This window comes from Streptomyces humidus (assembly GCF_014649655.1).
Taxonomy (GTDB): domain Bacteria; phylum Actinomycetota; class Actinomycetes; order Streptomycetales; family Streptomycetaceae; genus Streptomyces; species Streptomyces humidus.
Genome location: NZ_BMTL01000020.1, coordinates 56150 through 170179, shown reverse-complemented (window position 1 = coordinate 170179; position 114030 = coordinate 56150). Strand labels below are relative to the sequence as shown.

The following is a 114030-nucleotide window of genomic DNA, read 5'->3' as shown; positions in this document are numbered from 1 at the left end:
GTCCGGGAACGCGGCGAACAACGATCCCATGTTCCGCGGCGACTTCAAGGGCCTGGTCGAACGGCTCGACTACATCAAGGCCCTCGGCTTCTCGGCGGTCTGGATCACCCCGGTGGTCCTGAACCGCTCGGACTACGACTACCACGGCTATCACGGCTACGACTTCTACAAGGTCGACCCGCGCCTGGAGTCGGCCGGCGCGTCCTACCAGGATCTGATCAACGCCGCCCACGCCAAGGGCATGAAGATCTACCAGGACGTCGTGTACAACCACAGCTCACGCTGGGGCGCCAAGGGCCTGTTCACCCCGACCGTGTACGGCGTGCGAGACTCGCAGTGGAGCTGGTACTACGACGAGAAGGCCGAGGGCTTCGAGTACGACGGCCTGACCGTGGAGCCGAAGTCCGGGAAGTCGTACTACAACGGTGACCTGTGGTCGACCGCCGAGCCGACCGGCAACACCTGCCTGAACTGGGGCAAGCCCACCGGGGGCAAGAGCGCGGAGGGCTACACGGTCTACAACTGCCAGTGGCCGAGCCCCACTTCGGGCATGTTCCCGAAGGCCTACTACCACCAGTGCTGGATCGGCAACTGGGAGGGTGAGGACTCCCGTTCCTGCTGGCTGCACGAGGACCTCGCCGACTTCAACACCGAGTCGACGCCCGTGCAGAACTACCTCATCGGCGCGTACGACAAGTACATCGACATGGGCATCGACGGCTTCCGGATCGACACGGCCGTCCACATCCCGCGCGTCACCTGGAACCGCCGCTTCCTGCCCGCCGTCTACGACCGGGTCACCCAGACGTTCGGGGCCGCGACGGCGAGCAACTTCTTCGTCTTCGCCGAGGTCGCGGCCTTCGTCAACGACAAGTGGAACCGCGGGTCCGTCAACCACTCGGCGCAGTTCTACACCTGGAAGGAGCGCAAGGAGTACAGCGCCGACGACACCGCGGCGGCCCTCGAGCAGTTCACCTACGAGAACAACCTCGGCACCGGCAACCAGCCGACGTCCACCAACGCCTTCCTGAACGGCAACACCTACCACGCGCCCGACCACAGCAAGTTCTCCGGCATGAACATCATCGACATGCGCATGCACATGAACTTCGGCGACGCGCACAACGCCTACAGCAACGGCAAGGACTCCGACGACAGCACCAACGACGCCACCTACAACGTCGTCTACGTCGACAGCCACGACTACGGCCCCAACAAGTCGAGCACCCGCTACAGCGGCGGCACCGACGCCTGGGCCGAGAACATGTCGCTGATGTGGACCTTCCGCGGCATCCCGACCCTCCTCTACGGGTCGGAGACCGAGTTCCAGAAGGGCAAGCAGATCGACTGCGGTCCCTCCTGCCCCCTCGCCAACACGGGCCGCGCCTACTACGGCGACCAACTGGCCGGTTCCGTCACGGCGTCCGGCTTCGGCACGGTCGCGTCCGCGAGCGGTCAGGTCGCCGCCACACTGGCCCAGCCGCTGGTGAAGCACCTGCAACGGCTCAACCAGATCCGCCGGGCGATCCCCGCTCTCCAGATGGGCCAGTACTCCACGGAGGGCATCTCCGGCGGCATGGCCTACAAGCGCCGCTACACCAGCGGTGGCACGGACAGCTTCGCGCTCGTCACCGTGACCGACGGGGCGACGTACACGGGAATCCCGAACGGCACGTACACGGACGCCGTCACGGGCACCTCCAGGACGGTCACCGACGGAACGCTGTCCGTCGGCGCCCCCGGCAAGGGAAACCTCCGGGTCTTCGTGCTCAACGGCCCCGGGAAGATCGGCACGGACGGCCCCTACCTGAAGTAGCGGACGGTCTCGGCCGAAGCACCCGGGCCCTGCCCGAGGCAGAGGAGACGAGGCGCCCATCGCATCCCGGCGGTGGGCGCCTCACCGCTCCACGGGCCCCCTCGCGCGCGGGCCGGTCCGGCATACGCTGGGGCGACGGCGAACGCTGAGGCGACGACGACGGCGACGGCGACGACGGACGGGGCCTCCCGCGCGCCCACCTCAGGACTCGACAGTCCGGGAACCGGCTCATGCGGCGTCCTTGAACTGGGCGCGCAGGTAGGCGTCGAAGGCACGGGCGCCGAGCAGGCGGCGGGCGTGGATCAAGGTCTTCGCGGCGGGGGTGACCACGTAGCGGGTGCGCGGCTCGGCGGCGGTGGCCGCGTGGTCGATGAACTTCGCGACGGTCTCGGGCGGAGCCGAGAGGCGGGTGGACCGGTAGGAGGCGGCCATCTGCTGGTCGGTGGCAGCGTTGAGGGCGGCGTAGGGGCCGGAGGGGGCGGCGGAGCCGGACAGGGTCCGGGCGGCGGTGTCGCCGAAGCCGGTGCGGCTGGATCACGGTCACGGACCACGGCTCGGTGATCATCCACGGCCGCTGCGACAGCGCGCTGAACCGCAACGGCGTCCGGGTGGGCAGCGCCGCACGCGCGCCAGGACTCCTCGGGAGAGGGCGAAGGGTGCGCCGTGTCCGGAGGGGCGCAGGGATCCGTCCGCACACGGTGATCCCCCTGCCCCCGGCGCACCCCGACCCCGACGCACCCCGACGCACCCCGACGCGGCCGGGATTCAGGCGGCGTGCTCCTCCGGCGCCGGCTCCAGCGGCACCTCGGGTCCGTTGGACTCGCGCAGCCAGCGCCGCAGCACACGGTGGACGTGCTCCGCCCCGACCGGCTCCGCGCCGTCCGCGTCCGGTGGGGACAGGGCGAGCGGGGAGAGCAGGAACGGCCTGGCCTGGGCGCCGCCGAGGCCGCCGTGGGAGCCGATCTGCTCCTCGAACGCGAGGACCTCGCCGTCGGCCGGGTCGTGGAAGGAGTTGACCATCACGTCGGCGGCGAGCGGGAAGGAGTGGGTGCGGCGCACGGCGTCGGCCGCTCCCGGCCCGAACACCGCCAGCGGGCCCGGGTCGTCGTCGAGCCGGTCCAGGGGGATCTCCGCGCCGTACGCGCCGAGGACGACCCCGCCGTGCCGCTCGCTGCGCACCAGGAGGAATCCGATGCCGGGGTGGTCGGCGAGCATGGAGAGCAACGCGGGGTGACGGGCGTCGATCTCCTCCTTGCTCATCCGGTGCGGCACGTCCGGGAACGAGATGAGGCCGAGGTTGCCGGAGGCGAGCACGATCGGTTCCGAGCCGCGGCCGGCCGGGCGGTGGCGTGCGCCGCCCTCCTCCACGGGCCGGCGCAGCGCCGCGCGGACGGCCGCCCGGGCCTCCGCACCGCTGTGGGTGCGCTCGGCCCTGCGCGGCACGGGCAGCCCGCAGCCGGCCCGGACCAGGTCGCCGAGGGTGAGCCCGTAGCGGGCGCGGAACGTTTCGCCCGGGCTCTGGCCGTGGTCGGACAGCACGACGATCCGGTAGGGGCGGGGGGCGTGTCCGGCGACGCTCTCGATCAGTGCGAGCGCCCGGTCGAGCCGCCCGAGCACCTGCTCGGTGTCCCGGCCGAGCGGCCCGGAGTGGTGCGCGACCTCGTCGTAGGCCACCAGGTCGGCGTAGACGGCGGTGCGTCCCGCGAGCATGTCACCCGTGACGGCCGCCACCACCACGTCCCGTTCGACGACGGTCGCGAAGGCGCGGACGAACGGGTAGAGGCCGCCGCGTCCCACGCGCGGGCGCTCCTTGCGCAGGCGGGCGCGGGTGGACTGGGCGATCTCGCGGACCACCTCGGCGACGAAGGAGAGCGCCGTGCGCACCGCGTTGGCGGGGTCGGAGAAGTACGCGAAGTAGCCGGCCCGTGAGCGGGTCTCCCGGCTGCGCCGGCGCGCGGCTATGGACAGCACGAGCGCCTGTTCGTCGGCGCCGCCGCTGAAGAGGTTGCCGCGGCTCGCGCCGTCGGCGGACAGCAGTCCGCCGTCGCCGGTGCGTGCGACCGCCCGGCGCTGGAGTTCGGCGGCGCTGGTGGGGCGGTTGCAGACCATCACCTCCCCGCTGTCCTTCTCGTACCAGCGGAAGGCGGGCACGTCGTGGTTGCTGCCGTGCAGGATGCCCAGTTGGCTCGCGCCGGTCTGGCTGGACCAGTCGGTCCGCCAGGGGGTGAGGCGGTGCGTGGCGCCGCCGTCGGCGGCGGGGGCGCCGCCGCCCTGGCCGGGCCCGCCGCCCAGCCACCTGGCGACGGTCGGCATCAGCCCCTTGCGCACGGCCGCCTCCAGCACGTCGTGACCGACGCCGTCGAACTGGAGGAAGACGGTGCCGGGCGTGACCGGACACGCGGGGCCGCCTCTTCGGCGGCGGTCGGCGAGCCGGTACAGCCGGCGGCGGTAGGCGTCGTCGTCGCGGACGGCCAGCGCGCCGCCGGTCGCGGAGGCCACGGCGGACATCACGGCGGCGACGATGACGGCGGTCTCGGGCGCCGCCTCGCTCTGCCCGGAGGGGTTCAACCGCAGGGCGAGCAGCAGCAGCGATCCGTTGAGGAAGAACACCAGCGTCCCCAGCACCAGCGCCGGCACCAGGAGCAGCAGACGCACGAGCAGCGGCCAGACCAGGGCCGACAGCACACCGAACACCCCGGCGCCGACGGCCGCGGTCACGGCGATCGTGGTGGCGCTGTCGCCGTCGGGCGACTGCAGCCGGAAGTCCGGCAGTATCCCGGCCAGCACCAGCATCGTCAGCGTGGACACACCCCACACCGCGATGCTGCGCCCGGCCTGACTGACGGCCCGCCGCCACCGCACCCCACGCACGCCCCGTCCACCTCGCGTTCCGGCCCCGACGCCCGCGGAGGCCGTCTTCCACCCTGTCACATCACGGTTCCAGGCACTCCCCGGCCGCCCTAGCCACCCCGGCCACCCCGGCTACCGTCCGTCGTAGCCGGCCGTCGGCATGGACAGCCTGCGGTGCACCCTGGCCTTCATCTGGGCGTCGTAGGCGGGCTCGGCGCTGCCGACCGTCTCCACCCGCACCCCGCGCCGCGCGCACTCCGCGGAGAACTCCTCGACGGACGACAGCGCGCTCTCCAGCACCCGGCGGCTCGGCGCGACGAACAGGTCGGCCCCGGGCCGGACGCCGTCCCACAGCACACAGTGGTCGGCGCGCACTCCGCGCACCAGCAGCTCCCGGCCCACGACGTATCCGCGCTCCGCCGCCCATCGCGCGCACATCGCGTGCTGACTGCGGGAGTCCACCAGGAAGGGATCCTCGTCCAGTTCCTCGAGCGGCGTCAGACTCGCGATCGCCGTGACCCGCATGACCCGCAACGGTCCCATGGCGTCCCCCTCACCTCCGGGTTTCGCCGCCGACCCTACTCCTGCCCGTAGGCTTCGGGGGAGTCGCGCGAAGGAGGCAAAGGGGTGCCGGTGGAGATCACGTGGTGGGGTCACGCCACCTGCACGGTCGAGGATTCGGACGTGCGTGTGCTCACCGACCCCCTGTTCGCCCGCCGGCTCGCGCATCTGCGCCGCCGACGGGGCGCCGCTCCCCCGCCCGAGGCCTGGCAGGCGGACGTGGCGCTCGTCTCCCACCTGCACGCCGACCATCTGCACGTGCCGTCCCTGGCGCGCCTTGCGCCGGGCACGCGCCTGCTGGTGCCTCAGGGCGCTCCGCGCGCCGTGCCGGGGCTGCGCCGGCTGCGCCATCTGCGGCTGAGCGAAATGGCGCCGGGCGACGAGACGACCGTCGGCGACCTGCTGCTACGGGCCGTGCCCGCGCGGCACGACGGGCGACGGCTGCCGGTCGGCCGGCACCGCGCCCCCGCCCTCGGTTATGTGATCGAGGGCCTGGCCCGCACGTATTTCGCCGGGGACACCGGCCTGTTCGACTCGATGGCCGAGGAAGTCGGTCCGGTCGACGCGGCGTTGTTGCCGGTGGGCGGCTGGGGTCCGTATCTCGGCGAGGGGCACCTGGACGCGGGGCGCGCGGCCGAGGCTCTGCGCCGGCTGGCGCCGGGCAGCGCCGTGCCCGTGCACTACGGGACGTACTGGCCGATCGGCATGGACGCCGTGCGCCCCCATGAATTCCATGCTCCCGGCGAGGAGTTCGTGCGCCTTGCGGCGGAGCGTGCGCCGGGGGTGGCGGTGCACCGGCTCGGGCACGGCGAGAGCGTGCGTCTGAAGGCCGACCGGTGACCGTGCCGGCCGCCGCGGTCATGACCGTCATACCGACGCCTGCCACGCAGCAGGCGCTCGGAATTCCGTCCCTGTTCCTGCTGGTGCTCATCGGGGCGCTGGTGCCGGTGGTGCCGACGGGGGCCCTGGTGAGCACGGCGGCCGTGGTCGCCTTCCACCAGGAGGAGCCGTTCTCCCTGGCGCTGGTGTTCGTGACGGCGTCGCTGGCGGCGTTCTGCGGGGACGCGACGCTGTACTGGCTGGGGCGGCGCGGGATGCGGTCGAAGAACGGCTCGCGCTGGCTGGAGGCGATCCGCGCGCGTGCGCCCGAGGAGCGGCTTGCGCAGGCCCAGGAGAAGCTCGCCGACCACGACGTGGCCGTCCTGGTGCTGTCCCGCCTGGTGCCGGCGGGCCGGATACCGGTGATGCTGGCCTGTCTGATGGCGAAGTGGCCGCTGCGCCGCTTCGTGCGGGGCAACCTGCCCGCGTGTCTGGCGTGGGCGGTCACCTACCAGCTGATCGGCATCCTGGGCGGCTCGCTGTTCCCCGAGCCCTGGGAGGGCGTGGTCGCCGCGGTCGCGCTGACCGTGGCGGTCAGCGCCGCCCCGAGCCTGTGGCGTCGGTTCCGACGCAGCCGGACCGTCTGAGGTCGCGCCGGGCGGCATGACGTCGCGCCGGGCCGGTGCGGCGTTCCGGGGCCCATCACTTCGCGTCGGCGACACGAGATCGCGCGGCGGTGCGGACGTCGTGTCCGGCGCGGCCGGCGGGCAGGCGCGGCCGGCAGACGGGCGGGCAGGCACCGAGTCGGGTCATTCCAGGACCCGTGAGCCGCCGACCGGCAGATCCCACAGGTCGTCGCGTTCCAGCCCCGCTTTCTCCCACGCCGCACGCACGCGTGTGAGGGGTTCGAGGACCGGCTCCGCGGACAGCACGAACGTGCCCCAGTGCATCGGGGCCATACGCCGGGCGCCGAGGTCGAGGGCGGCGCGGACCGCTTCCTCCGGGTCGCAGTGGACGTCGCTGAGCCACCAGCGCGGGTCGTAGGCGCCGATCGGCAGCAGCGCCAGGTCGATGTCCGGATAGCGCCGCCCGATGCGCGAGAACCAGTGCCCGTAACCGGTGTCACCGGCGAAGTAGACGCGCTGTCCGTCGGGGGCGGTGAGCATCCAGCCGCCCCACAGGGTGCGACAGGTGTCGACGAGGGTCCGCTTGGACCAGTGGTGCGCGGGCACGAAGTCGAAGCGCACGCCGGACAGTTCGGCGGCCTCCCACCAGTCCAGCTCGGTGACGCGCGTGAACCGGCGCCGCAGGAACCAGCGGCCGAGACCGCCCGGCACGAACACCGGTGTGTCGCGCGGGAGTCGGCGCAGCGTGGGGGCGTCCAGGTGGTCGTAGTGGTTGTGGCTGATGACGACGGCGTCGATCCGCGGCAGCTCCTCCCAGGGGACGCCGACCGGAGTGATGCGGGCCGGGGTGCCGAGGATGCGGCGGGACCAGACCGGGTCGGTCAGGACGGTGAGGCCGCCGATGCCCACCACCCAGCTGGCGTGTCCCGCCCAGGTGACGGCGATCGTGCGGGCGTCCACGCGGGGCGCCGACGCGGGTGCGACGGGCAGCCGGGGGATGTCGGCGAGTCCTTCCTTGCCGGGCCGCACCGCGCCCTCGCGGGCGAACCGGGCGAGGGCCCTGAGGCCGGGCAGCGGTGACGTCAGCCGGTCGTGGAAGCTGCGCGGCCACACCCGCCGCTCCCCCAGCGGGCGGGGCCCGGCGGGCGGCGCGAGCGGGGACGGCGAGGACGGGGACGGGGACGACGGGGAGAACGGAGAGGAGGGGGGCGGAGAGGAGGGCGACAGCGGGGGCAGGGCTGCCGGGGCGTCCTCCTCCGGGGCGGCGACCGTGTGGGCGGGGGTCTCGGACTGCTGCGTCATCGAGGAGGCTCCCATCGCTGAGCGTCGTCGCGGAGATCGTCGAAGACGGACCTCAAGAGCATCAACGCGCTTTGCACGTGCGGCAGTTCCAACGGTGTGGGTGAAGTGAGACATTCCGTGCGCTGCTCGTCCGTCCCGTCCAGGAGCATCCCGGTGGACAGCCGGACCCGCAGTGCCCCGAGGTCGTCCCCGAAGCGGTGACCGCCGGGCGCGGGCATGCCGAGCCGGGCGGAGAGGAAGTCCTCCAGTTCCTGGGCGTCGCCGACCCCGTGCGCGGACAGCGCCTCGCGCAGCGGTCCCAGGTCGGCGTACAGGTGACGGCCGGCCCTGGGCGGCCGGGCCAGGCCGCCCGCGGCGACCACGGCGGCGTGCAGCGCGTCCGCCACGCGCGCGTGCAGCCGTACTGCGGCGGCCACGCGCGCGGTGACGGGTTCCGGCTCGCCCAGGGCGTAGGCGGCTGCGGCCGCCACGGGGGCGGCCACGCGCGCGTCGAGGGCGGTGAGCACGTCGAGCACGCGCGCGTGCAGGCCATCGCCGTCCGCGGACCCGGGGAACCGGGCGATCGCAGCCGGCCAGCCCGCCGGCAGCAGCGAACCGGCGAGGTCGCTGACGACGGTGACCCGTTCGGGCAGCATCTCGGCCGGGCTGACGAGGACGGTCTCCTGCGGGGCGTGCAGCGTGTCGCGCCAGGTCTCGTCACTGACCAGGTGCAGACCCTCGCCCGCGGCGGCCTCCACGGCTTCGTGCAGCACCTCGGGCGGCGCGACGGTGGCGGTGGGGTCGTCGGCCACGGACAGCACCAGCAGTCGCGGGTCGCCGCCCTCGGCGCGCACCCGCCGCACGGTCTCCAGCAGGGTGTAGGGATCCGGGACGCCGCCGCACTCCGCGGGCGTGGCCACATGGAACACGGGCCGTCCCAGCAGACGTGCGTAGGGCGCCCACCAGGCCGCACAGGGCCGGGGCACCAGGACGTCGCCGCCGAGGGCGGCGGTCAGCGCGAGCAACAGAGCGGGTCCGCCGGGGCCGGCCACGGTCCGGCCCGGCTCGGCGGGGGCGCCTCGCCGGGACCAGTAGCCGCGCGCGGCGTCGAGCAGGGCGGGGCCGCCGCCGACCGGCTCGCCCTCGGCGCGGCCGGCCGCCCGGGCCAGCACCGAGACCAGTTCGGGCAGCACCGGCAGTCCGTCCGTGGGAGGCGGCGGGCCGTAGCGGACGGGGCCGTGGTCCTGGACGGGGCCGTGGTCCTCCGGTTCCGTCCGTCGCATCGCGTCCTCCGCGCAGTCCGTCCGTGGTGCCGTCCTCGACGCCCTGTGCCGTCCCGGCCGCGGGACGGCACGCGGGTCGCGTGGTGCGTGGTGCGTGACGTCCCGTACGGGACTCGGCGTTCGCAGGGGGCCGGATCCTCGTACGAGGCGGATCGTGCCCCTGGGGGCTGAGTACCCCGTGGGGCCGGGCCCCATCACCGCCCGCCGGCGTTGCCCCGGTCACATCGCGGGCCGGGAAACCCGTCCGCCGCGGTCAGGCGTCGCCCGCGGGAGCCCGGCGGCGAAGTCGGTGCACGGCGGCGCCGAGCGCTCCGGCGATCAGCAGTCCGCCCGCGACCAGCGCGGGCACGGAGTCGGTGAAGGCGCCGCCTTCGCCGGCCCGTACGCCGTGGTCGACGGTCGCCGGGGCGCAGGAGGCCTCCTCGGACGCGGTGCCGTGCTGCTGCGGCTCGGGCCGGGCGCACGGCCGGGTGGTGGGGCAGGCGTCGGAGTGCGGCTGGGAGGCGCCCGGGGCCTGCGGGCACGGCCGGCCGGTGCCGCAGGACGCGTCGGCGGTCGGCGTCACGCAGGGCTGCGTCCGGTCGTGTGCGACCTTCAGGGCCGCGCTCCAGGGCTTGCCCTGGGCGCCGGGCTCGGCCGGGCAGGTGCCGTCGACGGTCCACGCGGCGTCCGCCCCCACCGTGTCCACCCCGGCCGCGTCCGCCCCGGCCGCATCAGTTCCCGCCGCGTCCGCTCCCGCCGCGCCGGGCTCCGCCTCCAGGTCGGCGGCGGGCGCGATCCGGGCGGTGCCGCGGTAGGCGGTCCCGTCCTGCGCTTCGTCGCCGGGGACCTTGCTCAGCTTGACCGTGCCCTCGGCGAAGGCCGGCGAGGTGGCTTCGAGACTCTCGGGAGCGGGGGCGGCGAGAGGACCGCAGGAGACGGACACGCTGACGCTGCCGCCGGGGGCGACGCTGCCCGGGCTGACCTGCGCCGCCGGGTCCGCGGAGGCGGCCGGACCGACGGCGACCAGGACGGCGCCGGCCACGGCCAGGGCGGAGAGGAAGTGGGCGGTGCGACCCATGGGGCGGCTCCTTCGGCCGGTGGCTGCGGGGTGGGGCGTCGCCGCCCCACAGCCATCACAGCCCGAGGGTGCCCGGACCGCGCGCGGCCGACCGCCATTGGCGCGACAGGCACCCCCATGCGGGTGACACAAGCCGTTGTCGCCGTCGGGCGTCCACCGTCTGACCTCCCCGTCTGACGTCCCCCGTCTGACGTCCGCCGCCGGGCTGGGCGCCGGGTGTCCGACCTGCAGTCCCGCGAGGCGTCCTGCTACACCGCGTCGTTCAGGATCTGTTTCCGCAACCGGTTGCAGCACCGGTTGATCAGCCGGGACACATGCATCTGCGAGATGCCCAGCTGCTCGGCGATCCGGCACTGCGTCATGTCCCCGAAGCACCTCATGTACAAGATCGTCCGCTCTCGCTCGGGCAGCGCGGCGAGCCGGGGCCGGACGGCCTCCCGGTCGCCCCCGAACACCGCCCAGGTTTCCGGACGGCCCGCGGGGTCACCCGTGCCGTGCACCGCCGGCTCCCGCGCTTCCGCTCTTCCCCCTGTCAGGGAGGTCCCGTTCATGACCGCCACGGTCTGCGAACACATTCTGAGACGTCTGCACGCCTGGGGTGTGGATCACGTCTTCGGCTGCCCCGGCGACGGCGTCGACGCACTGCTGACCGCCTGCGGGGACAGCGAGGAGGCGCCGCGTCTCGTGCGGTCTCCGCACGCCCGGACGTCCGCGTTCCAGGCGGTGGGCCACGCCAGGGTCGGCGGACGCCCGGGGGTGTGCGCGGCGGCGGCGGGACCGGACGCGATCCATCTCCTCGGCGGCCTGTACGACGCGAAACTGGACCGCGTCCCGGTTCTGGCGATCGTCGGTCTGCGACGGACGGGAAGGGACGGCCCGCGGCGGCCGGAGACGGACCCGTATGCGCTGTTCCGGGACGTCGCCTCGGAGTTCCTCGAGACAGTGACGTCTCCTCAGGAACTGCCGGACGTCCTGGACCGGGCGCTGCGCACCGCGTACGCCCGCCGCTGCCCGGTCGTGCTCGTCGTCCCCGAGGACGTCCAGGAACTCCACTGCCCGGAGGCCCCGGAGCGGCCGGAGTGGCCGCAGTACCCGGCCGGCTTCGGAGCGGTGCCGGCCGGTCCCGGCCGGGGCATGGGACCGGCGGCCCCGTCCGGGGAGTCGCTGGAGCGGGCCGCGGAGATCCTCAACTCCGGTGACAAGGTGGCGATCCTCGTCGGTCGAGGTGCTGCCGGCGCGAGCGCCGAGGTACGGCGGATCGCCGAGCTGCTCGGCGCGGGTGTGGCCGAGGAGCTGCTCGGCAAGGACGTCGTCGGCGACCAACTCCCGTACGTCACCGGCACGGTCGGCCCGCTGGGCACCCGCCCGTCGTACGAGCTGATGCGCGACTGCGACACCCTGTTGGCGATCGGATCCTCGTTCTCGGACCCGGGGTTCCTGCCGGAGCCGGGCCGTGCGCGGAGTGTCCGGATCGGCGTCGAACCGGACCTGACCGCGACGGGCCGTCCGTACGAGGTGGAGCTCGTCGCGGACGTGCGGGCGACGCTGGATCGGCTGATCCCGTTGACAAGGGGTGAGGAACGCGGCCGCGAGTGGTTCGAAACCGTTTGCGCCAACGTACGGCGCTGGGACGAGGTGCTGGACCGCCGGTCGCGGCTGTCGGCCGACCCGGTCAACCCGGAGCTGGTGGCCCACGTGCTGGATGCGTTGCTGCCGCCGGACTCGATCGTCACCTGCGACTCCGGCTCCGTGACTGCCTGGTACGCCCGCCATCTGACGATGCGGCCCGGCATGCGCGGAGTCCTCTCCGGCGGCCTGGCGGCGACGGGCTGCGCCGTGCCGTATGCGATCGGCGCGAAGTTCGCCCACCCGGACCGGCCGGTGATCGCGCTGGCGGGCGACGGGGCGATGCGGCTGGACGGACTCACGGAGCTGATCACCGCGGCGAGCTACAAGGACCTGTGGCAGGACCCGCGACTGGTCGTCGCGGTGTGGAACGACCGCGGCGCCGACCAGGGCGGCGGGCGCCCGCGGGCCGCGGAGGACGGCCCGTCCCTCGCCCCGTCGCGGCGGTCGCCGGACGTGCCGGACGTGCCGTACGCGGCGTTCGCCCGCTCCCTGGGGCTGACCGGGGTGCGGGTGGAGACGCCCGAGGAGGTGGAGTCGGGCTGGCGCACCGCCCTGGCGGCGGACGGCCCGGCGGTCGTGGAGTTCCTCACCGACCCGTCCGTGCCGCCGGTCCCCGCGCACGCCACCTGGGAGCAGCTGGGGGCCGCGGCCGCGGCCGTCCTGAAGGGCGGGCCCGACGCGGGCGCCGTGGTCCGGCACGCCTTCAAGGCGAAGTTGCAGGAGTTCCTGCCGGGCCCGGAGACCGGATAGGCCCACCGGCTCGGCCGGCTCGCTCCGCAGGGTCGTCATTGCAGGTCAAGGTGTTTTTCGAAGAGCCCGGCGTCGAATCCGTGTCGGCCTGTCCTCCTCGGGTACGCGGTGGCCACCCGAAGATCTGGAGGGCGAGACATGCAGCGAGGCAGTGACCGGCTGAGCGTGCACCGGGACGACGAGATGAAGCACGAACTGCAGGGCCTGCTGAGGTCCGGACACCCCACCCGCACCGAGGAGTGGCACGACCCGGAGCCCTCCGCCGAGGACGACCCCCAGGTATGGGGCGGCCCGGTGGTGCCGGGTACCCCCCGGGCGTCGCTGGAGGCGGTTCGGCTGGAACTCGCCCGGATCCTGGGACGGAGCCCGTTCCCCGCCGGACCGGGCGCGCTGGCCGTGGGCCTGCGCCGCGAGAACGCGCCGGACGCGCTCGTGGAGGCGGTACAGGAACTGCCGCACAAGGACCGCTACGCCAATGTGCAGCAACTGGCCGAGGCGCTGGTCGGCACCGGCTGACCGGGGGGCACGACGGCCGACGGGCACAGCGGCCGACCGGCACGGGAGCCGACCGGCACGGCGGGCCGGGCCTCCCTGGTCGCCGCCGTGGCCGGTAAGGGCCTGTCGCGGCCATCCCTGATGACACGGAAAGGACATCGAACCCTCATGCGCATCGCGTTTCTGACGGCACCGGAAGGCGTCGAGCAGGTCGAGCTCACCGAGCCCTGGCAGGCCGCCGTGGACGCGGGTCACGAACCCGTACTGGTGTCGACCGGCCCGGGCAAGGTCCAGGCCTTCGACCACCTCGACAAGGCCGACACGTTCATGGTGGACGAGGTGGTGGGCGAGGTCTCCGCCGACTCCTTCGGCGGGCTGGTCCTGCCGGGCGGAGTCGCCAACCCCGACTTCCTGCGCACCGACGACAAGGCGGTCGCGTTCGTCAGGGCGTTCTTCGAGCAGGGCCGCCCGGTCGCCGCGATCTGCCACGCCCCGTGGATCCTGATCGAGGCCGACGTCGTCCGGGGCCGGGTGCTGACCTCGTGGCCGAGCCTGCGGACGGACGTCCGCAACGCGGGCGGCGACTGGGTCGACGAGCAGGTGCAGATCTGCGACCACGGTCCCGCCAAGCTCGTCACCAGCCGCAAGCCGGACGACCTGGCGGCGTTCTGCGAGGCGTACCTGCGCGTGTTCGCCGCGGAAGGCGACTGACGGGCGACCGGACCGGCCGGGCTGACGGACCGGCGGCGTCCGGAGCGCCCGCGCGTCCCGGACCAGGTGAGCCCGTCAGGCTCCGCCGGGGCCGGCCGTCGTCCCCGGTCCCCACTTGCCGACCGGAGCGTCGGCCGGGCCGCGCCCGGCCGCACCGGCGGTGCGCTCCCGGGCCCCTTCGCGGGTGCGGCCCGGAGAGACGAAGCGGCTCGGGTTGCGGCGCAGATACTCGCCCTCCAGCCGGGCCATGCGGTCGTTGTGGGCGCGCAACGCGTCGTTCGAGCCGTACAGCAGAGTGTCGTGGCGCGTACGGTGGATCGTCTCGAGCTCTCGCATCAGCTGCTGGTCGTCCAGCCGGTCCGGGTCGACTCCGGTCATGGTGGTGCCCCGCTCGTCGTGGTCGTCCCTACGGTTCCTACGGTTCGGGTGGCCGCCGCGCCCGGGAATCACTGCCGGCACTGCCCCCGGGCAGGCTCGGGGAGGGAGCCATCCGTCTCGCTCTTCTGCATCCGTTCCTGCATCCACTGTACGAACATTCCGGCCCCCGGGCCTCCGTGTGCCGGGAGGAACCGGCGGACGGCTCCGGGCGCGCCGCCGCGTCGGCGGGGCGCCGGGCCCGTCACCTGGCGCGCTCCACACGCCGCTCGTCCCAGACCGGCTCCGAGGTCTCGCGGACCCGGCCGTCACTGCCGAAGACCAGGTAGCGGTCGAAGGAGCGGGCGAACCAGCGGTCATGGGTGACGGCCAGGACCGTCCCGTCGAAGGCCTCCAGGCCCTCCTGCAGCGCTTCGGCCGACTCCAGGTCGAGGTTGTCGGTGGGCTCGTCGAGGAGCAGCGCCGTGACGCCCTGGAGTTCGAGCAGCAGGATCTGGAAACGGGCCTGCTGGCCGCCGGAGAGCCGGTCGAAGGTCTGTTCCGCCTGCTGGGTCAGCTCGTAGCGGCGCAGCCGGGACATGGCCGCGCCCCGGTCCTGGGAGTGTTCGCTCCACAGGATGTCCAGCAGGGTGCGGCCCAGCAGCTCGGGGTGGGCGTGGGTCTGGGCGAAGTGGCCGGGGACCACGCGCGCGCCGAGCTTCCACTCCCCGGTGTGCTCCACGGGCTCGCCTGCCAGCAGACGCAGGAAGTGGGACTTGCCGGAGCCGTTGGAGCCCAGGACGGCGACGCGCTCGCCGTAGAAGACCTCCAGGTCGAACGGCTTCATCAGGCCGGTGAGTTCGAGTCCCTTGCAGGTGACGGCCCGTACGCCGGTGCGGCCGCCCTTGAGACGCATCGTGATGTCCTGCTCGCGGGGCGGCTCGGGCGGCGGTCCGACCTCCTCGAACTTGCGCAGCCTGGTCTGGGCGGCCTGGTAACGAGAGGCCAACTCGTGGCTGATGGAGGCCGCCTGACGCAGGCTCAGGACGAGCTTCTTCAGCTGGGCGTGCTTCTCGTCCCAGCGGCGGCGCAACTCCTCGAAGCGGGCGAAGCGTTCGCGCCGTGCCTCGTGGTAGGTGGCGAAGCCTCCACCGTGCACCCAGGCGTCGGCGCCGGCCGGGCCGGGCTCGACGGAGACGATCTTCTCGGCGGCGCGGGAGAGGAGTTCACGGTCGTGGGAGACGAACAGGACCGTCTTGCGGGTCTCCTTCAGCCGTTCCTCCAGCCAGCGCTTGCCGGGCACGTCCAGGTAGTTGTCGGGCTCGTCGAGGAGGAGCACCTCGTCGTGGCCGCGCAGCAGCGCCTCCAGCACGAGGCGCTTCTGCTCACCGCCGGACAGGGTGCGCACGAGGCGGAACTGGGCCTTGTCGTAGGGGACGCCCAGGGCGGCCGTGGTGCACATGTCCCACAGCGTCTCGGCCTCGTAGCCGCGTACCTCCGCCCAGTCGGAGAGGGCCTGCGCGTAGCCCAGCTGGGCGGCCTCGTCGTCGACGGTCATGATCGCGTGCTCGGCCTTGTCGACGGCCTGCGCGACCTCGCGGATGCGGGGCGACGCGACGGACACCAGCAGGTCGCGGACGGTCGTCTCGTCCCGTACCGAGCCGACGAACTGGCGCATCACGCCCAGGCCGCCGCTCACCGTGACGGTCCCGCCGTGCGGTTTCAGCTCGCTGGAGATCAGCCGCAGCAAAGTGGTCTTGCCGGCGCCGTTCGGGCCGACCAGGGCCACGACGGCCCCCTCGCCCACCCGGAAGGAGACGTCGCCCAGCAGCGCCCTCCCGTCGGGGAGGTAGTACTCGAGGTGCGCGGCTTCCAGATGTCCCATGAGGACGCATTGTGCGGGCCGCCCACCGCCCGCGGCAAACCGTTATCGGCGCAGGCCGGGAAGGGCGCGGCCCCGCCGGTCAGCCGCGAACGCCCTCCACGGGCCGCCCGGCCGGTCCGCCCTCCCCGGCGGGCCCGACCGCGGCCCCGGCCCAGGACAGGGCCTTCCAGCCGTCCGTGGGCGAGCCCTCCAGGACGACGACGCCGGTGTTGGCGAGGCGGTGCTCCGCGGCGAAGGAGACGTCGACGTTGTGCGCACGGGCCGCCGCCCAGGTGCGGATCGCGGCGCCGTGGCTGACCAGGACGACGGTCCCCGCACCGCTCGCGGCGACCTCGGCGACCACGGCGTCGTAGCGCGCGAGGAACTCGGCTCCGCTCTCCCCGCCCGGCATGCGCAGATCCGCCTCGCCCGCCGCCCAGGCGAACGCCGTGCGCAGGTACAGCTCGCCGTGCTCCGCGTCGCCGCGCAGCGCCTCCAGGTCACCGGCGGAGATCTCCCGGAGTCCGTCGCGGACGACGACGTCGAGGCCGCGGGCGGCGGCCAGCGGGGCGGCCGTGTACTGGGTGCGCACGAGGGTGGAGGCGTAGAGGGCCTCGACGTCCTCGTCGGCCAGGGCCTCGGGCAGGGCGGCGGCCTGTCGTGCGCCGAGTTCGGTGAGGCCCGGGCCGGGGACGGCGGTGTCGAGCAGGTACTCCACGTTGGCGGGGGTCTGGCCGTGACGGACGAGCAGCAGTCGCATGCGGGGACCCTCCGGTGTCGAGACCGTCTCCGCGCCGGAAACGGCCCCTGCAGCGTACCCGCGGCTCCGAGCGCGGATGCCGGCCCCGGCGTCGCGCGGCCGGATCGCACCGCCCGCGCGGAAGCGCGGAAGACCCCGACCGGCACGAGAGACCAGTACTGACGGTCCATCAGTCCATATTCCAGAACGATCTGTCTCATCATGCGATCCTCGGCGTAGCGTGGCGTCAGCGGGGGCCGGGCCGGACCCGGCCCGTCGAGAAGGGGAGCAGCCATGCCGAAAGCCCGGGAGACCGCCGTCTACACGCACGGACACCACGAGTCCGTGCTGCGTTCGCACACCTGGCGGACCGCCGCCAACTCCGCGGCCTATCTGCTCGGCTCGCTGAAGCCCCACATGAAGATCCTGGACATCGGCTGCGGCCCCGGCACCATCACCGCCGACCTGGCCGCCCTGGTGCCCGACGGGCATGTCACCGGCGTCGACCACGCGCCCGGCATCCTGGAGCAGGCCCGCGCCACGGCCCACGGGCGGGGGCTGACCAACGTCGACTTCGCGGTCGCGGACGTGCACGCCCTGGACCACCCCGACGACACGTTCTGCGTCGTCCACGCCCATCAGGTCCTGCAGCACGTGGGAGATCCCGTACAGGCGCTGCGGGAGATGCTGCGGGTGACCAGGCCCGGCGGGTACGTCGCGGTCCGCGACTCGGACTACGCGGCCATGACCTGGCACCCCGCCGCCGCCGGCATGGACGACTGGCTGGACCTGTACCGGCGGGTCGCCCGCGCGGGCGGCGGCGAGCCGGACGCCGGGCGGCGGCTGAAGTCGTGGGCGCTGGCGGCCGGGCTCACCGACATCACGGCCACGTCATCGACCTGGACCTTCAGCACGCCCGAGGAGCGGGCCTGGTGGAGCGGCCTGTGGGCGGACCGCACCCTGGCGTCGGCGTCCGCGCGGCTCGCCACCGACGGCGGACACGCCACGGCGGAGCAGCTGCGCGCGGTGTCGGCCGCCTGGCGGGAGTGGGGGCGGCAGGAGGACGGCTGGTTCGCCGTCCTGCACGGAGAGATCCTGTGCCGGAAGGCCGCCTGACCCTCGCCGTCCCCGCCCCCTGAACGGGAGCGGGAGCGGTGTCGGCGTCGGCGTCGGCGTCGGCCGGACGGGCTCACTCCCGGGGAAGCAGCGGCCCGAGCGGCCCGAGGTCCAGATTGAGGTCCTCCGGCCGCAGGCCGTACCGCTCGCGCAGCTCGGTCATGCGGTCGTCCAGCAGCATCAGGGTGAGCCCGATGCGCTCCTCCTGCTCCTCGCTCAGATCGCCCTGGTCGAAGCGGCGCAGCGCCTGCCGTTCCATCAGCTGGCGCAGCAGCTCCACGACCGTAAGGACGAGTTTGACCAGGTCGCGCTCGACGGTGTCGGGCTCCAGGTCGATGTGGTTGCGCCGGTCCGTCACGGTGACTCCCCCCAGGGCGACGGCACCTGCTCGTTCACCGAGCTGATCAGGGCGTTCAGGTCGATGCGGACGAGGTCGACGTCCGCGATGCGCAGCGTGATGTCGCCCGTGATGACCACTCCCCCGGCGAGCAGCCGGTCGAGCAGGTCCACGAGGGCGACCTCCCGGCGCTCCACGACGGTCATGAGGCCCCCTCACCGACGTCGGCGCCCGCCGACGGCGCCGACGGCGAGGAGTCCCCGGCCGACGAGGGATCCGCGGCCTCCTCCACGAAGGAATAGGCGGCCCAGGGACCGGTGAGTTCGATGCGCATCCCGGGCTCCTCGCCCTTCGTGCGGTCCACGAGTTCCACGAATTCCTCGGATTGCGTGCGCGGCACCAGATAGGCGGCGTTCAGCACGTTCTGTCCGGGCGCCTTGGACAGAGCGGAGTTCTGCGGCGCGTGCAGCCGGGCGCCGTCGGCGTGCGCGGAGAGTGTGGCGTGCAGCCGAGCGGCGAACCGCTCCGCCCGCTGCCGGCTGTCCTCGCGCGCGCTGCTCTGCATACGCCGCTGACGCAGGTAGTCCCGGCCCGAGGCCGGCTTCGCCGTTTCGGCAGGGGCGGCGGGCTCGCGCTCGAGATAGACCTTCACGCCCCACTCGACCCGGCCCTCCAGCCGGTCCAGCGTGCGCAGGAAGTCCGCCTCGCGCTCCTCCATCATCACGCGGACGCCGCTGTCGTCACGGAACACCGTGGCGAGGCGCAGCGGCAGCGGGGTGGTGACGGCCGTCAGCGCGTCGATCACCTGCTGGTGGGCCCGGGCGGTCTCGGTCAGCCAGTCGAGGTCCTCCAGATGCCGGCGCAGGGGCGCTTCGGCGAAGTCCCCCTCCGGGACGTGGCTGACGACCGCGATCAGTCCGTGATGGCTGAGCAGCCGGGGCGGATCGCCCGCCACGCCCTTCAGGGCCGTCTGCAGAGGCGCGCCGAAGGGCCGGCATACGGCGTAGACGTACCGCAGTCCCGTCACGGCGACTCCTTCCTGACGTCACGAGAGCGCTCCTCCCGGACGTCCTCCGGGGCGCGGCCCAGCTCCAGTTCCTCCAGCCGTGCCAGCCGTTCGCGCAACTCGGCGTTCTCACGCGCGAGTTCGTCGCGACGGGCGCCTGAGGACAGCGCCGGGTCGGTCTCCCACCAGTCGATGCCCATCTCCTTCGCCTTGTCGACGGAGGCGACGATGAGGCGGAGCTTGATGGTGAGCAGTTCGATGTCGAGCAGGTTGATCCGGATGTCGCCCGCGATCACGATGCCCTTGTCGAGAACGCGTTCCAGGATGTCGGCGAGGTTGGCGCCGCCGCCCTGGCCGTACGGCTCCGGCATCCTGCTCGACATGCTCATCGGCGACTCCTGCCCTTCGCGGGCTCGGGCTCGTCCTCGGGCTCCTCCTCGTACTCGTCTTCGGTCTCCTCGTACTCGTCCTCGGCGTCCTGCGGCTCACCCTCCTCTTCTTCCTCCTCGTACTCGCCCTCGGGCTCCTCTTCCTCCGTGTCCTCGGCGTCCGGGCCCTCGTCCTCGGCCTCGTACTCCTCATCGTCCCCCGGGCCGCCGTCCGCGGCATCCCGCGCCTCGCCGTCCTCCTCGGGCTCGCCGTTCTCCTCGGTCTCCTCGGACTCCTGGTTCTCCTCCTCCTCGGCGACCGCGTCGTCGTGGGAGCGGACGACCTCGCCGTCGCGGATCTCACCGCGCCAGCTGTCCTGCGCCTCACCCTTGATGGTGATGAAGCGGGCGAAGTTCTTCAGGTCGAGGCGGACACGGCGGCCCTGGGCGCGCCAGATGTTGCCGGTCTTCTCGAACAGGCCCGAGGGGTAGTACTCGATGACCAGCACGACACGGGTGAGGTTCTCGGCCAGCTCGTGGAAGGAGACGACGCCCTTCGTGGTGCCCTTGGCGCCCTCCGACGACCAGGCGATCCGGTCGTCCGGCACCTGTTCGGTGGTCTTGCCCTTCCAGCTGCGGCTGGACCAGAAGATCTTCGCCTGCCAGTCGCTGGTGGTGTCGTCGGCGCGGTTCGCGCTCTTGACGCCCTTGGCGAAGGTGCTGAACTCCTTGTACTGCGTCCACTGGTCGTAGGCGGTGCGCACCGGCACGCCGACGTCGATCGTCTCTATGATCACGGTCGGCTTGTTGCCCGCGCTCTTCTTGCCCTTGCCGCCCTTGCCGCCGCCGAGGTTCTTCAGGGCGCCGGTCACCTTGTCCTTGGCGCGCGAGGCGCCGAGCTCCAGTGCGGAGCGCAGCGGTCCCTTGCCCTCGGCGATCTTCTTGCCGCCGTCCAGGGCGAGTTTGGCGAACCCCGGGCTGTTGCCCTCGGCGATGTCGTTGAGTTTGTTCGTGGTCTCGCCGAGCTTGTTGCCCACGCCGGTGAGCAGCCGTGTGGCCTGGGCGGCGAGGTACTCCTGCACCTCGCCCTTGAGCCGGTCGGCGGCCTCGCTCTGGGCCAGGCCGGAGAGGGGGTTGCTCCCGTCCGCCTTTCCTGCGGCGGACTTCGCGGATCCGAGGGTGTCGGTCATCGGTCACCGCCTCCCTTCGAGCGCCGGGCGCCGGAGGCGGGCCTCGACGCCGTCTTCGCGGCCGTCTTCTGGGCCGACGCGGTCTTCTTCGCGGCCGTCCTGCGGGCCGGAGCCTTCCTGGCGGGCGCCTTCCTCGCGGGGGCCTTCTTGGCAGGCGCCTTCTTGGCCGCCTTGGCCGCCTTCTTCGCCGCCGGCTTCCTCGGCGGCTCCTCGTCCTCGGGCTCCTCCTCGCCCTCTTCCTCGTCCTCGTCCTCGTACTCGTCCTCGGGCTCCTCCTCGGCGTCCTCGGCCTCGTCTTCGGCGTCCTGAGGCTCCTCGTACTCCTCGTCCGCCTCCTGCTCGTCGTCCGCGTCGCCCTGCTCGCCGCCCTTGCCGGGCACGGCGCCGGCGAGCTGGTCGCGCACCTCGGCGGTGCGGCCGTGCAGCCGGTCCGCGAGCGCGTCGATCTGCCGCTCGACCATGGCGCCGGAGGCGGCCTTGCCGACCCCGCGCAGGTCCTGGCGCAGCTGGTCCCCGATCTCCTTGAACTGCGGATTGTCCCGCAGTTGCTGGGAGACCAGATCGGCGATGCCCTTCGGCGTCAGGTTGAGCCGCTTGCCGGCCACCAGCGATCCGACGGCCACCGCCAACTTCAGTTTCCTGGTCCGGCCGAGGAGATATCCGGCCCCGACCGCGAGGCCCAGTCCCATTCGGTTCATCTTGCCGTCCCGTCGTCCGATTGCGTCGTGCCGCGTGCGCTGGTCTCCAGTCGGTCCAGAAGTTCGTCCTCCTGTCGGTCGAACTCCTCCTCCGTGATCTCTCCCGCTTCCAACTGCTGCTCGAGCCGGGAGAGTTCGGCCCGGATCGTGGAGGGGTCGTAGTAGATCCGTTCGGCCTCACTGAGCACCTGCCGGATCACCCATCCACTGCCTCGGACCGGAGCCAACGGCAGCAGGAACACCTCTCCGAGCAGTCCCACGACACACCTACTCTCCGGTGATCGTCTCCGCGGGCTCGGACGGTCCGGGCTCGACGAAGCTGTAGGGCGGAAGCGGCCCGTTGAGGCGCACGTCGAGGTGCGGATGAGCCTGACGCAGCTCATCCACCGCCTCCGCGAAGCGGGCGGCCGCATCCCGGTCGACCAGGAACGACACGTTGGCCAGCCAGCCCGTGGACTCCGGGCCCAGGCCGACGGCCGCCGCGAGCGGCTCCAGGGCATGCTGGACGACGCCCGCGTCCTCGGCCTCCTGGGCCTTGACGGCGGCGGCGACCATCTCGCCGAGCTGCAGCTTCTGCTCGTAACTGCCGCCACCCGTCTTCCGGTTGGCCTCGGCGAGCGCGCGCAGCTCGGGGCTGCCGGCCATGACGTGGTGCAGCACGGCCTCTTCGATGTGCGTCGCCTTGACGTTGTACTCGACCTTGCCGTCGAGGGCCCTCAACCGCTCCTGGTAGTGCTCGGCACGCTCGGCCAGCACGCCGGTCACGGCGCTGTCCTCGGGGGCGACACTGCCGAACCGCATGGGCAGCACGCAGCCGCCGGACCCCGCCTCGGCGAGCACGTTCTGGTGCGCGAGGAGCTCACGGCGCTTGGGGCGCAGCCCTTCCGGCGCGTCGCTCACGACGGCCGCCAGGTCGCCTTCCTTCAGCACCCGCACGGGCATGGGAGGGTCGCCGACTCCGCCCAGTCCCTCGGGAAGGGCAGGGTGCGAGCCCGCGGTGATGCCGTAGACGTAGGTGCTCACTCCTGCTCCTCCTTCCGGCGCGAAGCCGCGGTCTTGCGGGCGCGCGGCCGGGACTCGCGCTCCGCGGAACCGTCGTCGCGCGCCTGCTTGAACGCGTCGGATATCGTCTCGGCAGCTCCGGAGAGGGCGCCCTTGGACTTGCCGCGCGCGCCGGACTCGGTGACCTCGCCGACGATCTCGGGCAGCCCCGGGCTCTTGTTGGGGCCGGACTCCAGGTCCAGCCTGTTGCACGCCTCGGCGAAGCGCAGATAGGTGTCGACGCTGGCCACGACGACACGCACGTCGATCTTGAGGATCTCGATACCGACCAGGGAGACCCGCACGAACGCGTCGATCACGAGCCCCCTGTCGAGGACGAGCTCCAGAACGTCGTAGAGACCGCTCGAGCCGCCTCCGCCACCGGACTGCTGTGCCGGGACTACGGTCATGCCGCCCGCACCTCCTTGCTTCGGGAATTGATCTTGCTTCGGGATCGATCGGAAATGGTCTTCGGCGGCGGCCTAGCGGCCGCCGGCCCGGTGGGCATCGGCCCGCCCGCGCTCGTAACGGCGAACGCGCCGGTAGCCGGTGAGCTGCCCCTCCGGGTCGAGTTCGACCTGGTAGGTCGCCATGAGGCTCATGGTGTCGGGGACCCGTTCCAGTTCGAGTACCTCGACCTCCAGGGACCAGCCGTCCTCCGTCTGGGCGAAGGAGGACACGCTCTCGGCGGTCATGCCGGTGAGTTCCGCCAGCTGGGCACGCGCCTCGCGCAGGACCTCCATGGGGCGCGGCCGGTCGTCCGTCACGATGTGGTCCTCGCCCTTCGTGTCGTCGTCTTCGTCTTCGTCGTCGCGTTCGTCATCGTCGCGTTCGTCGTCGTACCCGTCCTCGTGCTCGCCTTCGGACGCGTCCTCGGACGCAGCACCGGCGGGCTCTTCACCCTCGGGCTCTTCAGCGCCGGGCTCGTCGTCGGACTCTTCGTCGGGCTCTTCACGGTCGGGCTCGCCGGTGTCCGGCTTCTCACCGTCCGGCTCTTCGTCGTCGGCCCCGGCGCTGTCGGCCTCGTCGAGGTCCGCCTCGTCGGTGTCCTGCTCGTCGGCGTCCTGCTCGTCCCTGTGGCGGGCGGGACGCTCGTGCCCGGACCGCCCACGCCCGGACCCTGTCCTGCGGGTGTTCCGTGAAGTCCGCGTACCCGATGTGCTCTGTGTGGATTTCGATGTGCTTCTCGTGTTCGCCATGGCCACCTCTCCTTTCGTGTGGCCGGAAGCCTCATGGCCAAACCTTCACGAGACGTCCAGTGCGGCGAGCCTCCGTCGGGCCGCGTCCAGGGCGCGCCCGCGGCCGGTCAGCGCGGCCCCGCGGCGGGAACGGGCCTGCGAGACAGGCCTGGCCGGCCGGGTGGACGAGAGTGACGGTGTCGTCGCAGACCGTGCGCCGGACCGTGCCGTCCTCCCCGGCCTCCTCGACCTCCTCGGCCTCCCGGTCCGGCTCATCCGCTCCGGACAGTGCTCCCGGGTGTTCTTCCGCGTGAACGGGGGGGCCGGCGGTCCCGTCCGGATGCCGTTCCGGCGTCCGTGACTCCCACGACGGCCGCACCGGCCACCTCGGCACGCACCGCCACCGGCCGGGAAGAGCGCCTCGTCCGGCCGGTGGACGTGCGTACGCGCCCGCCCGTCGGCGCGCTCACGGCGCGATCGACTGCTCCACCAGCAGCCGGGCGGACGCGGCGATCGACTCGGCGTCGATGCCTGCGGCGTGCAGCTGCTCGTCGGGACCGGCCGACCCCGGCATCGTGCGGACCGCGAGACGCGCCAGGCGGGGCGCCGGCCGCCCGTCGAGGAAGGCGTCGAGGACGGCGTCGCCGAGGCCGCCCTGCTCGTGGTGGTCCTCCACGCTCAGCAGACAGCCGGTCTCCTCGGCGGCCCGGCGCAGCGTGTCCCGGTCGACCGGCTTGACCGAGTACAGGTCGATCACCCGCACCGCGACGCCCTCGCCGGCGAGGGCGTCGGCGGCCTTCAGCGCCTCGTGCACGGTGACGCCGGCCGCGACGATCGTCACCCGGTCCCGGCCGGAGGAGCGCAGCACCTTGCTGCCGCCGACCGGGAACTCCTCGTCCGGGCCGTACAGGGCCGGGGCCGCGCCGCGTGAGGTGCGCAGATAGCGGACGCCGTCCAGGTCCGCCATCGCGGCGACGAGCGCGGCGGTCTGGTTGGGGTCGCACGGGTACAGCACGGTGGAGCCGTGCACGGCCCGGAACATCGCCAGGTCCTCCAGGCCCATCTGCGAGGGCCCGTCCTGGCCGATGGCCGTCCCTGCGTGCGAGCCGACCAGGTTGATCCCGGCGCCGCTGACCGCGGCCATGCGGACGAAGTCGTGGGCCCGGGTCAGGAAGGCCGCGAACGTGGAGGCGTACGGCACCCAGCCGCGCGCCGCGAGACCGACCGCGGCGGCGACTAGCTGCTGCTCGGCGATGTAGCACTCGAAGAACCGCTCGGGGTGCGCCTTGGCGAAGACCTCGGCGCGGGTGGAGTCGCTCACCTCGCCGTCCAGGGCGACGACGTCCTCGCGGGCGTCGCCGAGCGCGGCCAGCGCCTTGCCATAGGCGTCCCGGGTGGCCGCCTCCTCGCCCTTGTCCCAGCGGGGCAGGTCCGGGCGTCCGGTCGGGACGGAGTGCAGCGTGCGGGCGTCGGCCGGCTCGTGCACCCGGACCCGCAGGTCACGCACTCCGCCCAGCTCCTCGATCGCCGCGTCGGCGTCGGGGAGCGGCTTGCCGTGCAGGCCCTCGCGGTCCTGGACGGACTCCACGCCCCGGCCCTTGAGGGTGCGGGCGAGGATGACGGTGGGCTGGCCCTTGGTGGAGACCGCCTCGCCGTACGCGCGGTCGACGGCGTCCACGTCGTGCCCGTCGATCTCGACCGTGTGCCAGCCGAACGCCTGGAAACGGCGGGCCCAGGCGTTCAGGTCGTGACCGTGCCGGGTCGGGCCGCGCTGGCCGAGCCGGTTGACGTCGACGATCGCGGTCAGGTTGTCGAGGTGCTCGTGGCCCGCGTGCTCGGCGGCCTCCCACACCGAGCCCTCGGCGAGTTCGCTGTCCCCGCACAGCACCCACACCCGGTAGCCGGTGTGCTCCAGCCGCTTGCCCGAGAGCGCGATGCCGACGCCCACAGGCAGCCCCTGGCCGAGGGAGCCGGTGGCCGTCTCGACCCACGGCAGCCGCCGCGGGGTCGGATGCCCTTCGAGCCGGCTGCCGAGCCTGCGGAAGCTCAGCAGCTCCTCGTCGTCGACGGCGCCGGCGGCCTTGTAGGCGGAGTACAGCAACGGGGAGGCGTGGCCCTTGGACAGGACGAAGCGGTCGTTGCCGGGGTGGGCGGGGCGGTCGAAGTCGTAGCGGAGGTGGTTGGCGAGCAGCACGGCCATCAGGTCCGCGGCCGACATCGACGACGTCGGGTGCCCGGATCCCGCGGCGGCGGAGGCGCGCACGCTGTCCACCCTCAACTGCTGTCCGAGTTCGATGAGTTCGGCGGTGTCCATCGGGCTACCGGTTTCCTTTCGCACGCTCGTCCGCGTCCTCGGCGGGGGCCGGCCGGTTCCTGGCGGGCTCGCCACCCGGCCGGTTCCCGGCAGGTTCGGGGGCTGTCCCGTCGTCCCCCGCGGTGGCCGGCGGTCCGGACGCCGGTCCGGAACTGTGCCGCCCCACCTCCGGTGTGGGCGAGGTGATCGACCGGGAGCCGTCCTCGGGCGACGACTGTCCCGGACGGGGGCCGCCCGCATCGCCTCCGTGCCGTCCCACCTCGGGTGTCGGCGAGGTGATCGACTGGGAGCCGTCCTCCGGGGACGGGTGCCGCTCGCCGGTCCCGCCGGTCGTCTGGTTCTCGTCGTTCACGTCGTTCACGTCGTTCACCTGATTCCTGATCGTGGTGGGTCTTCTCTCGGTCGGCCTCGCCGAGCACGGGCCACACGTCTCACGGGCCTCCGACCGGGTTCGGGCGGCCGTCGTACGAGGGTTTCCGCGTCCCCCTGGCAGGGGCGGCCAAACGCGTGCCGGTTTCCCGCCCGGGCGTCGGGTACCCGGTGCGGGACCCAAGTCACCCAGTCGGAGGTACCCCCATGCCCGAATACGGCTACTTCCTGTCCTGTGAGGAGTTCGGACCCGCTGACCTGGTAGAACAGGCGCGCATGGCCGAACAGGCGGGCTTCCGGGCGCTGTGGATCTCCGACCGCCACCACCCCTGGAACGACGCGCAGGGCCAGAGCCCGTTCGTCTGGTCGGTGATCGGCGCGCTGTCGGAGGGCGGCGGCGGCGCGAAGCCGGTCAGCGGCGGCACGAAGGTCTGTTACGGCGCCGACCGCGACGAGGCCGTCCGTACGGTCCGCCGGCTGTGGTCCAACCAGCTGCTGCCCGGCGAGATGGGCCAGATCCTGCCCACTCCGAGCCACTTCGAGCAGCTGGAGCCGCTGATCAGCGAGGAGATGGTCGGTGAGAACACGGTCTGCGGCGACGACGTGGACGAACACGTCGCCGCGCTCACCGCCTTCGCCGACGCGGGCTTCGACCGGGTCTATGTGAACCAGATCGGCCCGGACCAGCGCGGCTTCTTCGACTTCTACCGGACCGAGGTGCTGCCCCGCCTCCGGTGAGCCGCCTTCCCGGGCGGGCCGGACACGGGGTCCCCGCCCGGGCGCCGGGGCCCCGCGGCGGCTGTGCCGCTGGGCCGTACCCGCCCGCCCGCCGGCCGCCTCACCGGGCGCCGGCGGGCGGACCGAGGAGGGATCGTGTGAAGGATCACCCGGCCGACGCCGCCCCAACTAGGCTCGTGCGCATGGACATTCTGGGAGCCACACTGCGTGTCTGCGTCGACGATCTGGATGCCTCGGCCGCCTTCTACGAGCGGCTGACCGGCACCGCCGCGCTGCGTTTCGAGCGGGGCGGGGTGCGAGTGGCCGCGGTCGGCTGCTTCCTTCTGATGAGCGGGCCCCCGGCCGAGCTGGAGGTGCTGCGCAAGGTGGCGGCGACGATCGCCGTCCCGGACGTCGACGAGGCCCTCAAGACCCTTACCGAGCTGGGCGCGGACGTTCTCGCGGGCCCGGTGCCCACTCCGGTGGGCCGCAATCTCGTCGTGCGGCACCCGGACGGAGCCGTGTACGAGTACGCGGACCGGCGCGGGCGGTGAGCCGTCCGGCGCGCGGCGGAAAATCCGGGTGCGCGCCGGCCGTCCGCCCGTAGAGTCGCTCCTTCGGCAGCCGAACTCGAAGGAGCGACAGTGAGTGAGCAGCACACCTACCGGGTGATCGTCCGCGGCACGTGGGACGGACTCGCCGAGGAGGCCCGTGCCCGGCTCCTCGCCGGGGCCGCCGACCACGGCCTGACGAGCATGCGGTTCACGCAGGAGGGCACGCTGTCCTACGAGCCGTCGCCGTTGAAGCACTTCTCGATGCGCTTCGTGGTGGTCTCGGACGCGGCGGACGGCGAGGAGATGGCGGGCGCGCTCGCCGAGGAGCGCGCCGAGACGACGCTGCGTGCGCTGGGCTACGGCTTCACCGCGCTGAAGTCGACGGTCACCGACCTCGACACCATGAAGATCAACCGGAAGCCCGCATCTCGGCGGTGATCGCCCACCGTTCGTGGTCCCGCCACTCCCCGTCGATGTGGATCATCTTCGGGGAGAACCCCTCGCGCCGGAAGCCGCAGGCGCGGGCCAGGGCGATCGAGGCCGCGTTGCCGGGCTGCACGTTGATCTCCAGCCGGTGCAGCCGCATCGGCCCGAAGGCGTGGCCCACCGCCAGGCCGAGGGCCTCGCGCATCAGCCCGCGTCCGGCCGCGTGCGCGAAGACGCCGTAGCCGAGCGCACCGCACTGGAACGCGCCCTCGACGATGTTGTTGATGTTGACGAATCCGGCGATCGCCCCGTCCTGCCGGGTGCACACGAGGAAGCCGACCTTCGACGGGTCCTCGATCAGCCTGCTCGCGTAGGCCGTGAACGCGTCGGCGGTGGCCGGCGGGGACAGCCACGGGTGATGCAGGTCCCTGCTCTCGCGGACCCGGGCGGTGAACTCGGGGCCGTCCGCGTAGGTGAAGTGGCGCAGCCCGACGCGGGGCCCCTCGGCGAGGTACGCAGATCCGGTGTGCGGCATCCGGACAGCGTACGACGCGGCTATCGCCGCCGTGCCCTGGAGTAGGCGAAGTAGGCCCCGCACAGCGCGCCGATCAGGGCCGTGGCCAGCAGGGCCGTCCACAGCGGCATGGTCACCAGGGGGACCAGCAGCCGGATCTCCGTGGCGCGGGTGTTCCCGAAGATGAAGATCAGGGCGAGGACGGCCAGCACCAGCACGGCGATCCGGCCGGGCGACGCCGCCCCACCCAGGCCGCTGCTCTTCCCGCCGCTGTCCGCGGCCGAGGTCTTCGAGGTCTTCGGGCTCATGGGACAAGCGTGGGCCGGGAGTCCTCCGCTCGCGCGGTGAGGCTGCCCTCCGGGTGACGCTGCCGCGGGGTCAGCGCAGCGCCGGGGCGTCGAGGGTGAGCGTGCCCTCGTCCGCGTCGAGTACGGCACCCACGCCGAAGGGCACGGTCAGCGCGCCCTCGCAGTGCCCGAAGCCGAGCTCCTCGACCACGGGGACGCCGAGGCCGCCGAGCCGGTCGGCCAGGACCGGACGCAGTTCCGCGTAGGGGCCGCACCGGTCCCAGGAGCCGAGCGCGACGCCGGCGACGCCGTCCAGCCATCCGGTGCGCAGGAGTTGGGTCAGGGCCCGGTCCACACGGTACGGCGGCTCGCCCACGTCCTCGATCAGCAGCAGCCCGCCCCGGGCGCCGGCCCGGGAGTGCGGGGTTCCGCAGCCGGTGGCGAGCAGTGTCAGACAGCCGCCCAGGGTGACGCCCCGCGCCCGGCCCGGAGCCAGGGGGACGCCGGCGGAGCGGAGCGTGCGGACGGTCTCGGGAGCGAAGAGGGTGGCCCTGAGGTGGTCCTGTGCGCGGGCGTTCTTGACGAAGTCGATGCCCGCGGCCACCGGTCCGTAGAGCGTGGCGAGACCCAGACGGAAGGCGAACGCCTCGTGCAGGGCGGTGCTGTCGCTGAAGCCGACGAACACCTTCGGGCCGGCCGCCCGCATCGCGTCCCAGTCGAGCAGGTCGACGACGCGCTGGGCGCCGTAACCGCCGCGTGCGCACAGCACGGCGTCGACGCCCGGGTCGCACCAGGCATGCTGCAGGTCGGCCGCCCGGTCGGCGTCGGCGCCCGCGAGGTGGGGCAGGCTGCGGTGCCGGTCCAGGACATGGGGCGCGACCACCGGGTCGAGGTCCCAGCCGCGCAGCAGGTCGAGGCCGGCCTGCAGCCGCTCCTCCGCCACCGGCCCGCTGGGCGCGACGACCGCGACCCGGGCGCCGGGGGCCAGTCGCGACGGCCGTAGGAGTTCCTTCACCGCACATGCTCCCCGCTCGCCGCACCGGGCGGATCCAGCCCGAGGACCTGAGCGTACAGCGACAGCCCGGCCACCAGGGCACCGACCGCAGTCGCCCCGCCGGAAGCCGCGCCCCACCGCTCCACTGCTCCACCGCTCCACTGCGAGGTACGCGGGCGGAACCGGCCGCCCTGCGCCCCACTGCCCGCGCGGTCGCTCCCGGCACTGCCCCGCCGTCTCCGGCCGACCCCCCGTCATCGGCCTCGGCCGCCCCGGTGCCCAGCGAGGTGACGCAGGCGCTCTCCCCGGGGCAGGACCGGCGGCTCGTTCCCGTCCGCCTAGGCCGTCCGCAGGAACCGGTCGAGGACGCGGACGCCGAAGTGCAGCGCCTCGACCGGGACCCGTTCGTCCACGCCGTGGAAGAGCGCCTGGTAGTCGAAGCCCTCGGGGAGCTTCAGCGGCGCGAAGCCGTAGCCGGTGATCCCGAGCCGCGAGAACTGCTTGGCGTCCGTGCCGCCCGACATGCAGTACGGCACCACGTGGCCCTCGGGCGCGAACTCCTCGACGGCGGCGCGCATCCGGGCGTACAGCGGCGCGTCCACCGGTGCCTGGAGGGCGACTTCGCGATGGTGGAACTCCCAGTCGACGTCGGGGCCGGTGAGTTCGTCGAGGGTGGAGCGGAACTCGTCCTCCGTGCCCGCGAGATACCGGCCGTCCACGAAGGCGGCGGCCTCTCCCGGGATCACGTTGATCTTGTAACCGGCGGTCAGCATGGTGGGGTTGGCGCTGTTGCGCACGGTCGCCTCGACGAGGGCGGCGGCCGGGCCCAGCTTGTCCAGCAGGGCGTCGACGTCGTCGAGGTCGCCGTCGACGCCGTACAGCGCGGCCAGTTCGGAGAGCGCGGCGGCGACGGTCGGCGTGAGCCGGGGCGGCCAGACGTGCTCGCCGATGCGGGCGACGGCCGCGGCCAGCCGGGTCACCGCGTTCTCCCGGTTGACCTTGGATCCGTGGCCGGCGCGTCCTCGCGCGGTGAGCTTCAGCCAGCCGGTGCCGCGCTCGCCCGCGGCGATGGGGTAGATCTCGCGTCCGGCGCCGTCGTGGAAGGTGAACGCGCCCGATTCGCCGATGGCCTCGGTGCAGCCGTCGAACAGGTGCGGATGGCGGTCGGCGAGGAAGCCGGATCCGTCCTCGGCGCTGGCCTCCTCGTCGGCGGTGAAGGCGATGACGAGGTCGCGCCGGGGCCGCACGCCCTGCCGGGCCCAGGCCCGCAGCACGGCCAGGATCATCGCGTCCATGTTCTTCATGTCGACCGCGCCGCGCCCCCACACGACCCCGTCGCGCACCTCCCCGGAGAACGGGTGCACGCTCCAGTCGGCGGCCTCGGCGGGGACGACGTCCAGATGGCCGTGGACGAGCAGCGCGTCGGCGGACGGGTCGGCGCCCTCGACGCGCGCGACGACGTTGGTGCGCCCCGGGGCGCGTTCGAGCAGCGTGGGCTCGATGCCCGTCTCGGCCAGCAGCGCGGCGGCGTACTCGGCGGCGGGCCGCTCGCGGCAGTCCCCGCCGCCCCGGTTGGTGGTGTCGATGCGGATGAGGTCGGAGGTGAACCGGACGGCCTCGTCCCGCGCCTGCGCGTCAGCCATGCTGCTCCTGCTCGTCTTCCCGCTGCTTCCCGCTGCTTTCCCGCTTCTCCGGCCGCTCCCGGGCACTCAGCCGTACTGCTCCTCGATCGCGGCCGACACGATCGTGGTGACCGCCTTGAAGGTGCGGATCCCCTCGTACATGGTGCCGCTGGTGTACGCGGCCTTCCGTTCGCCGACGCGGGCGACGCCGGGCACGACGGTGGCCGCCGCCGCGAGGTGCTCGGCGTCGAACTCCACCGTCACGGTGAACGGCCCTGCGGACACCGGTTCCTGACGGACCGCCAGCGTCGTCGCCGTCTTCGCCGCGGCCCGGATGTCGGCGGCGGTGCGGGCCGGGGTGCGGCACACGGCGGCGTAGCGCGAGACATGGTCCTTGACGGCGACCTTCAGCGCCTCGGGCGCGTAGCCGAGCGCGTCCTCGCAGGCCACGTCGTCGCCGGTGACCAGGACGACCGGCACGCCGTACTCGGCGACGACCCGGGCGTTGAGCAGACCCTCACTGGCGCGCACGTCGTTCAGCCAGACGCCGGTGATGGAGTTGGCGAGGTAGGTGTGGGCGAGGACGCCCTCGGCTCCGGCTCCCGCGTGGTAGCCGACGAACGCGATGCCGTCGACGTCTCCGTGCTGGACGCCCTCCACCATGGAGAGGGCCTTGTGCCGGCCGGTGAGCATCTCGACCCGCTCGTCGAGCCGTTCGAGGAGCAGGTTGCGCATCGTCCAGTGGGCCTCGTTGACCAGGACCTCGTCCGCCCCGCCGTCGAAGAAGCCGCGGGCGGCGGCGTCGACGTCCGAGGTGAACATCGCCCGGCAGCGCTCCCACTGCGGAGTCCCGGGCAGCACGTCGGCGGGCCACGTGACGCCGGTGGCGCCCTCCATGTCGGCGCTGATGAGGATCTTCACGTACGCCCCCTGCCGTCTCCGGGCCGCCGCCGTCCGGGACGCCCGCTCGAGGAGGTCCGAGCCTAACCGGACGCCCCGCACGAGGAGACGTCGGCGCTCCGACCGGAAGGGTGTGGTGATCCCGGCGCACGCGCCGGCACGACAGCGCGTGCGCCGGCCGAGGACATGGACGGCGTCCGGACGGGGACCTGCCGTGACCGCGCACCCGGCTCGGCCTCCGGAGCGCTTCGGGGCCGACCGGTCGCAGCCGCGCGCCGTCGCCCACCGCATGCTCGCCCGCTCGGCGAGGCCGAGGACACCGCACGGGGGCAGGGGACGTCTCGCGGCTCCTCATCAGGGGGCTCGTGCGTTGTTCCCTCTCCCTGACAGGGCGCGGCACGGGGCGGTGCGGTGCGCAGGCGCGACAGGCGTCGGCACCGCTCTCGCGTGCGGGCGGTCACGCCTCCCCGGCGACCACGAACCACTGGGACGGCAGCTCGATCCGGGTGCCGTCCGGCGCGAACTCGATGGTGGTGAGAGGCAGTTCGCCGGACGCCAGCACGATGAGCCCGGCGGTGCGCAGATACCCGGGCACCGCTCGTCGGCGACCTCGCCGGGGGCGATGCCGTGCCGCAGGACCGGCGCCGGCTTCGGCGGCGGACCGGCCGGGCTCTGCGCCAGGGCGCCGAGGACGGGACGGGCGGCCTCCGACAGTTCCACGAGGAAGGCCCGCCCGCGCCGGCCCGTCAGCGCGGCGATCCCGTCCACCAGCGCCTGCCGGTCGGCGGGCTCGCACTGGTGCAGTACGCCCCGCATGGAGACGTTCGCGTCTCCCACCTCGGCGTGCAGGGCCTCGGCCTGGCCCTTCTCCGCCGCGTCCAGCTGCCGGTAGGCGTCGCCGTGGGCGGGATCCGCGCGGCGGGCGTGGTCGAGGGCCGCGGCGGACAGGTCGGCGCCGATCACCTGGGCGAAGCACTCCTCGAAGTACCGGGTCTGGGTGCCGTTGCCGCAGCCGAGGTCCACCAACGGCATTGCGGTGTCCGCCAGATGGGGCTCGAAGAGGGCGAGGTGCAGGGCGGCCGTCACCTTCGGGTCCGCGTCCCAGAACACACCGCCGGGCTCCTCCGGGGCCTCCCGCCAGAAACCCTCCCACGCCGCCCGGTACCGACTCGCCACGCCCATGCCCAACTCCCCACAAAGCACAGCCGATCCGCCGTAAGCGACGGGCGAGTACGGTCTATCGCTCCCCGGTGGCCGCTACAAGCGCGGTGCACGTTCCTTCACACGGCGTCCGGGATCCGCACGCCGTCGCGCCCCGGCCGGGCGGCAGCGAACAACGGCACGGGAGCGTTCAACGGCGCGGGAGCCTTCAGCAGCGCGGCAGCGTCAGCTCGAACCAGACCGACTTCCCCTCCGCCGTACGGCTGGCGCCCCACTCCCGGGCCAGCACGCTCACCACGCGCAACCCCCGCCCGGCCTCGTCGCCGGGTCCGGCGCTCAGCAGGTTCGGCAGTTCGTGGTCGTCGTCCTCGACCTCGCACAGCAGGGTGTCGCCGCGGACGAGGCGCAGCGCCACGGGGCGGCGGCGGGAGTGCCGGACGGCGTTGGTGACGAGCTCGCTCACCATGAGCGCGGCCGGGTCGGCGAGTGAGCGCAGGCCCCAGTCGTGGAGTTGCTCGCGGACCGCGGCGCGGGCCCGTGCGACCTCGGCCGGGTCGGGAGCGAGGCGCCATTCGGCTACGTCGCCGGGTTCGATGCCGCCGAGCCGGGCCATGAGCAGAGCGACGTCGTCCTTGCGGTCGCCGCGGCCGGCCCGGGAGAAAGTCGCGGCCAGGGCGCGGACGATGGTGTCGCAGGCGTCGTCCATGGAGGCGGCCGGATGGGCGGCGGACTCGCACAGGGCCGCCAGGCCCACGCCGATGTCCTCGCCGCGCATCTCCACCAGCCCGTCGGTGCACATCACCAGCCGGTCCCCCGGCGCCACGCGGACCCGGACGGCCTCGAAGGGGACCCCGCCGACGCCGATGGGCGCGCCGGTGGGCAGGTCGAGCAGCTCGCTGCGGCCGTCGGCGGCGCGCACCAGCACGGGTGGGATGTGGCCCGCGTTGGCGAGCAGCAGCTCGCTCGCGATCGGGTCGTAGACGGCGTACAGGCAGGTCGCGAGATAGGTGTCGCCCAGCCGTTGCGCCAGGTCGTCGAGGTTGCGCAGGAGTTGGGCGGGCGGCAGGTCGAGGGCGGCCATGGTCTGGACGGCCGTGCGCAACTGGCCCATCATGGCGGCGGAGTTGAGGCCGTGGCCCATGACGTCGCCGACGACGAGCGCGGTGCGCGCGCCGGGCAGCTTCACCGAGTCGAACCAGTCCCCGCCGATCCGTCCGAGCAGCGTGCCCGGCAGATAGCGGGTGGCGAGGTCGCAGCCCGCCCTGCGTGGCGGGATGTGCGGCAGCATGCTGTCCTGGAGGGTCTCCGCGACGCTCTCCTGGTGGGTGTACATGCGCGCGTTGTCGAGCACGAGGCCCGCTCGGGCGGCGAGTTCGGCGCCCGTGACCCGGTCCATGTCGTTGAAGAGGGCGCGCTCGGGGTGGCGCAGCAGGATCATGAAGCCGAGGACGACGTGTCGGGCCTTGAGCGGGACGACGAGCATGGAGCGGCCGGTGATCAGGGGCCGGATGTCCCGTTTCTCGAACTGCAAGGCGATGGCGTGGCCCATCTGCTCGCTGATCCGGGGCACCAGGACGGGCTCGCCGGTGGTCATGCACTGGAAGAACGGGGTGTGCGCGGGAAACGGCATGACCTCGCCCACGGGCACGACGTCGTCCCAGCGGCCGGGTTCGTCGGTGTGCTCGAGGGCGACGCGGTGCCACAGGGTCGTGGTGTCGGGCACGCCGTCGGGGAACCCCTCGCCGGCGACGACCTGTTCGCGCAGATAGGTGCCGGCGACGTCGGCGAAGCGCGGGACGACGGCCCGGCTGACCTCGACGATGGTACGGGACAGGTCGAGGGAGGTGCCGATCTTCCCGCTGACCTCGTTGAGGAACTCCAGCCGTTCACGGACGGCGGCGTGCTCGAGGTCCTCGCCCTCGTCGGGCTGGTCCTGCGGTAAGGGCAGCCCTTCGGCGGCGGCGCGGGCGGCGCGCTCGCGGCGCGCCCGGCGTTCGACGCGCCGGGCCACGCCCCGGTCAGGGGTCACGGGGATGCGGTCGTTCTGGCTGAACTCGATGACGGGGTAGCCGAGTTCGAGGACCTGGGCGACGATGCGGGCGCCTTCCCCGACGCTCATGCTGGGCAGGATCTCGGGCAGTCGGCGGGCGAGTTCCTCGGCGCCGGGAAAGTCGGTGTGCAGGGCGAAGCCGGGCGCGATGCGTTCGACGGCGGCGGGGGCCGCCGGGTCCTGCGGGCGCAGGGCCGTCGCGTCGGCGGCCAGCACCAGCAGCCGTTCCGTACCCGGTCCGACCAGCGGATAGGCCCACCACAGCACGTCGGCGCGGTCGTGGCCGCCGTCCAGCGCGGGCACCGTCAGCCGGGCCCGTCCGGCGGCCGGGTACCCGAGCCCGCGGTCGAGGGAGGAGTCCAGGCCGGGCCCGATGCCGTCGTAGGCGGCGTACCCGCCTCGGGCGTCTTCGGCGAAGTCGTCCTCGGGCTCGGGGAGCGCGCCGGAGACGGGGAGCAGGTCGATGGCCGGCTGCCCGATCGCCTCCTCCTTGGCGACGCCGAAGAGCCGGCGCGCACCGGCGCTCCAGTGGGAGACGAGGCCCTCGCGGTCCACCACGACCACGGCCAGCGGGACGCGCCCGGCGTCGGCGGAACCGCCCCCGCCCTCCGGGCGCGACCATCCCGTCCCGGCTCGGCCCGTCGCTTCGCTCCCGGCTCCGCGGCGGGGAGTCGCGTCCCTCTCGGTGCCACGGTCCATGGCGCAGGCCCTCTCTCCCCAGAGCTGTGCAAGATCTGTCCCGCAGTCCCCACCGTACGGCGCACGCCGGTCGGCGCGGGCATCAATTCTGGAATTGGTTTCACCTGGGTGCGCCGGGGTACGCCGCACGTCCCAGTGTCCGCCCGCTCGCTGTTCCGGGCGCCGAGCCGCAGGTCGCGTTCCCTGCGGCCGCCTCCGGCTGCCCGCAGGGCGGTGGCGGCCGGCGGACAGCCGGCGGCGATGAGGGAGTGCCCGCCGCAGGGACGGATCGACGAAGCGGAGCGGGCCGCCCGGCTCCCGTGGTAAAGGCCGTTCGAGGTCCCGGACAGTGCCCTACAACAGGGCGGCGGCGGCGAGTTCGACGTCCTGACGAGTCCCGGGGGGGGATGGCCGGCCGATGACCAGGACGATCGAGGGCGGGCAGAGACCGGACACGGAACACGACGGGCGAGGAGGACGATCGCTCGCAGGGCCGGGGTGGTTGCGCCCGTCCGCCGCCCCTCTCGTCGCACCGGCCCCGCACCCGCCCCGCAGTCGTCGCGTGAGGCGACGACCACGGGCGGGTACGACGAGTCGCGACGCCGTCCCTGTCGCAGGTGAGAGCCACTCGATCACCCGGTGACGGCGGACCCGCGGACCGGCGGAGGCGGGGTGCGTCGGCCTACTTCTCGACCTCGGCGGCGAGGTTGGCGAGGACCCCGTCGTAGATCCGGCCGAGGCCCTTGGGCGCGAAGGTCCTCTCGAAGAAGCCTCCGATGCCGCCGGCGCCGTTCCACGTGGTGGTGACGACGACGCGGGACTTGCCCTCGCCGGCCGGGGTGACGCGCCAGACGGTGACCATCGAGGAGTTGCGGTCCTTCTCCACGAGCTCGCCGTCGGTCGGTTCGGTGACCTCCAGGAGGCAGTCGCGGACCCGCTTGCTGGTGGCCTGGAGCTTCCAGTGGACGAGGCTGCCCTCGCCGTCGCCGCCTTCGCGCACCTCGTACTCGCTGAAGTGCTCGGTCAGCAGCTTCCCGCGCGTGCCGCTGTAGTCGGCGATCGTGTCGAACACCTTGTCCGGGTCCGCCGCGACGACCCGCTCGGTGGTGGCCTCGACCTGCGCCATGGGGTTCCTCCAGGTCCGTGTTGCTCAGGGGTGCTAAGGGGTGCTCAGGGGTGCCTCAGTTTCGGGGCAAGCCAACCACCCCGGTCCGCGACCGCCCAAATCGGGGTCGCCGAAGCGATCGCGGGCCGATCGGAAACCGGTCCCGAAAGGTCCGTCGCACGATCATGGGAACACATGTTCTATTGTGGGATCCAGCGCTACCGAGGAGACGTCATGCGCTGGGAGAACCTCACCGCGGAGACCCGCCACGACCGGCCGGCGGACGCCGCGCTGTTCGGCGCGGACACGGTCACGACCAGGACGTTCGACACGCCCGAGTTCGCCGGCATCACCTTCCACGAGATACATGCCCGCTCGATCCTCAACCGGGTGCCGGGCGCCTCCCGGATGCCGTTCGAATGGACGGTGAACCCCTACCGCGGCTGCACCCACGCATGCGTCTACTGTTTCGCCCGACGGACGCACAGCTACCTCGACCTCGACACCGGGATCGGCTTCGACACCCAGATCGTCGTCAAGGTGAACGCGCCGGAGCTGCTGCGCCGCCGGCTCGCGTCGCCCCGCTGGCACGGCGAACACGTCGCGATGGGCACGAACGTCGACTGCTACCAGCGCGCGGAGGGCCGTTACCGGCTGATGCCGGGCATCCTGTCCGCCCTGCGCGACCGGGCGAACCCCTTCTCCGTCCTGACCAAGGGCACCCTGATCCTGCGTGACCTCGACCTGCTGCGGCAGTCCGCCGAGGTGACCGAGGTCGGTGTCTCCGTCTCCGTGGGCTTCACCGACCCCGAACTGTGGCGCACCGTCGAGCCGGGCGCCCCGGCCCCGCAGCGCCGTCTGGACGTGGTGCGGACCCTCACCGACCACGGCATCGAATGCGGGGTGCTGATGGCGCCGGTGATCCCGTTCCTGGGCGACGAACCGGCTCAACTGCGCGCCACCGTAAGGGCGATCGCGGTCGCCGGGGCCACCTCCGTCACACCGCTCGCACTGCATCTGCGCCCCGGCGCCCGCGAGTGGTTCATGGCCTGGCTCGGACAGCACCACCCCGCCCTGGTGCGCCGTTACGAGCGGCTGTACGCGGACGGCGCCTACGCCCCGAAGTGGTACCAGCGCCGGATCACCCGTCAGGTGCACGAGCTCGCCGCGGAGTTCGGCATGGGCCCCGCGCGCGGGGAGACGCCCCGCCGGATCCGGCGGCCCGCCCCGGCCGAGGAGCCCGCCGCGCCCGGGCCGACCCAGCTCACGCTGCTCTGAGCGCGTTCGAGCGCATCCAGCGCTCGAACGGGTCAATAAACCCCAGAACGGGTATTTTCGGACGATCTTTCCGGGACGATGCGGCAAGGCCGCGACCTGCGCGGTCCGCCTTCTTCGGCCCCTCCGTCCCGGGAGCAGTCCATGAACAAACGCGCAGCCGTGCTGTGCGCCGCCGCCGCACTCGTGGCCGGGACGGTCACGGCCGTGCCCGCCGGTGCGAGCCCCTCGCACCCCGCTGCCTCCGCCTCCGGCCGCTTCGCCTCCGCCTCCGCGGCGAAGCTCGCCTGGAAGAGCTGCGGCATCGCCGGACGGCCGACGCTGCAGTGCGCGTCGCTGAAGGTGCCGCTCGACCACGCCCGGCCGGCCGGGAAGCAGATCACGCTGGCGCTGTCCCGCGTGCCGCACACCGCGAAGACGTTCCAGGGGCCCCTGCTGGTCAACCCCGGCGGCCCCGGCGGCCAGGGACTGAGCCTCGCCGGGTTCGTCGCCTCGGCGCTGCCCAAGGCCGTCGCGGCCCAGTACGACGTCATCGGCTTCGACCCGCGCGGGGTGGGCAGGAGCACCCCCGCCCTGAACTGCAGGCCCGGTCACTTCGCCCCCGTCCGCCCGGACTCCGTGCCGTTCACCGAGGCGATCGAGCGGGCCGGCCTCGAGCGCGCCCGGTCCTTCGCCGAGGCCTGCGGCAAGAAGTACGCCGACGTCCTGCCGCACATCGACACCCTCGACGCCGTACGGGACATGGACGCGATCCGCGCCGCGGTCGGCGCCGAGCGGCTGAACTACTTCGGCTACTCGTACGGCACGTACCTCGGGGCGGTGTACGCCAGGCTCTACCCGCAGCGGGTGCGGCGCCTGGTCCTGGACTCGATCGTCGACCCGACCGGCGTCTGGTACGAGGACAACCTCGTCCAGGACTTCGCCTTCAACGACCGCCACCGCGCCCTGATGGCCTGGATCGCCAAGCACGACAAGACCTACGGGCTGGGCGCCGACCCGGAACGCATCGAGACCCGGTGGTACGCGATGCGGGCGGCTCTGGCGAAGAAGCCGGCCGGCGGCAGGGTGGGCGCCTCCGAGCTGGAGGACACCTTCCTGCCCGGCGGTTACTACAACGGTTACTGGCCCCACCTCGCCGAGGCGTTCGCGGCGTACGTGAAGGCCTCGGACACCGGCCCGCTGGTCGAGGCGTACGAGAACTTCGCCGCGGTCGACGCCGCGGGAGAGAACGGTTACAGCGTCTACACCTCGGTGCAGTGCCGGGACTCCTCCTGGCCCCGCGACTGGGACGAGTGGCGCTCGGACAACTGGGCGGTGTACGCCAAGGCGCCCTTCATGACCTGGAACAACGCCTGGTACAACGCGCCGTGCGCGTTCTGGCCGACCCGCCCCCTGGCCCCGGTGAACGTCGCCAACGACGACCTGCCGCCGGTCCTGCTGTTCCAGGCGACCGACGACGCCGCCACCCCGTTCGAGGGCGGCGCGACGGTCCACGCGCTGCTGCGCGGCTCCAGTCTGGTCGTCGAGGAAGGCGGCCAGAACCACGGCATCACGCTGAGCGGGAACGCCTGCCTGGACAAGCACCTGGCGGCATACCTGGCCGACGGCACGGTGCCGCGCGGGAGCGGCGAGGCCGACGCGGTGTGCCCGGCGCAGCCCGATCCCGAGCCACCGGCCTCCAGGGTCGCGCAGCGCTCCGCCCACGGCTCGACGCTGCACGGACTGCTCGGCTTCCGCGGCTGAGCGGCGGTCGGAAGGCCGGAGGCAGAGAGACGGAGGGCCGGGTTCGTCGGGCGCGTCGGACGCGTCGGGGGTGCCGGGGGCTTCGTCGGACCCGTGGTCCACCATGGACGCGTGAGCGAACCGGCCAGAACGACCGTTCCCCATGGAGATCGAGGCGTTCGCGGTGGTGGGCGAATGACGTCGGCGGCGGCCCCGCAGGTGCGCGAGATGACGCTCGCGGACGTGGACCGGGTCTCGGAGATCCGCGTGCGCGGCTGGCAGTGGGCCTACCGCGGCCTGATGCCGCAGTCGTACCTGGACGCGCTGAGCGTCGCCGAGGACGCCGAGCGACGCCGGGCCGGCTTCGGGCGGGGTGGGCCCGGCGTGGTGAACCTGGTCGCGGAGCGGGCCGGGACGGTGGTGGGCTGGGCGGCCCTCGGCCCCTACCGGGAAGGCGAAGTCCTGACGGAAGAAGCCGAGTTGTACGCGCTCTACGCGGCCGTCGAGCACATCGGCACCGGCGTCGGACGTGCTCTCCTTCAGGAGGCCGCACGGCGGGCCGAGGCCCTGGGGCACCCGGCCATGCGGCTCTGGGTGCTCGAGGGCAACGCCCCGGCCCGCCGGTTCTACACGCGCGCCGGGCTTCACGCGGACGGCGCCGAGGAGCCCTTCGAGGTGGCGGGTGTCACCGTGTCCGAGGTGCGCCACGGGGGACGCCTGCCTCTGGAAGGCTCCTTCCCCACGGCCCTCTGAGGGTTCGTCACCGCTGCCTGGGAATGCGCGCGAGGGCGTGCACGGCCGCCTGCGCGAGCACCGGGTGGGCCAGGGCGTCGTTCAGCACCGGGCGGGCCCGGCCGTCGCCCAGCGCGCCCAGCCCCTCGACGCAGGCGAGGGCGACCCGCCGGTAGGGGTCGTGCGGCCGCAGCCGCCGCTGCAACGTCGTGATCAGCGCGGGCACCGACTCGGGTGCACGCAGCTCCACCAGCAGCCGGACGGGATGCAGGGCGTAGGCGACGCGCAGTTCGTTGGTGGCCAGGGCGGCCGCGGCGCGCGCGGTACGGGGGTCGCCGAGGCGGGCGAGGGCGTGGGCGGCGGACGCGCAGCGCGGGGGGTCGCGGTGGTTGAGCAGCAGGACGAGCGTCTCGAAGGCGCGGCGGTCCCCGGCGAGTCCGAGCCGGAACGCCGCCAGTTCCCTGGCCCACAGTGGCTGCCCCGGCTCGGTGAGCAGGCCCGCCAGTTCGTCGGGGTCCGCGGTGCCCGCCAGCCGCTCGTAGGCCGCCGTCGCGCCGGACTCGCGCCGTAAGCGCTCCGTGAGGGATCGCAACTCTTCGTCCATGGGCCGAGCCTAGGACAGCCGTCGGCGGCGCACGGCGCGCAGCAGCGCACGGGTGCACAACCGGGCGCACGCCCTGTGCTCTCGACGGCGCCGGAAAGACCGCGCAAACGCGTACTTCGTCCCGCTCGCGGCCGGCTCCGTCCAGGCCTGATCGGCGGTGCTCCCGACCGGTGACGTGCGGCGACGACGGGCGCACCGGACGACGGGGGCGAGTTCGCGGGACACCTTCGGGCAGCGGCGGTCAGATTCGGCCGACGAGAGATCAAGTTCGTTCGCAACGGTGAATTTCAAGGGCGGAAAGGGGTGGCTCCGACCGTCAGTACTATCCCCGTCCAACAGTACGACGGGAACGTTGCTACTGATAAGTAACGCGTCGTCAGGTGAGGTCGGGAGGTTCAGGAAAGGGTCTCCCGGCACCCCCCTGATGATGTGACCCATCGATGCGAGCCGATGAGCTCCTGCACCGAGGCGCCGGCGGCGCCATCGTTTTGTCCGAAGGGCCCTGAACAAAATGAGTCCTACTTTGACACTCGACCCGTCCCACCACACGGAACTGATACGCAATCTGTTCCACAAGGTGCAGTTCGACACGTTCGAGGGCTACGACGACCCTCGCTGCAACGTCACGGCCCTCACTCAGGAAGCGTTCACCAGGACGCTGCCCCTCCTGCCTGCCGGCATCTGCGCGCAGGAGGCGTACGAGCGGCTGATGGACGTGAGCATGCAGCTCGCGGCCGACGACCTGAGGGCCCGTCAGAACTGCTGTGTCCCGTGCGAGATCCACCTCATCCCCCTGGTCTCCCTGTACGGCTTCCGGTTCGGCGAGGTGGACGACGGCTTCCAGCCGTGGCTGGCCGCGGTCGACGCTCTACCGCAGCCGGACCGGACGGTCTACCGGCTCATCGCCTTCCACGGGTGGACCAATGCCAGGACCGCCGAGGTGCTGGGCCGCTCCCAGGGCTGGAGCAGCAAGGTCATGAGCCGGGCCAGGGCCCGTCTGACATCCGCCGGCGTCTGTGTGGAGGAGCTCCAGAGGGGCTTCTTCGACGTGGAGATCCACAGAAGGAAGGAGAAGCCATGACCCATCCGACGGCGTACCGCCGCAAGGCGCGTCTGATCGACCATGCCGCTCCGCCCACTCCCCAGGAGTGGCTGGAGCACGATGCCCGGTACTTCGAGGACATCACGGCCGAGATCGGCCGCAGGGCGGCCGGCGGCGATCCCGCCGCCGCGCCCTGGGCGTCGCCGCTCTACTTCGACGCGACGGCGCGAGCGCAGTCCGTCACGGAACGCGCCCTGCTCGCCCTGCGGCACCTGTCCGGGGAGGCGGTCGCCCGCCTGGTCCTGCTCGGCCGGGTGCTCCACGGGGAGCGCGCCCGGCCCGACGCCGCCCCGGCGGCGGAACGGCAGCCGGAGAGCGACAGGGGCGGCCAGGAGGGACGCGTCCGCCGCAAGGAGGGCAGCACCAGCCCGCCCGCCCGCGGCGGCCGGCCCATCGTCACGCAGCTGGACGGCACGGAGGCCCTGGCAGGCTGACGCGCCACCACCGTCGCTCCCCGGCTCCGGCCCGGGAGCGGCGGCACCCGGCGGCAGCGCCCCCACGCGCGCCCGCACCCCCGCACCCCACCCCGCCCCGCACGTCGCCCCCCGCACTCACCGCATCACCCCGCCCCTGCCCGAGACCTCCGCCCGAGAACGGAAAAGAGCACGACGATGGCGACACACGGCACCCCCGCGGAGAAGAACACCGCACACGACGCTCGCGACGACCGGACGGGACGCCGTCGGCTCGTCGCCCTGCGGACGGTCATCCAGGTCCTGGTCGCCGGCTGCCTCGCCTCGGTCGGCGTGGCCGTCCGGCAACTGCCCGCCCACCCCGTCCTCGCGGGCGTGTACGTCGGACTGGCCTCGGTGGGCGTGGCCGGGACCGGGGTCTGCGTGACGCTGTATCTGCACCTGCGCCGCGACGGCGCCGATGATCGCGCCGACGGCGGGGCGGCCCCGACGCCCGGGTCCTGAGCCGGTGCGGAACACATCACAGAGCAGATCACCGAAAGAGGGCTGGCGCGCTCGTTACCCACCGGTTAAGCTCATAAGAGCGAGTCACCCACTCGCAGTACCTCCTCGTGGCGGCCTGGTGACGCAGTCGCCGCGAGATGTCGGTTCGGTACCCCGTGTACCGCTGTACGACCCGGCCACGGGACAGGGCCGGTCGGATCCGCCGTTCGTCCCCGGGCGTGTGCACGCCCGCGGCGACGGCACCGGGCGTGTGCGCTCGCAGCCCGGCAACACCCGCACTCCTTCCGCGCACCCGGTGCGCCCGGGCCTCGCAGAGGTCCCTCCGGCGCACCCGGGCGCGTTCCCAGTCGTCACTCTCATTCCTGGAGTCCCGCGATGGCCGCTCCCCTGTCCGACACCCCTCTGTCCCCGCTCCGGACGATCGCCGTCATCGGCCTCGGCACCATGGGCACCGGCATCGCCGAGGTCCTCGCCAAGGCCGGTCGCGAGGTGATCGGCGTCGACGTCAGCGAGGCCCAGGCCGCGCGGTCCCTCGCCGCGCTGGAGTCCTCCACCGCCCGCGCCGTGCAGCGCGGGCGGCTCACCGAGCAGGAGCGCACGGCCGTCCTGGCCCGCGTCCGCGTCTCCACCGACCTGGGCACGGCCGCCGACGCCGACCTCGTGATCGAGGTGGCCCCCGAGTCGTACGAGATCAAGCAGCAGATCTTCCGCGAGCTGGACGCGATCGTGCGGCCCGAGACCATCCTGGCCACCGGCACCAACGCGCTCTCCGTCACCCGCCTCGCCGCCGACTCGGCGCGCCCGGAGCGGGTGCTGGGCCTGCACTTCTTCAACCCCGCGCCGGCGATGAAGCTGGTCGAGGTCGTCTCCTCGGTGCTCACCGCTCCGTCCGCCGTCACCGCCGTCACCGACCTCGCCCTCGACCTGGGCAAGGAGCCCGTCGCGGTCGGCGACCGGCCCGGATTCGTCGCCGACGGCCTGCTGTTCGGCTACCTCAACCAGGCCGCCGCGATGTACGAGGCCCGTTACGCCTCCCGCGAGGACATCGACGCGGCCATGCGGCTCGGCTGCGGCCTGCCGATGGGCCCGCTCGCACTGCTCGACCTGATCGGCGTGGACACCGCCCGCACGGTCCTGGAGGCCATGTACGCCGAGTCCCACGACCGGCTGCACGCGCCCGCCCCGGTCCTCAAGCAGCTCAGCGAGGCCGGACTGACGGGCCGTAAGTCGGGCCGCGGCTTCTACACCTACGACGCCCCCGGCAGCGCGACGGTCGTCCCGGACGCGCTGACGCCCCTGTCCGGCGGGGCCGGGGCCGCGGGCCGCCCGGTCTCCTCGGTCGGGGTCGCGGGCTCGGGCACCATGGCCTCCGGCATCGCCGAGGTCTTCGCCAAGGCCGGTTACGACGTCGTCCTCGCCGCCCGCAGCGAGGAGAAGGCGCGGACGGCCAAGGCCCGGATCGGCAAGTCGCTCTCCCGCTCGGTCGACAAGGGCCGGCTGACCGCCGAGACCGCCGCCCGGATCCTGGACCGCATCACCCCGGCCGGCTCCTGGGACGCGTTCGCCGACGTCGACCTGGCGCTGGAGGCCGTCGCCGAGGACCTCGAGGTCAAGCAGCAGCTGTTCGCGGCCCTGGACAAGGTGTGCAAGCCCGGCGCGGTCCTCGCCACGACGACCTCCTCGCTGCCGGTCGTCGCCTGCGCCCGCGCCACCTCGCGCCCGCAGGACGTGATCGGGATGCACTTCTTCAACCCTGCCCCGGCGATGAAGCTGGTCGAGGTCGTCCGCACGGTGCTGACGGCCGAGGACGTCCACGCGACGGTGCGCGAGGTGTGCGTCCGGATCAAGAAGCACGCCGTCGACTGCGGCGACCGGGCCGGCTTCATCGTGAACGCCCTGCTGTTCCCGTACCTCAACAACGCGATCAAGATGGTGCAGGAGCACTACGCGACCCTCGACGACATCGACGCGGCGATGAAGCTGGGCGGCGGCTACCCGATGGGCCCCTTCGAGCTGCTGGACGTCGTCGGACTCGACGTCTCGCTCGCGATCGAGAAGGTCCTGCACCGCGAGTTCCGCGACCCGGGGCTGGCTCCGGCCCCGCTCCTGGAGCACCTGGTGGCCGCGGGCTGCCTCGGCCGCAAGACCGGCCGCGGCTTCCGCGAATATGCCCGCCGCTGAGGGGCCCGGCGACCGGCGGCCGGCGCGCGGGGACTGGGGCGGGCTGCTCGGGCCCGCCGCCGGGTCCCCGTCCGCCGGGGGCGGGGGACGACCCGGACCTGCACACCGAGCTGCGCAGATGCAGTACGTTCAGGTCATGTCCCAGTCCGCCAGGTCCTCACGCACACCCGCCACGCCCGACGCTCCCGAGAGCGCCGCGGGCAGCCGCGCGGCCGCCCAGCGGCTCAAGATGCGCCGCGAACTGGCGGCCGCGGCCATGGAGCTGTTCTCGACCAAGGGATACGAGGCGACCACGGTCGACGAGATCGCGGCCGCGGCCGGGGTCGCCCGCCGCACCTTCTTCCGTCACTTCCGCTCCAAGGAAGAGGCGATCTTCCCCGACCACGACGACACCCTGATCCGGGCGGAGGCCGTGCTGAACGCGGCCCCCGCGCACGAGCATCCGCTCGACACGGTGTGCCGTGGCATCAAGGAGGTCATGAAGATGTACGCGGCCCGGCCGGAGATCTCGGTCGCCCGCTACAAGCTGACGCGCGAGGTGCCCACCCTGCGCGAGGCGGAGATCGCGTCGGTGGCCCGCTACGAGCGCCTCTTCACCCGCTACCTCCTCGGCCACTTCGACGAGCACGCGCACGACGACGACGCCAACGACGACCCGCTGCTGGCCGAGGTCGCCGCGTCGGCCGTGGTCACCGCCCACAACCACGTGCTGCGGCGCTGGCTCAGGGCGGGCGGACAGGGCGACGTCGAGGCCCAGCTCGACCACGCCTTCGCGATCGTCCGCAAGACCTTCGGCACGGGCATCGGGGCCGGGCGCAGCGGCGCCGGAGCCCCGCAGCCGGCCCCGGCCGCGGTCTCCGCGCAGGGCGAGGTGCTGGTGACGGTCGCCCGGACCGACGCCTCGCTGGACGAGGTCATGCGCACCATCGAGCAGGCCCTCAAGGAGCGCTGAGACCCTCGGGTCCGGATCGGGCCCGTTTCCCGTTGTGATCACGGCCACCCCACGGGGTGGCCGTTCTGTCATGTCAGAGCACCTTTTCGCGCGGATTTCAGGCCGCGTTCGATCGATCATCGCTCATGTGTCACGTAAAGATTTCAGCCGAGCGGAAGTTCTGGCACTCAGTGCCTTGCGAGGTGACACGCGGTGTCATACGTTGAAGGAGTCCGGGCGGCCGGCGTGCAGCGACCATACGTACGCCGGCTGTCCCCGCAACCTCATGGACTGCGCGCCCGGACGCCTGCGTCACAGGCAACCTCCCGCGCCACAAAGCGCTGCCGAACAGCACGCCGCCGAACCGACGGCACCTTCCGACCCACCCTCAGCAGCACCGCCGTAGCCCTCAGCGCCCCTCCCTCAGGGCGCTCACCGCCGGAGGCAACACCGTGACCATGCAGAAGATCCTGGACGCGATCCAGTCGCCGGACTCCACGTCGGCCGACTTCGCCGCTCTGCCCCTCCCCGAGTCCTACCGTGCGATCACCGTGCACAAGGACGAGACGGAGATGTTCGCGGGCCTGGAGACCCGCGACAAGGACCCGCGCAAGTCGATCCATCTGGACGAGGTGGCGCTGCCCGAGCTCGGGCCGGGCGAGGCCCTGGTGGCCGTCATGGCCTCCTCGGTCAACTACAACTCCGTGTGGACCTCGATCTTCGAGCCGGTGTCGACGTTCTCCTTCCTGGAGCGCTACGGCCGGCTCAGCGAGCTCACCAGGCGGCACGACCTGCCGTACCACATCATCGGTTCCGACCTCGCGGGCGTGGTCCTGCGCACCGGTCCGGGCGTCAACGCCTGGCATCCCGGCGACGAGGTCGTCGCCCACTGCCTCTCCGTCGAGCTGGAGTCCTCCGACGGCCACAACGACACGATGCTCGACCCCGAGCAGCGCATCTGGGGCTTCGAGACCAACTTCGGCGGGCTGGCGGAGATCGCGCTGGTCAAGTCCAACCAGCTGATGCCCAAGCCGGACCACCTGAGCTGGGAGGAGGCCGCGGCCCCCGGCCTCGTCAACTCCACCGCCTACCGGCAGCTGGTCTCCCGCAACGGCGCCGGCATGAAGCAGGGCGACAACGTCCTGATCTGGGGCGCGAGCGGCGGCCTCGGCAGCTACGCCACGCAGTTCGCGCTGGCCGGCGGCGCCAACCCGATCTGCGTCGTCTCCTCGCCGCAGAAGGCCGAGATCTGCCGGGCCATGGGCGCCGAGGCGATCATCGACCGCACCGCCGAGGACTACCGGTTCTGGAAGGACGAGCACCACCAGGACCCCAAGGAGTGGAAGCGCTTCGGCAAGCGCATCCGCGAGCTCACCGACGGTGAGGACGTCGACATCGTCTTCGAGCACCCGGGCCGTGAGACCTTCGGCGCCTCGGTCTACGTCACCCGCAAGGGCGGCACGATCGTCACCTGCGCCTCGACCTCCGGCTATCACCACGAGTACGACAACCGCTACCTGTGGATGTCCCTGAAGCGGATCATCGGTTCGCACTTCGCCAACTACCGCGAGGCCTGGGAGGCCAACCGGCTGGTCGCGAAGGGCAAGATCCACCCGACCCTGTCGAAGGTCTACTCCCTGGAGGAGACCGGCCAGGCCGCCTACGACGTGCACCGCAACCTCCACCAGGGCAAGGTCGGCGTGCTCGCGCTGGCCCCCGGGGAGGGCCTGGGCGTGCGCGACGAGGACAAGCGCGCCCGGCACATCGACGCCATCAACCGCTTCCGCAACATCTGAGACACCCGAGGTCACGATGACTGAGCGTCAGTCCGCCGAAGGAAAGCGGGAGAAGGACCGGCCGTGGCTCATGCGCACGTACGCCGGTCACTCCACGGCCGAGGCGTCCAACGAGCTGTACCGGCGCAACCTCGCCAAGGGCCAGACGGGTCTGTCGGTCGCGTTCGACCTGCCCACCCAGACCGGCTACGACTCCGACCACGTCCTCGCCCGCGGCGAGGTCGGCAGGGTCGGCGTGCCGGTGGCCCATCTCGGCGACATGCGCAGGCTGCTGCAGGACATCCCCCTGGAGCAGATGAACACCTCGATGACGATCAACGCCACCGCCATGTGGCTGCTGGCGCTCTACCAGGTCGTCGCCGAGGAGCAGGGCGCCGACGTCACCAGACTCCAGGGCACGACCCAGAACGACATCGTCAAGGAGTACCTGTCCCGCGGGACGCACGTCTTCCCGCCGGGTCCGAGCCTGCGGCTGACGACGGACATGATCGCGTACACGGTCTCCCACATCCCGAAGTGGAACCCGATCAACATCTGCAGCTACCACCTGCAGGAGGCCGGGGCCACACCGGTACAGGAGATCGCGTACGCGATGTCCACCGCGATCGCCGTGCTGGACGCCGTCCGCGACTCCGGGCAGGTGCCGGCCGACAAGTTCGGCGACGTGGTCGCCCGCATCTCCTTCTTCGTGAACGCGGGCGTCCGCTTCGTCGAGGAGATGTGCAAGATGCGCGCCTTCGGCCGCATCTGGGACCGGGTCACCCGCGAGCGCTACGGCATCGAGGACCCCAAGCAGCGCCGCTTCCGCTACGGCGTCCAGGTCAACTCGCTGGGGCTGACCGAGGCGCAGCCGGAGAACAACGTCCAGCGGATCGTGCTGGAGATGCTCGCGGTGACCCTCTCGAAGGACGCCCGCGCGCGTGCCGTGCAGCTGCCGGCCTGGAACGAGGCGCTCGGGCTGCCCCGGCCCTGGGACCAGCAGTGGTCGCTGCGCATGCAGCAGGTCCTCGCCTACGAGAGCGACCTGCTGGAGTACGAGGACATCTTCGAGGGCTCGCACGTCGTCGAGGCGAAGGTGGCGCAGCTGGTCGAGGCGTCCCTCGCCGAGATGGAGCGGATCCAGGAGATGGGCGGCGCGATGGCGGCCGTCGAGTCCGGCTACCTGAAGTCGCAGCTGGTCTCCTCGCACGCCGAACGGCGGGCCCGCATCGAGTCCGGTCAGGAGAGGATCGTCGGGGTCAACATCTTCGAGACGACCGAGCCCAACCCGCTGACCGCCGATCTCGACACCGCGATCCAGACGGTCGACCCGGCGGTCGAGGCCCGCGTCATCGCCTCCCTGCAGAACTGGCGCGACACCCGGTACCAGCCGCCCTTCAACCACCCGCGTCCGTGCAAGGCGCTGGAGAAGCTGAAGGAGGCCGCGAAGGGCACCGCCAACCTCATGGAGGCCACCCTGGAGTGCGCCCGCGCCGGAGTCACGACCGGCGAGTGGGCGGGGGCCCTGCGCGAGGTGTTCGGCGAGTTCCGCGCGCCGACGGGCGTGTCGTCGGCGCCGGTGGCCGTGCCCGCGGAGGAGGGCTCGGCCATGGCCGACGTCCGCCGCAGGGTCGACCTGACTGCGAAGGACATGGGCGTCGGCAAGCTGCGCTTCCTGGTCGGCAAGCCGGGCCTGGACGGGCACTCCAACGGCGCGGAGCAGATAGCCGTGCGCGCCCGCGACGCCGGGTTCGAGGTGGTCTACCAGGGGATCCGGCTGACGCCCGAGCAGATCGTGGACGCCGCGCTGGAGGAGGACGTGCACGCCGTGGGCCTGTCCATCCTGTCCGGCTCGCACGCCCAGCTGGTGCCGGACGTCCTCGAACGGCTGCGTGTGGCCGGTGCCACAGACATCCCGGTGATCGCCGGTGGCATCATCCCGAATGGAGACGCCGAACAGCTCAGGGCCGCCGGCGTGGCCGCGGTCTTCACCCCGAAAGACTTCGACATCACCGGAATCATCGGCCGCATCGTCGACGAGATCCGCAAGGCGAACAAGCTCGACCCCCTGGAGGTCCCCGCATGACCGCCCGCCCGTCGCCCGCCACCACCCTTTCAGCGAGCGGCTCCGCCGCACGCCCTCTCAACCGTCTGCGCCCGCGACGCTCCTGCCTCGCGGTCCCGGGTAGCAACCCGCGCTTCCTGGAGAAGGCGCAGGGCCTCCCGGCCGACCAGGTCTTCCTCGACCTCGAGGACGCGTGCGCGCCGCTCGCCAAGCCCGAGGCCCGGCACACCATCGTCAAGTTCCTCAACGAGGGTGACTGGACCGGCAAGACGAGGGTCGTGCGCGTCAACGACTGGACGACCGAGTGGACCTACCGCGACGTCGTGACGGTGGTCGAGGGGGCCGGCCCGAACCTCGACTGCATCATGCTGCCGAAGGTGCAGAACGCCCAGCAGATCGTCGCGCTGGACCTGCTCCTTACCCAGATCGAGAAGACGATGGGCTTCGAGGTCGGCCGCATCGGCATCGAGGCTCAGATCGAGAACGCCCAGGGCCTCAACAACGTCAACGAGATCGCGCAGGCCTCCCCGCGCATCGAGACGATCATCTTCGGCCCGGCCGACTTCATGGCATCGATCAACATGAAGTCGCTGGTCGTGGGCGAGCAGCCGCCGGGCTACCCGGCGGACGCCTACCACTACATCCTGATGAAGATCCTGATGGCGGCCCGCGCCAACGACCTCCAGGCGATCGACGGCCCCTACCTCCAGATCCGCAACGTCGACGGCTACCGCGAGGTCGCCGGGCGCGCCGCCGCCCTCGGCTTCGACGGCAAGTGGGTGCTGCACCCGGGCCAGGTCGAGGCGTCCAACGAGATCTTCTCGCCGTCGCAGGAGGACTACGACCACGCCGAGCTGATCCTGGACGCGTACGACTACTACACGTCCGAGGCGGGCGGCAGGAAGGGCTCGGCGATGCTCGGCGACGAGATGATCGACGAGGCCAGCCGCAAGATGGCGCTGGTCATCTCCGGCAAGGGACGCGCCGCCGGCATGCGGCGCACGTCGAAGTTCGAGATCCCCGACAACTAAGGAGCGCTGGGCGCGATGCAGTTCGGACGCACCTACGAGGAGTTCGAGGTCGGGGCGACGTACAAGCACTGGCCGGGCAAGACGGTCACGGAGTACGACGACCACCTGTTCTGTCTCCTCACCATGAACCACCACCCCCTCCACATGGACGCGAACTATGCGGAGCGGACGACCGACTTCGGCAGGAACGTCGTCGTGGGCAACTACGTCTACTCGCTCCTGCTCGGCATGTCCGTGCCGGACGTCTCCGGCAAGGCGATCGCCAACCTGGAGATCGAGTCGCTCAGGCATGTCGCGCCGACGTTCCACGGGGACACGCTCTACGGTCAGACGACCGTGCTCGACAAGTGGCCCTCGAAGTCGAAGGACGACCGCGGGATCGTCCACGTCGAGACCAAGGGCTACAAGCAGGACGGCACGCTGGTGTGCGTGTTCCGCCGCAAGGTGATGGTGCCGACCGAGACGTACGTCAAGGAGCGCGGCGGCGAGCAGCCCGGCCGCCCGGAACTTCAGGAAGGCTGATCGATGGCGCGCCTCGCCCAGACCGCCGGTCTGACCGACGTCCAGCAGGAGATCCTCTCCACCGTCCGCGACTTCGTGGACAAGGAGATCATCCCGGTGGCGACCGAGCTGGAGCACCGCGACGAGTACCCGCAGGCGATCGTCGACGGTCTCAAGGAGTTGGGCCTGTTCGGCCTGATGATCCCCGAGGAGTACGGCGGTCTGGGCGAGTCGCTCCTCACCTACGCCCTGTGCGTCGAGGAGATCGCCCGCGGCTGGATGTCCGTCTCGGGCATCGTCAACACCCACTTCATCGTGGCGTACATGCTCAAGCAGCACGGCACGCAGGAGCAGAAGGACCGCTATCTGCCGAGGATGGCGGCCGGCGACGTCCGCGGCGCCTTCTCCATGTCGGAGCCCGCTCTCGGCTCGGACGTGTCCGCGATCACGTCGAAGGCGGTGAGGGACGGCGAGGAGTACGTCCTCGACGGCCAGAAGATGTGGCTGACGAACGGCGGGACCTCGTCCCTGGTGGCCGTCCTGGTCCGAAGTGACGAAGGACACTCCCCTGCGGAGAGGGCCGCGGCCCCCCACCGGTCGATGACGACCTTCCTGATCGAGAAGGAGCCCGGCTTCGGTGAGGTCCGCCCGGGCCTGACCATCCCGGGCAAGATCGACAAGATGGGCTACAAGGGCGTCGACACCACCGAGATGATCATGGATGGCCTGCGGCTTTCCGCCGATCAGGTGCTCGGCGGGGCCACCGGCCGGGGTTTTTACCAAATGATGGACGGCGTCGAGGTCGGCCGCGTCAACGTCGCAGCGCGTGGCTGCGGCGTCGCTCAGCGCGCCTTCGAGCTCGGCGTGCGGTACGCCCAGCAGCGCCACACGTTCGGCAAGCCGATCGCCCAGCACCAGGCGATCCAGTTCAAGCTGGCCGAGATGGCTACCAAGGTCGAGGCCGCCCATGCGATGATGGTGAACGCCGCGCGCAAAAAGGACTCAGGAGAACGAAACGACCTCGAGGCGGGGATGGCGAAGTACCTCGCCTCCGAGTACTGCAAAGAGGTGGTGGAGGACTCCTTCCGGATCCACGGCGGGTACGGCTTCTCCAAGGAGTACGAGATCGAGCGCCTCTACCGCGAGGCCCCGATGTTGCTGATCGGTGAAGGCACCGCCGAAATCCAGAAAATGATCATCGGGCGCAGGTTGCTCGAGGAGTACCGGTTCCAGGGCTGATTATCCGAGTTGGGGGTGTTTTCTTCGAGAAGAAGATCACACCCCGTCAACTTCCTCCGGCCGTCGACTCGTCTTCCTTGCTTACCCAGTTGTGGCCCCGAACCGCTACGATCGCGGAAAGCCGCCGTCCCCCGTCGAAGCGCGGCATCATCCGCTACGAAGGTCATTCATGCCCCACAGCCAAACCTCTGCACACCGCGACAGCCTGGTAGGCGCACGCCTCGCGCGCGGAGCATCGCCGTGGCTTCTGCCGACCGTCGCCACCGCAGCCGTCAGCCTGCTGCGCGCCCGCCGCTCGGGCGCCGCCAAGGCCGTCGCCGTGCCCGCCACCGCTCTCGCGGCGGGCATGCTGTGGTTCTTCCGCGACCCCGAGCGCGAGATCGCCTCGGGCCGGGTCATCTCCCCCGCCGACGGTGTGGTGCAGAGCATCATGCCGTGGAAGGACGGACGCACCCGGGTCGCGATCTTCATGAGCCCGCTCAACGTCCACGTCAACCGCGCGCCGCTGGCCGGCACCGTGACGTCGGTCGAGCACATCCCCGGCGGATTCGTGCCGGCGTTCAACAAGGAGAGCGAGAACAACGAGCGCGTCGTCTGGCACTTCGACACCGAACTCGGTGACATCGAGATGATCCAGATCGCCGGAGCCGTCGCGCGCCGCATCGTCCCCTACGTCCCCGAGGGCACGAAGGTCGAGCAGGGCGAGCGGATCGGCCTGATCCGTTTCGGCTCGCGCGTCGACGTCTACCTGCCCGAGGGCGTGGAGGTCGCGGTCGAGGTGGGGCAGAAGACCGTGGCAGGGGTGACTCGCATTGACCGTGATTGACCCGGAGACCCAGGCGGGCTGGGTGCCCGAGGCGGACGAGGTGGACGACGAGGAGGAGATGCCCCTCTCTCTGCGTCTGTCGATAGCGGACACCCTCACCCTCGGCAACGCGACGTGCGGCTTCATGGCGGTGTACTTCACCACCACGGGCATCCTGATCCCGCACCTGACCGGCAGCCAGGAGTCGGGCATGGCCCGGCACAGCGCCGCCACAGCGGTCATCCTGATGCTCTGCGCGGCCGTCTTCGACCTCTTCGACGGCCTGGTCGCGCGCAAGCTCCGCTCCTCGCCGATGGGCGCGGAGCTGGACAACCTCTCGGACCTGATCAGCTTCGGCCTGGCCCCGGCGTACTTCGTCCTCGTCTACGGCATGGTCGCCGACGACGCGCACCAGCGGGTCGCGGCGGTCGGCGCGATCGTGGTGCTGCTCGCGGTGGTGCTGAGGCTCGCGAGATTCTCGTGCGTGACCGTCAAGGACGGCACCTTCCAGGGCATGCCGTCACCGTTCGGCGCGCTCACGGTGGTCTCGATCGTGCTCCTGGAGCTGCCCTTCGCGGCCACGCTGATGGCCATCCTCGGCACCGCGTGGCTGATGGTGAGCCGGGTCGAGTACCCGAAGCCGCGGGGCCGCCTCGCCGGCGCGATGCTCGCCTGGATCGTCCTGTCGATGGGCCTGCTGGCGGCCTGGGCGTTCGACGCCCCGAGCGGTCAGCTCCTGCTCCAGACGGGTTGCGCGCTGCAGCTGGTCATGGGCGCGGTCATCCCGCTGTTCGCCACGGCCCGCCGGGTGAACAACTTCCGCGGCAACCGCCGCGAGGCCCGGGCGGCGCAGCTGCCGTAGCGGTGAGCACGTTCGTGGGACGGCGAAGGGGGCCCGAGCCATCAGGTTCGGGCCCCCTTCGCCTGCCTGCCGTCCGGATCAGGTCGCAGGGCGTCCACGGGGCCCGTCGACGCCGGTGAGCGGGGGCCGGTGCGTGCAGCTGCACGGCGGGAGGACGGCGTCGACGCCATGGGGCTCCCCCCACGCGAGCGCGGTCGAGCGTGGGGGGAGCCGGCAACCGAAGACAACACCGCAGACGTGCGTGCCAGACGTACCTGCCAGACGTGCGTGCCGGCCCCACGCCTGCGGAGTCGTCCGGGCGGCGGGCCCCGGTTCCGCCGCCCGCCGCGCCCGGCTCAGGTCAGGAAGTCCCGCCCGATCCGCTCGGCGACCCGCTCCAGGATGGGCCCCGCGTCGGAAATGCACTTCGCGAGGTCCGGCTCGGCGTCGGTCAGCGGATACGCCCGCCGGATCCCGGCCCGCCCCAGCGCCTCGGGCGGGAGCGCCAGCCGCCCGCACACCGCGACGACCTCCTTGCCGGCCGCGCGGGCGGCCGCGGCGACGCCCGCGGGCGCCTTGCCGTGCAGGGTCTGCTCGTCCAGCGAGCCCTCCCCCGTGATGACCAGCTCGGCCGGTTCCAGCGCCGCCGCGAAGCCCAGCACGTCGAGCATGACCTCGATGCCGGCGCGGAAGCGGGCGCCGGCCAGCAACGCCCCGTAGCCGATGCCGCCCGCCGCTCCCGCGCCGGGTGCGACGGCGCACTCCGCCGCCCTGGGCCCCACCTCGGTCTCCAGGACCTTCGCGTAGTGCGCGAGCGCCGCGTCCAGCGTCCCGACGTCGTCCGGCGAGGCGCCCTTCTGCGGGCCGTAGACCGCTGCCGCGCCCTTCGGGCCCGTCAGCGGGTTGTCGACGTCGCTCGCCAGGACCAGTTCCACGGTCGACAGCCGCGGGTCCAGCTCCGAGAGGTCCGCCCGCCCGAGGTCCGCGAGGCCGCCGCCGCCCGGCGTCACCGGCTCGCCGTCCGCGTCGAGGAACCGCGCGCCGAGCGCGGACAGCATGCCCGCGCCGCCGTCGGTGGTCGCGCTGCCGCCGACGCCGAACACGATCGTCCGCGCGCCCTCGTCCAGCGCGGCGCGCAGCAGCTCTCCCGAGCCGTACGTCGACGCCGTGAGCGGGGCGAGGACGCCGGCCGGGAGCCGTTGCAGACCGCTCGCCTCGGCCATCTCCACGACCGCGGTGTCGCCGCGCACCGCGAAGGCGGCGGTGACCTCGTGCCCGAGGGGCCCCTGGACCCGGACCTCCCGGCGTTCGAAGCCGGCGGCGACCGCCGCGGCCACGGTGCCGTCGCCGCCGTCGGCGACGGGCAGAGCCGTCACCTCGATGTCCGGTACGGCCCGGCGCAGCCCCGCCGTCACCCGCTCGGCGACCTCCACGGCCGTCAGCGAGCCCTTGAACTTGTCCGCGGCCACGAGCACCCGTCGGGTGCTCTGCCCTGCAGCGTCCGCCACCTTGCCATCCCCTTGCTCTCCGGGCCCCGCGCACGTCAGAGCCGGTCGCGCCGCTGTGACCTTAACCTCGCCAGGCCCCCGTCGTCATGCGACGCCCGCACCCTGGACCGGCCCGCAGGCCGTGTGCGGACCGGGTGAAGCCGGGCGTGTCCTGCCGGAATCGGGTAGACCGGAGGAATGACTGCTGTGGTCGACGGACCGGAACTCGCCGACCGCGTCCTCGGAGGCTGGCTGGGCCGGATCGCGGGCAACATGCTCGGCAAACCGGTCGAGCGGGGCGACGTCTGGACGCGCGACCGCATCGACCGCTATCTGAGGCGGGCCGACGCCCTGCCCCTCACCGACTACCTCCCCGAGCCCGCCGACGACGAGGACGCCCGACTGCTGCGCCCGGAATGGCGCAGCTGCGTGCGCGGCCGCGTCCACGGCAGCTGCCGCGACGACGACGTGGACTACGCGATCCTCGGACTCGACCTGCTGGAGACGCACGGCTTCGGCTTCACCACCGAGCAGGTCGGCGACCTGTGGCTGCTGCGGCTGCCGTATCTGCAGACGTTCACCGCCGAACGGGCCGCCTACCGCAACCTCACCGCCGGGCTGAAGCCGCCGCTGACGGCGACCTACGACAACCCGTACCAGGAGTGGATCGGCGCCCTGATCCGCGCCGACGTCCACGGCTGGACCTGCCCGGGCCTCCCCCGTCGCGCCGCCTCCCTGGCCCGCCGGGACGCGGTGCTCTCGCACACCGGCAACGGCGTGTACGGCGCGATGTTCGCGGCGGCGCTGGTCTCCGCGGCGTTCACCTCGCCGACGGTGCGCCACGCGCTGGACGAGGCGCTCGCCGCGGTCCCGGCGGGCAGCCGTCTGGCGCGTACCGTGCGCCGGGTCGCCTCCCTGCACGCCACCCGCATGAGCTGGGAGGACACCCTGGCGACGATGACGCGGGAGACGGCGGGCCTGGGCTGGATCCACACCGTCCCGAACATCGCCGTCCTCACCGCGGGACTGCTGTACGGCGACGGCGACTTCACCCGCACGATCGCGCTCACCGTGCGCGGCGGTCTGGACACCGACTCCAACGGGGCGACGGCCGGTTCGGTGGCCGGAGTCCTCACCGGGGCTTCGGCGATCCCGCCGCAGTGGACGGAGCCGCTGCAGGACACCGTGCGCAGCGCGGTGTTCGGCTTCGACGGCGCCCGCATCAGCGATCTGGCGCGGCGGACCGTGCGGCTCGTCGGAGCGCACGGACTTCCCGGCGGGAACCGGCCGGACGGCGAACCGGCCGGCGCACCGCCCTCTACCCTTCCCGGATGAGCACTTCCCACAGCGACTTCGCCGCCTACGTCGCCTCCCTGCCCCGTGTCCTGGCCGGAGCGGCCGCGATCTTCCGTGACGCCGGGGGGCGGGTCCTGCTCGTCGAACCCGGTTACCGGGCGGGCTGGGCCCTTCCCGGCGGCACGATCGAGTCCGACGACGGCGAGAGCCCGCGACAGGGAGCACGCCGCGAGACGCTGGAGGAGATCGGTCTGGACCGCGAGCTCGGACGGCTGCTCGCCGTGGACTGGGTGCTCGGCCCGGACCGTCCGCCGCAGGTGGCGTACGTGTACGACGGCGGCGTCCTGGACGAGGACGACCTCGGGGCGATCCGGCTGCAGGAGACGGAACTGCTGTCGTGGCGGCTGGTTCCGCGCGAGGAGCTCACCGATTTCCTGCTGGGCTCGCTGGGCCACCGGGTGCTGGCGGCGCTGGACGCTCTGGCGGACGGCTCCAGGACCGCCGAGCTGGAGAACGGCCGCCCGGTGGGCTGAGCGCGCGGCTCCCCGCGCCCACTGCGTCAGAACAGCGTCCCCGCGGACGCGGCGCCTCTCTCGAAGTCCAGCAGGCGCTGCTTGCGGTCCAGGCCGCCGCCGTAGCCGGTGAGGCCGCCGCCCGCGCCGATCACGCGGTGGCAGGGCACGATGATGCCGATGGGGTTCCTCCCGTTGGCCAGGCCCACCGCGCGGGAGGCGGCGGGGCTGCCGAGGGCCTCGGCGAGTTCGCCGTAGCTTCGGGTCTCGCCGTACGGGATCTCCCGCAGCCGGTCCCAGACGCTGCGCTGGAACGGGGTGCCGTGCAGGCGCAGTTCGAGGGTGAACTCCTTCGACTCGCCGCCGAAATAGGCGGCCAACTGCTCCTCGGCCTGGCCGAAGGGGCTGTCGTCGCGGGGGCCGAAGTCCTCCTCGGGCGGGCGGTGGCGCTGTCCGGTCATATAGAGGCCGCACAGGACGCCGTCGTCCGCGACGAGGGTGAGGTCGCCGTAGGGGCTGTCGATCACGGTGTGCTGTTTCACGGAACGTCCTCACACGGGAAGGAAGTTGACGGGGTGACTGCCGGTCGCCCACAGGTACTGGACGGCGTACGCCCGCCAGGGCCGCCAGGCGGCCGCGCGGGCGGTGAGCGCCGCAGGGGTGGAGGGCAGCCCCAACTCCCTTGCGGCATGCCGGATTCCGAGGTCGGTGGGAAGGAACGCGTCGGGGTCGCCGAGAGCGCGCATCGCGATGACGTCGACCGTCCAGGGCCCGAAGCCGGGCAGCGCGAGCAGCTGTTCGCGTGCCTGCGACCAGTCGCTCTCCACCCCCAACCGCAAGGTGCCGTCCGCCAGTTGTCCGACCAGATCGGTGAAGGTGGCGCGCCGGGTGCGGGGCATCGCCAGGGAGCCGGGGTCGACGGCGGCGAGCGCCTCGGGGGTGGGGAAGAGATGGGTGAGGCCGCCTTCCGGATCGTCGACCGGATCGCCGTGGGCGGTGACCAGCCGGGCCGCGTGGGTGCGGGCGGCGGCGGTGGAGACCTGCTGGCCCAGCACGGCGCGGACCGCGAACTCGGCCTCGTCGACCGTGCGCGGCACCCGGCGGCCGGGGGCCTTGTCCACCAGGGGCGCGAGCAGCGGATCGGCGCGCAGCCGGTCGTCGACGGCGACCGGGTCGGCGTCCAGGTCGAGCATGCGCCGGCACCGGCTGATGGCGACGGTGAGGTCGCGCAGGTCGCTGAGAGTGAGGCGGCAGCCGATGTGGTCGGGGTTCGGGGTGAGCGCGACGACGCCGTGCCCGTACGGCAGGCGGAGCGTGCGACGGAACGCGCCGTCCCGCCACTCCTCCACGCCCGGGACGCCGGTCGCGGCCAGGTGCCCGAACAGGTTGTCGGGGTTGAGGGGCGCGCGGAACGGGAGGCGCAGGGCGAGCGTGCCCGGGGCGGCCGCGGGGAGCGGCGGAGTCCGCTGCGTGACGCGGGCGCGCAGCGCGCTCGGGGAGAGCGCGAAGACCTCGCGGACGGTGTCGTTGAAGGTACGCACGGAGGAGAAGCCCGCGGCGAACGCGACGTCCGCCATGGGCAGTTCGGTCGTCTCGACGAGGAGGCGCGCCGTGTGCGCACGCTGGGCACGGGCCAGCGCCAGCGGGCCCGCGCCGACTTCGGCGAGGAGTTGGCGTTCCACCTGACGGCTGCTGTAGCCGAGGCGGGCGGCGAGGCCGGGCACGCCGTCCCGGTCGACGACGCCGTCGGCGATCAGCCGCATGGCGCGGGCGACCAGGTCGGCGCGCTGGTTCCACTCCGGTGAGCCGGGGCTGCTGTCGGGCCGGCAGCGCTTGCACGCACGGAAGCCGGCCTGCTGGCAGGCGGCCGCGCTCGGCTGGAAGACCATGTTGCCCGGCTTGGGCGGCACGGCCGGGCAACTGGGCCGGCAGTAGATTCCGGTGGTCAGGACCGCTGTGAAGAACCAGCCGTCGAAGCGCGCGTCCTTGGACTGCACGGCGCGCACACAGCGCTCTCGATCGGTGTACATCCCGTTCCGCATGCGTCCAGCATCGCCCCGCGGCCGCCCCGCCGCTGGCGGGAATCCGACATCGACCTCCCGTGTCCTGCACCGGCAGGACGTCCGCCTGCGACCGCGCGTCTCAGGCCGCCCGCTTCGGGCCGCCCGCCTCAGGTCGCCCCCTTCAGGCCGCCCGCTCCGGCCACGACGTCAGGGACCGGATCACGAACACGTCGACCGCCATGACGGTGATAGACCAGAGAGGTTCGTACGGCAGGAACAGGAACTGGGCGACGAGGCTCAGGGCGGCCAGGAAGACGCCCGGGTAGCGGGCCCGGACCACGCCCTTGAGCAGGGCGGCGCCGGTGGCGGCCGCGACGGCGCCGAGGACGAGGTGGATCCAGCCCCAGCCGGTGAGGCTGAGCGCGTAGACGTAGGAGCCGACGCGGGCGTAGACGTCGTCGGCGGCGACGGCCGCGACGCCCTGCAGGACGGCGAGGATGCCGCTGCACAGCATCAGAACGCCGGCGAAGACCACCCCGTCGCCGGGCCGGCCGCCGATGTGGCCGCCGGTCTGGCCGCCGGTGCGGCCGTCGGGCGGATCGGGCCGGCGCGGTCCGCCCCGCGGGACGGACCAGGCGGTGCCGATCTCGCCGTGCGGATCGCCGGCCGGGGAGGTCGGGCTCATACGGCGTGCTCCTCTCGGCGGCGCCGGATCGCGTGGAGGCCTACGACGCCCGGGGCGCGGGGCGGGCCGCGGGCCGCGGGCCGGCAGTGTGACGGATCCCGGGGGCGAGTCCCTGAGCCCCGGGTTCCTGGGTGGCGGGTCCCTGGGTGGCGGGTCCCTGGGTGGCGGGTCCCTGGGTGGATCCCTTGAGTGGCGGTCCTTGAGTGGTGGGTCCGGTGGGGGCCAGCACATCGCGGACGCGCGCCGGCGGCCAGCGCGGCGGGTCCGTCCGGGTGACGGGCCCCGCCGGGCGCGGCGCGGTCGTTCGGGACTACATGTTGATCATGTGGCCGGCCAGGCCGTGCACGGCCTCCTTGACGGCCTCGCCCAGGGTGGGGTGGGCGTGCACGTTGCGGGCCACCTCGTGGACGGTGAGGTCCCACTGCTGGGCCAGGGTCAGCTCGGGGAGGAGCTCCGTGACGTCGGGGCCGATGAGGTGGCCGCCGAGGAGCTCGCCGTACCTGGCGTCGCTGATCAGCTTCACGAAGCCGGTGGCGTCGCCGAGGCCGTGCGCCTTGCCGTTCGCCGTGAACGGGAACTTGGCGACCTTGACGTCGTGGCCGAGCTCGCGGGCCTGCGCCTCGGTGTAGCCGAAACTGGCGATCTGGGGCTGGCAGTAGGTGGCGCGCGGGATCATGACGTAGTCCAGTTCCATGGTCTCCGCGTCCGCGAGGGTCTCCGCGGCGATCACGCCCATCGCCTCGGCGTTATGCGCGAGCATGAGCTTGGCGGTGACGTCGCCGATGGCGTAGATGTGCGGCACGGAGGTGCGGCAGCGGCCGTCGACGTCGATCGCGCCGCGCTCGGTGACCTTCACGCCGGTGTTCTCCAGCCCGTAACCGGTCACGTTCGGGGCGAAGCCGATCGCCTGCAGGACCTTGTCGGCCTCCAGGACCTGCTGGGCGCCGTCCTTGCCGGTGACGGTGACACGCACCTGCGGGCCGGACTCGTCGATGGACTCGACACGGGTGGAGGTGAGCACGTCGATGCCCAGTTTCCGGTACTGCTTGGCGAGTTCGGCGGAGACCTCGGCGTCCTCCAGGGGCGCGACACGGTCCAGGAACTCGACGACAGTGACCTTCACACCGTAGTTGTGCAGGACATAGGCGAACTCGATGCCGATGGCGCCGGCGCCCGCGATGACGATCGACCGCGGGAGGTCGCCGGCGAGGATCTGCTCCTCGTACGTGACCACGCGGTCGCTGCGCCTGGTGCCCGGGAGCAGCTTGGGAGTGGCCCCGGTGGCGATGACGCAGTGGTCGAAGCCGATGGTGCGGGTCGCCCCGTCGGCGCCGGTGACCCGCAGGGTGTGGTCGTCGACGAAGTCGCCGCGGCCGTCGAACTCGGTGATCTTGTTCTTCTTCATCAGGTAGTGGACGCCCTTGACCCGGCCGTCGGCGACCTTTCGGCTGCGGCGGTAGGCCTCGCCGTAGTCGAAGGTGACCTGGCCCTCGGCCCTGATGCCGAAGGTCTTCGCCTCGCGGGTGAAGATATGGGCGAGTTCGGCGTTGCGCAGCAGCGCCTTGGTGGGGATGCAGCCCACGTTGAGGCAGACGCCGCCCCAGTACTTCTCCTCGACGACGGCGACGCGCTTGCCCAGCTGGGCGGCACGGACCGCGGCGACATAGCCGCCAGGTCCGGCGCCGAGGACCACGACGTCGAAGCGTTCGTCCTGCTCGGGCATAGGAGATTTCCTTTTCCGTGGAGTACGTGACGGGTGATGCGTCGTTCCCGTCCGATTCTTCCGTGTCCCCGGGGAGAATGCGCGAGTGAGCGAACACTGTTGTGAGGCGATGAACAAGCAGGTGGACCGGCGGTGCGCCGTGCATGCCGACCCCTTCGCGTGTCCGGACGCGCTGGTGCGCTTCGAGCCCAGGTTCCAGGAGTACGGGCTGATCGTCCACGACGGGGGGAACGCGGACATCACGATCGGGTACTGCCCCTGGTGCGGTTCGCGGCTGCCCGAGTCGCAGCGAAACCGGTGGTTCGACGAGCTGGAGGTCCGCGGAGTCGACCCGTGGGAGGGAGCGATCCCGCCCGAGTTCGAGGACGACCGGTGGCTGCGCGAGATCAGGGGGCAAGAGTGAAGGGCGAGGGGCGAGGGGCGAGGGGCGAGGGACAGGGGGTGAAGGGGTGAGGGGTGAGGGGTGAGGGGTGAGGGGTGAGGCACGGTCACCGCTCGGCGAGCGCTGACCGTGCCCGTGGCCGTGCCCAGTACCCCTGACCATTTGCCGAATGCGGTTACTACGACTGTTTCGCGCAGGTCGCGGTTACTACGGCTGTTTCCCGCAGGTCGCGGTTACTACGACGTTGCCGTGGGCCGCCGGGAGGCCTTGGTCGCCTCGGCCACGTCGGTCAGCGGCCGTAGCCGGTAGGTGTACGCGTAGTCGTGGTCGGCGAACAGCTTGTACTCGTCGTGGGTGTGCGCGCCCCAGCTGTTGTCGCCGCCCACGCCCATCTGACGGTGGTTCAGGCGCAGTACGACCTCCTTGCGCGGGGTGAGCTGGTAGTCGTGGCGGGCCCCGACCGACAGGTCCTCGGGGGTGAGGTGCGAGGCGTTGACCTCAAGGAGCGGCTCGCCGCTGACGAGCAGGCCGGCGCCCGTGCCGTCGGTCAGGGCGACCCAGCGGACGTCGGTCTTGTTGCCGTTCTCCTGCGGACGCAGATAGGAGGTCCACTGCCCGCTGACGGTGCCGGAGTAGAGGCCCACGTCCGCCGCGTCGTTGCGGTCCCAGTGGTTCTCCTCGGGACCGCGGCCGTAGTAGTGGAGATGCTCCAGGCGGGCGGGCAGGAACAGCAGCGTGCCCACCTCCGGGATGTACGGCAGGTTCGGGGCGCCCGGGTGCAACGTGTTGTCGACCTTGATCTCACCGTTTCCGAAAACGGTGTAGGTGGTGGTGTACGACGACGGCGTGGTCGTGGGCAGGGTGCCGGCCACCTTGATCACGACGGCCCGGTCGCGCAGCGCCCGAACGCTCACCTCGGTCACCACGCGGTGCGCGCCTGCGTCGCGCCAGGTCTGGTTGCGGATGTGCTGGCCGTTCCCCCGGTCGTTGTCGGTGGGGGCGCGCCAGAAGTTCGGCGCGGGACCGGAGGACAGGAGTGCGACGCCGCCGACCCGGTACGAGGTGATGACTCCGGTCCGCTTGTCGACGGTGACCGAGAAGCCCCGGCCCGTGACGGTGACCGACTTCTCGCCGTCCCGATGACCGAGCGCCGGGACGGCAGCAAGCGGCACGGGGGTGACGGCGGGAGCGCCGGCGTCGACGGCCAGCTGCTGCCGGGCCACCTCGTGGCCGGCCTTCGCCCACTTCGTGCGCTCCCTGGTGGTGAACGACAGCTCGAGGAAGTACTCCGCGCCCGGCGCGGGGGCGCGCGGCAGCCTGAACGGCACGACCACCTCCTTGCTCGACAGCGGAGCGACGTCCAGCTGCGCGCGGCTCAGCCGTCCGCGCTGCACCGTCTTCCCGTCGGCGACGAGCGCCCACCGCCCGTCGAAGTCACGGACGTTGGTGAAGAGGTACTCGTTGGTGAGGGTGACGGCCGCGCCGGGGACGAGCGGGCGGCCGGCGGTGGGCGCGGCGCCGATCGCCTGATAGATCCGCTTGACCTCGGCGGACTTGCCGGTCAGCCCGCGGTCGGCGGTGACGATGCCGTTGCCGCAGAAGGCCCCGTCGTTGGGGTTGTCGCCCCAGTCGCCGCCGTAGGCGTAGAACGTCCGCTCGCGGGGTCGCCTCTCGGTGAAGGAGACGGTGGCGGCGTCGAACCAGAACCGCACCCCGTCGTCGCCGGGACCGCGCTCGGCGGCGTCCAGTTCGGCGGCGCTCAGCGCCCGGGCGTACACGCGCGCCCGCCGGACGGCGCCGCTGAACTCCCGGGTCGGGTTGTCGACGTCGGTGGCCAGGGACAGGGGCGCGGTGTTCACCGCTGGGCGCACCGTGGTGGCCCGGGTGGCCCGGATCACGCCGTCGACGTACAGGGTCAGGGTGCCCGCCGTCGCGTCGAAGACGCCCGCCACATGATGTTCCACACCGGTCCAGCCGTCCGGCAACGTCCAGCCGGCGGTGACCCACTGGCCGCTGCCGTAGATGAAGAACTCCAGCGTCCGGCCGCTCTGCTTGAGGGCGTACTGGGTGTCGCCCTTGGCGAGGATGGGCTGGTGGTAACCGGTTACACCCGGGGTGACCCAGGCCTCCAGGGTGAGGGAGCCGGTGAGGTCGAGGCGCGCGTCCCGGGCGAAGACGGTGCCGCCCTGGACGCCCCTGTCGCGGGTGAAGGAGCCGCTGGGGGCGATGATCTCGCCACGCAGCGCGGCCGGTCCCGCTTCGGTGAACAGCTTGCGGGTCGGGGTGGGCCACTCGAGGGCCTGATCGACGAAGTCCCAGATCCAGCCGCCCTGGAGCACGTCGTAGCGGCGCACGAGATCCCAGTACTTCTTGAAGTTCCCGCTGGAGTTCCCCATGGCGTGGGAGTACTCGATCATGACGTACGGCCGGGTGTCGCTCGTGTCCCTGGCCCGTGCCTCGACGCGGGCGGGGCTGTCGTACATCTCGGAGCGGATGTCGCTGATCCCCGGGCGGTCGTCGCCCTCGTACTGGATGACACGGGTGGCGTCGTAGGAGCGGATCCAGTCGTGCATGGCGGTGAAGGTGCTGCCGCCGCCGGCCTCGTTGCCGAGGGACCAGATGACGACCGACGCGTGGTTCTTGTCGCGGTGAACCATGCTCTGGGCACGCGCCACGCACGCCCTCGTCCACTCGGCGTGGTCGCCCGGGTACTCGCCCCGGATGCCGTGGGTCTCGAGGTTGGTCTCGTCCACGAGGTACAGGCCGTACTCGTCGGCGAGTTCGAGCCACTGGGGATTGTTGGGGTAGTGCGAGGTGCGGACGGTGTTGATGTTCAGCCGCTTGATGATCTCGATGTCCTCGACCATGTCCGCGCGGGTGAGGGCCGAGCCGTGCTCGGGGTGCATCTCGTGACGGTTGGTCCCCCGCAGTGACACCGGCTTGCCGTTGATGCGCATCAAGCCGTCCTTGAGCGCGAACTCGCGCAGACCGACCCGGTGGGAAAGGGTTTCGATCACTTTTCCGGCCTGGTCCCGCAGGCGGAGCACGGCGGTGTAGAGCTCGGGGTGTTCGGCAGACCACAGGCGCGGCGCGGGCACGGCCTTGGCTGCCCGGACGGTCGTCTCGTCGCCCGCGCCGAGCGCGACGGCCTGGTGCAGCGGCCGGGACCAGACCGGGTGCCCGCCCGCGTCGTAGAGCTGGGTCTCGACGGAGTACCGGCCGGCGCCCTGTCCGCCGTAGTCCCGCACGCTCGCCGTGACCGCCAGCTCGGCCGCCTGGTAGTCCTGGCTGAGCGGAGTCTCCAGCCGAAAGTCGCGCAGGTGCACGGGCGGTGTGGAGTACAGATGGACCGAGCGGAAGATGCCGCTCAGCCGGATCATGTCCTGGTCCTCCAGCCAGTCGCCGTCGGAGTAGCGGTAGACCTCCACGGCGATCTGGTTGACGCCCGGCTTGAGGTGTTCGGTGATGTCGTACTCGGCGGGGTCGTAGGAATCCTCGTGGTAACCGACCAGCTCACCGTTGATCCACACGTAGTGGGCGGACTTGACCCCTTCGAAGTGGAGGAACGTCCGGCGTCCCGTCCAACCGCGCGGGACCGTGAAGGTGCGGCGGTACTGGCCCACCGGGTTGTAGCGGGTCGGCGCGGCAGGCGGCTGCGCCTCCTCACCGAGACCGTTGGGACCCCACCACGGATAGGTGATGTTGACATAGATCGGCCGGTCGTAACCGTGCAGCTGCCAGGCGGAGGGGACCGGGATGGTGGCCCAGCCGCTGTCGTCGAGGTCGGTGCGGTGGAAGTCGACGTCGCGGTCGCCGGGACGGTCGGCGTAGGCGAATCTCCAGGCGCCGTCCAGGCTCAGCCGGTACGGGGAACGGGTGCGGTCGGCGGCCAGGGCCTGGCCGAGGTCCGCGTACGGCATGAGCGTGGTGTGCGGGGCCTCGGCGCCGAGACGGAAGACGTCGACACGCCCGTTCCACTCGGGTGCGGCGTCGGCCGCGACGGCGCGGTGGGCGGCGGAGGGCGCGGACAGGGCCAGCGCGCCGAGGACGGCGGCCGACCCTTCGAGCAGACGGCGGCGGCTGACCGCCGGCCGTGGGGTGCGGTGCGGCTCCGCCCACCGGGGGCGGTCCGGTCGGTCCATGGACGACTCGTGCGGGTGGGTCATGACCACGACCTTCCTCAAGGCGAACCGTGCGGCTGCGCACGGACGGAGGGTGCGTCAGATCTTGTCCACTCCTGTTGGATAAACGAACATAGACGCGCCGTGATGGCCGAATATCAACTCTCTTCGGCGCAACACCACTTGGTGCACTCGGTTGTCACGGTTCCCTTTTGGTGACTCCCGTCAGTACACGTCACGCACATACCGCTTGTCGGAGGCGAGTTGCTTCACGTAGGCGGCCGCCTCCGCCTCGCTCAGGCCGCCGTGGACGACGACCACGTCGCGCAGGGCCCGGTCCACGTCCTTCGCCATGCGGGAGGCGTCGCCGCAGACGTAGAAATGGGCACCGTCCTGGAGCCACGACCACAGGTGGGAGCCGTGCTCGCGGATCCGGTCCTGGACGTAGACCTTGGCCCGCTGATCGCGGGAGAAAGCGGTGTCGAGACGGGCGAGGGAGCCGTCGGCGAGCAGGGCGGTCAGCTCCTCCTCGTAGTAGAAGTCCGTCGCCCGGCGCTGCTCGCCGAAGAACAGCCAGTTGGGCCCCCGGTGCCCGCGTGCCCGGCGCTCCTCCAGGAACCCGACGAACGGCGCGACGCCGGTGCCCGGCCCGATCATCACCATCGGGGTCGTCGGACCGGCGGGCGGGCGGAAGTGCGGGGAGCGCTGCACATGGACGGGGACCTCGGCGCGGGGTCGGGCGTCGGCGAGGAAGGGCGAGCAGACGCCCTGCCGGGGCCGGCCGGCCAGGTTCTCGTACCGCACGACGGAAACCGTGAGCGAGACGAGGTGGGGGTCGGTGAGCGGACTGGACGATATGGAGTACAGCCGCGGTTGCAGCCGTCCCAGCAGCTCGGCCCACTCCTGGGCGTCGGCCCGGATGCCGAACTCGGCCGCCACGTCGACGGCTTGACGGCCCCACGACCACTTCGCCAGCTCGCCCTTGTTGTCGGGCCGCAGCAGCTTGCGCAGTGCGCGCGGGTCGCGGGTGCGGTCGGCGGCGAAGCGGAGCAGGGCCGGGGTGATCCGGGTGATGTCGAGATGGCGCAGCAGGGCCTCGCCGAACGGCGCCTCGCCGACGCCGTTCAGCCGCACCCGGGTGCGCGCGTCGAGTCCGGTGACGGTCAGCCACTCCGCGACCAGGCCGGCCGAGTTGAGCGGCCGCACGCCGAGGGCGTCTCCGGCCTCGTAGACCAGCGGGGTCTCACTGTCGCGGGTGTCGAAGGTGAAGCGCCGGACCTCTTTGCCGGAGCCCGGACGGCTCAGCAGGCGGTTGCCGGTGAGCCGGGCGACGACGGGGACCGGCCGCCTGGGGCGGGGCGGAGCCGCGGCCGGCGGGACGGTGACGGGCAGGACATCGCTGATCGGGACGTCGCTGGTCGGGGTTGCCGGGGTCGACGGTGACGTGGTCGGGGTTGCGGGGCTCGCCGTTGACGTGGTCGGGGTTGCGGTAACAGGGTCGAGAACCGCTTTCATCGTGGAAGCCGCGTGCGGGACGGAAGGCTCGACGGGGACCGTGGCCTGTAGCTCCGTGGCCTCCTTCAGCGCGGTGAGCACCTGGTCCAGCCAGGCTTCCGCCTCCGTCTCGTAGTCCGGTTCGCAGTCGGTGCGCGGGGCCAGTCTGAGCGCGCCGAGCTCGTCCATACGGCGGTCCAGCCGTCGGCCGTGCCCGCAGAAGTCGTCGTACGAGGAGTCCCCGAAGGCGAGGACGGCGTAGCGGCGGCCCTCCAGCCGGCCGGTCCCCAGTGCGTCGAGACCGTCCCAGAAGCCCGCGCCGTTGTCGGGTGCGTCGCCGTCGCCGAAGGTGCTGGTGATCAGCAGCAGGTCGGCGTCGGAGGGCAGGGCGGCGGGGTCTGCCTGGTCCATGGCGATCAGGGAGGCCGGGTGTCCGCCCTCGGTGATCCGTGCGGCGGTGGCGGCGGCGAAGTCCTCCGCGGTGCCGGTCTGCGAGGCCCACAGGATCACGACCTGCCGCGCCGGGGCGGGCGGCGGGGGCGCGGCGGTGCGCGAGTACATGCCGGCCAGGGTGCCGTTGACCCAGTCGGCGTGCTCGGGGCTGAACGGCGCCTCCGGCGGCAGGACGGGCACCCCCGGCGCGCCTGCCGGGATGCCCGCGAGGAAGCCCACCAGGTACCGCCGTTCCCGCTCGGTCAGGACCGGCGGCGGGGCGGGTTCCAGGCCGAAGACGGCAGCCGCCGAGGGCTGGACCGCCGTGGGGACGAGCGCGCCGTCGGCGAACCGGACCGAGGCGCCGCCGGGAACGGCCTCCACGCCTGGGGCAGGGGCGTGGGCCATGGCGGTGGAGGTGGACGTGGGCATGGGCGAGGGCGTGGCCGGAGCGGGAGCGACGCCCCGCGCTCCGACGGGGGCGGCCGACGTCCCGGCGTTCGGCGCCTCGGCTCCCGGAAACGCGGCTCCCGGAAGCGCGGTCGTCGGAAACTGCACGGAAACCGGTGTCGACACCTTCGTCAGGGACACCGCGCACACCTTGAGTTCGGGCTGGAAGGACAGCGGGTCGACGGCGTCGCTGGTGACCGCGTTCACGCTGAGATACTCGCCGAACAGGTCGTTCCAGTGGAACGGCGCGAAACAGGACCCGGGCAGCACCCGGTCGGTGACGACTGCGGGCAGCACGGCCCGCCCGCGCCGCGAGGCGACCTCGACGGAGTCGCCGTCGGCGAGCCCGAGCGCGGCCGCGTCCTCGGGGTGCACCTCGACGAACGGGCCGCGGTCGAGCTTGTTCAGCTTGGCCACCCGGGCGGTCTTGGTGAGGGTGTGCCACTGGTGCTGCAGACGGCCGGTGTTCAGGACGAACGGGTAGTCGTCGTCGGGCATCTCGGCCGGGGGGACATGCGGTCGCGGGTGGAAGACCGCGCGGCCGGAGGGCGTGGGGAAGGTGAGCGAGCCGTCGTCGTTCACGTACCGGACCGGGTTGCGGTCGGGGCCGTCGACGGTGGCAGCCGGCCACTGTACGGGGGCGGCGCGCAGCCGGTCGTACGTCACGCCGCGCAGGTCGTAACCGGTTCCCGGGTTGTGAGCCTGCTTGATCTCCTCGAAGATCTGCTCCGCGCTGTCGTAGGAGAAGCCGCTTTCGTAACCCATGGCGCAGGCGACGGCCGCGATGAGCTGCCAGTCGGCCATGGCCTCTCCCGGCGCGTCGGCGGCGGGCCGGGCGAGGGTGAGGTTGCGCTCGCTGTTGACGAGGACGCCCTCGGTCTCGGTCCACAGGGCGCCGGGCAGGACGACGTCGGCGTAGGCGTTGGTCTCGGTGTCGGCGAAGACGTCCTGGGTGACGACGAACTCGGCGGCTTCCAGCCCTTCGATGACCGTCCTGCGGTTGGCGACGGAGGCGACCGGGTTGGTGCAGATGATCCAGCAGGCCTTGATGTCGCCGTCGGCCAGTCTGCGGAACATCTCCACGGTGCCCTTGCCGACGCCGTCCGCCCGGATCGTGCCCGGTTCGATCCCCCACATACGCTCGACGAAGGCGCGGTCGGCGTCCACCAGGACGGTGCGCTGTCCGGGCAGCCCCGGTCCCATGTAACCCATTTCCCGGCCGCCCATGGCGTTGGGCTGGCCGGTGAGGGAGAAGGGGCCGCTGCCCGGGCGGCAGATCGCGCCCGTGGCGAGGTGGAGGTTGACGAGCGCGTTGGTGTTCCAGGTGCCGTGCGTGGACTGGTTGAGGCCCATGGTCCAGCAGCTGGTCCACTCCCCCGCCTCGCCGATCAGCCGGGCGGCCTCGCGCAGGTCGGCCTCCGGGATGCCGGTGAGCTCCGCGACGACGGCGGGCGGGTAGTCCGCGAGGAACTCCGGCATCCCCTCCCACCCCTCGGTGTGCGCGGCGACGAAGTCGGGGTCGGTGTGGCCGTTCTCGTGCAGGAGGTGCAGCAGGCCGTTGAGCAGAGCGAGATCGGTGCCCGGCCTGACCTGGAGGAACAGGTCCGCCTTGGCGGCGGTGGCGGTGCGGCGGGGGTCGACGACGATCAGTTTCGCACCCGCTTTCACCCGGTCCATCATCCGCAGGAAGAGGATGGGGTGGCAGTCGGCCATGTTGGAGCCGATGACGAGGAAGACGTCCGCCAGGTCGAGGTCCTCATAGGAGCCGGGCGGGCCGTCGGCGCCCAGAGACAGCTTGTAACCGGTTCCCGCGCTTGCCATGCACAGCCGGGAGTTCGACTCGATCTGGTTCGTGCGGAGGTAACCCTTTGCGAGCTTGTTCGCCAGATACTGCGCTTCCAAGGTCATCTGGCCGGACACATACAGGGCGACCGCGTCGGGGCCGTGCTCGTCGACGATCTTCCGCAGCCGCCGTGCCGTCTCGGCGATCGCCGCCTGCACAGGGGCGGGCTCCGGCTCCGCGCCGCGGTCCGAGCGGACGAGCGCGGTACTCAGGCGGCCGGGCGCGGCGAGCATGTCGGCGGTGGTCGCCCCCTTCGTGCACAGCCGGCCGGAGTTCGCGGGATGCCGCTTGTCGCCGGACGCCTTCAGCACCGTACGGCGGCCGTCGGGCCCGAAGCCGATGTCGAGGACCATGCCGCAGCCGACACCGCAGTACGAGCAGACCGTGCGCACCTTCGTCTCGGTCGCGCAGTCGGTCCGCGGGTCCGGCGCGGCCACGGGCACCCCTTTCTGTCTGGTTTCTCGCTGACTTCCGTCTGACCTCTGTCCGGCCTGTGCCCGGCCTGTGCCCGGCCTCCGTCCGGCCCGTGCCCGATCAGGGTCTGATCTCCGGCTGACGATCAGCCTGGTGAGAGCCTCTGCAAGCCTCTGCGACCGTACGAACCGTGCATTACACAGGTGTCTCCCGTACCGGCGGCCGGGGGTTAAGCCCGGCGCACAGCGGGTGGCGGCCTGATGTGAGCGCAGAGTCCCTTTACCGACTCCTGATGGCATGGCCGCATCAAATCTGTCACGCTTCCGGCAGCCGTCGCACACCGCACCGCCCTCCGGCACACCCACACCGTGAGGGACAGCAACCGAGCAGGCCGGCAACCCGGCCTCCGCAAAGGAGCCCTGTGTGAGACCCACGCCCCGCAAGGCCCTCGCAGCGAGCGCACTCACCCTCGTCGCGATGGCCGCCGTCTCGCTCCCCGCCACCCCCGCGGCTGCCGTCGTCCCGGGCAAGGCCGCCCCCGCGCATGGCGCCGCACCCGGGAAGGCCGCCGCCGACGGCTCCGTGTCCCGGAAGGCGGCCCCGGCCGCCCCGGCCGCCTCCGCGGCCTCCGCCGCCGCCGGATGCACGCCCGCCCAGGTCGTCGCCGACGGAGGTTTCGAGAGCGGCGTCTCGCCGTGGACGCAGTCCTCGACCAGCGTGATCACCAGCCGCACCGGCCAGACCGCCCATGGCGGGACCGCCTTCGCCTGGCTGGACGGCGTCGGCGGCACGCACACCGACACGCTCTCCCAGAGCGTCACGATCCCGTCCGGATGCGCGGCCGCCACCCTCACCTTCTGGCTGCACGTCGACACCGCCGAGACGACGTCGTCCACCGCGTACGACAGGCTGACGGCCAAGATCGGCACGACGACGCTGGCCACCTACTCGAACCTCGACAAGAACACCGGCTACGTGCGCAAGTCGTTCGACGTGTCGGCCTTCGCGGGCCAGACCGTCGCCCTCGCCTTCACCGGCACCGAGGACTCCAGCCTCCAGTCGAGCTTCGTCCTCGACGACATCGCGCTCGACACCTCCGGCGACACCGTGCCGCCCGCCGATTCCACCCGCACCCCGGCCGCCCCGTCGTACACCGTCGGCCTCACCGGCAACACGGACGGCACGGTCTGGACCGGTCACGAGAGCGCGACCTTCACCAACGCCTCCTCCACCCCGCTCGGCGAGGTGTACCTGCGGCTGTGGGACAACTACCACGGCACCTGCTCCGCGATGCCGATCACGGTCGGCAACGTCACCGGCGGCGCCGCCGGCGCCCTCTCGGCCGGGTGCACGGCGCTGCAGATCACCCTCGCCGCGCCCCTCGCCCAGGGCCAGAGCGCCACGATCGGCTTCGACCTGGGCATCACCGTGCCCAGCGGCGCCGACCGGTTCGGCCACGACGGGGCGTTCAGCTTCATCGGCAACGCGCTGCCCGTGCTGGCGGTGAAGGACGGGGCGGGCTGGCACCTGGACCCCTACACGAACAACGGCGAGTCGTTCTACTCCCTCGCCGCCGACTTCAGGGTGACCCTCGACCACCCGACGAGCCTGCTGGTGCCGGCCACCGGGACCTCGGTCGACGTCGCCGGCTCCGGCGGACGCACCGTGACCACGGCGACCGCCTCCAAGGTGCGCGACTTCGCGTGGGCGGCGGGCCCGTTCAGCAAGATCTCCGGCTCCTCCGCCGCCGGGACGCCGGTCAACGTCTACTCCGTCTCCGGCATCAGCTCGGCGAGCGCCCAGTCGATGCTCACCACCGCCAAGACCGCCGTGGACGCCCACGCCGCCCGCTTCGGCGCCTATCCCTACGGCGAGTTGGACGCCGTCATCGACAACAGCTTCTGGTTCGGCGGCATGGAGTACCCCGGCTTCGTCCTCGACCTGGTCAGCACCACGGCGCTGACCCACGAGATCGGTCACCAGTGGTGGTACGGGATCGTCGGCGACGACGAGTACAACAGCCCCTGGCTGGACGAGTCCTTCACGGACTACGCCACCGATCTGGCGCAGGGCAAGACGGGCAGCGGCTGCTGGAGCAGCGTCTCGTGGGCCTCCTCGGCGGAGAAGATCACCAACTCGATGGCCTACTGGGACGCCCACTCCTCCAGGTACTCGACCGTGGTCTACGGATACGGGAAGTGCGCCCTGCACGACCTGCGGCGGCTCATCGGCGACACGGCGATGGCCGAGCTGCTGAAGGACTACGCCACTTCGCACTGGTACGGCGTCTCGACCACGGCCGAGTTCAAGGCCGCCGCCCAGGCCGCCACGACCACGGACCTGACGTCGTTCTGGACCACCCACCGCATCGAGGGCTGATCCAGCCCCGTCCGCCGCACTCGCCTCGCTCGCCCCACTCGCCCGCCCGGGCAGACAGGCAGGCTGACGGACAGACAGGCCGACGGGGCGAGGACGTCAGCCGACCTGCCGGGCGAACGCGCCGTAGGCCCGCTCGTCGAAGAGGACGAACCTGATCTCCTCGACGTTCGTCCGCACGGCCCGGACCGTCTCCACGGCGATCCGGGCCGCGTCGTCCATCGGCCAGCCGTAGACGCCCGCGGAGACCGCCGGGAAGGCGACGGTACGGGCGCCGTTCTCGTCCGCGACCCGCAGCGACTCCCGATAGCACGAGGCCAGGAGTGCCGACCGGTCCTCGGAGGCGCTGTACACGGGGCCCACGGTGTGGATCACCCAGCGCGCGTCCAGCGCGCCCGCGGTCGTGGCGACCGCCCGGCCGGTGGCGAGCCCCTTGCCGTAGGAGGAGGCGCGCAGGCGGCGGCAGGCGGCGAGGATCTCGGGGCCGCCCCGGCGGTGGATGGCGCCGTCGACGCCACCGCCGCCGAGCAGGGAGGAGTTGGCCGCGTTGACGATGGCGTCCACGGACTGGCGGGTGATGTCGCCCTGGACGAGGGTGATCGTGGTCATGACCGCGTGTATACCCGCAGGAACCGCCGCCCGCTCACTTTTCTTGCCGTCGCAGCCTGCGCCACACGGCTTTCGCCGCGTTGTGGCCCGACATGCCGTGCACGCCCGGCCCGGGCGGCGTGGCCGAGGAGCAGAGGAAGACGGCCGGATGCGGCGTGGCGTACGGAAACGCGGTCGGCTTGGGGCGCAACAGGGTCTGGAGCCCGGAGACCGCTCCGGAGGCGATGTCCCCGCCGACGTAGTTGGCGTTGCGGGCGAAGAGCTCGGCGGGGCCGGCCGTGGCTCGGGCGAGGACACGGTCGCGGAACCCCGGTGCGAAGCGCTCCAGTTGGCGTTCCATGGCGTCGGTGAGGTCGCCGGTCCAGCCGTTGGGCACATGACCGTACGCCCAGAAGACGTGTTTGCCGGCGGGCGCGCGGGTGGGGTCGACCACGCTGGGCTGCACCGTGATCATGAAGGGCCGGTCGGGCGCCCGGCCCTCGCGCGAGGCGGCCCGCAGGGCGGCGCCGATCTCCGCGCTGTCCGCGCCGATCTGCACGGTGCCGGCGCTCCGGGCCTCCCGCGCCGTCCACGGGACCGGGCCGTCGAGCGCATAGTCGATCTTGAAGACGCCGGGGCCGTACTTGTATCCCTCGTAGTGGTTGCCGAAGCCGGCGATGCGGGCGAGGGCGGTGGGCGAGGTGTCGAAGACGTAGGCGCGCGCCGGGGGCAGGTCGTCCAGGCGCTTGACCTCGTAGTCGGTGTGGACGCTGCCGCCGAGGTCCTCGAGGTAGGCCGCCAGCGCGTCGGAGAGGGACTGGGATCCGCCGCGGGCCACCGGCCAGCCGCGGGCGTGCGCGGCGAGGGCGAAGACGAGGCCGACGGCGCTGGTGGCGAAGCCGGTCAGCGGGGCCATGACATGGGCGACGAGCCCGGCGAAGAGGGTCCTGGCAGGTTCGTCGCGAAAGCGCCGGACGAGCCGGCTGGACGGGGGCAGGCCGACCAGGCCGAAGCGGGCCAGAGTGACCGGGTCGCGCGGGAGCGCGGTCAGCGGCAGCGACATGAAGTCGCGGGCCAGGGTGTCCCACTTGGGCAGGAACGGTTCGACCAGGCGGCGGTACGCGCCCGCGTCGCGTGGGCCGAATGAGGCGGCCGTCTCGGCGACCGACCGGGACAGCACCGCGGCGCTGCCGTCGAGGAAGGGGTGCGCCATGGGCAGCTCGGCGTGCAGCCATTCCAGGCCGTAGCGTTCCAGGGGCAGGGCGCGGAAGGCGGGCGAGTTGACGGCCAGGGGGTGTGCGGCGGAGCACGGGTCGTGCCGGAAGCCGGGCAGCGTGAGTTCCTCGGTGCGGGCTCCTCCGCCCACGGTGTCCCGCGCCTCGAACAGCGCCACGGAGAAGCCGCGCCTGGCCAGCTCCACCGCTGCGGTCAGCCCGTTGGGCCCCGCTCCCACCACGACCGCATCGAGCATCGACGGCACTTCGACCCCTTCGTCAGCCGGCGGCCCCGTAGACCGGTGACCCCCGCGATCAGGATATGCCGGGGGTACGACGACACCTGCGGCGCGGGGGACCAACCGGCCGAGGGGCCGAGCCGGCCGGGACGCAGGCGCGGGCGTCGCCCGACTCCCGGGAGCGCCCTGCCCCCCAAGGCCTGCGCTCGAAGCCGGCCCCGGCCCTGCTCAGGGCCGGTCCCGTCCGGAGCCGGTCCCGTCCGGAGCGGCTTCCGTGCACGGCGAGTGGTCCCCGAGCACCGTCGGTGGCCCGACGCGCGGCCGATGCTCCCCGCACTGTCGGTGACCCTGCTCAGGAGGCCTCGCGGAGCGTCTCGCCGCCCGAGAGCAGGTGCGCCACACGTCGGGCCGTCGCCGCGTCCCGGGCCGCGGTGAACGGCAGGGAGTTGCCGCCGGTGACGCGGAACGGCTCGCCGCTGAGGGTGAGATGGGCGCCGCCCGCCTCCTCCACCAGCAGCAGCCCGGCCGCGTGGTCCCAGGCCGCCTCCCAGGAGAACGCGGTGGCGTCCAACTCGCCCCTGGCGATGGCGAGGTACTCCAGCCCGGCCGACCCGCAGGGGCGCGGGGCGACGCCGTCCGTCCGCAGCGTGAGCAGGGCGCGCTTCTGGTCGTCGGTCGTGTAATAGGGGTGCGAGGTGGCCACCGTCAGGGCGCGGCCGGGCTCGGGCGGGCCGGCGGACAGCCGCTCGCCGTCGAGGAAGGCGCCGCCGCCGCGTACCGCCGTGGCCAGCTGGTCGCGGGCCGGGGCGTAGGTCCAGGAGGCGAGCAGGACTCCGTGCCGGACGAGTGCGACCAGGGTGCAGAAGCCGTCGTCCCCGTGCACGAACTGACGTGTTCCGTCGACCGGGTCGACGATCCAGACCGGCGTGTCACCCTGTATCGCCTCGTATGTGGCGGGGTCGGCGTGAACGGCTTCCTCGCCGACGACGACCGAGCCGGGCAGCAGGGCGCCGAGGGCTTCGGTGAGGAACAGCTCGGCGTTGCGGTCGGCGTCCGTCACGAGGTCGTGCGGGCCTGCCTTCTGGTCGATCTCGTGTGCCGCGAGCTGCCGGAAGCGGGGCATGATCTCGGTTGCGGCGGCCTTGCGGACCGCCTCCTCCACGTCGGCCGAGCGGCGGGCGAGAAACTCGTCGATGGTTTCCATGTCTTCGATCATGCCCCCATGAGAGCACGCCCCACTGACAATCCCCTCCCGCTCGGTGCATCCCGGGTGGAATCGGGATGAAGAACAGGACCCGGCCGGTCCGGCGCGCGGGTCAGCGGCCGGTCCCGCCCGGGTCAGCGGCCGACCGCGTACCCCTGCATCCCCCGCGGGTTCGCCGCCGCCGACAGGATGCCGGTCGCCGGGTTGCGGGCGACCGCGCACAGCCGGCCCTCGGACCACGGGTCGCCGAGGGTGACGTCATGGCCGCGTCGTCGCAGCTCCCGGACCACCTCCGCCGGCATGCGGGACTCCACCGTGACGCTGCCCGGACGCATCCCGCGCGGGTAGAAGGAGCCGGGGAAGCCGTCGTTGTGCCAGTTCGGGGCGTCGATCGCGCCCTGGAGGTCGAGACCGCCGCGGACGGTCCCGCGGAGCGCGACGGCGAGCAGGAAGTGCAGCTGCCACTGGTCCTGCTGGTCGCCGCCGGGGGTGCCGAAGGCCAGCACCGGCTCACCGCCGCGCAGGGCGATCGAGGGCGTGAGCGTGGTGCGCGGGCGGCGGCCGGGCGTCAGCGAGTTCGGCAGTCCCTCCTCCAGCCAGGTCATCTGCAGCCGGGTGCCGAGCGGGAAGCCCAGCTCGGGCACGACCGGGTTGGACTGCAGCCAGCCGCCGCTGGGCGTGGCGGCGACCATGTTGCCCCAGCGGTCGACGACGTCCAGGTGACAGGTGTCCCCGCGGGTGCCTCCCCACGCGGTGACGTCCGGCTCGCCCGGCACGGGGGACGTCGGGCCCTTGGCGACCGTCGGCTCGCCGACGCCCATGGGGCTGAAGCCGGGGTCGTCGTCGGCCACCACGCACGCGTGCCCGCTCAGTCGCGGGGCGCGCCCGCCGGGGCTGCCGGGCCGCAGTTCGTACGACGCCTCCTCGCCGATCAGCCGCCGTCGCCGCGCGTTGTAACCGGCGTCGAGCAGCTCGGCCAGCGGGACTTCGGCCGCGTCGCCGTACCAGGCCTCGCGGTCGGCCATGGCGAGCTTGCAGCCCTCGATCAGGAGATGGACGTAGTCGGCGGAGCCGTAGGCGGGCAACTCGGCTGGGAGCAGAGCGAGTTGCTGAAGGAGGACCGGTCCCTGGCTCCAGGGGCCCGCCTTGCAGACCGTCCAGCCGTTCCAGTCGTAGGTCGCCGGCGTCTCGTACGTCGCGGACCAGGCGGCGAGGTCGGCGGCCGTGAGGACTCCGGTGTGGCGTTCGCCGCTGGTGTCGAGAGTGGGCCGGGCGGCCTGCCGGACGAGCGCCTCGGCGACGAATCCGGTCCGCCACACCTCCCGGGCGGCGTCGATGCGCGCCTCCCGGCCGCCCGCACCGGCGGTCTCGGCGAGCAGCCTCTTCCAGGTGGCGGCGAGGGCGGGGTTGCGCAGCGGCTGTCCGGGCCGCGGCGGCCTCCCGTCCGGCAGGTACACCTCCGCGGACGAGGTCCACTCCGTCGCGAAGAGTTCCCGTACGGTCTCGACGGTGGCGCCGACGTTGTCCACGGGTGGGTGTCCGTGCTCGGCGTAGCCGATGGCGTACTTCAGCACGTCGTCGAGGGACTTGGTGCCGTGGTCGCGCAGCAGGAGCATCCAGGCGTCGAAGGCGCCGGGCACCGCGGCGGCGAGCGGCCCCGTCCCGGGCACGAGGTCGAGGCCCAGCCCCCGGTAGTGCGCGACCGTGGCGCCCGCGGGCGCCACGCCCTGCCCGCAGAGCACCCGCACCTCGCCGCCGGCCGGGGCGAGGAGGACGGGCGCCTCTCCGGCGGGCCCGTTGAGGTGCGGTTCGACGACGTGCAGGACGAAGGCGCCGGCCACGGCCGCGTCGAAGGCGTTGCCGTCGCTCTCCAGGACGGCCATCGCCGACTGCGCGGCGAGCCAGTGGGTGGCGGACACCATGCCGAAGGACCCCTGAAGCGTGGGCCGGGTGGTGAACCGCATCTCTGACCGCCTCCCCGTGACGCGCCGCCGGAAACCCGTCACAGTATGCCCGGCCCGTCTCCGGCATCCCGGCCCCCTTCCCCTCCCGCACGCGGACGGAGGCCGTCGCCGACCTGTCATGCCTACCTGTCATGCCCGCGGGCCAGGCTCCCGGGTCCGGCGACGGCCACGCCACCCGACGACGGCGCAATATGCACGAAAAGGCAGGTGAAGGGATAATCGAGACAGCCCGGTGAGGGGCAACCGTCCCCGACCCCGTCCGCGGCGTTCTCCCGGCGTCCCGTCCTCCCGGCTCCCCCACTGACCATGAACAGGCAGGTAGGACCATGTCGAAGAAACCACGTTCGTCCGAACCCCCGCACGGCAAGGGCCCGAGCCGTCACGAGGGCGCCGGACAGCACGGCTGGTCACCCGATGTGGACGAGACGCGTCAGCAGGACAACCCGAGCGCCGAGCGCTCCTTCCGCGCGGCGGAGCACGCCGAGGGACGGGGCCGGGGCCGGACCAGGTCCGCCGAGGAGACGAGGTCCGTTCCGGGTGACACCGTCAGAAGTCACGGTGCACGCGGGGAGGAGTACGGCGACGCGGACGAGAAGGGCCGGCGGGACACCGGACGCAAGGGCCGCGCCCAGCGCCCCAGCGGCGCCAGGGACGCCTCCGCCACCACCGGCGTGGACCCGCAGGACCCGCCCGCCGGGCCCCGGCGGGGCTGACGGCCCGTCTCAGCAGATCCGCGGCAGCTGCTCCCCGATCGGCAGATCGACCACCCGTGTTCCGCCCAGGCCGGTGGAGGCCACGACCATGCCGGGGTGCGCCTCGACCGCCTCGCCGATGATCGCGGACTCCGCCCCCAGCGGATGCGCCCGCATCGCCTCGAGGACGGCGTCGGCGTGCTCGCGCGGGACGAAGGCCACCAGCTTGCCCTCGTTGGCGATGTACATGGGGTCCAGCCCGAGAATGGCGCAGGCGTTGGCCACGGCCGGTGGCACCGGAACGTCGCGCTCCCTGATGACCACCCCCGTGCCGGAGGCCTCCGCGATCTCGTTGAGCGCCGCCGCCAGGCCGCCCCGGGTGGGATCGCGCAGCACGTGCAGATCCGGGGTGACGCCGAGCATGGCGTCGACCAGGCCGCCGAGCGCCGCGCAGTCGCTCTGGATCTCCACCCCGAACTCCAGGCCCTCGCGCACGCTCATGACCGCCACCCCGTGGACGCCGACGGGACCGCTGACGATCACGACGTCGCCCGGGACGACGCGCTGCGGCCGCAGGTCGACGCCCGCGGGGACGACGCCGATGCCCGCGGTGTTGACGTAGATCCCGTCGCCGTGACCGGCCTCGACCACCTTGGTGTCGCCGGTGGCCACCTCCACACCGGCGGTGCGCGCGGCCGCTCCGAGCGCCTCGGACACCCGCCTGACCACGTCCAGTTCGACGCCCTCCTCCAGGATGAATCCGCAGGAGAGGTAGGCGGCGCGGGCGCCGCTCATGGCGAGGTCGTTGACGGTGCCGTTGACGGCCAGGTCGCCGATGCTGCCGCCGGGGAAGAACAGCGGCCGCACCACGTATGAGTCGGTGGAGAACGCCAGCCGGGCGCCCCCGAGGGAGAGGACGGCGGCGTCGCCGAGCTGCGCCAGTGCCTCCCCGCCGTAGGCGGGGGCGAAGATCTGCCGGACCAGTTCGGCGGAGAGGACTCCCCCGCCGCCGTGGCCCATGACGACGCGGGGCCGGTCGCGCACCGGCGCCGGGCACGTCCACGCCTCGAGGTCCAGGGCGGGGACGGGGACGGGGAGATCAGTGGTGTCAGACAACGGGGCTCGCCTCCCGGGCCGCGGTGGTGGGCACGTCCAGTCGCCGGTAGAGGTAGTAGGCGGCGCAGGCCCCCTCGCTGGAGACCATGGTGGCCCCCAGGGGGGTGCGCGGGGTGCACAGGGTGCCGAAGGCCTCGCACTCGTGCGGCTTGAGCAGCCCTTGCAGCACCTCTCCGCTGCGGCACGCGGCGGGTTCCTCCGTACAGATCCCGCCGACCGCGAAGCGGTGCTCGGCGTCGTGCTCGCGGTACTTCGGCGACAGCCGCCAGCCACTGTCGGGGATCACGCCGATACCGCGCCAGGACCGGTCGGTGACCTCGAAGACGTCCTCCAGCATGGCCCGGGCGGCCGGGTTGCCCTCCGGACGGACGGCGCGGGCGTAGGCGTTGTCGACGGTGTGCTCACCGCGTTCCAGCTGGCGGACGGCCCGGCGTACGCCTTCGAGGATGTCCAGCGGCTCGAAGCCCGTCACGACGATCGGGACGCGGAAGCGTTCCGCCAGGTCCGGGTACTCCTCCACGCCCATCACGCTGCACACGTGCCCGGCCGCGAGGAAGCCCTGCACCCGGCAGCTCGGCGACGACATGATCGCCTCGATGGCGGGCGGCACCCGGACGTGGGACACCAGCATGCTGAAGTTGCGGATGCCCAGCTTGCGGGCCTGGTGGACCGTCATGGCGTTGGGGGGCGCCGTCGTCTCGAAGCCGATGCCGAAGAACACCACCTCGCGGTCGGGGTTCTGGCGCGCGATGCGCAGCGCGTCGAGCGGCGAGTAGACGACGCGCACGTCGCCGCCTTCCCCGCGGACCTGGAACAGGTCCCGTCCGGTGCCCGGCACGCGCAGCATGTCGCCGAAGGAACAGAAGATCACCCCCGGCCGGGAGGCGATCTCCAGCGCCTTGTCGATGACCTCCAGCGGGGTCACGCACACCGGGCAGCCGGGGCCGTGGATCAGTTCGACCTCGTCCGGCAGGAGCTGGTCGATGCCGTGGCGGATGATGCTGTGCGTCTGGCCTCCGCACACCTCCATCAGCGCCCACGGCCTGGTCACCGTGGCGTGGATGTCGTCGAGGAGCCGGCGGGCCAGCTCCGGGTCCTGGAACTCGTCGATGTACTTCACTTCCGCACCTCCCGCACCGCGTCCTCGCCGGTCTCGACGGCCGCCGCGGCCTCCCAGGGATCGCCGAACTCCTCCTGCAGCATGCCGAGTTCGGCGAAGAGTTCGAGGGTCTGGCGCGCCGACTCCTCGTCCAGCCGCTGCAGGGCGAAGCCGACGTGGACGATGGCGTACTCGCCGACCCCGAGGTCGGGCAGGTACTCCAGGCACACCTCCTTGACCACGCCTCCGAAGTCGACCGTGGCCATCCGGGTACCGTCCCGGTCCTCGATGTCCAGCACTCTGCCGGGTACCGCCAGGCACATGTGCCTCTCCTCGCTGTCGGTCGCGCGTTGTCCGTCGGTTCGCTCGGTGGGTGGGCTGCTCAGTCGGCCGCTCGGCCGGCGGGGGTCGCGCGGCCGGCGGGGGTCGCTCGGCCGGCGGGGGTCGCGCGGGCGGCCACCATCAGCTGGCCCAGGGCCAGGCCGCCGTCGTTCGGCGGCACCAGCCGGTGGCGCAGGACGGTGAAGCCGTCCTCGCGCAGGGCGGCGGCACAGGCCGAGGAGAGCAGCGTGTTGGCGAACACGCCGCCCGTCAGGGCGACCGTGTCCGGTCCGTGCCGCTCCCGGGCCAGCGTGCAGATCCGGTGCACCAGGCCGGTCACGCCGCGGTGGAAGCGAGCCGCGACCACGGCCGGCCCGACGCCCGCGCGCAGGTCGTCGACGATCGCCGCGAGCACGGGCGCGGGGTCGGCCCGCACGGCGCCGCCCGCGCCGTCCCGCGCCGCGTGCAGGGCGAAGTCGTACGCGGTGGAGTCCCCGGCGGGTGCGCGCAGGGCCGCGCCCTCCAGCTCGACGGCGGCCTGCGCCTCGTATCCGGCGTGGTGGCACACCCCGGCGAGCGAGGACACGGCGTCGAAGAGCCGGCCCATGCTGGAGGTGGGCACGCAGTGCAGGTCGCGCTCCAACTGCCTCTCCAACACGCTTAGTTCACCGGGCGGGCAGGCGGCCGTGCAGGCGAGGTCCGCGGACCAGGGGATCCCGGCCGCCCTCAGGTGGGACAGCGCCATGCGGTAGGGACGGCGCACCGCGGCGTCGCCGCCGGGCAGCGGGACGTACGCGAGGTGCCCGAAGCGGGTGAAGCCGTCATAGTCCGCGAGGAGGAACTCCCCGCCCCACACGGCTCCGTCGTCGCCGTGGCCCGTCCCGTCGAAGGCGACGCCGATCACCGGCCGGGCGCCGTCCAGTCCGTGCTCGGCCATCGCGGAGGCGACATGCGCGTGGTGGTGCTGAACGCGAACGACGGGACGGCGCCCCGCGTTCCGGTCGGCCCATCGGGCGGAGCGGTAGCCCGGATGCCGGTCGGACGCCACGGTCGCGGGCTGCACCCCGGTGATGAACTCCAGCTGTTCCACGGCCCGTTCGAAGGCAGCTTGCGTGCCGACGTCGTCCATGTCGCCGATGTGCGCCGACAGCCAGGCTCGGCGGCCCGACCCCAGGCAGAAGGCGTTCTTCAGGTCCGAGCCGACGGCGAGGGCCGGCCGCACCGGCAGCGGCAGCGTGAGCGGCAGCGGGGCGTAGCCGCGGGAACGGCGGACGACCAGCGGCTCTCCGTCGCAGACGCGGACCACGGAGTCGTCGCACGGGACATGGATCGGGCGGTCGTGCGTGAGCCAGGCGTCGGCCAGGTGCGCGAGCCGCTCCAGGGCCTCGGTGTCGTCGGTGACGATCGGTTCGCCGGACACGTTGCCGCTGGTCATGACGAGCAGCCGGGGGCCGTCCGGGTCCCCGGGCAGGCCGAGCAGCAGATGGTGCAGGGGGGTGTACGGCAGCAGTACGCCGAGGTCGGGACTGCCGGGCGCGACGGCCTCGGCGGGCCGCGGAGCCCCGGCCGTGCACGACGGGTGCGGACCCCGCCTCATGAGGACGACCGGCCTGGCCCGGTCTTCGAGCAGGCTCCGCTCCTCTGGGCCCATCCGCACGAGGTGGCGGACGTCGTCCGCGGTCCGTGCCATGACGGCGAACGGCTTGTCCCCGCGCGCCTTGCGGCGTCGCAGGAGGGAGACCGCCGCCTGGTCCGTGGCGTCGCAGGCGAGGTGGTAGCCGCCCAGGCCCTTCACGGCGAGGGTCGCGCCCCGGGCCAGCAGGGCGCGTGCCTCGGTGACCGGGTCTCCCCCGACGGCGCTCGGGGGGCCGGGCCGCCCGGCGGCGAGCAGTCGCAGCCGCGGCCCGCAGGCGAGGCAGGCGACCGGCTGTGCGTGGAAGCGGCGGTCGGCCGGATCGGCGTACTCGCGGGCGCAGTCGGGGCACATCGCGAAGCCGGCCATGGTGGTGTGGGCCCGGTCGTACGGCACGCCGGTGACGATGGTGAAGCGCGGCCCGCAGTGGGTGCAGTTGACGAAGGGGTGGCGGTGCCGCCGGTCCGCGGGGTCGGCCAGCTCGGCGAGGCAGTCGGCGCAGGTGGCGGTGTCCGGGGAGACGAGGGTGCGGGCCGGTCCGTCGGCCCGGGAGGTGAGGATGGTGAACCCGCTGCCGCCGGCCGGAGGCAGCTCCCGGTGGTGGACGGAGTCGACGCGGGCCAGCGGGGGCGCCTGGGCGGCGATCCGGTCGCAGAACAGGGCCACGGCCGAGGCGGCGCCCTCGACCTCGGCGACGACTCCCTCCGGGGTGTTGGTCACGTGCCCGGCCAGGGCGAGTTCGGTGGCGAGGCCGTACAGGTAGGGCCGGAAGCCCACGCCCTGCACCACTCCCCGGACGGTGACCAGTCGGCGTCGCGGGGAGTCCTCGGTGACGGCGGCCGCGGCCTGCGCGGCGCTCACGGGTGAGTGTGGGCCATCGCGTCGGCGGCTTCCGGCTGCGCGTGCGTGTGCCCGTGGTGGGGGTGCGAACGGGCCATGACGGGCTCGTGGACGGGTGCGCCGTCCGCGGCCGCCAGCGCCCGGTCGAGCAGCGCGCCGACTCCCCGCCCCCGGCGTGCCGAGGTCAGGATCACCTCGACTCCCGGGTTGACCTGCTCCACGTTGGCGCGGAACGCATCCTCGTCGAACTCGACGGCCTGCGCGATGTCGGTCTTGGTGACCACGACGAGGTGGGCCAGGCCGAAGGCGGTGGGGTACTTGAGCGGCTTGTCCTCGCCCTCCGTGACGGAGGCGAGGGTGACCCGCAGGGTCTCCCCGAGGTCGTAGGAGGCCGGGCAGACGAGATTGCCGACGTTCTCCACGAACAGCAGGCGGGTGCCGTCGGGCAGCCAGCCGTCCAGGTGCCCGGCGAGCATCCCCGCCTCCAGATGACACAGTCCGTCGGTGAGGACCTGCTTGACCGGGACGCCCGAACGCGCCAGGCGGGCCGCGTCGTTCTCGGTGGCGAGATCGGCGCTCAGAGCGGCGACGGGAACGGACCGCTCGCGCGCCCGCAGCAGTTCGCGCTCCAGCAGCGCGGTCTTGCCGCTGCCCGGACTGGACAGCAGGTTGACGACCGCGGTGCCGCGGCCGGCGAGGTGAGCGCGCAGGTCGTGGGCGCTCGCGTCGTTCTTCGCGAGTACGGCCCGGCGCAGGTCGACGACACGGCACATGGTTCAGCGCTCCTCGGGGATCGGTTCGCGGGCGGGTGCGGGCGGGGAGCCTCCGTCCACCCAGTGCACGTCGACGATCTGCAGTTCCCTGCCCGCGAGCAGCTCGGTACCCGTGCCGTCGCAGACGGGACAGGTCAGCCGGGGCGGCATGCCGACGGCCCATTCGTGTGCGCAGGGCGTGCAGCGGGCCCGCCCCGGCACCGCTTCGGTGACCAGTTCGGCGCCTTCCAGCACCGTTCCGGCGCAGACCAGTTCGAAGCAGAAGGCGAGTGCGTCGGGGACGACTCCGGCCAGTTCGCCGACCTGGAGCCGTACCGACCGCACCGCCGTGACGTCACCGGCCCGCCCGGCGGCCTCGGCCACCTGGTCGACGACGGCCAGCGCGACGGACATCTCGTGCATGGGTCACCGTCCTTCCGCGGCCTGCCTCGGACCGGCCTTCATTAGAGGCGGGCGACGCCGGGCCGCACGGTCCGGCGCGCCGTCACCGGCCGGCGGGTACGCCGTTCGCCGCAACAGCACGACAGGGCTGGGCACACCGGCGGCGCCCTCGGTTCACATCCGCCGCATCCGCAGATAGCGCCTCAGGTCGGGAAACACCTCGGCGCCGAACGCGACCAGGGCCGCCAGGGCCGCTCCGCCGAAGACGAACTTCTTCATCCTGACTCTCCTCATGTCGAGATCCCACCGGCCGTGGCCCGCGGCGCGGACTCTCCCGGCTCGCCGTCGCGCAGCAGTTCTTCGATCAGCCGGACGGCCTCCGGCACGGCGTCGGCCACCGGCGCGCTGAGGCCGATGCCCTCGTCCACCGAGGCCGGTTCGCATCCGACGACCAGGACGCGGCGCGGCGGCTCGCCGCCGGTCCCGGCGCACAGGGTGCCCAGCAGCGCAAGGACGGCGTCCGGGGTCATCCGGTGGCCGTCCAACGCGGGCGCGGCGGGCGAGGGGCTCCCGGCGCCGATGTCGTGGTCGATCACGTACAGCGTGCCGGGAGCCTCGCCGCGCGCCGTGGCGTCCACCAGGACGACGGTGTCGTAGCCGTCCAGGAGCTGATAGGCGAGGTGCACTCCGCGCACCCCGATGTCCACGACCTCGACGTGTGCGGGCAGTTCGCGCCCGGCGAGCCGGCGGGCGGTCTCCACGCCGAAGCCGTCGTCCGAGAGGAAGACGTTGCCGATGCCCGCCACGAGCGTCCTGTGGCGTGCGGGTGGGGAGGGGTTCATGCCGGGTCCTCCAGCGGTGTGACCTCGTCGGGCTGGAAGTACAGGAACCGTCCCTGCTCGCGGCGGATGTCGGCGCCCGGGTCGCCCTCGACCGTGACCGCCAGGTGCACCGCGCCGTCGACGTCGTGCAGCACGGCCTCGACCGTCGCGGCGCGGCCGTGCAGGAAGATGTCCTGCGCGTCGCTGCGGCGCAGGCCCGGGCGCAGTGCGACGCGGCTGCCCTTGCCCACGCGGCGGCCGTCCACGACGACGTGGTCCCGCGCCGGGTCGAAGCCCGCCTCGCTCGCGGGATCCCACCAGGGGGTGTCCGGCCGCTGCACCCCGTGCTCGTCGGGGAAGCCGCCGTCCGGCGCGGCGGAGGCGGGGGCGGTGGGGGCCGGGCCGGTCGCCTCGCGCAGACCGCGCACCGCGCCGTGCAGCCGCTCCAGCACCTCGGGCGGCATCGAGTCGGCCAGCTCGATCACGGCGGCGGCCCGCTCGTCGGTGCCCCGGGCCTCGCGTTTCTCCTCGTCGGTGAGGGCCGCGGTGCGCAGCGCCAGGATCTCGTCGATCTCGGTGGCGTCGTAGAGCGCGCCGGGGCTCTCCGGCGCGATGGCCGGATGGTCCTCCAGGATGATCGGCGAGGACAGCACCAGGTCGGCGCTGCCGGGTTCGCCGGCGAGCACGGGCCAGGTGTGCAGGTTGCGGCAGGCGGCGACCGCGCCCCTGGCCCACTCGGGGGGATCGGTCATCGACAGGAACGACCCGGCGCTGAGGGCCATGAGGAGGTGGGTGGCCACCAGGGAGTGCCGCAGCGCCGCGTCCCGGCCCGCGTCACGGGCGTCGGACGGCGTCCAGGCACTGGTGTTCTCGACGACGGCGGTCAGCCGCAGGGCCCGGTAGGGGCCGTCGAGTTCGCGGGCGGACAGCCGGATCGTCCCGCTGATCTCCTCGCGCCGCCGCAGCAGTCGGCCGACGGTGCGGCCGGCCGCGTCCAGGACCGGTTCGGCGTCCTCCCCGGCGGGTCGGCGGAAGGGATGCGTGACGCCGTCGCCGAGGAGGTCGTCCACCGGGGCGACCACCTCGACGCGTTCCTCGGCCCCCTCGTCCCAGGGCATCAGCACCCGGTCGTCGAGGCGGAGTTCGGCGACCGTGTCGAAGCCGCCGTCCGGGCGGGCCCGTTGCACGGTGCGCCGTCGCGCGTGCAGGAAGCGCACCTCGACCGAGAGGGTCGCGCCCGCCCCCGGTTCCATCAGGCATTCGGTGTGCTGGAAGTCGTGCTCCTCGCACTCGGCGCCCCAGCCGGGCGGCACCAGCACCCCGAACTGCCAGCGCAGCCGGTTCTTGGCCGCCGAGGCGCGGTACGGGTAGAGCACATAGCCCTCGAAGAGGACGGCGTCGGCCACCTGCCGGGCGAGGGCGAACCGCTCCTGCGTCTCGGAGGGGAACGCGGTCACGGTCACGGATCCGTCCTTCCGGTGGTGCCGGTGAGCGCGCGCAGCGGGTCGCTGCGGGGCGGGTCCGCGGCGGCGCCGTCGTCGAGGAGGGCCTCGAGGGTCGCCTCCCAGGAGGGCAGCGCGCGCCGGGAGCGGTAGGCGAGGAGGGCGTCCATGGTGTCGCGCGGCAGGCGGATCCAGCCGCAGCCGGGGAAGTGCTGCTCGACCATCTCCCGCCAGGTCGCGACCGGCATCCGGTAGGCCGCCTCGCGGTCCCACGGCACGGGCTCCACCTGGAAACCGCCGTCCCCGGTGAAGGCCGTGCCGGAGAACAGCATCAGCAGCGGGACCTCGCCGCCGGTGAGGGCGGTGAGGTAGCGGGTCCCCGCGATGTCCATGTCGTAGGTGCAGGGCACCACGAGGTCGGCCTCGGTCTCGCCGGTGAAACCCGGGACCATGAGCGCGATCTGGGCGAACTGCACCGGCTGGAGCGTGCTGCCCCAGCGGGAGCGCTCGCCGAAGAGGTCCGCGAGGCCGTCGGCCTCCGCGGGCCCGTAGCCGCGGCGCGCCGGTTCGATGCGGATCTGGCAGCGCAGCGCGAGGGCGTGCACGCGTGCGCCGCCGGCGGCGGTCACGCGCAGCCGGAAGACGAGGGTCGGTCCGGCGGCGTAGCGGTCGGCGCGCACGCCCGTGCAGGCGAAGGAGAACTCCGTCACGGGCGCACCGCCTCGTCCACGGGCCGGGCGCGTCGCGCGACGTCCGCGAAGAACGCGTCCAGAGCGGCGCGGGCCTCGGCCCCGCCGTCGAAGCCCTGCCACAACAGGCGCATGCGGCCGACGAGTTCGTAGCAGATGTCGATGGGGACGAGGTGGCACTCGAAGCGGCCGTCGGTGCGGCGCAGCAGCAGCGCCTCCACGTCGGGTTCGAGCAGCTCGGCGAGGGGGCTGCGGCCGAGGACCGCCGTCCAGGCGGCCGGTTCGAGTTCGCTCTCGGTGGCTCCGGCCGGGCTCGGGTAGAGGGCGACCAGCCGGTCGAGCGCGGCGTTGCGGAACAGGAAGGCGACGCCGACCGGGATCTGCAGCGCGTCCCACGCGCTCTCGTCGAGGCGGTGACCGGGGTCGGTGAGGTAGCGGGCCGGGACGGTGCGGAAGCGGCCCGCGGCGGCGCCCGGCTGTTCCATCAGCAGCGCACAGGCGGTGCAGGCGCAGACCAGGGCGCGCTTTTCCGTGTCGACCAGGTGGCGGTGGCCGGCCTCGGGCACGGCCACCGCGCACAGTTCGCAGCGCTCGGGCCGCGGCGTGCGCTCGGTGCGGAACCTGCGCAGTCCGGCGGGGTGCGCGCGCCGGGCGGGCGCCGGGGAAGCGTTCATCGGGTCCCCGTCGGGCCCGCCGGCCCGGTGCCGATCTGGAGGAGCGCGGGCCCGGACGGCCCGGTCCGCACGTCGACGGCCGTGACCTCCGGCGCGAAGCAGGCGAGGGCCGCGCGCGCGGCCTCCCGGGCGCTCGCGCCGGAGCCGCAGCCACAGCCGCTCGACTCCCCGGCCCGCAGGGTCAGGGCGCCGCTCTCCTCGTCGAAGTCCACGACGTCCAGGGCGTGTTCCCGGACGCTGCCGAGGGCCCGGGCGATACGGGTGTCGCGGTCCTCGGGGTGCAGGTCGTGCAGGACGAGGAGGCTCGCGACGAGTTCGTCCCCGAGCAGGACGGCGAGCGGGTCGCCCGGAGCGTCGGACAGCAGGTGCAGGACGCGGGCCAGGCCCGAGCCGTAGAAGTCCATGAGGGAGCGGACCAGTTCCTCGGCCGCCGCCGCGGCGGCCGGGTCGCTCCCGGCCAGCCGGTCCAGCACCTCCTCGACCCGGCGCCCGGTCTGCTCCGCGTCGACGGGTCGCGCCGTCGTCGGCGCGCTCATCCGCCCAGTCCGCTCAGGCCGGTGGGCACGTGCATCGACTTCACCGTCTTGCCGCCGCCGACGTACATGTGGACGCCGCAGGGAAGACAGGGGTCGAAGCTGCGGACGGCGCGCATGATGTCGATGCCCTTGAAGTCGTCCGGGGTGTTCTCCTCGAAGATCGGGGTGTTCTGCACTGCGTCCTCGTACGGGCCCGGGGTGCCGTAGGAGTCGCGGACGCTGGCGTTCCAGGGGGTGGGCGGGTAGGGGTGGTAGTTGGCGATCTTTCCGTCCCGGATCACCATGTGGTGGGAGAGGACTCCACGGACCGCCTCGGTGAAACCGACGCCGATGCCCTCCTGGGGCACCTCGAACTTCTCCCAGGTCTGGGTGCGTCCGGCGCGGACCTCCTCCAGGCCCTTCTCCGCGAAGTGCAGCGCGACGGCGGCGGAGTACGCCTGGAAGTAGGTGCGCGCGCGGTTGCGCTCCAGCGCGTTGGACCACTTCGGGATGTTCCACTCGAAGGTGGTCTCCGGCTTGGTCATGGTGCGCGGCAGGTTGATGACCACGCTGTGCCCGGTGGCCTTGACGTAGCCGATGTCGACGAGTCCGGACAGGGCGGTGGACCACAGGCGGGCGATGGGGCCGCCTCCGGTGTCCAGGGCGAGGTGGTCCTTGCCGTCGAACCAGCGCGGGGACATGACCCAGCTGTACTTGTCGTCGAAGTCCCGCTTCTGCGGGGCGGGGATGGTGTGCTGGTTCCACGGGTGGCGCGGGTCCACCGGGTTGCCCAGCGGGTCATGGGTGACGAACTGCTCCTGGCCCCGCCAGTCCTCGTAGTAGGAGCTGCCCAGCAGGATGCGGATGCCGAGGTTGATCTCGGTGAGGTCGTTGGTGACCAGCTTGCCGTCGACGACGATGCCGGGCGTGACGAACATCCGCCGGCCCCAGTCCGTCATGTTGGCGTAGGTGAAGTCGCAGTACTCCGGGTCGTTCAGCGCTCCCCAGCAGCCGAGCAGGACACGGCGGCGGCCCACTTCCTCGTAGCCGGGCAGCGCCTCGTAGAAGAAGTCGAACAGGTCGTCGTGCAGGGGCACAACGCGCTTCATGAACTCGACGTAGCGCATCAGCCGGCTGAGGTAGTCGGTGAAGAGCTGCACGGAGGCGATGGTGCCGACGCCGCCCGGGTAGAGGGTGGAGGGGTGCACATGGCGGCCCTCCATCAGGCAGAACATCTCGCGGGTGTAGCGGCTGACCTGGAGGGCCTCGCGGTAGAACTCCCCTTCGAGGGGGTTCAGCGAGCGCATGATGTCGGCGATGGTGCGGTAGCCGTGCTCGGCCGCGTGCGGGGCCTCGGTGCGCTCGGCGAGTGCGAGGACGCCGGGGTTGGTCTCCCTGACCATCTTCTCGCAGTAGTCGACCCCGACCAGGTTCTCCTGGAAGATGTTGTGGTCGAACATGTACTCCGCGGACTCGCCGAGGTTGATGATCCATTCGGCGAGGTTCGGGGGCTTCACGCCGTACGCCATGTTCTGCGCGTACACCGAGCAGGTGGCGTGGTTGTCGCCGCAGATCCCGCAGATGCGGCTGGTGATGAAGTGGGCGTCGCGCGGGTCCTTGCCGCGCATGAAGACGCTGTAGCCGCGGAAGACCGACGAGGTGCTGTAGCACTCCGCGACCCGCTTCTGCTTGAAGTCGATCTTCGTGTGGATGCCCAGGCTGCCCACGATCCGGGTGATCGGGTCCCAGGCCATCTCCACCAGGCCGCTGCCGTCGCCGGCCGCCTTCGTCGTTGCCATCGTCTTTGCCGTGCCCTTCGTTGCGCGGGAGGTTCGGTTGTGGGGTGCGCGAAGCAGAAGCGGGTCGGTCGTGGGGGACGTGCGGGGTCAGTCGTGGCGGGGCGTCACCAGGGCGGCCGGTAGCCGGTGGTGATCTTCTCTCCGGTACGGCGCCACCTGGGCTCCTTGTCCACCGTCTTCGCCGTGATCGAGCGCAGCTTGCGGACGACGGCCCCGTAGGCGCCGCTGGCCGTGCTGGAGACCTTGGCGCCGGGGGGCTCGTCCATGAACGGCATGAACTTGTCGGGGAAGCCCGGCATGGTGCAGGCGATGCAGATGCCGCCGACGTTCGGGCAGCCGCCGATGCCGTTCATCCAACCGCGCTTGGGCACGTTGCACTTGACGACCGGGCCCCAGCAGCCCAGCTTGACCAGGCACTTCGGGGAGTCGTACGACAGGGCGAACTCACCCTGTTCGTAGTAGCCCGCGCGGTCGCAGCCCTCGTGGACGGTGGCCCCGAACAGCCAGGTGGGCCGCAGCTTGTCGTCGAGCGGGATCATCGGCGCGGCGCCGGTGGCCTGGTAGAGCAGGTAGGTGAGCGTCTCGGAGAAGTTGTCGGGCTGGATGGGACAGCCGGGCACGCACACGATGGGGATGCCGGCGTGGGACTTCCAGTCCCAGCCGAGGTAGTCCGGCACGCCCATCGCGCCGGTGGGGTTGCCCGCCATGGCGTGGATGCCGCCGTAGGTGGCGCAGGTGCCGATCGCGACGACCGCCAGGGCCTTGGGCGCCAGCCGGTCGATCCACTCGCTGGTGGTGATCGGCTGGCCGGTCTCCGGGTTGTCGCCGAACCCGCACCAGTAGCCCTCGGGCTTGATCGCCTCGTTGGGGATGGAACCCTCGACGACCAGGACGAACGGGTCGATCTCGCCCCGCTCCCCCTTGAAGAACCACTCGATGAACGTGTCCGAGCCGCCGATCGGACCGCATTCGAAGTCGATGAGCGGCCAGTGGACGGCGATCTTCGGAAGCCCCGGCAGCACGCCGAGCACGATCTCCTCGATGCTCGGCTGCATGGCCGCCGTCAACGAGACGGAGTCGCCGTCGCAGCTCAGCCCCGCGTTGATCCAGAGAATGTGGATCGTGGGTGTCTCTTCGGCGGGCGCAGCGCCGACCGTCCTCGCCGTCGCCTCAGTCATGGGACCGCCTCCTGGGGAGGTAAGGGATGAAGGCCTGCGTTTCGGCCCTCGATCTTCTTCGTAGCAGCCGTCCGGCCGTGATGAGACGGCAGCGGGGGCCGTTCAGGTGATGCCGGCGGCAGAGGGGGCCGGACCCGTTCCCGCAACCGCGGCCGGGCCGAGGTGCGGCGGGGTGCGCGGGGGCCTCTCCTTGTGGACGAAGGAACGGCGCAGCGTGTGGTACGGGGCGTCGGGGTCGTCGAAGGCGCGGCGCATCCGGGTGAGCTCCCGCTCACGGAAGCCGGCCAGCGGGGTCACGCTCTGCAGCCGGTCCAGCGCCGCCTTCTTGGCGGCGATCCGGGACGCGGTCGCCGGCAGTGCCGCCAGCCGCGCCGCCAGGTCTGCGACCTCGCGCGCGAACCCTTCGGGTGCGCTGTCGACCACGCGGTCGGCGAGCCCGAGGCGCAGGGCGCCCGCCGAGCTCACCGGCAGCGCGTCGCGCATGAGACGTTCGGCCGTCCCGGGGCCCACCCTGCGCGGCAGCGTGTGGGTCCAGTACTCCGAGCCGTACAGGCCCATCAGGCGGTAGTGCGGGTTCAGCACGGCGCCCGTGCGGCACCACACCTCGTCGGCCGCCAGGGCGAGCATGACCCCGCCGGCGGCGGCGTTGCCCGCGACCGCCGAGACCACCAGCCGGTCCGTCGTCGTCAGGACCGCCTCGACCAGGTCGTCGATGGCGTTGATGTTCGCCCAGGACTCGGCGGCGGGGTCGTCGGCCGCTTCGATGACGTCGAGGTGGATCCCGTTGCAGAAGAAGTCCCGTTCGCCGCCCAGCACCAGCACCGACGTGGGGCGCCCGCACGCTTCCCGGTAGGCGTCCAGCAGCCGCCGGCACTGCCCGGTGCTCATGGCGCCGCCGGGGAAGGAGAACGAGAGGAACCCCGCGTTCCGCTCCTCCCGGTAGCGGATGTCCGCCCAGCCGCGGTTCCCCGCGCCGGACCACCGGGGGGCGGGCTTCTCGGGCAGCGGCGGCAGCCGGTCGCCCAGCGCCCGTACGGCGGGCAGTCCGAACGTGGGGGGCCGACCGGTCTCGCGCCGGGGCCGCAGTTCGGGAATCCACACGGCGCCGTCCCGGGTGGCCCGGCAGATCGCCCCGGCCCGCGTCGCCAGCAGCTCGCCGGGCCGGCCGCGCAGCACGCCCTCGGGGTGACCGCCGTGCAGGTACCACTCGCCGCCGAGCAGCGTGTCCAGCACACCGGGCTGCGAGTCCGCCGCTCTCAGCTTGCGCAGGACGGTCCGCGTGGAGTCCTCGGACCAGTCGATCCGGCGGACGCTCTGGTCCATGTACGGACGTGTGCGCAGGCGGGCCTCGGCCGCGCGGTCCGCGTCCTGCCCGCGCGGCACGTAGGCGCCACCGGCGAAGCGCTCCACCGCGAGCAGCACGGCCTCGAGTGCGGCGTCGGCGATCTCGCCCCGGTACAGCTCGCTCTTGGACACCTCGGGAAGCCGGCACGGCACGGTGGCCCACACGTCGCCGGCGTCCATCTCGGCGTCGGCCTGCAGGACGGTGACGCCCCATGCGTCGGCGCCCTCGTGGATCGCCCAGTCCAGGGAGGACGGTCCACGGTCGCCCACGGGCCCCGGATGGACGACGAAGCAGGGGTACGCCGCCCAGACCTCCTCGGGAATCGCCGACTTCAGCATCGGCGCGACGACGAGCTGCGGTGCGTGCCGCCGTACGGCCTCCGGCATCGAGCCGCCGGGCAGGGCGAGTTCCACCGCCACCCGGTGGCCGTGGTCGCGCAGTTCGGCGTGCACGCGCTGGGTCAGGCTGTTGAACGCACTGGCAAGGAGCAGGATGTGCACGGCTGCCTCCGGGCGGACGAACGGCAGGCAGCAGGGGCCGCCGGTGCGATCCTCGGCCACGGCGTGCCGCCGTCCCCGGCGGCAGGCGGCACGGTCATCCGAAAGCGGGCGTCGATCCGCCGTCCGGCCTCACGGCCACCGTCCCGCGTCGGCGGTCAGGGGCGTCGCAGGCCGCTGGTGATGCGCTCCCAGGGGGTGCGGGTGGCGCCGAAATGCGTCTCGTGGGCCCAGATGTGGGTGCACGACCGGCACTGGAGGTGGAGCAGGCTGCCGACGTGGGAGAGCAGGTAGCGCCAGTGCTCGGAGCAGGTGCGGCCCTGCTCGCAACGGGCGCATCCGCGGCGGTCGTCGCAGTTCGGGCAGGCCACCCAGGCGCGGCGTCCCGCGTCCGCCTGCGGGTCAAGGGGCAGCACGGCCGTCTCCTCGCGAGGGGAGCACACCGGCCGAGACCAGCTCGTCGTACACACGCTGCTGCTCCGCGTCGAGGCCGGAGTACAGCAGGTCGTACGCGGCCTCCTCGCCCCGCAGCGCGGCGACGGGGTCCCAGTCGGGGCCGAGAGCGTCCAGGACATGGGCGCGCCGGAGCATCTCGTGTGCGCCGAGGTCGACGGCCAGGTCCACCGTGGGGACGGCGTCGGGCCGCTCCGCGGGCCGGCTCGCGGCGGCGGGTTCGTCGGGGTCGCCCGGAAGGGCGCGGTCACGGGTGGACATGCGACCGAACGTAGGCAGGCGGTCCTCGCCCCGGCAAGAGCGGGTGGGAGACGTCACAACCGTCACAACCGTCGCGCCGGGGCGCCCGTCGGCTCCGGCCCGTCGTCGGGGCCGCGGGACGTCAGGCCGGACCGAAGAGTCCTTCGGGCCCGTTTTCTCCTCATACGCGCCAATGGGCCTGCAATGCCGTGGAATTGACGCGGCCCTTCGTCACCGCGCGTGCACGCAGCGAGTTTTCGCTTCCGCCCCGCAGACAGTCGTGTGACACTGGCGTCCACCGTCCGCACTGCGGACCCCGTCCGCACCGTCCCCCACGAAAGTGCGCCGTGCGCTCTCTTCCGCTGCCGCTCGCCCTCACCGCGCGCCTGTCCCCCGTGGCCGTGCTCGCCTGCGCGGGCTGGGCGCTGACCTCCGGACCGCTCACCGCGACGCAGGACACCGCGGCCAAGGACACGCAGCAGACCCGGTCCGAGGAGACGTCCGAGCCGTCCACGACGGCCGTTTCCAAGACGTACGGCGCCGCGCCCGCCCCCTGCGCCGGTGTGGCCGCGAAGACGGTCACCACGCTGGTGCCGGGCGCCAAGACGGCCGGCAAGGAGATCCCGTCCACGGACACCGCTCTGCGCCGCACCTGCTCGTGGAACGCGCTCAAGGGATACGACTACCGCTGGCTGGACATCTCCTTCGAGATCACGGACTCGGACGACGCGGCACGCAGTTCGTACGAGGAGCGCGTCAAGGAGAAGAGCGGCGGCGGGGCGGTGCCCGGGCTCGGGAACGCGGCGTACTCGGTGGTCAACCTGACGACGCAGGACAAACAGCAGACCCGTGAGGGCGTCGTCATCGCCCGGGTGTCCAACGCGTTGGTCGTCGTCAACTACAACGGCAGCGACTTCGAGTCGAAGAAGGCGCCCGCCACCGACGAGATCAACAAGGGCGCGATCAGGGCGGCCAAGGAAGCGGTGGCCGCCCTGTCGAACGGCCGGAAGAGCTGAGCGCTCCCGCCGCGCACCGCACGGGCCGCGGGACGCGACGGCCGCAGGAGCCGAATCGCTCCTGCGGCCGTTCTCGCGCCGCACGTCAGACGGCGTCCGCCTGCTCTTCCTGCCGTGCGGGCAGCAGCGTCATCAGGACCAGGTACAGGGCCATCGAGGTGCCGAGCCCGACCGCCCAGCCGTAGTCGGCGAGGGGTTCCAGCGCCGGGACCGGGCGGCCGTCGATCAGCGGCTTGAAGCCGGCGCCGCCGACGGCGAGGACGCCTCCGGCCACGAAGGCCGCCACGGCCCGCCAGTTCCAGCCGGCGTCGTACCAGTAGCGGCCGCCCGCACGGTACAGGTCGGTCAGGTCGAGCCTGCCGCGGCGCAGGATCCAGTAGTCGGCGATGAGGATGCCGGCGACCGTGCCGAGCAGGCCGCCGACCAGGCCGAGCCAGGTGAAGATGTAGCCCTGCGGGTCGGAGTACAGCTTCCACGGGAAGATCAGCACCCCGAGGACGCAGGTGACGAGGGCGCCGGTACGGAAACTGATCCTCCGCGGCGCGATGTTGGAGAAGTCGAAGGCCGGCGAGACCAGGTTGGCGGCGACGTTCACGGACAGGGTCGCCACCAGAACGGTCACCAGCGCGAACAGCAGACCGAAGACGTTGTCGGTCTTGGCGGCGAGCTGTACCGGATCCCAGATCGTCTCGCCGTACACCGCCTGCGAACCGGAGGTGACCATGACCGACAGCAGCGCGAACAGCGTCATGGTGGTCGGCAGGCCGAGCGCCTGCCCGCGGGTCTGCGCCTTCTGCGACTTTCCGTACCGCGTGAAGTCCGGGATGTTCAGCGACAGCGTCGACCAGAAACCGATCATGCCCATCAGGGACGGCCAGAACAGCTTCCAGAAGTCGGCGCCCCAGCCGAGCCTGGACGGCTGGTCGAGCAACGGGCCGAAACCGCCGGCCTTGCCGCTCATCCAGATCAGCATCACCAGCGCGCCGACCAGGACGAAGGGCGCCGCCCAGTTCTCGAAGCGCCGGATCGTCTCCATGCCCCGGTAGATGATCGCGACCTGGATCGCCCAGAAGATCGCGAACGACAGCCACATCGTCCAGGCGTGGCCGCCGATCTCACCGGCTTCGGACCAGCCGTTGCCGATCAGTTTCCCGGCGAGGAAGTAGATCGCCTCGCCGCCGATCCAGGTCTGGATGCCGAACCAGCCGCAGGCCACCAACGCCCGCACCACGGCGGGCAGGTTGGCGCCGCGGATGCCGAAGGAGGCGCGGGCGAAGACCGGGAAGGGGATCCCGTACTTCGGCCCCGCGTGCCCGGTGAGCAGCATCGGGACCAGCACGATGACATTGGCCAGGGCGATGGTGAGCACCGCCTGCTTCCAGTCCATGCCGACGGCGATCAGACCGGAGGCCAGCGTCCACGACGCCGTGTTGTGGGCCATGCCGACCCACAGCGCGGAGAAGTTGTACGTGGTCCAGGTGCGCTTCTCCACGGGGACCGGCAGCAGGTCCTCGTTGGCGTAGGGGCCGCTGGGCTGCGGCGAACCGGGGGCGATCTCCACCCGGCCGTCGGCCAGGGTGACTTGAGAGGTCGGCGGTATGGCCGTGGGAGCGGTGTCGGTCATGGGCAGGCCAATCAAAGAGGGGCGGATCCGGAAAGGCCGTGCGGGTCTCCGGGTCCCCTCCTCCGGGGAGGTGGAGGAGGGGAGAACTGGAGTGGGGGGAAGGTGAGTTGCTGCTGAGGGCGAGTGGCCGGGCCCCTGGGGACGGGCCGGGTCAGCCGTTGACGGCCGGGATCACCGTGGTGCCGTAGGCGTCGATGGTCGCCTCGCGCGCGTCGTGCATGTCGTACACGGCGAACTGGTCGACGCCCAGTGCGCGCAGCGCGGTCAGCTTCTCGATGTGCTTTTCGGCCGGTCCGATCAGGCAGAACCGGTCGACGATCTCGTCGGGCACGAACGCGGTGTCGGGGTTGTCGGCCCGGCCGTGGTGCGAGTAGTCGTACCCTTCGCGGGACTTGATGTAGTCGGTGAGTTCGTCGGGGACGGCGGCGGAGTGCTCGCCGTACTTGGAGACGAGGTCGGCGACGTGGTTGCCGACCATGCCGCCGAACCAGCGGCACTGCTCGCGGGCGTGGGCGAGCGCCTCGGGCGAGTCGTCCTCGGTGACGTACGCCGGTGCCGCCACGCAGACCTTCACCTCCGCGGGGTCGCGGCCGGCGGCGACGGCGGCGTCCTTGACGGCCTTCACCATGTACTCGGTGAGGTAGAGGTCGGCGAGCTGGAGGATGAAGCCGTCGGCCTCCTCGCCGGTCATCTTCAGCGCCTTGGGACCGTACGCGGCCATCCAGACGGGGAGGTGCGCGCCCTCCTTGATCCAGGGGAACCTGACGACCGTGCCGCCGAGGTCCGCCTCCTGGCCCGAGCCGAGCGCCCGGATGACCTTCATGGCCGCGCTGATCCGGGCGAGGGTGTTGGGGTGGCGGCCCGCGACGCGCATCGCGGAGTCGCCGCGGCCGATGCCGCAGACCGTGCGGTTGCCGAACATGTCGTTGAGGGTGGCGAAGGTGGAGGCGGTGACCTCCCAGGTGCGGGTGCCCGGGTTGGTGACCATCGGGCCCACCGTCAGCCGGCTGGTGTTCGCCAGGATCTGGCTGTAGATCACGAACGGTTCCTGCCAGAGCACGGCCGAGTCGAAGGTCCAGCCGTGGGTGAAGCCGTTGTCCTCGGCGCGCTTCATCAGCTCGACGACGCGGGATGCAGGGGGGTCGGTCTGGAGGACAAGTCCGAAGTCCATCGGTCTCCTTGCAATGGTCTCGTAGCGTTCTTTCGCCCCGTGAGGGGCCGGTTCGGGCTGGACCGCAGTCTTCGGATGGGAAGCCCCCTGGGGGCGGAGTCGCGTGCGCTGCTCCTGGTTGCTGCGGCGTCACCTCATTGGAGGTACTGGCAAGTTGAGCGGGGCGTGTACAGGCCGTGACCGGCACGCCCTGCAAACTTCCGCTGATCGATGACGGGTTCGCCCCGCGAGAGGACCGTCTCGACGCGGCCGGTGAGCCGCCTGCCCTCGTACGCCGAGTAGTCGACGTTCATGTGGTGGGTCTCGGCGGAGACGGTCTGCTCGGCGTGCGGGTCGTAGATGACGACGTCGGCGTCGGAGCCCGGGGCGAGGGTGCCCTTCTTGGGATACATGCCGAACATGCGGGCCGGGGCGGCGCAGGCGATCTCGATCCAGCGGCGGCGGCTGATGTGCCCGTCGACGACGGCCTGGTGCAGCAGGTCCATGCGGTTCTCGACGCCCGGCAGCCCGTTGGGGATCTTCGAGAAGTCGCCCCGGCCGAGCTCCTTCTGGCCCACGAAGCAGAAGGGGCAGTGGTCGGTGGAGACGACCTGGAGATCGTCGGTGCGCAGGCCCTGCCACAGCTTGGCCTGGTGCTCCTTGGGCCGCAGCGGTGTGGAGCACACGTACTTGGAGCCCTCGAAGCCGGGCTCCGCGAGGTTGTCCGTCGAGAGGAACAGGTACTGCGGGCAGGTCTCGCCGAAGACGTGTCGCCCCTCGTCGCGCGCCCGGGCCAGTTCCGCGACCGCTTCCGCCGCCGACACGTGCACCACGTACAGCGGGGCCCCGGCGACCTGGGCGAGCTTGATCGCACGGTGGGTGGCCTCGGCCTCCAGGAGGGCCTTGCGGACCTCGCCGTGGTACCGCGGATCCGTCTCGCCGCGCGCCAGCGCCTGCTCGACGAGGACGTCGATGGCGATGCCGTTCTCCGCGTGCATCATGATCAGTCCGCCGTTCTCGGCGGAGCGCTGCATGGCGCGCAGGATCTGGCCGTCGTCGCTGTAGAAGACGCCTGGGTACGCCATGAACTGCTTGAAGGAGGTGACGCCCTCCTCCACCAGCAGGTCCATCTCCTTGAGCGTGTCCTGGTTCACGTCGGAGACGATCATGTGGAAGCCGTAGTCGATCGCGCAGTTGCCCTCAGCCTTGCCGTGCCAGGCGTCCAGGCCCTCGCGCAGACTGCGCCCGACGCTCTGCACGGCGAAGTCGACGATCGTCGTCGTGCCGCCCCAGGCGGCCGCCCGGGTGCCGGTCTCGAAGGTGTCGGAGGCGAAGGTGCCGCCGAACGGCAGTTCCATGTGGGTGTGGACGTCGACGCCGCCCGGGATGACGTACTTCCCGGTGGCGTCGACGACCCTCTCGGCGGTCCAGGCCGCGGCGGCCGGGGTGCCGGAGGCGGCGAGGGCGGCGACGCGGCCGTCCTCGATCAGTACGTCGGCGTGGATCTCGTCGGACGCGGTGATGACGAGGCCACCCCGGATGACGGTTCGGCTGCTCATGCTCCCTCTCCTGCCGTGCTCAACACTGGTGTCGTGCCTGGGGGACGACGCCGGTCCGGCACCCGTCCGCCGGACCGGCGACGGCTGCGGCCGGCTACGGCGCGGTCAGCGGGGGGTAGGCGTCGGGGCGGCGGTCCCGGTAGAACTGCCAGCGGTCGCGCACCTCGCGCAGCTTGGCCATGTCCAGGTCGCGGACGACGAGTTCGCTCTCCTTGTCGCTCGCCACCTCCCCGACGAACTGGGCCTCCGGGTCCACGAAGTACGAGGTCCCGTAGAAGTCGTTGTCGCCGAGTTCCTCGACGCCGACGCGGTTGATCGCGGCGACGAAGTACTCGTTGGCGACCGCGGCCGCCGGCTGCTCCAGCTGCCACAGGTAGGAGGACAGGCCGCGGGAGGTCGCCGAGGGGTTGAAGACGAGTTCCGCGCCCTCCAGTCCCAGCGCGCGCCAGCCCTCGGGGAAGTGGCGGTCGTAGCAGATGTAGACGCCGATCCTGCCGACGGCCGTCTCGAAGACCGGCCAGCCCGCGTTGCCGGGCCGGAAGTAGAACTTCTCCCAGAAGCCCTTGACCTGGGGGATGTGGTGCTTGCGGTACTTGCCGAGGTACGAGCCGTCCGCGTCGATCACGGCGGCGGTGTTGTAGAGGACGCCCGGCTGCTCCTCCTCGTACATCGGCAGCACCAGGACGATGCCGTGCTCCTCGGCGAGCGCCTGGAACCGCCTGACGATCGGCCCGTCGGGGATCCGCTCGGCGTACTCGTAGAACTGCGGGTCCTGGACCTGGCAGAAGTACGGTCCGTAGAACAGCTCCTGGAAGCACAGGACCCGGGCGCCCTGCGCGGCCGCGTCGCGGACCGCCTGCTCGTGGACCTGGATCATCGATTCCTTGTCGCCGGTCCAGGCCGTCTGGAAGACGGCGGCGCGGATCACTCGGCTCATCGGGACCTCCGGTCGCTCGGTGTGCGAGGAGCCTAGGAAGCCGGCCGGCCTGCTCTGAGTGGCACGCTGTCACGCCTGAGGGCGTCCGGCGTGCCACCGTGTCACGTCGCCGTCGCCCCATGTCTCACCACCGTTTCCCCAGGTCGTTCCGTGTTTCCGGGCGGTTGCCCGCGCGTGCGGTCAGCTGCGCTGCGCGTCGTGCGCGAGCAGCGCGATATGCACCGAGGCGGCCTGCTCGAAGTCATCGAGGTCCACGCCGAGCCGGCCCTCTATCGCCTCCAGCCGGCGGTACAGCGCGGGCCGCGACACATGGTGGAGCTGCGCGGTGCGGGACTTGTTGCGGCCGGTGGCCAGATAGGTCCGCAGGACGGCGAGCAGGTCGTCCCCGGCCGCGCACAGCAGTCCGTCCAGCTCCCGCTCGGCGAAGGACTGCACATGCGGGTCGTCCCGCAACAGCCGCACCAGGCCCCGCAGATGGACGTCCTTGAGGCGGACGACGGCCGGGAGGCCGAGCGCGGCCGAGGAGTCGGCCACGGCGTCCGCGACGTGCTGGGCCTCGCGCAGCCCGGACGGCACCTCGTCCCACACGGTCCGCGGCGCCGCCGCCGCGACGACGGTGCGTGGCTCTCCCGGCTCGGTGCGCAGCCGGGCGGCGAAGTGGGCGGCGAGCGCCTCGGCGTCCTGGTCGCGGGCCAGGCTGAGCAGGACGGCGGTGGCCCCGTCGGCCAGCTCGGCGACCAGCCCGGGCATCCCCAGCAGGCGCAGCACGCGCTCGAGCCGGACGGGATCGCCGTCCCGTACGACGAGCGGGACGAAGGTGCGCCGGTTGACGGGCAGGCCGGCCGCCCGCGCCCGGGGCAGCAGCTGCCGCGCCGGCACGACGCCGGAGACCAGGTCGGTGAGCAGGCTCTGCGCGGACTGCTCCTCCCAGGTGTGGGCGGAGGCGCCGCCGAGCATGCGGTGCAGGACGAGCGCCTCGGCGGCGCGGTCGGCGAGCAGCCGTCCGCCCGCGGTGTCGCCGCGGTGGCCGCAGAGCATGATCTGTCCCCACCGCTCGCCGCGTCCGCCCAGCTCGGCGCGGATCCAGCCGTCGCCCTCGCTGCCTCCGGCCTGGCGGGCGATGCGCTCCCAGTCCCGCAGCACGTCGTCGACCGCCGAGCGCTCCCCCGCCGTGGCCAGCACCCGGTGGGCGAGGTTGGTGACGACGACGGGACAGGCGGCGTGCTGGGCGATCTCGTCCAGCAGCAGTTGCAGTGGGGCGCCCGCGGTGATGAGTGTCGTCAGCGCGGTCCGCACGGCCTCCGACAGGCTGACGGCGGCGAACTTGCGCCGGACCAGCCGGGACTGGACCTCCTCGGTCAGCTCGGCGAAGGGGAACGGGCGGTGCAGGACCACCATCGGCAGTGCGCAGCGCTCGGCGGCGCGCCGCATCACGTCCGGCGGGGTGGGAAAGGCCCGGCCGAGGCCCAGCACCACGGCCGCCGCCTCCGCGCGGTGCAGGGACCGGATGTACTCGGTCTGCGCGTTCTCGTCGCCGGCGAGCAGCACTCCGGTGGTGAGGACCATCTCGCCGCCGCTGAGCATCACGCCGACGTCGGCCGCCTCGGCGACGTGCACCCAGCGCACCGGCCGGTCGAGCTGGGACGCGCCGGCCACCACCTCGGGCTCACCGGCCAGCACCCTTTCCAGGGACAGGACCTGACGGACCGACAGTGCGGGTTCCAGCGGCTCCACGGGGCCCCAGGACTGCAAGGCGATGCTCATGGCGGTGTGTTCCCTTGGCTCGGGCCGGCGCTACAGCGTGCTCCTCAGCGCGCTCTCGAGGACGGCGGCGCCCTCCTCGGCCTCCGCCACCGTCAGGGACAGCGGCGGGGCGATGCGCAGGGCGCTGGTGTCGTGGCCGCCGCCCTTGCCGATCAGCAGCCCCCCGGCGCGGGCGGCCTCCAGCACGGCGGCCGCTCGGCCGGGGTCGGCCAGTCGGGTGCCGGGCCGGGTCAGCTCGACGCCGATCATCAGTCCGCGACCGCGCACCTCGTGGACGCCCGGGTCCTGGGCGGCTGCGGCCCGCAGCCGCTCGATGAGCAGACCGCCGACCCGTCGGGCGTTGCCCTGGAGGTCGTGTTCCAGCAGGTAGTTGAGGTTGGCGAGGCCGGCGGCCATGGTGACCTGGGTGCCGCCGAAGGTGGAGATGCTGTTGGCGTCCAGGCAGTTCATGATCTCGGAGCGGGCGACGACCCCGCCGACGGACATGCCGTTGCCGATGCCCTTGGCGAAGGTGACGATGTCCGGCGGACCGTTGTCAGCGTGCGCCTGCCAGCCCCAGAAGTGCTCGCCGGTGCGGCCCCAGCCCGTCTGCACCTCGTCGGCGATCCACAGGATCCCGTGGGCGTCCAGCACCTCGCGGAAGGCCGCGTACAGTCCGTCCGGCGGCGAGGTGAAGCCGCCGACGCCCTGGATGGGCTCGGCGATCAGCGCCGCGGGCGCGCGGGTGTGCCCGAGCAGGTCCTTCAGGTCCGCGACACAGGCGGCGATGAACTCCGCGTCGCCGAGACCGGCGAAGGGGCCCCGGCCCCGCACCCCGCCGTGCACGTACAGCGTCTGCAGCGGGGACAGCGAGGTCGGCGACCAGCCGCGGTTGCCGGTGATGCCGACGGCGCTGAAGGAGCGCCCGTGGTAGCTGTTGCGCATGGCCAGGACCGTGTTGCTGCGCCGGTGAGCGGTGGCGAGCAGCAGGGCCGTGTCGTTGGCCTCGGTGCCGGAGGTGGTGAAGAAGACGCGGGCGTCGGGGATGCCGCTGACGTGCGCGATCCGCTCGGCCAGCTCGACCATGGGCCGGTTGAGGTAGAGCGTCGAGGAGTGGATGATCCGCCCGGCCTGCTCGCTCACCGCCTTGGTGACCTCGGGCAGCGCGTGCGCGGTCATCGTGGTGAGGATGCCGCCGAAGAAGTCGAGGTACCTGTTGCCCTCGGCGTCCCAGACGTGCCGGCCTTCCCCGTGGGTGATCTCCAGCGGCTTCTCGTAGTAGAGGGCGAGCCAGTCGGGCAGGACGCGGCGGTGGCGGTCGTGGAGTTCGCTCACGGCCGCACCAGCCCGTCGTAGGCGTCGGGACGGCGGTCCCGGTAGAAGGCCCACTGCTGCCGGACCTCCTCGATCAGGTCGAAGTCGAGGTCGCGGACGAGGAGTTCCTCGTCCTTGTCGCTCGCGAGGTCGCCGACGAACCTGCCCCGCGGGTCGACGAAGTACGAGGTCCCGTAGAAGTCGTTGTCCCCGTACTCCTCGACGCCGACGCGGTTGATCGCGGCGACGAAGTACTCGTTGGCGACCGCGGCCGCGGGCTGCTCCAGCTGCCAGAGGTGGGCGGAGAGGCCACGGTGGGTCGCGGACGGGTTGTAGACCAACTGTGCTCCCTGGAGGCCGAGTTGTCGCCAGCCTTCCGGGAAGTGCCGGTCGTAGCAGATGTAGACGCCGACCTTGCCGACGGCCGTGTCGAAGACGGGCCAGCCGGCGTTGCCGGGCCGGAAGTAGTACTTCTCCCAGAAGCCCTTGACCTGCGGGATGTGGTGCTTGCGGTACTTGCCGAGGTACGAGCCGTCCGCGTCGATCACGGCGGCGGTGTTGTAGTAGAAACCGGACTGCTCGACCTCGAAGACCGGGACGACGATCACCATGCCCGTCTCGCGCGCGAGCTCCTGCATACGGCGCACGGTCGGCCCGTCGGGGACGGCCTCGGCCCAGCGGTAGTGCTCCGGCTCCTGGACCTGGCAGAAGTAGGGCGCGTTGAAGACCTCCTGGAACCCGATGATCTTCGCGCCGCTGCGGGCCGCCTCGCGGGCGTGCTCCTCGTGTTTCGCCACCATGGACTCGGTGTCGCCCGTCCAGGTGGCCTGGACCAGTGCGGCACGTACGACGTTGGCCATGAGCTGCTCCTTCGACAGGCCGTCAGAGCCTCTACGCCCGTAGACGCAGGTCGTAGAGGGACGAACGTAAGCCTCCTGGACGGGCTTGCCAAGACCATCGTCGTCAACCCGCGGAGTCGATCGCGTTTCACACTCCTGTGGGTGAGTCGCCCAGCGTCCGGCCCGGTGCCGGTCCGGGCGGCCGCGCAGGCCCGCCGCGCCTGTCCGCCGGGCGCAGCGGAGGCATCCCGCGGGCGCTGCGTCCCCCTCAGGCCGTGAACCCGGCGACCCGGAGGGCGTGCACGAGGTCCCAGCGGCGTTCCTCGGAGACGGCGCGGGCGGCCTGCAGCAGCAGCGGGACGAGGGCGGGCGGGTCCGGGGCGACACTGCGGGCGGCCTCCTGCGGGGTGCGGACCCGGACGTAGGCGTCGAGCAGCGCGCGGGCCTCGCGCCGTCGGCCGTCCCCGACCAGAGCGAGGACGGCCTGCCCGATCTCGGCGGCGGGGCGTGCCACGCCCTGCCGCAGGATCTGCTCGCCGTCACCGGTGCGCCCCACCGCGACCAGCGCGTCGGCCGCCGCGACGAGCCGGTCGGCCGGCAGGGAGGCCGCCTCCCAGAGCAGGGTGGTCCAGTCGGCGGCGAGCCCGGTGCGCTGCAGTTCGGCCGCGAGGAGCGGGATGCGAACGGCCGGCCAGCGGGCGAGTTCCACCAGCAGGGCGTGCGCCTCACCGCTGCGGCCTTCGGCGCGCAGCCGCACCAGCCGCCGCACCGCCTCGACGGTCTCCCGCCGCACCGCCTCGACGGTCTCCCGCCGTGCGGCCGCGTCCAGCGGCTCGCGCCGCGGCTCGGCGTCGCGCTCCGCGCTCTCGGCGGCGGCTCCGGCGAAGCGGGCGCCGCGCGGGGTGCGGCGCGCGGGCGCGGCGGGCGTGGGCGCCTGCGGTTCGGCGGTGGGCGGCACGGCGACGGGCGGCGCGTCCTCCTCGGCCATACCGGCGAACCGGGCGCCGCCGCGGCGGCGCTTGCGCTGCCGCGGCACGGCGTCCGGCCCGGCGGCGACCGCACCGGCCTCCGCGTGCGCCGCGCGCTGACCGGGCACGGAGCGCACCGCGGCCGCGTCGGCCGGGCCGGGCTCGTCGCCGGAAGCACCGTCCACGGCTCCTGCCTCCGCCCCGGCCTGCGGGGGCGCCGGGAGGCGGTCCAGGTACGCCATGCGGTCGCGGAGTTCGGCGCACCGGGCGGTGGCGCGTTCGTGGTCGTCACGGGCCCAGGCCAGGTCGAGGCGGAGGGCGTCGGCCTGCTCCCGGGTGGCCGCGGAGGCGAGCCGGCGGCCGACGTCGGCGACCCGGTCGGCGGCGTAGCGCTGTTCGCGGAGCATCACGTCGAGCCGGTCCCCGAGCGCGTCGCGGCCGCCGGGCCGGGTGTCGTGGGCGGCGAGCGCGCCGACGTGCAGGGGCCGGAGCCGGAGCGTCTCCTGCGCGGCGGCCCCGGAGCCGTGTGCGGCGGCGAGGTCCTGGAGCAGCGCCTCCACCACGTCCCAGGGAGGCACCTCACGTCCGTCGAGGCAGGCCCGCATACCGTCGGGATCACGCTGCCAGAACACCGCGCACCAGCCGTCGCCCGGGTCGAGGCGCGCCAGAAGCCCGTTCAGGTTGCTCGCGAACTCCCGCACCAGGCCCGGGAGTTGATGCACAGTCATCGCTGGACTCCCGCCCCGACCGGAACACTCCGGCTTCGTAGAGAACACCAGTTGTGTTACAGCGGGGCTACGGGGAGTTTTCGAAGGGGGACGCGACCGCGCCGCCGAACGGCCCCGCGCGGATGTCGTCGACGGGAGCCGGGGGATCACGAGGGCGTGGGTGCGCCGGGGATCAGGTGAGGGCGAGCGCGCACCGGGGCGTCAGGCGGGGGCGAGCGCGCACAGCCCCGCCAGTTCGTCCATGGACAGGCCCAGCACGCGGGCCAGGGCGGCGACCGTGAAGAACGCCGGGGTCGGCGCCCGTCCGGTCTCGATCTTGCGGAGGGTCTCGGCGGAGATGCCCGCGCTCGCCGCGATCTCGGCCATGCTCCGGGCGCCGCGCGCTTCACGCAGCAGCCGTCCGAGCCGCTCGCCGCGTTCGTGCTCTTCGGGGGTCAAGGGGGTGCGCACCATGGCACCATTCTAATACCGGTATAGTAATTGGCATGGTTGAGCTGAAGACGGACACATCGATCGACGCCATGTACGAGGCGGGCCAGGTCGTCTCACGGGCGCTGACGGCCGTGCGCCAGGCCGCCGACGTGGGGGTATCCCTGGTGGAGCTGGACGAGGTGGCGCATGACGTCCTCCGGGAGGCGGGGGCGTCGTCGCCCTTCCTCGGCTACCGCCCGTCCTTCGCGCCCACGCCCTTCCCCGCGGTGATCTGCGCGTCCGTGAACGACGCGATCGTGCACGGCATCCCCACCCGCGACCGGCTGCGCGACGGTGACCTCGTCTCGATCGACTGCGGCGCCGAGCTGAACGGCTGGGTGGGCGACTCCGCGATCAGCTTCACGGTGGGCCGGGCGCGCCCGGAGGACGTCCGGCTCATCGAGGCAGCCGAGCGCGCCCTGGCGGTCGGCATCGAGGCGGCGGTCGTCGGCAACCGCGTCGGCGACATCGCGCACGCGATCGGCACGGTCTGCCGAGGGGCCGGCTACGGGATCATGGACGACTTCGGAGGCCACGGTGTCGGCCGCCATATGCACGAGGACCCGGCGATCCCGAACGAGGGCCGCCCCGGCCGGGGCCTGCCGCTGCGCCACGGCATGGTCATCGCGATCGAGCCGATGCTGATCGCGGGCGGCGGGGACGACTACCACTGCGCTTCCGACGGCTGGACCCTGCGCACGAACGACGGTTCGCGGGCGGCCCACACGGAACACACGGTGGCGATCACGGACAGCGGACCCAGGGTGCTGACCCAGCGGGCATAGCCAGGCGTAGCCGGGCATGGGCCGAGACGGGCGGACACCGGCGGGAGGGGCAGGGACACACGGGGACGGGCGCGGCCCGGAGGGGACGGAAGCCGAGGGGCGGAACCTGCCGAAGCGCTCCGTCCAGGCCGGGGCGGCGCAGGACCGGGCCGCGCGGCCGCTCCGGTCGGGCGCGGACCGTCCCGCACGGGCCGTTCCCGCCCGCCCGCGGCAGGCGCCCCGCCCCGTGGACGTTCCTGCGCATGCCCGCGCCGGGCGACCGTGCGAAGGTGGGTGTGACGGCCCCAGCCGAGGGCACCCCGCACCGCATCGCACGTCCATCGAACGGAATGCCATGACCAGCGGCTACACCGGCCCGGAGGGCTACGGCGACTACGGAGACCCTTACGGAGAGTTCCTGGCCCGGTTCTTCGGCGGGCCCCGCCCCGGCCCCCGGCAGATCAACATAGGCCGACTCCTCAGCCAGCCCGCGAGGGACCTCGTCCGGGGCGCGGCCCAGTACGCGGCCGAGCACGGCAGCAGAGACCTGGACACCGAGCATCTGCTGCGCGCGGCCCTGTCGGCGGAGCCGACCCGCACCCTGCTCAGCCGGGCCGGCGCCGACCCCGACGCCCTCGCGACGCAGATCGACGAGCGGTCGGGCCCGCCGCAGCACCCGGCGGGCGAGGCGCCCCCGCCCACCTCGCTGTCGCTGACCCCGGCCGCCAAGCGCGCCCTGCTGGACGCTCACGACCTTGCCCGCGCCCGGGGCGCGGGGCACATCGGCCCGGAGCACGTGCTGGGCGCCCTCGCCTCGAACCCGGACTCCGCGGCCGGGCACATCCTCCACGCGGCCCGCTTCGCCTCCCCGGGTCTGCCCGCCGACTCCCCGGACGCCTCGACGGCCCCCCGCGCCGCGGACCGCCAGCAGCCCACCGGCACGCCCACCCTGGACAAGTACGGACGCGACCTCACCGAACTGGCCGGTCAGGGCCGGATCGACCCGGTGATCGGCCGGGACGACGAGATCGAGCAGACCATCGAGGTCCTCTCACGGCGCGGCAAGAACAACCCGGTGCTGATCGGCGACGCGGGCGTGGGCAAGACCGCCGTCGTGGAGGGGCTGGCCCAGCGCATCGCGGAGGGGGACGTGCCGGACGTCCTGCTCGCCCGGCGGGTGGTCGCCCTGGACCTGACGGGCGTGGTCGCCGGCACCCGCTACCGCGGCGACTTCGAGGAACGGCTGAACACCCTCGTCGACGAGATCCGCGCACACTCCGACCAGCTGATCGTCTTCATCGACGAGCTGCACACGGTCGTCGGCGCGGGCGGGGGCGGCGAAAGCGGCTCAATGGACGCGGGCGACATCCTCAAGCCCGCGCTGGCCCGCGGCGAACTGCACGTCGTGGGCGCGACGACGCTGGAGGAGTACCGGCGGATCGAGAAGGACGCGGCGCTCGCCCGCCGTTTCCAGCCGATCCTCGTGCCGGAGCCGTCCGTCGCGGACACACTGGAGATCCTGCGCGGGCTGCGCGACCGGTACGAGGCCCACCACCAGGTCCGCTACACCGACGGCGCGCTCGACGCGGCGGTGGAGCTGTCCGACCGCTATCTCACCGACCGCCGCCTGCCCGACAAGGCCATCGACCTCATCGACCAGGCCGGGGCCCGGGTGCGTCTCGGCGCGCGCACGAAGGGCTCCGACGTACGGACCATGGAGCGCGAGCTGGAGCAGCTCGCGCGTGACAAGGACCAGGCGGTCGCGGACGAACAGTACGAGGAGGCCACCCGGCTGCGCGACCGCATCGTGGAACTGAAGGAGCGCACCGCTCGGGCGAGCGGCGAGGAGACGGCCGACGAGGGCCGGCATCTGGAGGTCACCGCGGAGGCGATCGCCGAGGTCGTGTCCCGGCAGACCGGCATTCCGGTCGCCAGCCTGACCCAGGAGGAGAAGGACCGGCTGCTCGGTCTCGAGGAGCACCTGCACGACCGGGTGGTCGGCCAGGAGGAGGCCGTGCGGGTCGTCGCGGACGCGGTGCTGCGCTCGCGCGCCGGGCTCTCCAGCCCGGACCGGCCGATCGGCAGCTTCCTGTTCCTCGGCCCGACCGGCGTCGGCAAGACGGAACTGGCCCGTGCGCTCGCCGAGGCTCTGTTCGGCAGCGAGGAGCGCATGGTCCGCCTCGACATGAGCGAGTACCAGGAACGGCACACCGTCAGCCGCCTGGTGGGCGCCCCGCCCGGCTACGTCGGCCACGAGGAGGCCGGACAGCTCACGGAGGTCGTCCGCCGCCACCCGTACTCGCTGCTTCTGCTGGACGAGGTGGAGAAGGCCCACCCGGACGTCTTCAACATCCTGCTGCAGGTCCTCGACGACGGCCGGCTCACCGACTCCCAGGGCCGCACGGTGGACTTCACCAACACGGTCATCGTGATGACCAGCAACCTGGGCTCGGAGGCGATCACCCGGCGGGGCGGCGGCATCGGATTCGGGCCGGGCGGCGCGGACGCCGACGAGGAGGCGCGGCGCGAGCAGATCCTGCGGCCGCTGCGCCAGCACTTCCGGCCGGAGTTCCTCAACCGGATCGACGAGATCGTCGTGTTCCGTCAGCTCACGGGCGAGCAACTGCGCCGGATCACCGACCTGTTGCTGGACGACACCCGCCGGCTGGTGCAGGCGCAGGGCATCACGGCCGAGTTCACCGACGCCGCCGTCGACTGGCTCGCCGAGCGCGGCTACCAACCCGAGTACGGGGCCCGTCCGTTGCGCCGCACGATCCAGCGCGAGGTCGACAACCGGCTCTCCCGGCTGCTGCTCGACGGGCGGGTCGCGCAGGGCGACCGGGTCGCGGTGGACGTCGAGGACGGGCGGCTCGCGTTCCGCACGCAGCCGCCCGTCCCCGCCGCCGGACACTGAGCGCTACGGCGCCGGGCGGACCACCTGGGCCGAACCTCCGCCGCGCCGCACGGTCTCGGCGGCGGCCAGCCACTTGCCGTTCGGCAGCCGCTGCACGCCCGTCGCCGCGCCGATCTCCGGGTTCCGTTTGAAGGAGTGCCCGAGGGCCTCCAGCCGCGCCCGCGGACCGGTGGGGCTGGTGTCGTCGTAGAGCGCGGGCTCCAGTTCCGTCTGGGCGGCGTTGCGCTGGCTGGCGCGGGGGGCCGCGATCGCGTCGACGAGCGGCAGCCCGCGGTCGAGGAACCCGGTCAGGGTCTGCAGCACCGTGGTGATGATGGTCGCGCCGCCGGGCGAACCGAGCGCGACCACCGGCCGGTCGTGCCGGTCGAGCACGATGGTCGGCGAGATCGACGAGCGCGGCCGCTTGCCGGGGCCGGGCAGGTTCGGGTCGTGCACGGCCGGATTGGCCGGGGCGAAGGAGAAGTCCGTCAGCTCGTTGTTGAGCAGGAAGCCACGGCCGGGCACGGTGATGCCGCTGCCGCCGGTCTGCTCGATGGTGAGCGTGTAGGAGACGACGTCGCCCCACTTGTCGGCGACGGTGAGGTGGGTGGTGTTCTCGCCCTCGTACGTCGTCGGAGCCGCCGTGCCGCCGACGCCGCAGGCGGCCGGGTGGCGCGGGTCGCCGGGCGCCAGCGGGCTGGTGAGCACCGCGTCGTCCTTGATGAGGCAGGCACGGGAGTCGGCGTACTTCTTCGACAGCAGCTGCCGGGTGGGGACGTCCTCGAAGGCGGGGTCGCCGACCCAGCGCCCGCGGTCGGCGAACGCGATCCGGCTCGCCTCGATGAAGCGGTGCAGGTACCGCGTCTCGTCGGTCTTCGAAAGAGCCGTGTGCTCGAGGAGGTTGAGGGCCTCGCCGACCGTGGTGCCGCCCGAGGACGAGGGCGCGATGGAGTAGACCCCGAGGCCGCGGTACGAGGTCTTCGTGGGCGCCTGGAGCTTGGCGCGGTAGGCGGCGAGGTCCTTCGCGGACAGCTCGCCGGGCCGGGCGTTCCAGCCCGAGGCCGGGTCCACCGGCGGGTGGTTCACCGTGGAGACGATGTCCTCGCCGAGGTCGCCCCGGTAGATCGCATCGACGCCCTTCTCCCCCAACTCCTTGTAGGTGCGGGCGAGATCGGGGTTCTTGAACGTGGAGCCGACGACGGGCAGCCGGCCGCCGGGCAGGAACAGCTCCGCCGTGTCCGGGAAGGCGCGGAAACGGGCCTCGTTGGCGGCGGTCTGGGAACGGAAGGTGTCGTCGACGGTGAAGCCCTCGCGGGCGATGCGCTCGGCGGGCCGCAGGAGGGTGCCGAGCCGTTCGGTGCCCCATCTCTTCAGCGCCGTCGCCCAGGTGGCGGGCGTTCCCGGGGTGCCGACGGCGAGGCCGCTGCTGACGGCGTCCGCGAAGGCGAGCGGCTTGCCGTTCTCCAGGAAGAGACCGGAGTCCGCGGTCAGCGGGGCGGTCTCGCGGCCGTCGACGGTGTGCACCGTACGGGACTTGGCGTCGTAGTAGACGAAGTAGCCGCCCCCGCCGATGCCTGAGGAGTAGGGCTCGGTGACGCCGAGCGCCGCGGCGGTGGCGACGGCCGCGTCGACCGCGTTGCCGCCCTTCCTCAGCACCTCGATGCCGGCCGCCGACGCGTCGGCGTCGACGCTGGCCACGGCGCCGCCGTAGCCGACGGCGACCGGCGTCTTCCCGACAGCCGTCCGCTCGGCGGCGGTTGAGGCGGGGGGCGGCGCGGCGGCCCCCACCGTGACCACGGCGGCGGAGACCGCCAGGACCGACAGTTTCCGCGCGACAGGACGACGCATCCGTACCTCCAGTCCAGGAACGTCCGCGCAGCGTAACCAGAATCACGGGGCCTCGAC

Annotated in this window: 101 protein-coding genes and 2 pseudogenes (1 of these 103 running past the window's edge); 34 read left to right on the top strand and 69 right to left on the bottom strand. The window is 72.6% G+C overall.

The genetic code is table 11. The features are described from left to right. Positions 1-1816, top strand: partial view of a carbohydrate binding domain-containing protein gene (locus tag IE239_RS23710; RefSeq protein WP_190151384.1) — the 3' portion only. The gene continues 1160 nt to the left of window position 1, outside the view; only the last 1816 of its 2976 coding nucleotides appear in the window; its start codon lies beyond the left edge, outside the window; the stop codon is at positions 1814-1816. A 228-nt stretch (positions 1817-2044) separates the two neighbouring features. Here IE239_RS23710 and IE239_RS23705 read toward each other — a convergent pair whose 3' ends face one another. The 3 genes from IE239_RS23705 to IE239_RS23695 form a co-directional block, all read right to left on the bottom strand. Next, complete coding sequence (locus tag IE239_RS23705; RefSeq protein ID WP_190151383.1) at positions 2045-2248, bottom strand: hypothetical protein; 204 nt, start codon at positions 2246-2248, stop codon at positions 2045-2047. 333 nt (positions 2249-2581) lie between these two features. Next, positions 2582-4687 carry a phage holin family protein gene (locus IE239_RS23700; protein ID WP_190151382.1) on the bottom strand — a complete coding sequence of 702 codons (2106 nt, stop codon included), beginning with the start codon at positions 4685-4687 and terminating at the stop codon, positions 2582-2584. 111 nt (positions 4688-4798) lie between these two features. After that, positions 4799-5209: a hypothetical protein gene (locus IE239_RS23695; protein WP_190151381.1), complete on the bottom strand. Its 411-nt coding sequence runs from the start codon at positions 5207-5209 to the stop codon at positions 4799-4801. A gap of 84 nt (positions 5210-5293) precedes the next feature. On the opposite strand from IE239_RS23695, the gene IE239_RS23690 reads away from it, so the two are divergent. Both IE239_RS23690 and IE239_RS23685 read left to right on the top strand, forming a co-directional pair. Beyond that, a complete protein-coding gene (locus tag IE239_RS23690; protein WP_190151380.1) occupies positions 5294-6067 on the top strand; it encodes an MBL fold metallo-hydrolase in 774 nt (257 codons plus the stop codon). A gap of 20 nt (positions 6068-6087) precedes the next feature. Next, positions 6088-6693, top strand: a complete 606-nt coding sequence (locus IE239_RS23685) for a DedA family protein (protein WP_190151409.1) — start codon at positions 6088-6090, stop codon at positions 6691-6693. Between the two features lie 162 nt (positions 6694-6855). Here the strand turns inward: IE239_RS23685 and IE239_RS23680 are convergent, their stop codons facing one another. The 4 genes and pseudogenes from IE239_RS23680 to IE239_RS43005 form a co-directional block, all read right to left on the bottom strand. Continuing rightward, positions 6856-7974: an MBL fold metallo-hydrolase gene (locus IE239_RS23680; protein ID WP_190151379.1), complete on the bottom strand. Its 1119-nt coding sequence runs from the start codon at positions 7972-7974 to the stop codon at positions 6856-6858. Beyond that, positions 7971-9236, bottom strand: coding sequence for an aminotransferase class I/II-fold pyridoxal phosphate-dependent enzyme (locus IE239_RS23675; protein WP_190151378.1), 1266 nt, complete (start codon positions 9234-9236; stop codon positions 7971-7973). Before IE239_RS23675 ends, IE239_RS23680 begins: the two co-directional genes overlap by 4 nt. Before the next feature lie 253 nt (positions 9237-9489). Continuing rightward, on the bottom strand, positions 9490-10296 hold the full coding sequence (locus IE239_RS23670) for a hypothetical protein (RefSeq protein ID WP_190151377.1): 807 nt from the start codon (positions 10294-10296) through the stop codon (positions 9490-9492). 248 nt (positions 10297-10544) lie between these two features. Continuing rightward, positions 10545-10814: pseudogene (locus tag IE239_RS43005) on the bottom strand (sigma-70 family RNA polymerase sigma factor); the annotation flags it as partial. Positions 10815-10845: 31 nt separating this feature from the next. Here IE239_RS43005 and IE239_RS23660 point away from each other — a divergent pair. The 3 genes from IE239_RS23660 to IE239_RS23650 all read left to right on the top strand — a co-directional run bounded on the left by IE239_RS23660 (position 10846) and on the right by IE239_RS23650 (position 13881). After that, positions 10846-12675, top strand: a complete 1830-nt coding sequence (locus tag IE239_RS23660) for a thiamine pyrophosphate-dependent enzyme (protein WP_190151376.1) — start codon at positions 10846-10848, stop codon at positions 12673-12675. A 138-nt stretch (positions 12676-12813) separates the two neighbouring features. Beyond that, a complete protein-coding gene (locus IE239_RS23655) occupies positions 12814-13191 on the top strand; it encodes a DUF2795 domain-containing protein (protein WP_190151375.1) in 378 nt (125 codons plus the stop codon). A 147-nt stretch (positions 13192-13338) separates the two neighbouring features. Then, entirely contained in the window at positions 13339-13881 is a 543-nt protein-coding gene (locus IE239_RS23650) for a type 1 glutamine amidotransferase domain-containing protein (protein WP_190151374.1), read from the top strand. A gap of 75 nt (positions 13882-13956) precedes the next feature. On the opposite strand, the gene IE239_RS23645 is transcribed toward IE239_RS23650, so the two are convergent. From IE239_RS23645 to IE239_RS23635, 3 genes are all read right to left on the bottom strand, one after another. Then, positions 13957-14259: a DUF6158 family protein gene (locus IE239_RS23645; RefSeq protein ID WP_229878262.1), complete on the bottom strand. Its 303-nt coding sequence runs from the start codon at positions 14257-14259 to the stop codon at positions 13957-13959. 241 nt (positions 14260-14500) lie between these two features. Continuing rightward, on the bottom strand, positions 14501-16120 hold the full coding sequence (locus IE239_RS23640; RefSeq protein ID WP_190151373.1) for an ABC-F family ATP-binding cassette domain-containing protein: 1620 nt from the start codon (positions 16118-16120) through the stop codon (positions 14501-14503). A gap of 79 nt (positions 16121-16199) precedes the next feature. Further along, complete coding sequence (locus IE239_RS23635) at positions 16200-16859, bottom strand: histidine phosphatase family protein (RefSeq protein ID WP_190151372.1); 660 nt, start codon at positions 16857-16859, stop codon at positions 16200-16202. A 273-nt stretch (positions 16860-17132) separates the two neighbouring features. Between IE239_RS23635 and IE239_RS23630 the strand changes: the two genes are divergently transcribed. Continuing rightward, positions 17133-17954, top strand: a complete 822-nt coding sequence (locus IE239_RS23630; protein ID WP_190151371.1) for a class I SAM-dependent methyltransferase — start codon at positions 17133-17135, stop codon at positions 17952-17954. A 73-nt stretch (positions 17955-18027) separates the two neighbouring features. Here the strand turns inward: IE239_RS23630 and IE239_RS23625 are convergent, their stop codons facing one another. The 10 genes from IE239_RS23625 to IE239_RS23580 form a co-directional block, all read right to left on the bottom strand. Continuing rightward, positions 18028-18312 (bottom strand): gas vesicle protein K, encoded by a 285-nt coding sequence (locus IE239_RS23625; RefSeq protein WP_190151370.1) that lies wholly within the window; start codon positions 18310-18312, stop codon positions 18028-18030. After that, positions 18309-18497, bottom strand: a complete 189-nt coding sequence (locus IE239_RS23620; protein ID WP_054241593.1) for a gas vesicle protein — start codon at positions 18495-18497, stop codon at positions 18309-18311. The genes IE239_RS23625 and IE239_RS23620 overlap by 4 nt, the downstream gene beginning before the upstream one ends. After that, positions 18494-19318 carry a GvpL/GvpF family gas vesicle protein gene (locus IE239_RS23615; protein ID WP_190151369.1) on the bottom strand — a complete coding sequence of 275 codons (825 nt, stop codon included), beginning with the start codon at positions 19316-19318 and terminating at the stop codon, positions 18494-18496. Before IE239_RS23615 ends, IE239_RS23620 begins: the two co-directional genes overlap by 4 nt. Further along, on the bottom strand, positions 19315-19686 hold the full coding sequence (locus IE239_RS23610; protein ID WP_190151368.1) for a gas vesicle protein: 372 nt from the start codon (positions 19684-19686) through the stop codon (positions 19315-19317). Before IE239_RS23610 ends, IE239_RS23615 begins: the two co-directional genes overlap by 4 nt. Next, entirely contained in the window at positions 19683-20855 is a 1173-nt protein-coding gene (locus IE239_RS23605; protein WP_190151367.1) for an SRPBCC family protein, read from the bottom strand. Before IE239_RS23605 ends, IE239_RS23610 begins: the two co-directional genes overlap by 4 nt. Next, the gene (locus IE239_RS23600; protein ID WP_190151366.1) at positions 20852-21553 is read right to left on the bottom strand and encodes a DNA primase; all 702 of its coding nucleotides are present in this window, start codon (positions 21551-21553) and stop codon (positions 20852-20854) included. The genes IE239_RS23605 and IE239_RS23600 overlap by 4 nt, the downstream gene beginning before the upstream one ends. Beyond that, positions 21550-21813 carry a gas vesicle protein GvpG gene (locus tag IE239_RS23595; protein WP_190151365.1) on the bottom strand — a complete coding sequence of 88 codons (264 nt, stop codon included), beginning with the start codon at positions 21811-21813 and terminating at the stop codon, positions 21550-21552. Before IE239_RS23595 ends, IE239_RS23600 begins: the two co-directional genes overlap by 4 nt. A gap of 7 nt (positions 21814-21820) precedes the next feature. Then, positions 21821-22576: a GvpL/GvpF family gas vesicle protein gene (locus tag IE239_RS23590; RefSeq protein ID WP_190151364.1), complete on the bottom strand. Its 756-nt coding sequence runs from the start codon at positions 22574-22576 to the stop codon at positions 21821-21823. After that, positions 22573-23004: a gas vesicle structural protein GvpA gene (locus IE239_RS23585; protein WP_190151363.1), complete on the bottom strand. Its 432-nt coding sequence runs from the start codon at positions 23002-23004 to the stop codon at positions 22573-22575. The genes IE239_RS23590 and IE239_RS23585 overlap by 4 nt, the downstream gene beginning before the upstream one ends. Positions 23005-23076: 72 nt before the next feature. Next, complete coding sequence (locus tag IE239_RS23580; protein ID WP_190151408.1) at positions 23077-23364, bottom strand: gas vesicle protein GvpO; 288 nt, start codon at positions 23362-23364, stop codon at positions 23077-23079. Here IE239_RS23580 and IE239_RS23575 point away from each other — a divergent pair, their 5' ends adjacent. Beyond that, positions 23365-23736 (top strand): hypothetical protein, encoded by a 372-nt coding sequence (locus IE239_RS23575; RefSeq protein ID WP_190151412.1) that lies wholly within the window; start codon positions 23365-23367, stop codon positions 23734-23736. It begins immediately after the preceding gene. A gap of 502 nt (positions 23737-24238) precedes the next feature. Here the strand turns inward: IE239_RS23575 and IE239_RS23570 are convergent. Both IE239_RS23570 and IE239_RS23565 read right to left on the bottom strand, forming a co-directional pair. Next, on the bottom strand, positions 24239-26086 hold the full coding sequence (locus IE239_RS23570; protein WP_190151362.1) for a transketolase: 1848 nt from the start codon (positions 26084-26086) through the stop codon (positions 24239-24241). Between the two features lie 4 nt (positions 26087-26090). Next, positions 26091-26447, bottom strand: coding sequence for a hypothetical protein (locus IE239_RS23565; RefSeq protein ID WP_190151361.1), 357 nt, complete (start codon positions 26445-26447; stop codon positions 26091-26093). 215 nt (positions 26448-26662) lie between these two features. Here IE239_RS23565 and IE239_RS23560 point away from each other — a divergent pair, with 215 nt between their 5' ends. The 3 genes from IE239_RS23560 to IE239_RS23550 all read left to right on the top strand — a co-directional run bounded on the left by IE239_RS23560 (position 26663) and on the right by IE239_RS23550 (position 28164). Next, positions 26663-27193: an LLM class flavin-dependent oxidoreductase gene (locus IE239_RS23560; RefSeq protein ID WP_190151360.1), complete on the top strand. Its 531-nt coding sequence runs from the start codon at positions 26663-26665 to the stop codon at positions 27191-27193. Between the two features lie 182 nt (positions 27194-27375). Next, positions 27376-27726 carry a VOC family protein gene (locus IE239_RS23555; protein WP_190151359.1) on the top strand — a complete coding sequence of 117 codons (351 nt, stop codon included), beginning with the start codon at positions 27376-27378 and terminating at the stop codon, positions 27724-27726. A 90-nt stretch (positions 27727-27816) separates the two neighbouring features. Next, positions 27817-28164 (top strand): DUF6204 family protein, encoded by a 348-nt coding sequence (locus IE239_RS23550; protein WP_190151358.1) that lies wholly within the window; start codon positions 27817-27819, stop codon positions 28162-28164. Here the strand turns inward: IE239_RS23550 and IE239_RS23545 are convergent. The 8 genes and pseudogenes from IE239_RS23545 to IE239_RS23510 form a co-directional block, all read right to left on the bottom strand. Next, on the bottom strand, positions 28136-28687 hold the full coding sequence (locus IE239_RS23545) for a GNAT family N-acetyltransferase (RefSeq protein WP_190151357.1): 552 nt from the start codon (positions 28685-28687) through the stop codon (positions 28136-28138). The two genes, IE239_RS23550 and IE239_RS23545, sit on opposite strands and share 29 nt — an antisense overlap. A gap of 20 nt (positions 28688-28707) precedes the next feature. Then, the gene (locus tag IE239_RS23540; RefSeq protein ID WP_190151356.1) at positions 28708-28974 is read right to left on the bottom strand and encodes a LapA family protein; all 267 of its coding nucleotides are present in this window, start codon (positions 28972-28974) and stop codon (positions 28708-28710) included. Positions 28975-29044: 70 nt separating this feature from the next. Beyond that, positions 29045-29968: a S66 peptidase family protein gene (locus tag IE239_RS23535; protein ID WP_190151355.1), complete on the bottom strand. Its 924-nt coding sequence runs from the start codon at positions 29966-29968 to the stop codon at positions 29045-29047. 317 nt (positions 29969-30285) lie between these two features. Beyond that, on the bottom strand, positions 30286-31590 hold the full coding sequence (locus IE239_RS23530; protein WP_190151354.1) for a M20/M25/M40 family metallo-hydrolase: 1305 nt from the start codon (positions 31588-31590) through the stop codon (positions 30286-30288). 66 nt (positions 31591-31656) lie between these two features. Next, on the bottom strand, positions 31657-32490 hold the full coding sequence (locus IE239_RS23525; RefSeq protein WP_190151353.1) for a M55 family metallopeptidase: 834 nt from the start codon (positions 32488-32490) through the stop codon (positions 31657-31659). A gap of 436 nt (positions 32491-32926) precedes the next feature. Next, positions 32927-33651: pseudogene (locus IE239_RS23520) on the bottom strand (class I SAM-dependent methyltransferase). Positions 33652-33838: 187 nt separating this feature from the next. Beyond that, entirely contained in the window at positions 33839-36379 is a 2541-nt protein-coding gene (locus IE239_RS23515; RefSeq protein WP_190151352.1) for a SpoIIE family protein phosphatase, read from the bottom strand. A gap of 661 nt (positions 36380-37040) precedes the next feature. Then, on the bottom strand, positions 37041-37484 hold the full coding sequence (locus IE239_RS23510) for an SRPBCC family protein (protein ID WP_190151351.1): 444 nt from the start codon (positions 37482-37484) through the stop codon (positions 37041-37043). Between the two features lie 213 nt (positions 37485-37697). On the opposite strand from IE239_RS23510, the gene IE239_RS23505 reads away from it, so the two are divergent. The 3 genes from IE239_RS23505 to IE239_RS23495 all read left to right on the top strand — a co-directional run bounded on the left by IE239_RS23505 (position 37698) and on the right by IE239_RS23495 (position 41213). Then, positions 37698-38741, top strand: coding sequence for an Rv2578c family radical SAM protein (locus IE239_RS23505; protein WP_190151350.1), 1044 nt, complete (start codon positions 37698-37700; stop codon positions 38739-38741). A gap of 141 nt (positions 38742-38882) precedes the next feature. Further along, positions 38883-40481, top strand: coding sequence for an alpha/beta hydrolase (locus tag IE239_RS23500; RefSeq protein ID WP_190151349.1), 1599 nt, complete (start codon positions 38883-38885; stop codon positions 40479-40481). Between the two features lie 174 nt (positions 40482-40655). Continuing rightward, on the top strand, positions 40656-41213 hold the full coding sequence (locus IE239_RS23495; protein WP_190151348.1) for a GNAT family N-acetyltransferase: 558 nt from the start codon (positions 40656-40658) through the stop codon (positions 41211-41213). Positions 41214-41220: 7 nt separating this feature from the next. Here IE239_RS23495 and IE239_RS23490 read toward each other — a convergent pair whose 3' ends face one another. Then, positions 41221-41796 (bottom strand): adenylosuccinate lyase, encoded by a 576-nt coding sequence (locus IE239_RS23490; protein ID WP_190151347.1) that lies wholly within the window; start codon positions 41794-41796, stop codon positions 41221-41223. Positions 41797-42319: 523 nt separating this feature from the next. Here IE239_RS23490 and IE239_RS23485 point away from each other — a divergent pair. The 12 genes from IE239_RS23485 (at position 42320) to pssA (ending at position 55205) form a co-directional block, all read left to right on the top strand. After that, positions 42320-42877, top strand: coding sequence for an RNA polymerase sigma factor (locus IE239_RS23485; RefSeq protein WP_190151346.1), 558 nt, complete (start codon positions 42320-42322; stop codon positions 42875-42877). Continuing rightward, positions 42874-43332, top strand: a complete 459-nt coding sequence (locus IE239_RS23480; RefSeq protein ID WP_190151345.1) for a hypothetical protein — start codon at positions 42874-42876, stop codon at positions 43330-43332. Before IE239_RS23485 ends, IE239_RS23480 begins: the two co-directional genes overlap by 4 nt. Positions 43333-43509: 177 nt before the next feature. Then, positions 43510-43815 carry a hypothetical protein gene (locus IE239_RS23475; protein WP_190151344.1) on the top strand — a complete coding sequence of 102 codons (306 nt, stop codon included), beginning with the start codon at positions 43510-43512 and terminating at the stop codon, positions 43813-43815. A 375-nt stretch (positions 43816-44190) separates the two neighbouring features. Beyond that, complete coding sequence (locus IE239_RS23470; RefSeq protein WP_190151343.1) at positions 44191-45996, top strand: 3-hydroxyacyl-CoA dehydrogenase family protein; 1806 nt, start codon at positions 44191-44193, stop codon at positions 45994-45996. Positions 45997-46132: 136 nt separating this feature from the next. Next, the gene (locus IE239_RS23465) at positions 46133-46948 is read left to right on the top strand and encodes a TetR family transcriptional regulator (RefSeq protein ID WP_190151342.1); all 816 of its coding nucleotides are present in this window, start codon (positions 46133-46135) and stop codon (positions 46946-46948) included. A 437-nt stretch (positions 46949-47385) separates the two neighbouring features. Further along, positions 47386-48723 carry a crotonyl-CoA carboxylase/reductase gene (gene ccrA, locus IE239_RS23460; protein WP_190151407.1) on the top strand — a complete coding sequence of 446 codons (1338 nt, stop codon included), beginning with the start codon at positions 47386-47388 and terminating at the stop codon, positions 48721-48723. Between the two features lie 16 nt (positions 48724-48739). Beyond that, positions 48740-50788: an ethylmalonyl-CoA mutase gene (locus IE239_RS23455; RefSeq protein ID WP_190151341.1), complete on the top strand. Its 2049-nt coding sequence runs from the start codon at positions 48740-48742 to the stop codon at positions 50786-50788. Beyond that, a complete protein-coding gene (locus IE239_RS23450) occupies positions 50785-51798 on the top strand; it encodes an HpcH/HpaI aldolase/citrate lyase family protein (protein WP_190151340.1) in 1014 nt (337 codons plus the stop codon). The genes IE239_RS23455 and IE239_RS23450 overlap by 4 nt, the downstream gene beginning before the upstream one ends. A 15-nt stretch (positions 51799-51813) precedes the next feature. Beyond that, positions 51814-52320, top strand: coding sequence for a MaoC family dehydratase (locus IE239_RS23445; protein WP_190151339.1), 507 nt, complete (start codon positions 51814-51816; stop codon positions 52318-52320). 3 nt (positions 52321-52323) lie between these two features. Further along, the gene (locus tag IE239_RS23440; RefSeq protein ID WP_190151338.1) at positions 52324-53538 is read left to right on the top strand and encodes an acyl-CoA dehydrogenase family protein; all 1215 of its coding nucleotides are present in this window, start codon (positions 52324-52326) and stop codon (positions 53536-53538) included. Between the two features lie 169 nt (positions 53539-53707). Then, the gene (locus IE239_RS23435) at positions 53708-54364 is read left to right on the top strand and encodes a phosphatidylserine decarboxylase (protein WP_190151337.1); all 657 of its coding nucleotides are present in this window, start codon (positions 53708-53710) and stop codon (positions 54362-54364) included. A 22-nt stretch (positions 54365-54386) separates the two neighbouring features. After that, positions 54387-55205: a CDP-diacylglycerol--serine O-phosphatidyltransferase gene (gene pssA, locus IE239_RS23430; protein ID WP_190151406.1), complete on the top strand. Its 819-nt coding sequence runs from the start codon at positions 54387-54389 to the stop codon at positions 55203-55205. 335 nt (positions 55206-55540) lie between these two features. Here pssA and IE239_RS23425 read toward each other — a convergent pair whose 3' ends face one another. Then, positions 55541-56659 carry a glycerate kinase gene (locus IE239_RS23425; RefSeq protein ID WP_190151405.1) on the bottom strand — a complete coding sequence of 373 codons (1119 nt, stop codon included), beginning with the start codon at positions 56657-56659 and terminating at the stop codon, positions 55541-55543. Between the two features lie 210 nt (positions 56660-56869). Here IE239_RS23425 and IE239_RS23420 point away from each other — a divergent pair, with 210 nt between their 5' ends. Both IE239_RS23420 and IE239_RS23415 read left to right on the top strand, forming a co-directional pair. Beyond that, a complete protein-coding gene (locus IE239_RS23420) occupies positions 56870-58006 on the top strand; it encodes an ADP-ribosylglycohydrolase family protein (RefSeq protein WP_229878261.1) in 1137 nt (378 codons plus the stop codon). Beyond that, positions 58003-58500, top strand: a complete 498-nt coding sequence (locus IE239_RS23415) for an NUDIX domain-containing protein (protein WP_190151336.1) — start codon at positions 58003-58005, stop codon at positions 58498-58500. The genes IE239_RS23420 and IE239_RS23415 overlap by 4 nt, the downstream gene beginning before the upstream one ends. Positions 58501-58526: 26 nt before the next feature. On the opposite strand, the gene IE239_RS23410 is transcribed toward IE239_RS23415, so the two are convergent. From IE239_RS23410 to lpdA, 4 genes are all read right to left on the bottom strand, one after another. Continuing rightward, positions 58527-59021 (bottom strand): methylated-DNA--[protein]-cysteine S-methyltransferase, encoded by a 495-nt coding sequence (locus IE239_RS23410; RefSeq protein ID WP_190151335.1) that lies wholly within the window; start codon positions 59019-59021, stop codon positions 58527-58529. A gap of 9 nt (positions 59022-59030) precedes the next feature. Then, positions 59031-60521: an AlkA N-terminal domain-containing protein gene (locus IE239_RS23405; protein ID WP_308435410.1), complete on the bottom strand. Its 1491-nt coding sequence runs from the start codon at positions 60519-60521 to the stop codon at positions 59031-59033. 142 nt (positions 60522-60663) lie between these two features. Then, positions 60664-61167, bottom strand: a complete 504-nt coding sequence (locus tag IE239_RS23400; protein ID WP_190151334.1) for a DUF7144 family membrane protein — start codon at positions 61165-61167, stop codon at positions 60664-60666. Between the two features lie 310 nt (positions 61168-61477). Beyond that, a complete protein-coding gene (lpdA, locus tag IE239_RS23395; protein WP_190151333.1) occupies positions 61478-62890 on the bottom strand; it encodes a dihydrolipoyl dehydrogenase in 1413 nt (470 codons plus the stop codon). 85 nt (positions 62891-62975) lie between these two features. Here lpdA and IE239_RS23390 point away from each other — a divergent pair, with 85 nt between their 5' ends. Further along, complete coding sequence (locus tag IE239_RS23390) at positions 62976-63293, top strand: DUF6980 family protein (RefSeq protein ID WP_190151332.1); 318 nt, start codon at positions 62976-62978, stop codon at positions 63291-63293. A gap of 215 nt (positions 63294-63508) precedes the next feature. Here the strand turns inward: IE239_RS23390 and IE239_RS23385 are convergent, their stop codons facing one another. After that, the gene (locus IE239_RS23385; protein ID WP_190151331.1) at positions 63509-67438 is read right to left on the bottom strand and encodes a glycoside hydrolase family 2 TIM barrel-domain containing protein; all 3930 of its coding nucleotides are present in this window, start codon (positions 67436-67438) and stop codon (positions 63509-63511) included. Positions 67439-67618: 180 nt separating this feature from the next. After that, positions 67619-71965 carry a bifunctional nitrate reductase/sulfite reductase flavoprotein subunit alpha gene (locus tag IE239_RS23380; protein ID WP_373308132.1) on the bottom strand — a complete coding sequence of 1449 codons (4347 nt, stop codon included), beginning with the start codon at positions 71963-71965 and terminating at the stop codon, positions 67619-67621. Positions 71966-72449: 484 nt separating this feature from the next. Here IE239_RS23380 and IE239_RS23375 point away from each other — a divergent pair, with 484 nt between their 5' ends. After that, entirely contained in the window at positions 72450-74405 is a 1956-nt protein-coding gene (locus IE239_RS23375; RefSeq protein WP_229878260.1) for a M1 family metallopeptidase, read from the top strand. A 96-nt stretch (positions 74406-74501) separates the two neighbouring features. On the opposite strand, the gene IE239_RS23370 is transcribed toward IE239_RS23375, so the two are convergent. The 4 genes from IE239_RS23370 to IE239_RS23355 form a co-directional block, all read right to left on the bottom strand. Further along, a complete protein-coding gene (locus IE239_RS23370; RefSeq protein ID WP_190151329.1) occupies positions 74502-75011 on the bottom strand; it encodes an O-acetyl-ADP-ribose deacetylase in 510 nt (169 codons plus the stop codon). A gap of 34 nt (positions 75012-75045) precedes the next feature. Beyond that, positions 75046-76461, bottom strand: coding sequence for a phytoene desaturase family protein (locus IE239_RS23365; RefSeq protein ID WP_190151402.1), 1416 nt, complete (start codon positions 76459-76461; stop codon positions 75046-75048). Between the two features lie 334 nt (positions 76462-76795). Then, the gene (locus tag IE239_RS23360; RefSeq protein WP_190151328.1) at positions 76796-77659 is read right to left on the bottom strand and encodes an inositol monophosphatase family protein; all 864 of its coding nucleotides are present in this window, start codon (positions 77657-77659) and stop codon (positions 76796-76798) included. A 122-nt stretch (positions 77660-77781) separates the two neighbouring features. Continuing rightward, positions 77782-79611, bottom strand: coding sequence for a gamma-glutamyltransferase family protein (locus IE239_RS23355; protein WP_190151327.1), 1830 nt, complete (start codon positions 79609-79611; stop codon positions 77782-77784). A 326-nt stretch (positions 79612-79937) separates the two neighbouring features. Here IE239_RS23355 and IE239_RS23350 point away from each other — a divergent pair, with 326 nt between their 5' ends. Then, the gene (locus IE239_RS23350; protein WP_190151326.1) at positions 79938-80324 is read left to right on the top strand and encodes a hypothetical protein; all 387 of its coding nucleotides are present in this window, start codon (positions 79938-79940) and stop codon (positions 80322-80324) included. 9 nt (positions 80325-80333) lie between these two features. On the opposite strand, the gene hypE is transcribed toward IE239_RS23350, so the two are convergent. The 17 genes from hypE to IE239_RS23270 all read right to left on the bottom strand — a co-directional run bounded on the left by hypE (position 80334) and on the right by IE239_RS23270 (position 96140). Beyond that, positions 80334-81419, bottom strand: coding sequence for a hydrogenase expression/formation protein HypE (gene hypE / locus IE239_RS23345; RefSeq protein WP_308435408.1), 1086 nt, complete (start codon positions 81417-81419; stop codon positions 80334-80336). Next, a complete protein-coding gene (gene hypD, locus IE239_RS23340; RefSeq protein WP_190151325.1) occupies positions 81412-82539 on the bottom strand; it encodes a hydrogenase formation protein HypD in 1128 nt (375 codons plus the stop codon). Before hypD ends, hypE begins: the two co-directional genes overlap by 8 nt. Next, positions 82536-82841, bottom strand: coding sequence for a HypC/HybG/HupF family hydrogenase formation chaperone (locus tag IE239_RS23335; protein ID WP_190151324.1), 306 nt, complete (start codon positions 82839-82841; stop codon positions 82536-82538). The genes hypD and IE239_RS23335 overlap by 4 nt, the downstream gene beginning before the upstream one ends. 59 nt (positions 82842-82900) lie before the next feature. Beyond that, on the bottom strand, positions 82901-85333 hold the full coding sequence (hypF, locus tag IE239_RS23330; protein WP_190151323.1) for a carbamoyltransferase HypF: 2433 nt from the start codon (positions 85331-85333) through the stop codon (positions 82901-82903). After that, positions 85330-86085: a hydrogenase nickel incorporation protein HypB gene (hypB, locus tag IE239_RS23325; RefSeq protein WP_190151322.1), complete on the bottom strand. Its 756-nt coding sequence runs from the start codon at positions 86083-86085 to the stop codon at positions 85330-85332. The genes hypF and hypB overlap by 4 nt, the downstream gene beginning before the upstream one ends. Positions 86086-86088: 3 nt before the next feature. Further along, complete coding sequence (locus tag IE239_RS23320; RefSeq protein WP_190151321.1) at positions 86089-86487, bottom strand: hydrogenase maturation nickel metallochaperone HypA/HybF; 399 nt, start codon at positions 86485-86487, stop codon at positions 86089-86091. 153 nt (positions 86488-86640) lie between these two features. Next, the gene (locus IE239_RS43300) at positions 86641-86745 is read right to left on the bottom strand and encodes a DUF6893 family small protein (protein WP_373308131.1); all 105 of its coding nucleotides are present in this window, start codon (positions 86743-86745) and stop codon (positions 86641-86643) included. A gap of 11 nt (positions 86746-86756) precedes the next feature. Continuing rightward, positions 86757-87308: a hydrogenase maturation protease gene (locus tag IE239_RS23315; protein ID WP_190151320.1), complete on the bottom strand. Its 552-nt coding sequence runs from the start codon at positions 87306-87308 to the stop codon at positions 86757-86759. Beyond that, positions 87305-88750 carry a hypothetical protein gene (locus IE239_RS23310; protein WP_190151319.1) on the bottom strand — a complete coding sequence of 482 codons (1446 nt, stop codon included), beginning with the start codon at positions 88748-88750 and terminating at the stop codon, positions 87305-87307. Before IE239_RS23310 ends, IE239_RS23315 begins: the two co-directional genes overlap by 4 nt. Next, positions 88747-89439, bottom strand: a complete 693-nt coding sequence (locus tag IE239_RS23305) for a DUF6084 family protein (RefSeq protein ID WP_190151318.1) — start codon at positions 89437-89439, stop codon at positions 88747-88749. The genes IE239_RS23310 and IE239_RS23305 overlap by 4 nt, the downstream gene beginning before the upstream one ends. Beyond that, the gene (locus IE239_RS23300) at positions 89436-90092 is read right to left on the bottom strand and encodes a DUF5947 family protein (RefSeq protein ID WP_190151317.1); all 657 of its coding nucleotides are present in this window, start codon (positions 90090-90092) and stop codon (positions 89436-89438) included. The genes IE239_RS23305 and IE239_RS23300 overlap by 4 nt, the downstream gene beginning before the upstream one ends. Then, the gene (locus IE239_RS23295; protein WP_190151316.1) at positions 90089-90628 is read right to left on the bottom strand and encodes a NifU-related iron-sulfur-binding protein; all 540 of its coding nucleotides are present in this window, start codon (positions 90626-90628) and stop codon (positions 90089-90091) included. Before IE239_RS23295 ends, IE239_RS23300 begins: the two co-directional genes overlap by 4 nt. Continuing rightward, positions 90625-92406: a nickel-dependent hydrogenase large subunit gene (locus IE239_RS23290; protein ID WP_190151315.1), complete on the bottom strand. Its 1782-nt coding sequence runs from the start codon at positions 92404-92406 to the stop codon at positions 90625-90627. The genes IE239_RS23295 and IE239_RS23290 overlap by 4 nt, the downstream gene beginning before the upstream one ends. Positions 92407-92510: 104 nt before the next feature. Further along, positions 92511-93584 (bottom strand): NADH-quinone oxidoreductase subunit B family protein, encoded by a 1074-nt coding sequence (locus IE239_RS23285; protein ID WP_190151314.1) that lies wholly within the window; start codon positions 93582-93584, stop codon positions 92511-92513. Positions 93585-93686: 102 nt separating this feature from the next. Further along, positions 93687-95429 carry a hydrogenase maturation protein gene (locus tag IE239_RS23280; protein ID WP_190151400.1) on the bottom strand — a complete coding sequence of 581 codons (1743 nt, stop codon included), beginning with the start codon at positions 95427-95429 and terminating at the stop codon, positions 93687-93689. 155 nt (positions 95430-95584) lie between these two features. After that, positions 95585-95842, bottom strand: a complete 258-nt coding sequence (locus IE239_RS23275) for a hypothetical protein (protein ID WP_190151313.1) — start codon at positions 95840-95842, stop codon at positions 95585-95587. Then, on the bottom strand, positions 95829-96140 hold the full coding sequence (locus tag IE239_RS23270) for a DUF6400 family protein (protein WP_190151312.1): 312 nt from the start codon (positions 96138-96140) through the stop codon (positions 95829-95831). The genes IE239_RS23275 and IE239_RS23270 overlap by 14 nt, the downstream gene beginning before the upstream one ends. 326 nt (positions 96141-96466) lie before the next feature. Here IE239_RS23270 and IE239_RS23265 point away from each other — a divergent pair, with 326 nt between their 5' ends. Next, a complete protein-coding gene (locus tag IE239_RS23265; protein ID WP_190151311.1) occupies positions 96467-97135 on the top strand; it encodes a hypothetical protein in 669 nt (222 codons plus the stop codon). 85 nt (positions 97136-97220) lie between these two features. Here the strand turns inward: IE239_RS23265 and IE239_RS23260 are convergent, their stop codons facing one another. From IE239_RS23260 to IE239_RS23220, 9 genes are all read right to left on the bottom strand, one after another. Continuing rightward, on the bottom strand, positions 97221-98759 hold the full coding sequence (locus IE239_RS23260) for an NCS1 family nucleobase:cation symporter-1 (RefSeq protein WP_190151310.1): 1539 nt from the start codon (positions 98757-98759) through the stop codon (positions 97221-97223). 151 nt (positions 98760-98910) lie between these two features. Then, the gene (locus tag IE239_RS23255; protein WP_190151309.1) at positions 98911-99930 is read right to left on the bottom strand and encodes a TIGR03842 family LLM class F420-dependent oxidoreductase; all 1020 of its coding nucleotides are present in this window, start codon (positions 99928-99930) and stop codon (positions 98911-98913) included. Positions 99931-100064: 134 nt separating this feature from the next. Beyond that, entirely contained in the window at positions 100065-101468 is a 1404-nt protein-coding gene (gene hydA / locus IE239_RS23250) for a dihydropyrimidinase (protein ID WP_190151308.1), read from the bottom strand. 94 nt (positions 101469-101562) lie between these two features. Next, a complete protein-coding gene (locus IE239_RS23245; RefSeq protein ID WP_190151307.1) occupies positions 101563-102405 on the bottom strand; it encodes a nitrilase-related carbon-nitrogen hydrolase in 843 nt (280 codons plus the stop codon). Between the two features lie 180 nt (positions 102406-102585). Then, on the bottom strand, positions 102586-104169 hold the full coding sequence (locus IE239_RS23240; RefSeq protein WP_190151306.1) for a PucR family transcriptional regulator: 1584 nt from the start codon (positions 104167-104169) through the stop codon (positions 102586-102588). 30 nt (positions 104170-104199) lie between these two features. After that, positions 104200-105483 (bottom strand): aspartate aminotransferase family protein, encoded by a 1284-nt coding sequence (locus tag IE239_RS23235; RefSeq protein WP_190151305.1) that lies wholly within the window; start codon positions 105481-105483, stop codon positions 104200-104202. Next, positions 105480-106322, bottom strand: a complete 843-nt coding sequence (locus tag IE239_RS23230; RefSeq protein WP_190151304.1) for a nitrilase-related carbon-nitrogen hydrolase — start codon at positions 106320-106322, stop codon at positions 105480-105482. The genes IE239_RS23235 and IE239_RS23230 overlap by 4 nt, the downstream gene beginning before the upstream one ends. Before the next feature lie 247 nt (positions 106323-106569). After that, positions 106570-107997 (bottom strand): hypothetical protein, encoded by a 1428-nt coding sequence (locus IE239_RS23225; RefSeq protein ID WP_190151303.1) that lies wholly within the window; start codon positions 107995-107997, stop codon positions 106570-106572. Between the two features lie 201 nt (positions 107998-108198). After that, on the bottom strand, positions 108199-108450 hold the full coding sequence (locus IE239_RS23220) for a helix-turn-helix domain-containing protein (protein ID WP_190151302.1): 252 nt from the start codon (positions 108448-108450) through the stop codon (positions 108199-108201). Between the two features lie 32 nt (positions 108451-108482). On the opposite strand from IE239_RS23220, the gene map reads away from it, so the two are divergent. Together map and IE239_RS23210 are read left to right on the top strand one after the other, a co-directional pair. After that, the gene (gene map, locus IE239_RS23215) at positions 108483-109253 is read left to right on the top strand and encodes a type I methionyl aminopeptidase (RefSeq protein ID WP_190151301.1); all 771 of its coding nucleotides are present in this window, start codon (positions 108483-108485) and stop codon (positions 109251-109253) included. A 334-nt stretch (positions 109254-109587) separates the two neighbouring features. Further along, complete coding sequence (locus IE239_RS23210; protein WP_190151300.1) at positions 109588-112146, top strand: ATP-dependent Clp protease ATP-binding subunit; 2559 nt, start codon at positions 109588-109590, stop codon at positions 112144-112146. 3 nt (positions 112147-112149) lie between these two features. Here IE239_RS23210 and ggt read toward each other — a convergent pair whose 3' ends face one another. Further along, entirely contained in the window at positions 112150-113973 is a 1824-nt protein-coding gene (ggt, locus tag IE239_RS23205) for a gamma-glutamyltransferase (RefSeq protein ID WP_190151299.1), read from the bottom strand. Positions 113974-114030: the final 57 nt, after the last annotated feature.

Excerpts from the sequence above, each read along its gene's own strand:
- IE239_RS23315 (WP_190151320.1), bottom strand. The coding sequence starts at position 87,308 with ATGAACCCCTCCCCACCCGCACGCCACAGGACGCTCGTGGCGGGCATC.
- ccrA (WP_190151407.1), top strand. The coding sequence starts at position 47,386 with ATGCAGAAGATCCTGGACGCGATCCAGTCGCCGGACTCCACGTCGGCC.
- IE239_RS23415 (WP_190151336.1), top strand. The coding sequence starts at position 58,003 with ATGAGCACTTCCCACAGCGACTTCGCCGCCTACGTCGCCTCCCTGCCC.
- IE239_RS23555 (WP_190151359.1), top strand. The coding sequence starts at position 27,376 with ATGGACATTCTGGGAGCCACACTGCGTGTCTGCGTCGACGATCTGGAT.
- IE239_RS23210 (WP_190151300.1), top strand. The coding sequence starts at position 109,588 with ATGACCAGCGGCTACACCGGCCCGGAGGGCTACGGCGACTACGGAGAC.
- IE239_RS23455 (WP_190151341.1), top strand. The coding sequence starts at position 48,740 with ATGACTGAGCGTCAGTCCGCCGAAGGAAAGCGGGAGAAGGACCGGCCG.
- IE239_RS23435 (WP_190151337.1), top strand. The coding sequence starts at position 53,708 with ATGCCCCACAGCCAAACCTCTGCACACCGCGACAGCCTGGTAGGCGCA.
- IE239_RS23360 (WP_190151328.1), bottom strand. The coding sequence starts at position 77,659 with ATGATCGAAGACATGGAAACCATCGACGAGTTTCTCGCCCGCCGCTCG.
- IE239_RS23260 (WP_190151310.1), bottom strand. The coding sequence starts at position 98,759 with ATGACCGACACCGCTCCCACGGCCATACCGCCGACCTCTCAAGTCACC.
- IE239_RS23220 (WP_190151302.1), bottom strand. The coding sequence starts at position 108,450 with ATGGTGCGCACCCCCTTGACCCCCGAAGAGCACGAACGCGGCGAGCGG.
- IE239_RS23680 (WP_190151379.1), bottom strand. The coding sequence starts at position 7,974 with ATGACGCAGCAGTCCGAGACCCCCGCCCACACGGTCGCCGCCCCGGAG.
- IE239_RS23655 (WP_190151375.1), top strand. The coding sequence starts at position 12,814 with ATGCAGCGAGGCAGTGACCGGCTGAGCGTGCACCGGGACGACGAGATG.
- IE239_RS23650 (WP_190151374.1), top strand. The coding sequence starts at position 13,339 with ATGCGCATCGCGTTTCTGACGGCACCGGAAGGCGTCGAGCAGGTCGAG.
- IE239_RS23620 (WP_054241593.1), bottom strand. The coding sequence starts at position 18,497 with ATGACCGTCGTGGAGCGCCGGGAGGTCGCCCTCGTGGACCTGCTCGAC.
- IE239_RS23230 (WP_190151304.1), bottom strand. The coding sequence starts at position 106,322 with ATGGCCAACGTCGTACGTGCCGCACTGGTCCAGGCCACCTGGACGGGC.
- IE239_RS23510 (WP_190151351.1), bottom strand. The coding sequence starts at position 37,484 with ATGGCGCAGGTCGAGGCCACCACCGAGCGGGTCGTCGCGGCGGACCCG.
- hypB (WP_190151322.1), bottom strand. The coding sequence starts at position 86,085 with ATGTGCCGTGTCGTCGACCTGCGCCGGGCCGTACTCGCGAAGAACGAC.
- IE239_RS23685 (WP_190151409.1), top strand. The coding sequence starts at position 6,088 with ATGACCGTCATACCGACGCCTGCCACGCAGCAGGCGCTCGGAATTCCG.
- IE239_RS23450 (WP_190151340.1), top strand. The coding sequence starts at position 50,785 with ATGACCGCCCGCCCGTCGCCCGCCACCACCCTTTCAGCGAGCGGCTCC.
- IE239_RS23605 (WP_190151367.1), bottom strand. The coding sequence starts at position 20,855 with ATGACCGACACCCTCGGATCCGCGAAGTCCGCCGCAGGAAAGGCGGAC.
- IE239_RS23270 (WP_190151312.1), bottom strand. The coding sequence starts at position 96,140 with ATGTCCACCCGTGACCGCGCCCTTCCGGGCGACCCCGACGAACCCGCC.
- IE239_RS23495 (WP_190151348.1), top strand. The coding sequence starts at position 40,656 with ATGACGTCGGCGGCGGCCCCGCAGGTGCGCGAGATGACGCTCGCGGAC.
- IE239_RS23255 (WP_190151309.1), bottom strand. The coding sequence starts at position 99,930 with ATGGACTTCGGACTTGTCCTCCAGACCGACCCCCCTGCATCCCGCGTC.
- IE239_RS23545 (WP_190151357.1), bottom strand. The coding sequence starts at position 28,687 with ATGCCGCACACCGGATCTGCGTACCTCGCCGAGGGGCCCCGCGTCGGG.
- IE239_RS23480 (WP_190151345.1), top strand. The coding sequence starts at position 42,874 with ATGACCCATCCGACGGCGTACCGCCGCAAGGCGCGTCTGATCGACCAT.
- IE239_RS23240 (WP_190151306.1), bottom strand. The coding sequence starts at position 104,169 with ATGAGCATCGCCTTGCAGTCCTGGGGCCCCGTGGAGCCGCTGGAACCC.
- IE239_RS23675 (WP_190151378.1), bottom strand. The coding sequence starts at position 9,236 with ATGCGACGGACGGAACCGGAGGACCACGGCCCCGTCCAGGACCACGGC.
- IE239_RS23640 (WP_190151373.1), bottom strand. The coding sequence starts at position 16,120 with ATGGGACATCTGGAAGCCGCGCACCTCGAGTACTACCTCCCCGACGGG.
- IE239_RS23500 (WP_190151349.1), top strand. The coding sequence starts at position 38,883 with ATGAACAAACGCGCAGCCGTGCTGTGCGCCGCCGCCGCACTCGTGGCC.
- IE239_RS23705 (WP_190151383.1), bottom strand. The coding sequence starts at position 2,248 with ATGGCCGCCTCCTACCGGTCCACCCGCCTCTCGGCTCCGCCCGAGACC.
- IE239_RS23320 (WP_190151321.1), bottom strand. The coding sequence starts at position 86,487 with ATGCACGAGATGTCCGTCGCGCTGGCCGTCGTCGACCAGGTGGCCGAG.
- lpdA (WP_190151333.1), bottom strand. The coding sequence starts at position 62,890 with ATGCCCGAGCAGGACGAACGCTTCGACGTCGTGGTCCTCGGCGCCGGA.
- IE239_RS23445 (WP_190151339.1), top strand. The coding sequence starts at position 51,814 with ATGCAGTTCGGACGCACCTACGAGGAGTTCGAGGTCGGGGCGACGTAC.
- hydA (WP_190151308.1), bottom strand. The coding sequence starts at position 101,468 with ATGAGCAGCCGAACCGTCATCCGGGGTGGCCTCGTCATCACCGCGTCC.
- IE239_RS23380 (WP_373308132.1), bottom strand. The coding sequence starts at position 71,965 with ATGGTCCTCGACATCGGCTTCGGGCCCGACGGCCGCCGTACGGTGCTG.
- IE239_RS23290 (WP_190151315.1), bottom strand. The coding sequence starts at position 92,406 with ATGGCAACGACGAAGGCGGCCGGCGACGGCAGCGGCCTGGTGGAGATG.
- IE239_RS23630 (WP_190151371.1), top strand. The coding sequence starts at position 17,133 with ATGCCGAAAGCCCGGGAGACCGCCGTCTACACGCACGGACACCACGAG.
- ggt (WP_190151299.1), bottom strand. The coding sequence starts at position 113,973 with ATGCGTCGTCCTGTCGCGCGGAAACTGTCGGTCCTGGCGGTCTCCGCC.
- IE239_RS23645 (WP_229878262.1), bottom strand. The coding sequence starts at position 14,259 with ATGACCGGAGTCGACCCGGACCGGCTGGACGACCAGCAGCTGATGCGA.
- IE239_RS23490 (WP_190151347.1), bottom strand. The coding sequence starts at position 41,796 with ATGGACGAAGAGTTGCGATCCCTCACGGAGCGCTTACGGCGCGAGTCC.
- IE239_RS23420 (WP_229878261.1), top strand. The coding sequence starts at position 56,870 with ATGACTGCTGTGGTCGACGGACCGGAACTCGCCGACCGCGTCCTCGGA.
- IE239_RS23300 (WP_190151317.1), bottom strand. The coding sequence starts at position 90,092 with ATGAACGCTTCCCCGGCGCCCGCCCGGCGCGCGCACCCCGCCGGACTG.
- IE239_RS23560 (WP_190151360.1), top strand. The coding sequence starts at position 26,663 with ATGCCCGAATACGGCTACTTCCTGTCCTGTGAGGAGTTCGGACCCGCT.
- IE239_RS23530 (WP_190151354.1), bottom strand. The coding sequence starts at position 31,590 with ATGGCTGACGCGCAGGCGCGGGACGAGGCCGTCCGGTTCACCTCCGAC.
- IE239_RS23245 (WP_190151307.1), bottom strand. The coding sequence starts at position 102,405 with ATGAGCCGAGTGATCCGCGCCGCCGTCTTCCAGACGGCCTGGACCGGC.
- IE239_RS23350 (WP_190151326.1), top strand. The coding sequence starts at position 79,938 with ATGTCGAAGAAACCACGTTCGTCCGAACCCCCGCACGGCAAGGGCCCG.
- IE239_RS23660 (WP_190151376.1), top strand. The coding sequence starts at position 10,846 with ATGACCGCCACGGTCTGCGAACACATTCTGAGACGTCTGCACGCCTGG.
- IE239_RS23515 (WP_190151352.1), bottom strand. The coding sequence starts at position 36,379 with ATGGACCGTGGCACCGAGAGGGACGCGACTCCCCGCCGCGGAGCCGGG.
- IE239_RS43300 (WP_373308131.1), bottom strand. The coding sequence starts at position 86,745 with ATGAAGAAGTTCGTCTTCGGCGGAGCGGCCCTGGCGGCCCTGGTCGCG.
- IE239_RS23695 (WP_190151381.1), bottom strand. The coding sequence starts at position 5,209 with ATGGGACCGTTGCGGGTCATGCGGGTCACGGCGATCGCGAGTCTGACG.
- IE239_RS23385 (WP_190151331.1), bottom strand. The coding sequence starts at position 67,438 with ATGACCCACCCGCACGAGTCGTCCATGGACCGACCGGACCGCCCCCGG.
- IE239_RS23465 (WP_190151342.1), top strand. The coding sequence starts at position 46,133 with ATGTCCCAGTCCGCCAGGTCCTCACGCACACCCGCCACGCCCGACGCT.
- IE239_RS23635 (WP_190151372.1), bottom strand. The coding sequence starts at position 16,859 with ATGCGACTGCTGCTCGTCCGTCACGGCCAGACCCCCGCCAACGTGGAG.
- IE239_RS23440 (WP_190151338.1), top strand. The coding sequence starts at position 52,324 with ATGGCGCGCCTCGCCCAGACCGCCGGTCTGACCGACGTCCAGCAGGAG.
- IE239_RS23540 (WP_190151356.1), bottom strand. The coding sequence starts at position 28,974 with ATGAGCCCGAAGACCTCGAAGACCTCGGCCGCGGACAGCGGCGGGAAG.
- IE239_RS23335 (WP_190151324.1), bottom strand. The coding sequence starts at position 82,841 with ATGTGCCTGGCGGTACCCGGCAGAGTGCTGGACATCGAGGACCGGGAC.
- IE239_RS23470 (WP_190151343.1), top strand. The coding sequence starts at position 44,191 with ATGGCCGCTCCCCTGTCCGACACCCCTCTGTCCCCGCTCCGGACGATC.
- IE239_RS23600 (WP_190151366.1), bottom strand. The coding sequence starts at position 21,553 with ATGAACCGAATGGGACTGGGCCTCGCGGTCGGGGCCGGATATCTCCTC.
- IE239_RS23505 (WP_190151350.1), top strand. The coding sequence starts at position 37,698 with ATGCGCTGGGAGAACCTCACCGCGGAGACCCGCCACGACCGGCCGGCG.
- IE239_RS23370 (WP_190151329.1), bottom strand. The coding sequence starts at position 75,011 with ATGACCACGATCACCCTCGTCCAGGGCGACATCACCCGCCAGTCCGTG.
- IE239_RS23400 (WP_190151334.1), bottom strand. The coding sequence starts at position 61,167 with ATGAGCCCGACCTCCCCGGCCGGCGATCCGCACGGCGAGATCGGCACC.
- IE239_RS23570 (WP_190151362.1), bottom strand. The coding sequence starts at position 26,086 with ATGGACACCGCCGAACTCATCGAACTCGGACAGCAGTTGAGGGTGGAC.
- IE239_RS23225 (WP_190151303.1), bottom strand. The coding sequence starts at position 107,997 with ATGACTGTGCATCAACTCCCGGGCCTGGTGCGGGAGTTCGCGAGCAAC.
- map (WP_190151301.1), top strand. The coding sequence starts at position 108,483 with ATGGTTGAGCTGAAGACGGACACATCGATCGACGCCATGTACGAGGCG.
- IE239_RS23610 (WP_190151368.1), bottom strand. The coding sequence starts at position 19,686 with ATGAGCATGTCGAGCAGGATGCCGGAGCCGTACGGCCAGGGCGGCGGC.
- IE239_RS23285 (WP_190151314.1), bottom strand. The coding sequence starts at position 93,584 with ATGACTGAGGCGACGGCGAGGACGGTCGGCGCTGCGCCCGCCGAAGAG.
- IE239_RS23585 (WP_190151363.1), bottom strand. The coding sequence starts at position 23,004 with ATGACCGTAGTCCCGGCACAGCAGTCCGGTGGCGGAGGCGGCTCGAGC.
- IE239_RS23670 (WP_190151377.1), bottom strand. The coding sequence starts at position 10,296 with ATGGGTCGCACCGCCCACTTCCTCTCCGCCCTGGCCGTGGCCGGCGCC.
- IE239_RS23295 (WP_190151316.1), bottom strand. The coding sequence starts at position 90,628 with ATGAGCGCGCCGACGACGGCGCGACCCGTCGACGCGGAGCAGACCGGG.
- IE239_RS23355 (WP_190151327.1), bottom strand. The coding sequence starts at position 79,611 with ATGCGGTTCACCACCCGGCCCACGCTTCAGGGGTCCTTCGGCATGGTG.
- IE239_RS23475 (WP_190151344.1), top strand. The coding sequence starts at position 43,510 with ATGGCGACACACGGCACCCCCGCGGAGAAGAACACCGCACACGACGCT.
- IE239_RS23365 (WP_190151402.1), bottom strand. The coding sequence starts at position 76,461 with ATGCTCGATGCGGTCGTGGTGGGAGCGGGGCCCAACGGGCTGACCGCA.
- IE239_RS23405 (WP_308435410.1), bottom strand. The coding sequence starts at position 60,521 with ATGCGGAACGGGATGTACACCGATCGAGAGCGCTGTGTGCGCGCCGTG.